Here is a 112,182-nt window from a genome sequence, read left to right on the forward strand (position 1 = left end):
GCCATCAATGATCTGCGCCGACGTCCATCATTTCCATCTCTGGCCACGCGGCGCCGACCCACGCAAGTGGGCATGCCGCCCGGACAGTCCGTCCAGGCGGCATGCTGCTTACGCCGCGTCAGGGACCGCGTCAGAACTCGTAACGTGCGCTCAGCGAGTAGCTGCGGCCCGGATAGAACCACGCGCGTCCCATCACGCCGATGTGCTGCTGCTGCGTCTGGCGGACGATGACGTTGTTCAGGTTCGTCACGTTGAGGGACACGCCGAGCGCGTCGGTGACCCTGTAGTTGACGCCGGCGTCCCACTGGCCGAAAGCCTCCTGCCATACCGGCAGGCCCCAGCCCACATCCCGGGCACCTGGGCGCGACGGGTCCGCGCTCGTCGCGTCGTCGCCGCGCGTGCCATTGGCATCCGCCGCCTGCAGGATGCGGCTGTGCCAGTTGTAGGCCAGCCGCGCCGACAGCGGACCGCGGTCATACATCAGCACGAAGTTGGCCGCGTTCTTGGCCATGTAGGGCAGCGGCAGATCAGTGAACGGCAGGCCGTTCGTGTCGCAGCCGAACAGGTGCAGCGTGCCATTCGTCGTCGCTCTGCCTGCATCGCAGTAGGGGTTGTAGATCTGCTTGTACAGGCTTTGCTTGGCATCGATGTAGGTGTAGTTGACCGACACGCCGATGCCCTTGGCCCACTCCGGCAGCACGCCTTCCAGGAACGCGAGCTTGTCCAGGTAGGTCATGCCCGCAACCTCCAGACCACTGACCTTGGCTTTGCCCACGTTGTCCGGCCCGGTGATCGCGAAGAGCTGCGGAGTGCCGGTGTTGGTGTTGTAGGCACGGCTGTAGACGCTGTTCATGATGACGTCCTTGACATCCTTATGGAACACCGTGCCCGTGATGGACTGGCCGTCGCGCGGGTACCACTCCAGCGCCAGGTCGTAGCTGTTGGCCGTGATCGGCTTGAGCTTGACGTTGCCGGTGTTCTCTCCGGTGTAGGTGAGCGTCCCTTTCTGCTCGTCGTAGTTCTGGAACAGCTTGATGTACTCACCCAGCTGGTTGAAGCCAGGCCGGTTCATGCTCTGGGCCATTGCCAGGCGCGCCTGCAACCTGTCGGTGAAGTTCATCTTCAGATTGAGCGACGGCAGCACCTTGAAGAACTCGTTCTGCACGTCGATCGGTTGATTGATCTGGTCGAAGTGCGGCAGGTGCGGCGGCGTATTCGAGTCGTATTTGCGATCGAAAACTGTGTAGCCGTGCGAGACGTCGTGGGTCAGCACGGCGCGCACGCCGACATTGCCTTCGATCGGGAACTTCAAATCGTCGAAGCCAAAGCGCAGCGTGGCGTAGACGGCATCGGTCTGTTCGCTGTGCGTGCTGGTTTTGGACGGGTCGTTGTCGTAAACCAGCTCCTTGAAGTTCTGATAGTCCTTCTTCAAGTCGCATTCCACGCCTGGGTACTGCGCCTTGGCGTCCAGGCATTGCTGGTAGCGGTAGTCGTTGAGCAACTTGCCGTATGTGTTCGGATAGTCGCGCACGGCACTGACCGTCGGCATGACGATGTTCGGCAGCGAGCCCGCCTTGCCCCCGTAGAAGCTGCCGAAGTTGAACACTTCGACCGGGACGGTTTGGTACTTCGCATCTTTCAGGTACGCGAAGCTTGGGCGCCGGCCCCCCTGGCCGTTGTCTGGGGGATATTGACCGGGTACGACGTTCTGCTTGACGTCCCAGGGTTCGGCAATGGAACTCCACCCATTGCCCGTGGGTTCGTAGCGGCGCGCCACGCGGTAGGTGGCTCTCACGCCGACACGGATGTCACGCAGGATGGGGTTGTCCTCGAAACGGTATCGCGCGTCTGCCTTCCATGCGTACAAGTCGCCGTCGGCCTTGCTGGCGCTCGGCATGATCAGGTTCCAGTAATAGTGTTTCGGATCGGCCAGGAAATCCGTGGCGGCCTGGTCGAACTCGAGGCGCAACGGGCCCTTTCCTGACACGTCGATGCCCATGCTTGGCGCGAAAGTGCCCAACTGCAGGTTGCGGCCGACCGAATCGTTCTTCGCGTGAACCCACTGGACGTCGTTCTGCAGCAGCCAGTTGTCGTTGACGGCCCACTTGAAGTTCCACGCCAGTTCACCGGTCTTCGAGGTGGTCTGGTTCCAGCCGCGCGTGATCTGCAAGCCCAGGCCGCCAGCCTCGAAGTCGTTCGCCCCGGGCCCGGTCGGATAGGTGTACTTGCCCGAGAGCAGCACATTGTTGGCGTCGTACTTCGCTGTCGCGGGGTCGATCTTCGACTTGTACGCGTTCTCGATACCGGTGTAGAAGCCCTGCTCGCTGCCCGTCTCCCGTGTGCCCGACACGAAATAAGTCAGCGACGAGTCCATGCCGTCCTTCTTCCACTGCAGCGCGCCGTAGAAGCCGGCGCGTTCGTTGTCGCCGGTGTTGTTGCGGAACGAGGCCGATTTCGGCGCCCACGCCACCTTGCCCTCGATCAGGTCGGTACGGGGGTAGTAGGCGTCCAGTTGGAGGCTCTCGTTCTGGAAGCTGGTGTGGTTGTAGGACACATCCAGCAGCACGCCCACACGGCCGATGTCCGTATTCCACTGCGTGGTGTACAGCCCCGACAGGCTGGGCGAATTCTTGCCTGAGCGCTGCACGTAGTTGTTGCCCGCCGACATGTAGGCCTTGGTCACCTTGTAGTCAAAGGGCAAGGCCGTGCGCAGGTTCACCGTGCCGCTGACGCCGCCTTCGATGATTTCGCTGGAGGGGTTCTTGTAGACGTCCACGCCGGCCATCAGCTCAGGCGGGATGTCGCCCCAGCTCAGCTCGCGGCCCGGCCACCCGGCAGAGAATGACTCGCGGCCATTCAGCAGCGACGAGCCCCAGCTCAGGCCGCGCACGCTGATGCCCGAGCCTTCGACGGAGAAGTGCTCCGGGTCGCCGCGCGACTTGTTGCGGTCGATGACGACGCCGACGACGCGCTGCAGCACTTCGGTGATCGACTTGTCCGGCAGCTTGCCGGCCTCTTCGGCGACGACCGAGTCGACGATTTCCTCGGCGTTCTGCTTGATCTTCTGCGCCGACTGCAGCGCTGCGCGCTGACCGGTGACGACGACGGTTTCCAGGTTTGCCGGCTTTTCAGCCGCCGACTGCGCCAGCGCGGCGCTGCCGACGGTCAGCAGCATCATGTGGACCATGCCGCGATGGATGGCCGTGGTGCGGAATTGTTTTTTCATGGTGTCTCCGTATTCCTTCGATGAGTCGGCGGCAGCGCGCCCGTGTGGGCGGCTTCGCCTTCTCGGCATCGGATGCCGTGGCACTTGCCCGATCAACACGGGAGACCGGCCACCGGCACGCGACGCCGCGCGCGAACTGGGTTATTGGAAGTAGATGAGGCCCTTGAGGGTCAAGTCGGAGGCAGTGATGCCGTCGGTCTTGTTGTCCAAGTTGATGTCCATCAGCCAGAAGCGCGTGCGCACCACGGTGGAGGACTTCAGCAGCGTCGCAGCCGAGGCACGCGAGGCCGCAAGCTTGTCCAGGGCTGCCTTGAACGCGGCTTCGTTGACGGGGGCGCCCGTGCTGTCATACGGATTCGGCAGCTTGCGCACATCGTCGTCCAGCGAAGCCTTGGTGATGTCCGGCAGGCCGCACGACTCAGTGACCGCAAAGTTGTCCAGAGGCACGGCGTAGCTGACCATCCCCGCCTTCGGGACCCACACCAAGGTGCTCAGAGCGACGTTGCAATTGTTTTTATTGCTCTTGCCCAGATCCAGGTGCACGACGATGGGCTTCGCAGCCGCGAAGAGCTCGGCATTGACGCCCAGGGTGAAGTTGAGCGTCTTCTCGTTGGTCACCTTCAGCCCGTTGAGGGTGTCGTCATCCGTCTTGAACCCGATGGTCCAAGGCGAGAAGATGTCGATGCGATTGAAGCCGTAATTCCAGTTACCCGGGGTCCACCTGCTCTCGGGAAGGTGCAGTGAAGAAACGAGAGACAACCCGTCGTCGGAGACCTTGCTGTAGCACCAGTTCTCCACACTTGTGCCATCGTCGGCATTGGCGTTACACCGCTCCCAGCCCGCGGCCAGAGTGCTGCTCCAGGGGTTGACGGACACACGACCGCCTTGCCAGGTTCTGTAGGACTCCGTCCAGCCGACGCTGCTGCCTGGCGCAAACCCACTAGACACCAACAGCGGGTCGGCGAGCACCTGAAGCTTCTCAGAAGTGCCCGCTGCGCTGGACAGGGTCACCGCGCAGCTACCCTTGGCGGTCAGACGAAGCTCATTGCCGGCCACCGTGCAAACCGTGGGCGTGGTGCTTGCGTACGTCAGGGCGTTGCCATTGGCATCGACCGTGCCCAGCACGACTGTTTGAGTCGCGCCGCCCAACGGAACCACCGCGGGCGGCAAGGCGCCGATTTCAATGAAGGCCTGCCCCTCGGGCATGGCTGTGTATGAGTCATTTTCCGCCGCCGTCACCCCAAGCGTGCAGAACCCTTGCTGCAGGACTTTCAGCGTCGTGCCGCTGACCGTGCAAACCTCGGGCGTCTTCGTCGCCGTGTAGGTTGCCGGCATGCCAGCGTCAGTTTTGTCTGGCAGCGTGATGTTGACGGGAGCCGCTCCGCGCAGAACGATGCCCACCGGCACCAGCGGGCGTTGTGCATGCTTCAACACGACGAACACTTGGCTCGTATCGTCTGCAGCAGCCCATACGGTGCCGTCCGAGCCAACGCCGCCGGGTTGGCTCGCGATGACCAGGCAGTCTCCTGCAGCCACCAGGGTCACCTGTTTGTCCGCCACCGTGCAGGTGGTGGGCGTGCCGGTACGGAAGCTGACCGGCAACCCGGAAGTGGCTGTTGCGGACAACGCGGTCGGGCCGTTCAACAAGGTGTTGCCGCCCGGATATTTGAAGCTGATGGCCTGGAAGCGCCCCTCAGACCCTCCACCACTATCTCCGCCCCCTCCGCCCCCGCAGGCGGCCAAAAAAGCGCATGCCGCTACAGCGGTCAACTTCTTGGCGTGTGGAATCGACTTTTTCGTCACGTTCTGTCTCCTTTTCTGAAATAACTGGTAGCTGCTCAACTGCAGAACTTGCAGCGAGAGCGCTCCTTTGAGCTCGGGCCCGTCTCGCCGAACCCAAGCCATTTGGTTCGGGCGTTGAACGAACTATTTCCGAGTAAAAAAGCCCCCCATCGGCGTGCTTGTTCACCGTGGTTGGGTCTCATCCACCCCAGCCGAACGGTGGCGGAGGATGTGAATTCGAGGCAGCCCTTCACACGGCCGGTCCTAGCCCCAGAACCACCGCCCGAGGTGCGCACGGCACCTCCAAGGACACGCAGTTCGGCCATCCGGGGGCTTACGGTGAGGTCAAACATGGGCTGGTCCGTTGGACGTGGCTGGCGGCAGAGGACGCCGGCCGTATGGGGCTGGTTCCGCTCCAAAGCCACCAAATCGCGCTTGATTCGACGCCGAATCAACCGGAGAAAATAATTGCGGCAAATGCCGCGCGAGCATCATATTTCGATCGACCGTCGAACTAATTAGGGGAAACCCATCGGCGACGCAGGCCCAACATCCCGTTCGGGGCGTGAAATCACACGAGCCCGACCGACCCTCTTTGGGCGCCGAAGCAGGGATCACGCCCATGCGAGCGCCGCCTCGGTGGAGGGCTCGGTCGGTTCGCCGATCCAGCGCCTATGGGAAGACTGGAGGTGATGGCACATCTGCGCCGCCGCAGCTTGCGGATTGCGCGATTTGAGCGCCCGAAGGATCGCCTCATGTTCGTCCAGGGCAGACCGCCAACTGCGCTCCGTTTCCACGCGCACACTCATCTGCGCTGAAATCGGGCTATGCCGACTGTCGAACAGTGCACCGACCATTCCAACCAGCACGGAATTCCCGCCCTGTTCGGCGATGCTGAGATGAAATCGTCGGTCAGCCTCGACTGGCTTATATCCTCTGGCGAGCCCATCCCGCATCGCCTCAAGAGCCTCCTCGACACGATGCAGCCCTAACGTACTGACGCGAGCGGCGGCGAGCGTGGCCACCGCGCTCTCCAGTACAACTCGCGCTTGCAGCAGTTCCTCCGGGCTGTCCCCCAAGCTCAGCGCAGAAGTTTCGCTGCGACGGCCAGACGGGCAGACGTAGATGCCCGATCCGCCGCGAATCTCGATGCGCCCGTCTATCTCCAGCGCGATCAGCGCTTCACGGAGGGAGGGCCGCGACACGCCGAGTAGCGAGGCCAGATCGCGCTCACCGGGAAGCCGTGCGCCTTCGACCAGGCCCTCGGCTTCTATCAGCGCCCTGATCCGATCGGCGATCTGCTCGTACAAGCGACGGGGCTCGACGCTCCGATGATGAAATGACATGGCCTCCGTGAACTCCTATTTCTGAAATAACTGGCAGCCGCTCAAACTGCAGAACTTGCAGCGAAGTTTTCGGCGAGTTTGGTCACCATGGCTGGGGGCCATCCAGTCCGGCCCATCGGTGGCAGGGATGTGAATTCGGGCCAGCCCTCCACGTGGTCGGTCCTAGCCGCAGAACTACCGCCTGGTGTGCGCACGACGCCTCCAAGGGCATGCGGGTTGGCCAGCCGGGCGCTAGGGGTGAGGTCAAACATGGGCTGGTCCGCCTGACAAAAGAGTGCGTTGGACGCGGCTGGCGGCGGAAACCGGCGGCTGTACGCTGCTGGTTCCGCTCCAAACCACCTAATTGGGCTTGATTCGGCGCCGAATCAATCGGCGAAAATAATTGCGACAATGCCGTGCCGCCATCATAGTTCGATCGGCCGTCAAACTAATTAGGGGAAACCCATCGGCGCCGCGGGGTCCACGTGTCGGCGCACAAGGGACCGCAGCGACGCATTGAGAGCGCCGAGTGTTGTCGCCGACGGAAAACTGAGCCACTGGCTCAAAGTTCGGTCGGCGACAACATCACAACTGGTGGCGTCAACAGCACCAGCGCGCCTACTCGACAGTCACACTTTTTGCCAGGTTACGTGGCTTGTCGACGTCCGTTCCCCGCGCGCAGGCCGTGTGATATGCCAGCAGCTGCAGCGGCACGACGTGCAGGATGGGGCTGAGTTCGCCGTAATGCTCGGGCATGCGGATGACGTGCAGGCCGGCCTCGCTTTCGATGGCGGTGTCGCCGTCGGCGAAGACATAAAGCTGGCCGCCGCGGGCGCGCACTTCCTGCATGTTGCTCTTGAGCTTTTCCAGCAGCGCGTCGTTGGGCGCCACCGTCACCACCGGCATCTCGGCCGTCACCAGGGCCAGCGGGCCGTGCTTCAGTTCACCGGCCGGGTAGGCCTCGGCGTGGATGTAGCTGATTTCCTTGAGCTTGAGCGCACCCTCCAGCGCGATCGGGTAGTGCAGGCCGCGGCCGAGGAACAGCGCGTTCTCCTTGCGCGCGAATTCCTCGCTCCAGGCGATGACCTGCGGCTCCAGGGCCAGCACGGCCTGCACGGCGACGGGCAGGTGGCGCAGATCCTTCAGGTGCTCGGCCTCGTCTGCCTCGCTGAGGTGGCCCCGCGTCTGCGCCAGGGCCAGCGTCAGCAGGAAGAGGCCGACAAGCTGGGTCGTGAAGGCTTTGGTGGAGGCCACGCCGATCTCGGCGCCGGCACGGGTGATGTAGGCCAGCTCGCATTCGCGCACCATGGCGCTCGTGGACACATTGCAGATGGTCAGCGTGTGCTTCATGCCCAAGGAACGGGCGTGCTTCAGTGCGGCGATGGTGTCGGCCGTCTCGCCGCTCTGGCTGATGGTGACGACCAGGGTGCGCGGGTTGGGCACGCTGCTGCGGTAGCGGTACTCGCTGGCGATCTCGACGCTGGTCGGGATCTTGGCGATGCTCTCCAGCCAGTACTTGGCCGTGGAACCCGAGTAGTAGCTGGTGCCACAGGCCAGGATGAGGACGTTGTCGACCTCCTTGAAGATGCCATAGGCACCATCGCCGAAGAGCTCCGGGCTGATGCCGGTCACCGCGTCCAGCGTGTTGGCGATGGCCACGGGCTGCTCGAAGATTTCCTTCTGCATGTAGTGGCGATACGGCCCCAACTCGGCAGCGCCGCTGTGGGCGTGCACGGTCTTGACCTCCCGCTCCACTGACTGATAGCGGCCCGTTGTCTTGTCCAGCCGGCTGAGCCAGTAGCGGCCGAGCTGCAGGTCAACGACGTCACCCTCTTCCAGGTAGACGATCTGGTCGGTCACACCGGCCAGGGCCATCGCGTCGGAAGCAACGAAGTTCTCGCTTTCGCCCACGCCGAGTACCAGCGGCGAGCCTTCACGGGCGGCCACGACGCGGTGCGGCTCGTCGCGGCAGAACACGGCCACGGCATAGGCACCCTTCAGCCGCGGCAGGGCCTGCTGCACGGCGTCGAGCAGGTCGCCGCTGTAGAGGTGGTCGATCAGGTGGGCGATGACCTCGGTGTCGGTCTGGCTCGTGAATTGATAGCCGCGCGACTTCAGCTCGGCGCGCAACTCGTCGTGGTTCTCGATGATGCCGTTGTGGACCAGCGCGATGCGGCCTGTGCTCTCGACGCCCGCATTGGGGCCGGGCGAAAAGTGCGGGTGGGCGTTGTGCACGGCCGGTGCGCCATGCGTGGCCCAGCGCGTGTGGGCGATGCCGGTGCCAGCGGAGATGCCGTCCTGGTCGGCCACGGCCTGAAGTTCGGCCACGCGGGACGTGCTGCGGGCGCGCTTCAGGCCGCCGTCCTGGTGCACGGCCACACCGCACGAGTCATAGCCGCGGTACTCGAGGCGCTTGAGGCCTTCAACGAGGATGGGAACGATGTTGCGCTGACTGACCGCGCCGACGATGCCGCACATGGAGGTCTCCGTTGGGGAATGCGTGCATCGTAGGGAGACCGACGTGGCGAATGGGTGCGAAATTTCTCAAAAAATGAAGGAAAATTTCCCGATCCACCCACTGAGAAATATTCGTTCAAATATTCAACATTAATGACTGATTTAGACGCAATCGACCTGCGTCTGCTGGAGGCCCTGCAGACGGATTCATCGCTGAGCAACCAGGACTTGGCCGCGCGCGTCGCCGTGTCGCCTGCCACTTGCTTGCGGCGCGTCAAGCGCCTGGTCGAGGCCGGCATCGTCGAACGCCAGGTAGCCCTGCTGTCGCCTGACAAGCTCGGCGCCGGCCTGTCAGCCATCGTGGAGATCACGCTGGACCGCCAGGGCGCCGAGCACCTGGATGCCTTCGAGGCGCGGGCGGTGCAGGAGGCGGCCGTGCAACAGTGCTGGCGGGTGTCGCCCGGGCCGGACTTCGTGCTCGTCGTGCAGCTGGCCGATATGCCGGCCTACCAGGCGTTCACCCAACGGCTGCTGACCCAGGATGCCAATGTGCGCAACATCAAGGCCTTCTTCAGCGTGAAGCGGGCCAAGTTCGAGACGCGAATCGGACTGCCATCCCCCTAACTTCATATGCCCCCCCGCGAGCCCGGGGGCAAACCACGCTCCCGGGCCGACAGAATCCTGGATCGCCCCCAGACCGGAGCCTTCCATGCTTTCCCGCAAGTCTTTCCGCCCCGCCGCGTTCGCGCTGGCCTTGAGCCTCGCCGGCCTGGCCCCGAGCGCCCAGGCCCTCAACATCGTGCTGAACGACGTTGGCACGACCAAGATGTCTGCCGAGCAACTGGGCGCCTTCCAGACCGCGGCCAACTATTGGTCGGGCAAGCTCACCGACAACGTGACCGTCTACGTCAACATCGCCTTCAGCGACCTGGCCCCCAACGTCCTGGGGTCGACCGGCTCGTCTCGGGCGGTCCTTGACTACGGCTCGCTGCGCAGTGGCCTCGCGACCGATGCCAAGTCGGTGACCGATGCCCTCGCCGTCGCCAGCCTGCCGGCCGGTTCCAGTCTCAGCTTCTTGGCCACCCAGGGCGACCTGACGACCCGCCTCGACAACGACGGCTCGACAAACAACAAGCAGTTCGTCGTCAACACGGCCAACCTCAAGGCCCTGGGCCTGGATCCTGGCACCAACGCCAGCAATCCTGATGCACGCATTGAATTCGCCAATGGCTTCGCTAGCAGCTTCGCCTTCACCCGCGCCAACGGCGGTGTGCCATCCAACAAGGTCGACTTCATCACCGTGGCCGAGCATGAAATTGGCCACGCCCTCGGTTTCGCATCGGGCGTCGATTCCATCGACTTCTGCGTGGGCCATACCGCCCAATGCGGACTGTCCGGGGCACCCAACGAGTTCGAGGCGTCCCCCTGGTACACGCCCCTGGACATGTTCCGCTACTCCGCCGCCGGCCAGCGCGACGTGACGCTGGGCGGCTCGCCCTATTTCTCGGTGAATGGCGGCCTGACATCCATCCAGCCCTTCTCGACCGGTGTCGAACACGGCAACGGTCAGCAGGCCAGCCATTTCGGCATCGGCGCCTTCACGCTGATGCGGCCCTTCGTTGGCACTGGCCAGTCGTATGACGCCACGGCCAGCGACCTGATGGCTTTCGACGCCATCGGCTGGGACCTTGCCGCTGCAGTGCCGGAGCCGAGCCAGTACGCCCTGCTGCTCGCCGGCCTGGCCCTCATCGGCATGGCGCGCCGCCGCAAGCGCGACTGAATCTGCGCGCTCAATGCAAAGCGGCCTCGCGAGGCCGCTTTTTTTTTGCCCGAGCTCAGCGCTTCAGCAGCCCCAGGCCCTTCAGATAGTCCCCTTCCGGGAAACACACCGTCTGCGGGTGGTCGGCCGCGGCGGACAGGCGTTCGATGATGTAGCCGTCCACGCCCGCGTCCAGCCCGGCGCCGGCGACGATCTTGTGGAAGAGGTCGGGCGAGATGCCGCCCGAGCAGGAGAAGGTGTAGAGCAGGCCGCCTTCACTCAGCAGCATGAAGGCCAGGCGGTTGATGTCCTTGTAGGCGCGCGCGGCACGCTCGGCGTGGGCAACCGTGGGCGCGAACTTCGGCGGGTCGAGCACGATGGCGTCGAAGCGCCGGCCTTCGGCCAGGCAGCGCCGCAGCGTGGCGTTGACGTCGGCATCCCAGGCCTGGTGGCAGCTCGCGTCGAAGCCGTTCAGCTCGACATGGGCTTTGGCGCGTTCCAGCGCCGGGCCGGAGGAGTCGACGCTGACCACCTCGCTTGCCCCACCGGCGAGCGCCGCGACCGAAAAGCCGCCCGTGTAGCTGAAGCAGTTCAGCACGCTCTTGCAGCCGTATTGCTTCACCGCGTCGGCAAAGCGGCGGCGGCTGTCCCGCTGGTCGAGGTAGTAGCCAGTCTTGTGGCCTTCGGCCACATCCAGCGTCAGCCGCCAGTCGTGCTCACGGATGGTCAGCGCCGTTTCTCCCTCGCCTCGCAGCCACCCGGTCTGCACGGGCAGGCCCTCCCACTCGCGGGCCTGGGCGTCGGAGCGCTCATACAGGCGTGTCAGGCCGGTCGCTGCCAGCAGCGCGTCGGCAATGACGGCCTTCCAGCGCTCGACGCCGGTGCTGCCGAACTGGGCCACCAGCGTGTCGCCATAGCGGTCCACGACCAGGCCCGGCAGGCCATCGGCCTCGCCATGCACCAGGCGCCAGGCGTCGGAGGCGATGGCCAGCCGTGCCCGCATCGCCACAGCCTGCTCGATGCGCCGCTTGAAGAAGACCGCATCGATGCGCTCGGCCTCGTCGAAGCTCCAGGCACGCAGGCGGATCTGCGACTGCGGGCTGAAGGCCGCCCAGCACAGGAAGGCGCCGTCGGCCGATTCGACACGCACGGTCTCGCCGGCGTCGGCGCCGCCGCGAGCAATGGAACTTTCGAACACCCAGGGGTGGCGCTTCAGCAGCGAGCGCTCCTTGCCGGCGCGAAGCGTGATCTTTTTCATCGCCGGGCCATCCCAAGATGAAAAGCGCCCCCTCGGGGGGCAGCGGCCACACGACGTGTGGGCGCGTGGGGGCAACTGTTCATCGCTGCAACGTCCCGAAGGCGTAGTTCAGGCCGATGTGGACCACGGGCGTTGACTGGCTGCTGCCGCGCATGGTGCGGAACTCGCCCAGGCCGGTGCGCAGCCGCAGCCGTTCGCCGATCCGCCATTGCGCCCACAGCTCGGCTTGCGTCACGGCGCCGCCGCCCACCCGCACGCCACCACCGCCAGCCGCACCGACCAGCCATTCCGCACCGACACGCAGCCCGCCCCACAGCGGGTCGCTTTGCAAGCCCAGGCCGACGAGCCCGAAGGAATAGGCTCCGGCGCTGCCCGCGGCCGCGCTGCCCGCCAACGCCGATCCATAGACATACGGCGTGAATTCGCGCGACATGTTGACGGCCAGATGGCTGACCGCCTCGCGTCGGCCGTCCTTGAAGCGCACACGCGGCAGATGCAGCACGCTGGCGCCGAGTTGCTGCACGCGCACGATGCCGTTGCTCGTGTCGTCGCCAAATGCGACCGGAGACCGGTCCAGCGGCATCGCCAACACCGCACGCACGTATGGCGCGCTGTAGAAACCGCTGGACGCATAGGTGAAACCGGCATCCAGGCGCACGCTGGGGCCCCAGGGCGTGAGCCAGCGCAGCGTCGGCCCGGCGCGCAGCAGCAGTCCACTGCCGGTGTCCAGCGTGCCGCCGCCACCCAGGCCCGCGCCGAGCTGGCCGCCCACGCGCAGCCGCGGCGTGCCGAACAGGGCCCAGTCCTGGCCGATGTTGCCCAGCACTTCCATATAGCCGTCGGCGCCGCCCTGGGCTGCGCCGGCGGCCTCGATACCCCACCAGCTGCCGTCGACGATGTATTGCCTCAGCTCCCCGCCGGCTTTGCCGATGCGGCGCGTCAGCGGATTGCCGCTGCGGTCACGGCTGGCGGAGCGGGGCTTCTCGAAGCCGCCCGTCAAGGCAATCTCGTCGAAGCCCAGGCCCGTGCGTTGCGTCGCGCGCCCCGGGCGGCCGGCATCGTCCGGCGAAAAGCTGGGGAAGCCCAGCGATCGACCGAGGGAAAAGCTCAGGCCCACGCCGCTTTTCACATTGCCGCTCGGGAAGCGGATCTGCGAGATGCCGACGCCCGTGTACCAGGCGCCCACCTCGGTGCGCAGCGACAGCTCGGGCCTGAGCATCAGGCCGCCCCCGAAGCGCAGCTGCTGGTTGGACAGGCCGCCACCAGCGCCCACGTAGAGGCTGGCGGCCAGATGCGTGTCGCCGGAGAGCCGCCAGCGCCGCTGGCCCGTGAAGCCGACGGTGAAGATGCCGCCGTAGTTGCCCTTGGCTGCGCCATAGACGCCCGGCCCGAAACCCCAGTCCTCGTCCAACGCCATCATGTAGCTGATCGAAGCGAAGGCCGTGCGGCCGCCGTCGGGCATCTTCATCTTGGTCCAATTGCCCTCGACCGCGGCCGGGCGCACCGTTTGCACGCGTGCGAACGGCGCGTCGTCGGGAAGGGCCCAGGTCGTGGCCGGCAACAGGGCCGCCAACGCGGCCAAAGCCGTGATTTGGAATCTCATTTCTTGGCTCGAGGGTGCGCGGCGTCGTAGATGCGCGCCAGATGCTGGTGGTCCAGCTGGGTGTAGACCTGGGTCGTCGTGATGTGGGCGTGGCCCAGCAGCTCCTGCACCGCGCGCAGGTCACCGCTGGACTGCAGCAGGTGCGAGGCAAAGCTGTGGCGCAGCATGTGCGGATGAACGTGGGCCGGGCTGCCGGCCGCGACGGCGCGTGCGCTCAGCATGGCGCGCAGCGTCGAGCCGGCGATGCGTTTGCCCCGAGAGCCGACGAAGAGCGCCGCCTCGCCAGCCGCCACGACCTGGGGCCGCACCGCCAGCCAGGTGCGCAGTGCCTCGGCCGCGGCACGGCCCAGCGGCGTGCTGCGGCGCTTGCCGCCCTTGCCCAGCACATGCACTTCATTGGCCTGCAGGTCGACCCAGCCAGCGGCCTGGCCGCTGGCCTGGGCATCCAGCCCTGTCAGCTCGGACGCCCGCAGGCCGGCGCCGTAGAGCAGTTCCACCATGGCACGGTCGCGGGCCTCCAGCACCGGGTCGGCCGCCACCTCGGGCGCGTAGGCGGCGAGCTGCACCGCGTCGTCCACACCCAGCGCCTTGGGTAGAGGCTTGGGCGCCTTGGGCGCGCGCAGGCCGTCGAAGGGATTGAGCGTGACGCGGCCCTGCAGGCCCAGCCAGCGGTAGGCGCTGCGCCAGACCGACAGCAGCAGCGCGATGGACTTCGGCGCCAGGCCTTCACGATGCAACAGGGCCGCGAGACGGCGCGCCTGGGCGATGTTCAGATTGCGTGCGTCGATCGCAGCTTCGACCAACATGACCTGCAGGCGCTCAAGGCCATCGGTGTAGATACGCAGCGTGCGCGGACTCAGGCGCTGCTGCACGCGGGCGTGCTGCAAGAACTCCGTGAAGTCCTGCGCCAACTCCATCATGCAGCGAGCAAGCCCGCCAGCCCGGCACTGGCGATCTCGCCGACGCGGGTCAGGAAGTCGGTGCCCATCTCAGCCGTGTAGCGCGTCGGATCGGGCGAACCCAGCACCAGCAGGCCGAAGGGCTTGTCCTCGTTGGCGCTGGGCTGGTGCAGCGGGATCAGGGCCAGCGAGGTCGCCGTGCCGCCGCTCTCGCTGAGGCCCAGCCAGCGTGCCGCCTCGAAGCCGGAGTTCACGCCGCAATAGGGCTGGCTCAGGCTGGAGGCGAAGCTGCGCACGTCGGGGCTGACCGAGGCGGCAAACTCCGAGGCCTCATGCTCGGGAGCGACGCCCCACAAGCGCAGGCCGGCTTGCGGGATCATGAACTGGTGGCGCAGCTCGGCCAGCAGCACATGGGGCAGCTCCGGCGTGCCCACCGCGCGCATGACGGCCAGCGTCCAGCGGTGCAGGCGGTCGGCGATGGTGACGTTGTCCTGGCCGTTGCGGATCATGTCGATGATGCGCATTTCCAGGCCCTTGATCTTGTCGCGCAGCATCTCGGCCTGGCGCTCCTGCAGCGACACGGCGCGTGCGCCATGCGGGTGCTGCAGCTGCACGCTGGCGAGCATCGCCGCGTGGCGTTCGAAGAAACCGGGGGTGGACGCCAGGTAGTTGGCGATATCGGTTTCGGTGATGCCTTGCACCGCGTCAGCGGCCGGGTTGGAACTCACAGCGTGATCTCTCCGTCAAAAACTTTCACTGCGGGGCCGGTCATCAGCACCGGGTTCTGTCCACCCGCCCATTCGATGCGCAGCAGGCCGCCGCGCGTCTGCACTTCCACGGCCTCGTCGAGCCAGCCCGCGCGGATGCCGGCGACGACGGCCGCGCAGGCGCCCGTGCCACAGGCCAGCGTCTCGCCAGCGTCGCGCTCGAAAACGCGCAGCTTGATGCGGTCGCGGCTCAGGATCTGCATGAAGCCGGCGTTGACGCGTTTGGCAAAGCGCGCATGGTGTTCGATCAGCGGGCCCTGGGTCAGCACCGGCGCCGTCTCGACATCGTCAACGCGCTGCACCGCATGCGGGTTGCCCATCGACAGCACGGCCAGTTCCACGCCCTCGACGGGCCAGAGCTCGAAGCCGTTCACGAGATGGGGCTTGAGCCCGCTCGCATCGAATGGCAGGGCGGCGTGCTCGAACACCGGCGCGCCCATGTCCACTGTCACACGGCCGTCGTCCTGCAGCTTCAGCAGCAGGCGGCGGTTCATGGTGTCGACCTGGATCTCGCGCTTGTCCGTCAGCCCGACATCGACGACGTAGCGCACGAAGCAGCGCGAGCCGTTGCCGCAATGCTCCACCTCGTTGCCGGTGTTGTTGAAGATGCGGTAGCGGAAGTCCGCGCCGGCGTCCTGGCTGGGTTCGATGACGAGGATCTGGTCGCAGCCGACGCCAAAGCGCCGGTCGCCGAGCAGGCGCATCTGCTCGGGGGTCAGCGCGAAGGGCTGCTTCGTTGCGTCGATGACGACGAAGTCATTGCCCGCGCCGTGCATCTTGGTGAAGCGCAATCTCATGAGGGGATTATCGCAAGGCCTTCTCTATGGCAGCTCCAAGCTCCGCCTCGCCCCCTTCCCCCTCGTGGCGATAGACGACACGGCCCTTGGCATCGATGAGCCAGGCGGCCGGCCAGTAGCGGTTCTCAAAGGCCTTCCAGACGCGGTAATCGTTGTCCTGCACCACCGGGTAATGCAGGCCCAGCCGCCGCACCGCCGCCTGCACGCTGTCCAGCGGCCGCTCATGGGCGAACTCGGGCGTGTGCACACCGATGACGACCAGGCCGCGCGCCGCATAGCGCTGGTGCAGGCGTTCGATGACCGGCACGCTGCGCAGGCAATTCACGCAGTCCCAGGTCCAGAAGTCGACGAGCACGGGCTTGCCGCGCAGGGCCTGCAGTGTCAGCGGCGGGCTGTTGATCCAGGCGCCGGTGGTGGCGAATTCGGGCGCGGGCTTGCCGGCGACCTGGCCCTGGGCCGACTCGGCCGGCCCGGCCAGAGCCGCGACCCAGGTGGAGCTGACATTGGCGAGGCTGGCCCCCGCCATCAGCATGACGAGCAGGCCCAACCCCCGGCGCAACCGGCCCGACCAGGCGCGCAGGCCCTGCGCGATGCGCTGGCTGCCATAGGCCAGGGCCAGCATCGGCCCGCCGGCGCCGACGGCGTAGGCAATGAGCAGGGCCGCCGCCTGCTGCGAATCACCGGCGCTGGCGACCAAGGCCAGGATGCTGGCCAGGGCCGGGCCAGCGCAGGGCGTCCACAGCGCGCCCAGGCTGGCGCCGAGTGCCAGGGCGCCAAGCCGCCCGCCACCATGGCCGAAGCGCTGGGCCCAGTCGGCCACACGGCCCAGCGGGCGCGACAACCGCTCCCAGCCCGCCGGCCAGACCAGCAGCAGGCCAAAACCCAGCAGCAGCACGGCCGCGATATCGCGCAAGGCACCGGCCGACAGGCCCAGCACGCTGGCCGAGGCGCCAAAGGCCAGGGCCAGTGCGCTGAAGGACGCGACAAAGCCCAGCACGGTCAGCAGCGGCCGCCACCGGTCGGCAGGCCCCAGGCTGCTGCCGAGCAGCGCCGGCAACAGCGGCAGCACACAGGGGCTGGCCACGGTCGCCAGGCCGGCACCGAACGCAGCCGCCACGGGCAGCACGGCGCTCATTGCGACGCTCCCGGCACACGCTGCCAGGTCTGGGTCCTGCCGAACAACGGCAGGCCGACATAGGCGCGCAGCTTCAGCTCGCCGGTCGGGCCGAGCGACATCAGGCAGTCGTAGGTCTTGCCGTTCTCGCGGTTGAAGATGCGGCCGCGCCATTCGGTGACGGCGCTGCGGCCATCGGGCTGGGTCTCGCGTTCGGAGGGCAGGAAATCGCTGAGGACGTCCATGCCCTCCTGGGCGGGCTGGGCATCGGCCGCCATCGCCTCGCCGGGCCGGCTCATGGACTGGTTGGCGATGACGCGCGCCACCTTGCCGCACAGGGCCGCGCCGCAGGGCGCGACGCGCACTTCCAGGTTGCCGCTGGCCGTCAGCCACAGGCCACGCGGGTCGGCATCGGCACGGGCCGCACCGGCCGCGAGCAGGAGGATCAGCAGAAGGTTTCGCATGAGCACCTCGTCAGTAGTGAAGGAGGTGCCATTGCAGACGGCAGCGGTATCACCGCGATGTCGATGTGTCGCCGGTGGACACGCGCCGGCCGCACAGACAAAGAGCGATACAAAACAGCGGGTCCCGTCCGCTATCGTGGCCGCCATGGACCCGCGCCCCGACCATCTGCTGCTCGTCGACGACGACCGCCAGCTGCTCACGCTGCTGGCCGACTATCTGCGCGCCGCGGGCTATCGCGTCAGCACGGCGACGCAGGGCCGGGAGATGCGCGCCGTGTTGGCCGCCGAGCAAATCGACCTCGTCGTGCTCGACCTGATGCTGCCCGGCGAGGACGGCCTGTCGCTGTGCCGGGACCTGCGCGCACGCGAGGTCGAGCCCCTGCCCGTGCTGATGCTGACGGCGCGCGGCGACGAGGCCGACCGCGTGCTCGGCCTGGAGATGGGCGCCGACGACTACCTCGCCAAGCCCTTTGCGACGCGCGAATTGCTGGCCCGCATCCGCGCCGTGCTGCGCCGTACCCGCCAGCTGCCACCGCGCACAAGCCCGCAGCGCCAGGCCAGGCGTCTGGCCTTCAACGACTGGGTGCTGGACACGGCGGCCCGCCATCTGCTGGACGCCGCCGGCACCCTGGTGCCGCTGACCGGCGGCGAGTACCGCCTGCTGCGCACGTTGCTGGACCACCCCCAGCGCATCCTCAGCCGCGACCAGCTGCTCAACCTCACGCAGGGGCGTGACGCCGACCCCTTCGACCGCTCTATCGACCTGCTCGTCAGCCGCCTACGCCGCCGCCTGCGCGACGATGCCAAGGAGGCCCGGCTGTTGAAGACGGTGCGCAATGAGGGCTATGTGTTCTGCGCGGATGTCGAGGCCGTGGAATGAGCTTGGCCAGCCGCATCGCCGGCCTGCTGATCGCCGGCCTGCTGCTGGCTTATGGCCTGGCCAGCCTGGCCTGGCTGGCCGAGCGCGGCGAGGTGATGGGCCGCATGCTCAACGCCTACCTCGGCCGCGACGTGGCCACGGCCGTCGCCGTGCTGGACCGCTTGCCCGAGGCCGAGCGTGCCGCCTGGTTGCCGAGACTGGCGCGGCCCAATTACCGCTACGAACTCGGCGCGCCGCAGGACGCCCTGGCATCCGACGAGCTGGCGCTGTCTCTCACGCAAACGCTGGCCGCGGAGCTGGGTTCGGCGCGAATCGGCACGGCCGGTGCAAGGCCGGATGGCGAACTGGTGTTCGCGCTGAAGCTGGCCGACGGCAGCGCGCTGACGCTGCGCGCCCAGCCGCCACGGCTGAAGCTGTCCGGCGCAACGCTGGCCCTACTGGCCGCGCAGATCGCCGTGCTGGCCCTGTGCGGCGCGGCGGCTGTCAGGCTGGCGACGCGGCCGCTGCGCCGCCTGGCCGATGCCGCCGATGGCCTCGGCGCCGATCTCGCCGCCCAGCCGCTGCCCGAAGAAGGCCCGCGCGAGGTGGCCTCCGCAGCGCGCGCCTTCAATGCCATGCAGGCCCGCATCGCCGGGCACCTGCGCGAGCGCTCCGAAATCCTCGCCGCCGTCACACACGATCTGCAGACGCCGCTGACGCGCATGCGCCTGCGCAGCGAACTGCTGGCCGAGACCGACACGCGCGACAAGCTGCTGGCCGACATCGACGAGATGCGCGGCCTGGTTGCCGAGGGCCTGCACTACGCGGCCAGTGCGCATGCGGCCGAGGAAGCGCCGCAGGCGGTGGACCTCGTCGCGCTGCTGGACGGCCTGGTCTGCGACGGCCAGGACGCGGGCCAGCAAGTCAGCCTTGAAGCGCCCTCTTCCCTTGCGCCGGTGACGACGCGGCCACGCGCGCTGCGCCGCGTTGTCGGCAACCTGGTCGACAACGCCGTCAAGTTCACCGGCGCGGCGGAGGTGGTCGTCACGCTGGACAACAGCCAGCTGCGCATCGCCGTGCTGGACCGCGGCCCGGGCATCCCGGCCGACCAGCGCCAGGCCGCGCTGCAGCCCTTTGTGCGCCTGGAGGCCTCGCGCAACCGCGCCAGCGGCGGCACCGGCCTGGGCCTGGCGATTGCGCAGCGCCTCGCGCAGGCACTGGGCGCCACGCTGGAGCTGCTGCCGCGCGAGGGTGGCGGCCTGGAGGCGCGGCTGAGTCTGCCCGCGAATTGACCCTGCATCTTGAGGAAGCGCGCGCCCGCCAAATCGGCGCAAGCTTGGCGCCATGCCACTGCTCGAGCCGCCGCTGCTGGAGCGCGATGCCGCGCTCGCAGGCCTGCGCGCCGACCTGACCGCCTTGGCCGACCCGACACAAGGCCAGGGCCGCTGCGTGCTGCTCGAAGGCGATGCCGGCATGGGCAAGACGCGGCTGCTGCGTGCCGCGGAACGCGCCGGCGGCAGCGCCATCGAATGGGCCTGGGGCGCCTGCGAGCCGCTGATCACGCCGTTGCCGCTCGGGCCGCTGCTGGACATGCTGCCGCGACTACCCGGTGAGATCGCGGCGCTGCTGCGGCGCAGCGCACCGGCCGCCGAGTTGTTTGCCGCCCTGCTGGAGGTGGCGCGCCTGACGCGCCGGCCGCGGGTCTGGGTGTTCGAGGACCTGCACTGGGCCGACGGCGCCACGCTGGACCTGCTGCGCTTCCTGGCCCGGCGCATCGCCGGCACCCGGGTGCTGTTGTGCCTGAGCTGGCGGGGCGGCGAACTGGGCCCGGCCCACCCGCTGCGCGCGGCGCTCGCGGGCCTGGCCGGCCAGGGCGCGCGCAGCCTCAGCCTGGCGCCGCTGAGCCGCGCAGCCGTGTCCACGCTGGCGGCCCGCGCCGGCCGCCCGGCCGCGGGCCTGTTCGAGACCAGCGGCGGCAATCCCTTCTTCGTGACGGAGCTGCTGGCCGCGCCGCTGGCCGAGGGCCTGCCGGTGTCGGTGCGGGACGCGCTGCTGGCGCGCGTGGCGCGGCTGTCGCCACCGGCGCGCGAGTTGCTCAATGTGGCCAGCGTCTCGCCCGCGCCGCTGGAGACCGCCGTGCTGGCCCATGCCTGCGGCCTGGAGCCCGAGGCGCTGGCCGAAGTCGTCACCAGTGACCTGCTGCAGGCCGGTGGCGATTGCCTGCGCTTTGCGCACGAGCTGACCCGGCTGACCGTGCTGGAAGCCCTGGGGCCCCGCGCCGCGGCCCTGCATGCCGCCGTGTTCGACGCCTTGAGCGAGCGCGGCGCGGCACCGGCGCGGCTGGTGCATCACGCCGAGCACGCCGGCCTGGACCATGCCGTGGCCCGGCTGGCGCCGCGCGCCGCCGAACTGGCGGCCGCCTCGGGCGCGCACCGCCAGGCCGCGACCCTGTTCGGCCTGGCGCTGCGCCGCGCCGCACAACTGCCTGCCGTGCAGGTCGAGCCGCTGGCGCGCGCCCAGGCGATCGAATGCCTGCTGACCGGCCAGGTCGAGGAGGCCGCGCAGGCCGCAGCCCTGGCGCTGAGCCTGGCCGGCGCGCGGCCGCTGGCCCGGGCCGAGCACTTGAGCCTGCTGGCGCGCATCGAATGGACGCGCGGCCGCGCCAGCGCCGGCCTGGCCCATGCCGAGGCCGCGATCGCCCTGCTGCACGAGCACGCCCCCGACAGCCCGGCCCTGGCCCACGCGCTGGCCAACCACGCCCAGCTGCATCTGCTGGACGACGACACCGGCGCGGCGCTGGCGGGCGCCGCCCAGGCCCTGGCCTTGTTCGGCCGCCTCGGCGACCCGGCGGGCGCCCTCGGCGCGCGTATCACGCTGGCCTCGGCGCGGCTGGGCGGGCCGGATGAGGGGCTGGGCACGGTCGAGCTGCACGCCGCGCTCGAACAGGCGCTGGCCGATGGTCGGGAGGAACTGGCCGCGCGCGCCTGGACCAACCTCGCCTCGGCCGCACTGGTCGCGTCGCGCTACGACAAGCTGGAGCGCCTGTGCACGGCCGGGCTGGCGTATTGCGAGGCGCGCGACCTGGACCTGTTCGCCGTGCCGCTGCGCGTGCGCCAGGCTTGCGGCGACATCGCGCGCGGCGACTGGGCGGCCGGCGAGGCGGGCCTGCGCCAGCTCCAGGCCCGCCCTGACCTGAACGAGCTGCAACGCGAGCAGGTCGGCCATCTGCTTGCGCTGCAGGCGGCCCGCCGAGGGGAACCGGGTGCGCTGGCCTACTGGCAGGAGCTGGCCAGTGGACGGCGGCAGCTGGCGGTGTGGCCCTGGTTCATGTCGGTGGATGTGCAGCAGGTGGAACTCTCGACCTTGTCGGGCCCGGCGGGGCGGGCGCGACAGCTGGCGGAAGAAGCGCTGGCCAGAGCGGCCGCGCGGCTGGGGCCGTGGCGGCGGGCGCAGGTCCAGGTGTGGCTGACGCGCCTGGGCCAGCCGCAGGCCCTCGCCGCCGACGCGCCCGCGGCCTGCGCGCTGGAGGCAAGCGGCCAGCATCGCGCCGCCAGCCAGGCCTGGGGCGAGGTGGGCTGCCCCTACCAGCAGGCCTTGGCACTGCTGTGGGGCGATGCCGAGGCCATTGCCGACGGACTGCAGCGCCTTCAAGGGCTGGGCGCCGGGCTGGCCGCGCAGTACGCGCGCCGGCGCCTGCGGCGCGTGGGCGTGAGCGGCGTGGGGCGCGGCCGCTACGGCCATGCCCGGCAGGACCCGCTGGGCCTGACCGGACGCGAGCGCGAGATCCTGGAGCTGCTCGTGCAGGGCCACAGCAACCGCGCCATCGCAGCCACGCTGCACCGCTCCGAGCGCACGGTGGAGAACCATGTCGCCGCCGTCTTCCTCAAGCTGGGGGTGAAGACACGCCAGGACGCCATCCAGCGCGCGAAATCTGAGTAGTGCGCGTCCAAATCCGGGTAACGCCGCCGCAGTGGCGCCGCGCCTCGCCCTCTAGCCTTGCATTCAGGGCCACCGGCCCGCACAGCCTTTGCAAGGGAGACCTGTCATGAAGATCCGCACGCTGCTCACTGCTCTCGCCCTGTTCGCCAGCGGCGCCGCCTGGGGCCAGGCTGGCCTTGCCACCGCGAGCGGCACCGCTCGGGGCGATTTCCAGATCGGCTGCAGCACCTGCCCGCATTTCCAGCTCGGCCTCACCGGCAACCCGGTGCAAAGCCAGAGCGGCCCGCTCGCCGCCCAGGTGGACTACCTCGGCCAGCCCGTGGGCGACCCCAACACGGCGGGCTACAGCCTGGGCGGCGGCGTGGAGTACCACGCCAGCGCCGCCTTGCAGGGCGCCCTGGCCACACCGCTGCTGGGCGCCTATGCGCGGGCCGACAACGAGCCCGTCGTCATCCTCGCCGACCCGGCGCAACTGGAGATCGGCATCGACCTCTATGCCGCCAGCGCCGTCGCGCGCACCCAGCAGACCTACCACTACCTCGGCGCCAGCACGACGACCTACCACTTCGACTTCCAGGTCGACGGCACGCTCAGCAGCACCCGGGCCAGCGCCTTCGGATCAGCGGCCATCTACACCGGCCAGGACCCGTCCTTCGAGGTCGGCCTGATCGACTTCGGCTACAGCAGCCACAGCGGTGTGGGCCTGCTCTACAACCCGCAAGCCTTCGGCGGTGATTTCTCGGTCAGCATCACGGTGGACCCCGGCGCGAGCTTCGTCCTCATCAGCCAGCTCAGCGCCAGCGTGCAGATGACCTACGACACGACCGATGTGCTGGCCGACGCCTCGCACACGCTGCGCCTGACGGCCATCACCGGTGGCGACCCCGGCCTGCTGGTGACTGCCGTGCCCGAGCCATCGACGGCGCTGCTGTTGTCGCTCGGCTTGATCGCGCTGCTTCGCCTGCGGCGGGAACGACGCTGAGGGACTAAGGTGCCGCGCCGATGTCCAGGCCGCGCGGCTGCTTGTAGCGGTGGTAGCCCCACAGATACTGCCCCGGCGCGCGGCGGATCAGGCTCTCCATGGCCCCGTTGACGAGCGCTGCGGCAGCCTCGTTGCTCGCCTCGGCAGGGATGGCCGGCGCGGGCAGCACGTGCACGACGAAGCCTTCACCGCCGGGCAGGCGCTCACCCCAGATCAGCAGCAGGGACGCGCCCGTCTGCTGCACCAGGCGGGCGGCCAGCGTCATCGTGTAGGCCGGCTTGCCGAAGAAAGGCGCCCACACGCCCAGGCCATCGGGTGGCACCTGGTCGGGCAGCAGGCCGATGACCTCGCCCTTGCGCAGCGCGCGGATCATCTGGCGCACGCCGGCCAGCGACGCCGGCGCCGTGGCCAGCCCGGGCCGCTCGCGTGAGCCGGCCATCACCTCGCGTAGCGAGGCCTGCCGCGCCGGGCGGTACAGCACGGTGATGGGTGACTCGGGCGTCGTGAAGCGCTCGGCGATGGCCTGGGCGCAGATCTCGAAGCAGCCCATGTGGGGCGTCAGCATGACCAGGCCGCGTTTCTCGGCCAGGGCGGCCGTGATCAGCTCGCCGCCCTCCCATTGCAGCTTGTCGCCCAGCGGCTTGCCGCGGGTAGCCACCCAGAGCCAGGGCAGCTCCGCCGCCATGCGCCCGGCGGCCGCAATCGCGGGCCGCGCCTCGCTCCAGGCGACGCCGGCCTGGGCCACATTGGCTTGGAAACGCCGCCGGTAGGTCCCCGAGGCGAAGTAGACAACCCAACCCAGCAGCGCTCCCAAAGCGTGCAATAGCGCCAGGGGCAGCCGGGACAGCAAGCGAAAGACCCAACCCATATTTCCTATACTTCGCAGATCGCCGAGTTACTGAACTACTTGCGGGGCGATTCACAAATCCCGCTAAAGCGTTCGCCGCACCTCCAGGAGCGACGGCGACGCCGCCAATGAAGCAACCGGAGTTTAAAAGTGGCCAACGATTTCCTCTTCACGTCTGAATCCGTCTCGGAAGGACACCCCGACAAGGTGGCCGACCAGATCTCGGACGCCATCCTGGACGCCATCTTCGAGCAGGACCCGCGCAGCCGCGTGGCCGCCGAGACGCTGTGCAACACCGGCCTGGTGGTTCTCGCCGGCGAGATCACGACCAACGCCCACGTCGACTACATCCAGGTCGCACGCGACACCATCAAGCGCATCGGCTACGACAACACCGAGTACGGCATCGACTACAAGGGCTGCGCCGTGCTGGTCGCCTACGACAAGCAGTCCAACGACATCGCCCAGGGCGTGGACCATGCGTCCGACGATCATCTGAACACCGGTGCCGGCGACCAGGGCCTGATGTTCGGCTACGCCTGCGACGAGACGCCCGAGCTGATGCCCGCGCCGATCTACTACGCCCACCGCCTCGTCGAGCGCCAGGCCCAGCTGCGCAAGGACGGCCGCCTGCCCTTCCTGCGCCCGGACGCCAAGAGCCAGGTCACGATGCGCTATGTGGACGGCAAGCCGCACAGCATCGACACCGTCGTGCTGTCCACCCAGCACGCGCCCGAGTACTCGCTCGGCGACCGCATGACGGACGAGTTCTACGAAGCCATCCGCGAAGAGCTGATCAAGCCCGTGCTGCCCAAGGAATGGATCAGCGCCGACACCAAGTACCTGATCAACCCGACCGGCCGCTTCGTCATCGGCGGCCCGCAGGGCGACTGCGGCCTGACCGGCCGCAAGATCATCGTCGACACCTACGGCGGCGCCTGCCCGCATGGTGGCGGCGCCTTCTCGGGCAAGGACCCGTCCAAGGTCGACCGCTCGGCCGCCTATGCCGCCCGCTACGTGGCCAAGAACGTCGTCGCCGCCGGCCTGGCGCGCCAGTGCCAGATCCAGGTCGCCTACGCCATCGGCGTGGCCCGGCCGATGAACGTGACCGTCTACACCGAAGGCACCGGCGTCATCCCCGACGACCAGATCGCCAAGCTCGTCAACGAGCACTTCGACCTGCGTCCCAAGGGCATCATCCAGATGCTGGACCTGCTGCGCCCGATCTATTCCAAGACGGCGGCCTATGGGCACTTCGGGCGGGAAGAGCCGGAGTTCACTTGGGAGCGGACTGACAAAGCGGCAGCGCTGCGCGCTGCTGCCGGGCTGTAAGGCCTGGCAGCAGCGCGCCAGCGACCGAAGCCGCTTTGGGGCGAAGCTCATGTCGCTTGCGACGTGAGCGAAGACCACAAGGCCACCGAACCAACACCGCCCTCCAGGCGGTGTTTTCCTTTGCGCCGCCACATCCGTCAACATGTAGAGTCAACGCACCGGCAGGGTGCGCGATCACAGCCGCCCGCCGCGCCATCAACCTGGAGGCGGTGATGAACATGCAATCCATGCGAATCGGGACCCGGCTGGGCCTGGGCTTCGGCCTCGTGCTGCTGCTGCTGGCGGTGGCCCTGGGCGTGAGCTACCGGCAGATCGGCGCCGTCGGCCCTCACATCGACCTGCTGGTGGAACTGCAGCATCGCCAGGACTTCGCCCAGGACTGGCGTACGGCGACCCAGCTCAACGTCACGCGCACCGACGCCGTCGCGCGCGCCGGAGGCTCGGGCCCCGTGGCGGAGTTCTTCTCGCCGATCATCAAGACGACGAGTGCCAGGATCACCGAACTGCAGGAGAGCCTCACCAAGGCGGTGGACACCGAGCGCGACAAGGCCCTGCTCACGGAGATCGCCGATGCCCGCAAGGCCTACGTCGATATCCGCAACCAGGTCTTCGCCCAGCTCAAGGCCGGCGAAGCCGACGCTGCGCTGCAGACGCTGGAGGGCAAGATGCGGCCGGCCTCAGAGGCCTATGTCGCGGCCATCAGCCGCATGGCCGACTTCCAGGGCGAGCGCGTGCGCCTCGAGACCCAGCAGGTCATGGAGGAGGCGCGCCGCACCCAGATGATCATGCTCGTCATCGCCATCGCCTGCCTCAGCGTAGGCATCGCGGCGGCCTGGCTGATCACGCGCTCCGTTGTCGGCCCGCTGCGCGAGGCCATCCACGAAGCCGAAGAGGTAGGGCATGGCGACCTGTCGCGCGACATCCGCAGCGTGGGCAGCGACGAGACCGCGCAGTTGACCCAGGCCCTGGCACAGATGCAGCAGGCGCTGCGCCATCTCGTCGGCTCGGTGCGCGAGAACGCCAGCGGCGTGGCGACGGCCAGCACCGAGATCTCGCATGGCAGCAACGACCTGTCGGCACGCACCGAGCAGCAGGCCAGTGCCATTCAAGAGACGGCGGCGTCGATGGAGGAGCTGTCGGCCACCGTGAAGCTCAATGCCGACAACGCCGGCGAGGCCGACAAGCTCGCGCGTGACGCCAGCCAGGTGGCGCGCCAGGGCGGCGAAGTCGTCGGCGAGGCGGTGCAGCGCATGAAAGGCATCGAAGAGAGCTCGCGCAAGATCGGCGACATCATCGGCACCATTGACGCCATCGCCTTCCAGACCAACATCCTGGCGCTGAACGCCGCGGTCGAGGCCGCACGGGCCGGCGAGCAAGGGCGCGGCTTTGCCGTCGTCGCCAGCGAGGTGCGCATGCTGGCCCAGCGCAGTGCCGACGCGGCCAAGGAGATTAAGGGCCTGATCGGCGACAGCGTCGAGCGCGTCGAGCAGGGCGCCGTGCTGGTGAACAAGGCCGGCGAGACGATGGCGCAAGTCGTGACTGCCATTGGCCGCGTCGCGCAGATCGTGCGCGAGATCAGCTCGGCCAGCCGCGAGCAAAGCACCGGCGTCAGCCAGGTCGGCCAGGCCATCACGCAGATGGACCAGGCCACGCAGCAGAACGCCGCCCTCGTCGAGGAAAGCGCCGCGGCCGCGGAGAGCCTGAAGCAGCAGGCGGACGAGCTGGTGAAGCTGGTATCGACTTTCCGCGTCTAGGACGAAGGCGGGGCGTCGGCTCGGTGCCCTCAGACGACATCTAGAACGGAAAACAGGACGAACCACAAACATGCACGACATCATTTGCCCGCACTGCCACACGGCGTTCAAGGTGGATGAGGCGGGATATGCGGACATCCTGAAGCAAGTACGCGACAAGGACTTCGACAAGCAGCTTCACGAACGTCTCGCGCTAGCGGAGACGGATAAGCGCACAGCGGTCGAGCTGGCCGAGGCTCGCGTTACCGCCACCTTGCAGCAAGCCGCTGCGCACAAGGATTCCGCCATTCAGGATCTCACGGCCAGGCTCGAAGCGGTCGACGTTGAGCGCAGGATGGCAGTGCAAGAAGCAATCAGTGGGCTGGAGAGAGAACGCGACCAGCTCAAGAACTCCCTGGAGCAGGCTGCGCGTGACAGACAGACGGCGGCCCAGCTCGCCGAACTCCAAAAGCTCCAAGAGTTGCAGGCCACGGCCGCCACCAAAGACGCCGAGATTCAAGGTCTACGTGCGCAGCTCCAGGCCACCGAGATGGCCAGGACCTTGGCGGTCACAGAAGCGGTGGGCTCTGTCGAGAAAGAACGCGACGCCCTTAAAGGTGCCCTGGACCGAGCGGCCCTCGAAAAGGAGCTGGCCGAAAAGTCGCTCAAGGACAAGTACGAAACGCAGATCAAGGACCGTGACGACGCGATCGAACGGTTGCGCGACATGAAGGCCAAGCTGTCGACCAAGATGGTCGGCGAGACCCTAGAGCAGCATTGCGAGATTGAGTTCAACCGCTTGCGAGCGACGGCGTTCCAGCGCGCCTACTTCGAGAAAGACAACGACGCACGCACTGGCAGCAAGGGCGACTTCGTGTTCAGAGAATCGGATGATGCCGGGACGGAGATCGTGTCGATCATGTTCGAGATGAAGAACGAGAGCGACCGTACGGCATCGAAGGGCCGCAATGAGGACTTCCTTAAAGAACTGGACAAGGACCGCAATGAGAAGAGCTGCGAGTACGCAGTGCTGGTGTCCCTGTTGGAGCCGGAAAACGAGCTCTACAACACGGGCATCGTCGACGTCTCTCACAAGCATCCCAAGATGTACGTCGTACGCCCGCAGTTCTTCATCCCGATCATCACCGTGCTGCGCAACGCGGCCATGAACTCGCTGACCTACAAAACAGAGTTGGCCTTGGTTAAGGCACAGAACATCGACATCACAAACTTCGAGGGGAAGCTTGAGACGTTTAGGACGGCCTTCGCTAGGGACTACGACCTCGCTTCCAGACACTTTCAGACGGCGGTTGACGAAATCGACAAGTCAATTAACCACTTGCAGAAGACGAAGGACGCTCTTCTCAGCACCGTGCGCAGTCTCCGGCTTGCGAACGACAAGGCGCAGGACGTCACGATCAAGAAGCTCACGCGCGGAAACCCGACGATGGCCGCGAAGTTCGACGAACTGAATAGCTCCGGCGGGGCAAGTGATTTGTGAGCTGAAAGGTCTACGGGTAGCGGCAACGAATGGCGCGGGACGGCCATCAGCAGTCTTTCGCGGACGTCTGCTTTGAAGTAGTTTGACGCTAAAGATTTAACTACGGAAGCTCTATGACGACAAGCGCACGTGTTCTGCCCAGAAGGCACTCCAGGTGAAAATCGCTTTCACTGTCATCGCCGCCTGTGCATCGCTGAGTACGGCATATGCGAGTTTGTGCCCGCCGCCCTCCTTGATGGACGTGGACGCTGAAGTTCGACGCGCTTGGAGCGCCTCTGACACCGTGGTGATGGCCGAGGTAGCTGATATCGACGAGTTCTTTTCGATCGGCGACAGGCGAGTTGGTGAAGTTGAATTCGTAGCTCGGCTCTTCGAGCCAAGGACTCCCCCGGACGACGACCCCGAAAACGACCCAAATCTTCGGCAGGTCGTGCACTGGCATGTCTTGGAAACTTGGAAGGGTGGCAGCCTTCCGGGAACTACCGTAGAAACGGATACGCCCGTGCAATGCTGCGGCAGCGGCGTGCGAGTGTCCGTCGGTACACGACGAGTCCTCTACCTGCGCGACAACAAGAGGAATTCCGTTCGGGCGTGCTCAGCGGACAGCTATCCCATTCCCGACCAAGCTCGCGTTCTTGCTCGCCTTAGACGCCGGTAAGGATGCGACCGGGAAGAGATCCGCTACCTGCGGCCTGAACGACTGCTGCTGCCGTTGAATCGGTTGAGTCGTAGGACCGCTTTGGGTCGACACCCGTCATTGGCTGACCCACTGCACCCACAGCAAGCTCACTCGACCACCTACCCGCTCACCCCCCTCAGCGCGTCGTCCAACACTTCGACCCAGTGCCGCACCGGGTGCGTCGTGCCGCTCTGCAGATGCTGGATGCAGCCGATGTTGGCTGAAACTATCTGTTCGGCCTGCAGCGGCGCCAGCGCTGCGAGCTTGCGGTCGCGCAGTTGCTTGGACAGCTCGGGCTGCAGCACCGAGTAGGTGCCGGCGGAGCCGCAGCAGAGATGGCTGTCGGTCGGCGCGCAGTCGATCCGAAAGCCAAGGTCGCGCAGCGCGCCTTCCACGCCGCCCTTGAGCTTCTGGCCATGCTGCAGCGTGCAGGGCGGGTGATAGGCCAGCGAACCTGGCTTGGCCTTGAGGCGGCTCTTCAGCGCAGGCACCAGCTCGGGCAGCAGCTCGCTGAGGTCCTTGGTCACTTCACTGACGCGCGCGGCCTTGTCGGCATAGGCCGGGTCATGGGCCAACAGATGGGCGTAATCCTTGACCATGACGCCGCAGCCCGAGGCGTTCATCACCAGGGCCTCGACCCGCTCGCCGAGACCCGAGACCAGCGGCCACCAGGCGTCGATGTTGCGACGCATGTCGTCCAGCGCGGCCTCGTGGTCGCCCAGGTGCTCGCGGATGGCGCCGCAGCAGCCCGCGCCGTCGGCCACGACAGTCTGGATGCCGGCGGCGTCCAACACGCGCGCCGTCGCGCTGTTGATATTGGGCGCCATGGCCGGCTGCACGCAGCCCAGCAGCAGCGCGACCTTTCGATTGAGCTGGCGTGTCGGCCAGTCATGGGCCGTGGCCGGAGGTTTGGCCGGTACCTTGTCCTTCAGCGACGCCGGCACCAAGGGTCGGAACATCTGGCCCAGCTTCATCGCCGGCTTGAACAGCGGCGAGGTCAGCCCCTCCTTCAACAGCCAGCGCACGCGACGTTCACCACCGGGACGCTCCACCTTGGCATCGACGACGCGCCGGCCGATGTCGACCAGGCGGCCGTATTCGACGCCCGACGGACAGGTCGTCTCGCAGTTGCGGCAGGTCAGGCAGCGGTCCAGATGCAGCTGGGTCTCGCGCGTCGGCTCGACGCCTTCCATGACCTGCTTGATCAGGTAGATGCGGCCGCGCGGGCCGTCGAGCTCGTCGCCCAGCAGCTGGTAGGTCGGGCAGGTGGCCGTGCAGAAGCCGCAGTGCACGCAGCGGCGCAGGATGCCCTCGGCTTCGGTGCCTTCCAGGGTGCCGGCAAATTCGGGAGCGAGGGTCGTCTGCATGGTCAGAGATCGGGATAGAGCCGGCCCGGGTTGAAGACGCCATGTGGATCGAAGGATGCCTTGAGACGCTTGTGGATGGCCGCCAACGGCGCGCTCAGCGGCGCGAACACGCCCACGCCCTTGTCCTGGGCGCGGAACAGCGTCGCATGCCCGCCCACAGCTGCTGCGGCATCACGCACGCCGGCAGGCGGCATGGGCGTGACGACCCAGCGTTGCGCGCCGCCCCATTCGATGAGCTGCTCGCCATGCAACTTGAGCTCGGGCGTCGCACTCGGCAGGGACAGCCGCCAAAGCCGCGCGCCGCCCGCCACCGCACGCTCGGCGCCGATGAAGAACTCGTCGCTGTGGTCGCGCAGGCCGGTCCAGAAGGGCTGGGCCATGTCGCCCGGAATGACATCGCCGCCCAACTTGCGTGCCGCGGCCTCAACGGCCGCGTTCGCGCCGGCCAGGCGCACGAGCAAGGCACCGTCCCACCAGGCACTGGCCTCGATGGGCAGGGGCTCACCGCCCCAGCGGTTGATTGCCATCAGGGCGGCGGACTGGTCGAAGTCGAAGCGCAGCGTGGCGGTCGCGGCCGGCAGCGGCAACACCTTCAACGTGACCTCGGTGATCAACCCCAGCACGCCCAGCGACCCCGCCAGCGCGCGGCTGACATCGAAGCCGGCGACGTTCTTCATGACCGTGCCGCCAAAGCTCAGCAGCTCGCCCTTGCCGTTGATCATCACGGCGCCGAGCAGATGGTCACGCACCGAGCCCAGCGCCGCCCGCGTCGGCCCTGACAGGCCGGCAGCCACCATGCCGCCCACGGTGCCTTTGCCACCAAAGCGCGGTGGCTCGAAAGCCAGGCGCTGGTGGCGCTTCGCCAGCAGCGCTTCAACATCGGAGATCGGCGTTCCCGCCAGCGCGCTGACAAACAGCTCGCTGGGCTCGTAGGCCGTCACGCCATTCATCTCCAGCGTCGACAGCAGCTCTCCCTGCGGCGCTTCGCCATAGAAGTCCTTGCTGCCGTGGCCCTGGATGCGCAGCGGTTCGCGGGCATCGCGCAATCGGGCTTGCAGGTCCGCGAAGCTCAAAACCGCTCCAGTTCCGGGAAGGCCAGCAGGCCGCGCTTCACATGCATGCGGCCGTATTCGGCGCAGCGGCTCAGGGACGGGATCTGCTTGCCCGGGTTCAGCGTGCCGGCAGGGTCAAAGGCGCGCTTCAACGCCAGCATCTGCTCACGCTCCTCGGTGCTGAACTGCACGCACATGGAGTTGAGCTTCTCGACGCCGACACCGTGCTCGCCCGTCACCGTGCCGCCCAGGGCGACGCTGCGCTCCAGGATCTCGGCGCCGAACTGCTCGCAGCGGTGCAACTGGTCGGGGTCGTTGGCGTCGAACAGGATCAGCGGGTGCAGGTTGCCGTCGCCGGCATGGAAGACATTGGCGCAGCGCAGGCCGTATTTCTTTTCCATCTGCTGGATGTCGAGCAGGATGGTGGCGAGGTGCTTGCGCGGGATGGTCGAGTCCATGCACATGTAGTCGGGGCTGATGCGGCCCGACGCCGGGAAAGCGTTCTTGCGGCCGCTCCAGAACTTCAGGCGCTGGGCCTCGTCGGCGCTGACCTGGCAGCGCGTCGCACCGCTGGCCTGCAGCACGGCTTCCATCTTCGCGACCTCCTCGGCCACCTCCTCGGGCGTGCCGTCGCTTTCGCACAGCAGGATGGCCTCGGCATCCAGGTCGTAGCCGGCATGCACGAAGTCCTCCACAGCAGCCGTCATCGGCTTGTCCATCATCTCCAGGCCCGCCGGGATGATGCCGGCCGCGATGATGGCCGCGACCGCGTCGCCGGCTTTGCGCACGTCGTCGAAGCTGGCCATGATGCAGCGCGCAAGCATGGGCTTGGGCACCAGCTTGACGGTGACTTCGGTGATGACGGCCAGCATGCCTTCGCTGCCGACCACCAGGGCCAGCAGGTCCAGCCCCGCCGCGTCCAGGGCCTCGCTGCCGAACTCGATGGGCTCGCCCTCGGCGGTGAAGCCGCGCAGGCGCAGCACGTTGTGCAGCGTCAAGCCGTACTTCAGGCAGTGCACGCCGCCACTGTTCTCGGCGATGTTGCCGCCAATCGTGCAGGCGATCTGGCTGCTGGGGTCGGGCGCGTAATACAGGCCGTGAGTCGCCGCGGCTTCGCTGATGGCGAGGTTGCGCACGCCGCATTGCACGCGCGCCGTGCGTGACAGCGGGTCCAGCGACACGATCCTGTTGAACTTGGCGAGGGCCAGCGTGACGCCCAGTTCATGCGGCATCGCGCCACCCGAAAGGCCCGTGCCCGCGCCGCGAGCGACGACCGGAACACCGAGACGATGGCAGGCCTTCAGCACAGCCGCCACTTGGGCCTCGGTCTCCGGCAGGGCCACGGCCAACGGGCGCTGGCGGTAGGCGGTCAGGCCATCGCATTCATAGGGCGTGGTCTGCTCGGCCTGGTGCAGCAGGGCATGGGCCGGCAGCAACGGTGCCAGGGCCGCGATGAGTGCGGCACGGCGGGCGGCGAGGTCGACGGGGGCGTTCATGTCGGGCCCACTTTAGTTGCCCATTCCGAATTCGCGACACCCGCAATGCATTGAAGTTGCGGGCCGAGCGCCGGGCCGCTCCCTAGCCGGCACGCGCTGGCGATGTGCTTGCCGGTCAATCCGGCAAGCATCGCCGTCCCCCCGGGGGCTGAGGTCGGACAGGGCAAGTCCTGAGGACTTGCCGTGCCTGCCGAAGAGCAGCCGCTCTGTCGGCTGCGCGGTCTGCAAGACCGACCAGACTCGCTCGCGTTCAGCGACGCGAGGTTGGGCGAGGGGCAGTTCATCTCAGCCTTCGATGACGAGCCAGTAGGCCGGCTTGTGCAAGGGCGTCTCGGGCGGCAGCAACGGATTCTTCAGCAACAGCTGGCGCCGGCGGGCCAGGTGGTGGCGGCGCAGCAGGTCGCCGAAATACTGCTGAAAGAGGCGCGCGAGGCTGCCGTCGCTGGCCGCGGCCTCCATGCCGCGCTGCAACTCGGCCGCCAGTCGTGGCCGGTCCGGGCGCACGAAGAGATAGGAGGCCGCGGGGTAGCGCAGCAGCACATGGGGCTCGATGACGAGGTCATGGGCCGCCGGCGTAGCCGCCTCGTCGTCGATCTCGAAGACGGCGCGCGGGAAGTAGTCGATGCGGCGCATGCGCAGCATGTCGAACAGCGCCTCGTAGCGGCTGATGCCCTGCACCGGCAGGCCGTTGGCACGCAGGATGGCGGTGTCGGGCCAGTCCTGGCCCTGGCCGGCGACGTAGCGGGAGAGTTCGTTGAGGTCGTGCAGGTCGCGCCAGCGATCCACGTCCTCGGGGCGGACGAAGGCAACGCGGCAACCGATGAGGCCGCGGTCCATGGGAACGCGCACCGGCAGCAGCCGGGCCTCGCGCTCGATGCTGGTCATGGTCCAGCACAGATCGATCCGCCCGCTGCGGTCGGCCAGTTCGCGCACGACGCGCGCTTGCGTCATCGGCACGGGCGACTCCATCAACTCATAGTCGGCACCGCTGCGCGTGATGGCGAGCTTGATGACGGCCTGCATGTAGTGCCACTGCGGCACGCGGCCGGGTTCGTGCTGGGGATAGACCAGCGGTGCGGGCCGCGCGGGCGCCTCGGTGGCGCAGGCAGCCGCGAACATGACCAGCAGCGGCCGGCGCCTCATCACCCTCCCGTCGCGCCGGTTCGCCTTCGCCTCAAGGCTTGCGGCGCGCGCTGCTGCGTGGCTTGGCCGCCTTCGCGGCGGCGGTCTTCGCGGCCGGCTTGGGCGCGGCGCCGGACGCCAGGCCCTTGGCGACGCCACCCACCACCGCCCCGGGCACGCTGGCCGCGCGCTTCAGCGTTTCGCTGGCGGCGTCGAAGCTCTGCTTGACGAGGTTGCCGGCGAGGTTCTTGGCCGCATCGGTCGCGGTGTCCTTCATGGCCGAGGTGGCCAGCTGCGTGAACTGCTGGCTCAGCGCCGTCCACCACTGCGTCGGGTCGACGACGGCGGCCGGGTTGTCGGCCACGGCCTTGGCTGCATCGCCGGCCGTCTTCACGGTCTTGGCGGCGACCTTGCTGGCGGTATTGGCCGTCTTGGTCACCGTCTGAGCCGCAGCCTGGGCCACCGGCGCCGCGGCGGCCAGGATTTCGGGTGGGATGCCGGGCCAGGAGGTGCCGTCGCCACCGGTGGGCAGCTTGAGGCTGTCGCGCAGGTCGGCCAGCGGCACGTTCATCGACTTCAGCGTCGACAGCGTCATGCGCTGCACCTCCAGCGCCTGGATGGTGGCGGCCAGCATGCGCGCGTTCTGCTCCAGCCAGAACTGCACCGTGCGCAGCTCCTCGATGCGCTTGGAGAGCTCCTCCGGGTTGAGCGTCGGCGCCACCCACTGGCCGATGCCGGGCAAGGCCGAGCCGGCGTTCTTGACGAGGCCCTGCAGGAACTCGAAACCGGGCACGAACTTGGTGAAGCTGTTGTCGCTCATGTCTTGTCTCCTGTAAGGGCACTTCCATCCTACTTGCTGGGCAGCAGGGCTTCGACAATAAAACCCTGCTCGGCCAGCAGCTTGGGCAGGGCCCGCGGGCCGCTCATGTGCAGCGCGCCCACGGCCACCAGCAGGCGCTGGCCGGCGCCATGCAAGGCCGCGATGCGCTCGGCCAGCGGGCCGTTGCGATCGTCGTTGACTCGCCTGAACCAAGCGCGTTCGGCCGGGCTGTCGGCGCAGGCGCACCAGCGCGGATAGTTCGCCAACGTCCCCAGGTCACCGCGCGACCAGGCGCTGCTGAGCCGGCGCAGCGGCTCGCGCATCTGGCCGCCGCGCAACTGGCGCAGGGTGCCGTCGACGATGGCGGGCAGCTCGGCCGCCGCAGGCTCCAGCGCCTGCAGCTGCTCCTCGACGCTCTCCAGCGACTGCACCGGCCGGCCCTCGCTCCTGGCGCGCGCCAGCAGCATGACGTCCTGGCCAAAACCGGCATCAAAGCCATCGCGGCGCGCCTCCATCAGCGACAGCATGCTGAGCTGCAACATGACCGGCAGCGCGCTCAGGGCACCAGGCGACAGGCAGGCGGCGCGGGCCTGGGTGTCCAGGCGCTGGGCCAGAGCCGGCGGCAGGGGTGCGGCTTTGGGCATGGCGGCCAGCACGGCACCGACGTCGGCGGGGTCGAGCTCCACGGCCAGCACCTCGGTCTGCGCCCAGGCCGCGCGCAGGGCCGGCCCGGCATAGGCCCAGTCGGCCTTGCCGACATGCAGGCTGCCGAACAGATAGCTGGTGTGGCCGCCACGGCTGACGCGCCACAGCAGGCCACGGTCCGGCGCCTTGGCGGCCCAGGTGGCGGCCTGCTCGGCACTCGGCAGGGCCGGCGCCGGCGGGCAGGCGGCATGGGCACTGCCGACGAGAAAGGCCAAAAGGAGGGCGCGGATCATGGGCGGGGTTCGATACGGAGTTCACCAGGTTTCTGGCTGAAGTGCAGGCGACCGAGCACGTCCATGCCAAGCAGCGGCGCGCCCAGGTCGGGCAGCACAGTCACCATCAACTTGTCGGCGCGCACGCCGCCTTCCAGCGCAACGTCGGCCCGCGCAAGAAAGCCGCGCGTGGCGCCGGCCGCGGTATGGGCGCGCACGGCGCCCAGCGGCTTGAGGCCGGCTCGCTCCGCCAACACTTGCGGCAGGGCCGTCGTGGTGGCGCCGGTGTCGACGAGGAAATCCACCTCGATGCCGTCGACCCGGCCGGGCCAGTGGAAGTGGCCGTCGCCCCCGCGCGTCAGCACGATGACCTCGCCGGCAAGCTGGAAGCGGCTGGCCTCGCGCTCGTGCTCCCACAGCTTGAAACCCAGGAAAATGCCCAAGCCGATCAACAGCCAGATCGTCATCAGCTTGAGGGTGTGCGGCAGATCCTGGTGGGACACGGGGGGCGACTGAGGCGAGGGTTTGCGCGGGACCACACGATACCCGGCCCCACCAGAATGCCTTCATGACGCCGCCGCCCGCCCTGCTCATCGCGCTGCTGCTCGCCGGTGGCAGCGATGAGCTGGTGTTGAACCGCTTCAACGACCCCTTCGAGGCCGTGTCGGCCGATATCGCCGATTGCCCGGAGCCCCGCGGCCCGCGCATCACGGCCGCCGAGGCCCGCGTGCAAGCTCACCATCGCGCCGAGCGCGGCACCACCTGCTGGCTCAAGGGCGAATGCAGCGAACCCAATGCCTTCCGCTATGACGCGGCCATTGCCGGGGCCTTGCGTGCCAAGCTGAACGGCACGGCCGCCCTGCATCCGAGCAGCCTGTGGCTGACCGTGCAGGGCCGGGTCGTTTACCTCGAGGGCTGCGTCGGGCACGCCGAGCAGGCGACTGAACTGGAGGCCCGGGCACGTGGGTTGCCGGAGGTGCAGCAAGCCCTGGCCCTGGTGCGGGTCGGCCAGGGCGGCGTCGTGCCCTATCGGCGCATGAATTGACCTGCAAGACCCCAGGCGTGACAACGCCGCCCTGCCTTGTCACGATGGCCCCATGCAACTGCTGAAGCGTTTTGCCACCCTCTTCGCGCTGACGGCCCTGCTGGGCCTGATCGGCTGCTCCAGCCTGACGCTGGCCTATGGGCAGCTGCCACTGCTGGCCGGGCTTTGGGCGGACAACTATCTCGACCTGGACAGCCCGCAGCGCGGCCAGCTCAAGACGCAGCTGCAGGCCTGGCAGGCCTGGCACCGCCGCGAGGAGCTGCCGCAATGGATTGCGCTGGTGGGCCAGGCCCATGCGGCGCTGGACGACGGCGTCACCCAGGACGAACTGCTGGCCCTGGAGCGCGGCGCGCGCGCCAGCGTCGAGCGTTGCCTGCAGCACGCCGCGCCGCTGGCCGCGCCGGTGCTGGCCAGCCTGCGGCCCGAGCAGTGGCAACACCTGGAAAAGAAGATGGCCGAGAAGACGACCGAGTGGCGAGAGAAGCAATCGGGCAAGCGCGGGCCCGACGAGCGCGCCAAGCGCTACACCAGCAACCTCGAACGCTGGCTGGGCGACCTGGACCGCTCGACCCGCAAGCAGGCCGCAGCCGACGCTCGCAGCTGGCATTTCGACCTGCCCGTCATGGCCCAGGCCCGTGCCGCACGCCAGGCGCGGCTGGTGCAGGCCCTGCGCGCCTGGGCGCGCCAGGACCTGGCCGCGGGCACCGCCCTGCTGATGCAGGACTCACAGACCCAGCCCACCGAGCAGCCCTATCGCGAGCAGATCGTCGCCAGCCTGCTGAAGCTGCTCAACAGCCTGGATGCCGAGCAGCGGGCCGCCGTCCGCAAGCATTGGGCCGACTGGGCGGCCGAACTGCGCAGCCTGCAGGCGGCCTGAACCCGGGCTTCAACTCCTCAGGGCGGCCACCGGTGCCAGGCGCGCCGCGCGCCGGGCTGGCACCCACACGGCCAGCTGGCCCAGGGCCCACAGCGCCAGTGCGCCAGCGGGCAGATAGCCCCAGGGCAGGCGCGGCAGCTCATAGCTCTGCATCAGCAGCTGGCTCAGGGCCCAGGCACCGGCCATACCGATGAGGATGCCGGTCGTCGTCAGCAGCAGGTTCTCGAGCTGGAAGTAGCGCAGGATCTGGCCCTGGGTGGCGCCCAGAGCGCGGCGCGTGCCGATCATGCGGGTGCGCTGCTGCACCCAGAAGCTCGCCAGGCCGACGATGCCCATGGCCGTCACCAGCAGCAGCGACACGCAGACACCGCCCATCAGCCAGGCCATGGCGCGGTCCTGGGCGTAGAAGGACGAACGCATCTCGGTCAGGCGCTGGCTCTGCGTGACGACACGGCCCTGGTCGCCTTCTTCGAGCACCGCGGCCGCGGCCTTGATGCGCGAGTCCAGCTGGCCCGGCTCGGCGCGGATCACGTACGAGCCGCCGCCGCGCAGCGGCAAGATCATGGCGGCACCATCACCGTCGCCACGAGCGCGGTGCAGCTGCGTGTGCGTCAGCGTCTGGACGACGCCGATGATGGTCGACGGCGAGCGGCCGAAGATATAGACCTGCTTGCCCAACGCCGGCTGGCCGGGGAAGAGCTTGTCGGCCATCACCTTGTTGATGATGAGCTGCGGGATCTTGGGATCGGAGACGCTGAAGGTCTGGAAGTTGTCGAGCACCTCGTCGGCCGTGAAGTTGCGCCCCTCCAGCAGCTTGAGCCCGAAGGTCGGGATCATCTGTTCATCGGCCGCGTATTGCGCTGCGCTGATGCGCAGGCCCTTGTTGTCGGGCTCGAGCGAGACGCCGCTGTTATTGCTGTTGTTGCCGTAGACGATCTGGTTGGGCACCGTGGCCGCCTTGATGCCTGGCAGCGCACGCAGCCGCGTGAGGTCCTCGGACACGATGCCGGCGGTGCGCTCGGGCGGCTGGGGCTTGCTGCCGCGCAGGGTCAGCACGCCGATCTCGGTCTCGGCCATGCCGCTGTCGGTGTTCAGCGCCTCGACGCGGGTCTGGATCAGGTGCAGCGCATTGGTGACGATGGCGCAGGTCAGCGCCACCTCCAGCACGATGAGGCCGGCCGCGATGCGGTGGCGGCGCAGCGTCGACAGGATGGGCGCGAGATCGCTCAGGGCCCGGCCGAACGCCCCGAGGGGGTTGCCGGTGGCGCGGGCTGGCGGGACGATGGACAGCGTGGAGGAGTCAGACATCACTGCACCTTCAGTTGGACGGCGGGGGTGACGAGGGCGGCACGCCAGGCCGGCAGCAGGCCGGCGAGCAGGCTGGCCAGCAGGGCCAGGCCCAGCGTCAGGGCCAGCATGCTGGCGTCGAGCTCGGCCAGCTTGGCGTAGTCGTTCGGGCTCTGGCGCACCAGCCACAGCCCGCCCTGGGCGAAAAGCAGGCCCAGCAGCGCGCCGGCCAGGCCGAGCAGGCCGGCCTCGACGACGAACTGCTTGAAGATGTCGCCGCGCGTCGCACCGAGTGCGCGGCGCACGCCGATCTCGCCGCTGCGACGCAGCGTCTTGGCCAGCAACAGGCCCACCATGTTGACGACGCAGACGGCCAGGAAACCAAAGGCCAGCCAGGTCTGCAGGCGCACGTCGGCGGGCAGCACCTTCTGCGCGCCCAGCCAGTCCATCACGTTGCGCAGGCGCACATTCGTCGGTCGCTCGTAGCGGCCGGCCTTGCGCTGAGCCTCGGAGTAGGCGACGAGGTAGTCGCGGTAGGCGGCGGCCTCCTCGGGCTTGGCGAACTCGACCCAGTACTGGATCCACGAGCAGCTCGCGTTCAGGTCCAGCGAGGTGCCGCCGTTGGCGCCCTTGGCCCAGCAGTTCATATTGCCCCAGTGGCCCATCTTCAGCAGCATGGCCGTCGAGAACGGCAGGTAGAAGTCCTCGGTCTCGGTGTAGCTGCCCAGGGTCAGGTCCCAGAAATGGGGCTGCACCTTCCAGGGCTTGAGCACGCCGACGATGCGCAGCGGCTGGCCGCGCACGATGACTTCCTTGCCCAGGCTGTTGCCGCCGCCGAACAGCTTCTCGTTGAGCGACGCCGAGATGACGGCGACACGCGCCTCGCCTTCGTCGTCGGCCGCGCTCCAGCCGCCGCCGTATTGCCACGGCGCGTCGAACATCGCGAAGAAGTCGGCCGACGTCATGCGCACGCTCGAGAAGATCGGCTTGGTCTGCGCATCGGGCAGGCCCACGGCGGTGTTGAAGCCGCTGGACATCGCCTGGCGCAGCGCCTTCTTGTCGCGCAGCAGTGCCGTCGCGTCATAGCGGCTCAGGTCGAAGTTGGGCTCTTCACCGGCCTTCCAGCTGACGATGTCCGACGCGTCGAGCTGCACGTTGAATAGGCGAGCGCTCTTGGCGGGAATGGGGTCGCCGGAGAGCACGTGATAGACGGTCAACGTCGTCATGCAGGCGCCGATGCCCAGGGCGAGCGCCATCACCATCAACGCGGAGAGGCCCTTGGCGGCAAGCGTGTTGCGCCAGGCGAGTTCGAGGTAGTGAAGAAACATCAGCGGTTCTCCAGAAGAGCGTTGACGGTGGCCAGTTCGGCGTCACCGAGGGAGCCGGCCGCCTGGTGCAGGGCGAGCAGGGCCAGCACATGGCGGTGGCGGGCCTGGGTCTGCGCGTTCTGCGCGCCGGCCAGGGTCTGGATGGCGAGGAGCAGGTCGGTGGTGCTGCGCGTGCCAAGGGTCAGCCCGGTGCGCGTGGCTTCGAGCGCGCGCTCGGCGGCCTCGACGGCGACCTGCGCGGAGCGCAGCTGCACCGCGCCCTGGCCCACGGCGAGGTGCTGCGCCCTCACCTCGCGCAGCACGGCGCGGCGGCCGGCTTCGAGCTGCTCGCGGGCGGCATCCCGCTGAAAGCCGGCGCGGTCGGCCGCAGCGGCCACGGCGCCGCCGGCAAACAGCGGCACGGTCAGGCGCAGGCCGACCAGGGTCGGCGTGCGGCTGGCGTCGATGGCCGACACACCATCGCCGCGGCGCTGCGTCGTGTCCACGCCCATGCTCAGCGTCGGCAGATGGCCGGCGCGCGCGGCGGAGATGCGCTGCTCGCTGGCCTGCACGTCCAGCTGCAGGGCACGCAGCTCGGGGTTGGCCTGCAGCGCACGCGCGGTCCAGGCCTCGGCGTCGTCCGGCAGGGCTTGCGCGTCGAGGGCGCGGCGCAGCGGCTGCAAGGCGGTGGCGGGAACGCCGGTCAGCTGGGCGAGCGCCTCGCGGGCATCGGCCAGGTTCAGTTCGGCGGCCAGTGTGTTGCCACGCGCCAGCTCGCGGTAGGCGCGCGATTGGTCGGCCTCGACCTGGGCCGACAGTCCCGCCTTGAAACGCGTGTCGGCCTCGCTGACCTGGCGGGCGAAGGCTTCTTCGTTGGCGCGCGCCGTAGCCAGCTGGGCCTCGGCCGACAGCAGGCCGAAATAGGCCTCGGCCACACGGGAGCGCGCAGCCTGCTCGGCGGCGGCCAGGCGGGCCGACTGGGCCGAGGCCTGGCTGCGGCTGGCATCCCATTCGCGCAGGGCGGCCAGGTCGACGAGGGGCTGGCTGAGGCTGCTCGTTGTCGTGCGCACGCGGGCACCGCTGCCGTTCTCGCGCTGCTCGCTGCTCTGCAGGCTCCATTGCGGCAGCAGCGCCGCGCGGGCTTCGCGGGACGCCGCCTCCTGCGCGCCATTGAAGGCCGCAGCCTGGCGCAGCAGCGGGTCGGCCGCGCGCGCCTGCGCCCAGACCTGCAGCAGGTCGTCGGCTTGCGCGGTGGCGCAAGCGATCAACAGCAGGAACGCGATGGTTTTCAAGCGGCGAGCTCCGCAGCCAGGTCGACAACCTGACCGTCGATGACGTGGACATTGCGTTGCGCACGTGCGGCCAGCTGCGGGTCATGGGTGACCATGACGATGGTGGCGCCGTCGCGGTGCAGTTCTTCGAGCAGCTCCATGACGCTGCGCGCCATCGCGCTGTCGAGGTTGCCGGTGGGTTCGTCCGCCAGCAGCAGGCGCGGCTCGCCGGCCAGGGCCCGGGCGATGGCCACGCGCTGTTGCTGGCCGCCCGAGAGCTCGGCCGGGTAGTGGCGGCCGCGGGCCGACAGGCCGACGCGGGCAAGCGCATCGGCGGCGCGCTTCTTGCGCTCGGCGCCGCCGAAGCCGCGGTAGCGCAGTGGCACCTCGATGTTGTCGAGCACGCTCAGGTCGGGGATCAGGTTGAAGGCCTGAAAGATGAAGCCGATCTTCTGGTTGCGGATGCGCGAGCGCTCGGCGTCGCCCATGCGGCTGACGTCGATGCCGTCGAGCTTGTAGCTGCCGCCGCTGAAGGCTTCCAGCAGGCCAGCGATGGTCAGGAAGGTCGTCTTGCCTGAGCCCGACGGCCCGGTCACTGCGACGAACTCGCCCTCGTTGACGGTCAGGTTGAAGTCGCGCAAGGCATAGGTCTCGACCATTTCGGTGCGGTAGACCTTCTGCAGTTTTTCCATCTGAAGCATGGGGGTTGTCCTGTTCAATCGGAGTGGGTTTGGCGGCTGTGTCAGCTTTGCCGACGGCTTGGTTTGTCTAGGTGGCACTTGCTTGGTGGCAAGGTGCCGGGAGTCCCGCCCGGCGGCGGGGTAACTTTCTTCTGCGGCGCCAGAAGAAAGTCACCAAAGAAGAGGCGCTGAACCGCACACGATCGCGACGACGCCGAGAGCGGCGCGCGAAAACACTCACCTGCATTACGGGCAGACGCGACCCGCTGCGCTCTCGCTGCTGTCCCTATGACGAGCACCATCCACCGCCCCTTCACGCCGCTTAACGCCGGCTGCACGCCGGGCTCATCAGGAATACCGCGTCGCTGGGGCGACGCCACGAAGGTACTGGCAGCGATCGCGTCGCCCGAGCGACGCTGCATTAGGCTGTTCTGGTGAGCCCGGCGTGCAGCCGCGCGTCGGACGGGCTGCTGGTGCGATGGATGTTGCTCGTGACAAGTCAGACGCGAGAGCGCAGCGGTTCGCATGTGGGCATCAGCCAGACGGCTGTTGCACGGCGCAGCTCGTGCATGTGGTGCTGGTGTGCGGTTCAGGGCCTCTTCTTTGGTGACTTTCTTCTGGCCCCGCAGAAGAAAGTTACCCCGGCTGCCGGGACGGACTCCCGGCAATGCACCGAGCAAGCACGCTCTCCGCAAAAGCAACCTGATGACCCATCGCGCTCACAACCTCAATCCGCAATCAGGACGCGCTCCGCGCCCTTGAAGTTGTCCGACCCGGAGATGACGACGCGGTCCCCGGCCGAGAGGCCCGAGATCACCTCGACCCGTTCCAGCGAACGCGCACCCAGCTTGACGGCGACCTTCTCGGCCACGCCGCCCCGCACCACGTAGGCAAAGCTGCCGCCGCTCTCGTCGACGAAGCTGCCGCGGGCCACGCCCAGCACCTTGTCGCGCTTGTCCAGCAGCACTCGCACCGACAGGCGCTGGTTCTGGCGCAGCTGCTCGGGCTGTTGCCCGGCAAAGCGCAGCCGCGCGCTGACCTCGCCGTTGACGACCTCGGGCGAGACCGAGCTGACCTGGCCGGCCCAGCGCTGGCCGTTGCCGGTGATCTCGCCAGGCATGCCGGGCTGCAGCTCGCGGGCAAAGCTCTCGGCGACCTGCATCTGCACTTCCAGCGCCGACAGATCGATGACCGACAGCAGCTTGGTGTCGCGGGCGACATTGGTGCGGTCGGGGATGAAGAGCTGGCCCACCTGGCCATCCACCGGCGAGCGCACGGAGAGTTCGCTCACCTGGCGCTCCAGGTCGGCGACGAGCAGTTGCTGGCGCGCCAGCGCACTCTGCTTGGCCTGCACGTCGAGCTTGAGGCTGTCTGTCTTGAGGCCGCGCAGATCGCGGGCCTGGTCGTGCGCGAGCTTGGCCTTGGCGAGAGCGTCCTGGGCGCGCTCGACCTGCATGCGCGCCGTGGCGCCAGCCTCGAAGGCCTGGGTCTGGCGGGCCAGGTCGTTGGCGGCGGTCTGCTGGTCGATGCGGGCGTTCTCGAAGGCGCTCTGCAGCGCGGCCGTCTGTTGGCGGGCCTCGACCTCGGCGCGGGCCAGGTCGGCGCGCAAGGCATCGACATTGCTGCGCTCCTGCGCCAGGCGGTTGGTCAACTCGGGTGAGTCGACGCGGGCCAGCACCTGGTTGCGCTTGACCGGGTCACCGGCCTGCACGGCGAGCGTGACGGTGCCGGCGCCGGGCGCGAACAGCGTCGGGCTCTGCGCGGCGACGACACGGCCTTCGCCGGCGACGTCGCGCGTCAGCGGTGCCACGTCGACGGTGGCCACGGACAGCCGGGCGATGCTGACGGCCGAGTCGGCGGACAGCATCTGCTTGATTCGGCCGCCGCTCACCAGCACGAGCACGGCCACGACGACCGCGCCGCCGGCCAGCAGCAGCGGCCAGCGCCGGGACTTTTGAGCGAGGGGGCGGTCCTGTTCCGAAGTGTCGCGAAAGCGGGTGTTCATGCCCTGTCTTTCGCAAGGGATGTGCCAGCACGCGCCGCGTGAAAAATCAACGACTTGCAACCGTGACATGTGTCCGCGGACAGGTGGCGGACAGTCCGTACAAGGTCCGCAACGGGCAGCAGCGTTTGCTTACGAAAGCGCACAACTGGTGGCGAGACGACACGACTGGCCGGCTCCAACAATCGCGCCGCTTCGGAGACTGAAATGACTCTCGCCCGACTTTGCCTGCTGGCCGCGCTGACCAGCCTGAGCTGGCCCGCGCTGGCTAACGATCTGCCGCCGTCGACGATGACGGAGTCGGAGGCGCGCCGCTTCCTCGGCCAGGCCAGCTTCGGGCCGACGGACGCCAGCGTCACCGATGTGATGGCCCGCGGCCGCGCCGCCTGGCTGTCGAGTCAGTTCAACCTCGCCAACTCCGACTTCAGCGGCGTGCCCTATGTCGACCCCGACTCGAGCAAGGGCTGCCCCACGGGCGCGCCGGCAACCTGCAAACGCGACAACTACACCCTGTTCCCGGTGCAGGTGCAGTTCTTCGCCAACGCCGTCAACCAGCCCGACCAACTGCGCCAGCGCACGGCCCTGGCGCTGTCGGAGATCCTGGTCGTGTCGGGCAATGTCATCAAGCTGCCCAATGCGATGGCCGACTACCAGCGCATCTTTTTGCGCAACGCCTTCGGCAACTTCCGCGACGTGCTCAAGGAGGTGACGCTGTCCCCGGCCATGGGGCGCTTCCTGAACATGGCCAACAACGACAAGCCCAGCCCGACCAAGGGTATCGAGCCCAACGAGAACTACGCCCGCGAGGTGCTGCAGCTGTTCTCCATCGGCCTGTCCCAGCTCAACCTCGACGGCAGCCTGCAGCTCGATGCCAAGGGCCAGCCCATCCCCAGCTACGACCAGGACACGGTCGAGGGCTTCGCCCACGCCTTCACCGGCTGGACGTATGCGCCGCGGCCGGGCGCGACGAAGAACAAGTTCGGCAACCCGAGCTATTACGACGCGCCCATGGTCGCCTTCGACGACCACCACGACAAGGGCACGAAGAAGCTGCTGAGCGGCACCGTGCTGCCCGGTGGCCAGACGGCGCAGGCCGACCTCGACGCGGCCATCGACAACATCTTCAACCACCCCAATGTCGGCCCCTTCATCGGCCGCCAGCTGATCCAGCAGCTCGTCACGGCCAACCCCAGCCCGGCCTATGTGCTGCGAGTGGCCACGGCCTTCAACGGCGGGGCCCTCGTCAACGGCCAGCGCAGCAAGCGCGGCGACATGAAGGCCGTGCTGACGGCCATCCTGACCGACGCCGAGGCCGCCTCCCCACAGGCGCCCGCCAACTTCGGCAAGCTGCGCGAACCCATCCTGCAGCTGACCCACCTGCTGCGCAGCATGGGCGGCGTCAGCGATGGCGTCTGGCTGCGCAGCCAGGCCGCGAGCCTGGGCCAGACGGTCTACAGCCCGGCCAGCGTCTTCAACTTCTTCCCGCCCGACTACGACCTCCCCGACAACCCCAGCCTGGACGGCCCAGCCTTTGGCGTCTTCAACGCCAGCGCCGCCTTCAAGTTGAGCGGCGTGCTGCAGACGGCGCTGAACGGCAAGGGCGTGGCGGCCGACGCTTCCGTGCCCGGCGCCACCGGCACCAAGATCGACCTGGCCCGCTGGCAGGCTCTGGCCACCACGCCGACCAGCCTCGTCGCCGAGATCAACCGCGTGCTCTTCGCCGGCCGCGCCAGCACGGCGCTGCAGGCGGCCCTGTTAAAGGCCGCGCAGATTGCGCCGGCCACCAAGCCGCTGGACCGCGCCAAGGCGGCATTGTTCCTGGCGGCCATGTCCCCCGAATACCTCGTGGAGAACTGAAATGCTGTCCCGACGCCATCTGCTCTCCCACGCCGCGGCATTCGCCGGTGCCTCTGCCCTGCCCTCTCTCGCTGCGCCGCTGCTGGGCAGCGACTACCGCGCCCTCGTCTGCGTCTTCCTCTACGGCGGCAACGACGGCAACAACATGGTCGTGCCGATGGACACCGCCGGCTACGCGGCCTACGCCCGGGCACGCGGCACGGCCGGCGCCGGTGGGCTGACGCTGCCGCAATCGGCCCTCGCACCGCTGAACGGCGGCGGCGTCGGCCTGCACCCGGCGCTGACGCCGCTGGCCGACATCTGGAATCAGGGCCACCTGGCCGTGCAGGCCAATGTCGGGCCGCTGGTGAAGCCCATGACCAAGGCCGAGTTCAACGGTTCAGGAGCCCAGCGACCGAGCAACCTCTTCTCGCACGACGACCAGCAGGACCAGTGGCAGCGCGGCCAGTCCTTCAGCGGCAATGCGGCCACGTCGGTCACCGGCTGGGGCGGCCGGATCGCCGATTTGCAGGCCGCCAATGGCGTCGTCCCCATGGCCCTGTCGGTCAGCGGCAACAACGTCTTCATGAACGGCGCGACCCAAGCCGGCCTGACGGTCGGCAGCGGCACCAGCTTCGCGATCAAGGGCTTTGGCAACAACCCCGGCGCCAGCCCCCTCTACCAGCTCTACCAGGGCCTGCTGCAGCAGCCCTATGCCAACGCCGAGGAACGCGCCGCGGCCAGCGTGCTCAACCAGGCCCTCAAGGCCAGCAATGCCTTGAACACGGCCCTGTCCGGCACCGGCAGCATCGCCGGCCTCTTCAACGGACTGGGCAGCAACGTCGCCCAGCAGTTGCTGACCGTGGCCAAGATGATCGAGGGCCGCTCGGGTCTGGGCGTCTCGCGCCAGCTCTTCTTCGTCAGCATGGGCGGCTTCGACACCCACAACGACCAGCTCAACCAGCAGCAGGCCCTGTTCTCGGACCTCGGCCCCGCGCTGAAGGCCTTCTACGATGCGATGCAGCAGCTCGGCGTTCCCAACGCGGTGACCACCTTCACCGCCAGCGATTTCGCGCGCACCTTGCAACCCGCTTCGGGCGGCGGCACCGACCACGCCTGGGGCAACCACCAGTTCGTGCTCGGCGGCGCCGTCAAGGGCGGGCTCTACGGCCGCATGCCCCAACTCGTTCTCGCCGGGCCGGACGACATGTCCGACGAGGGCCGCTGGCTGCCGACCACGTCGGTCGACCAGATGAGCGCGACGCTGGCCAGTTGGTTCGGTGTCGGCGCGGCCGACCTGGGCGCGGTTTTCCCCCACCTGGCCAACTTCAACGTGAAGAACCTGGGCTACTTCGGCTGATGACAAAACTGGCAGGGGCCGCTGGTACAACCGTCCCATGCCCGACACCTACTCCATCCAGTGCCGCTGCGGCCAGCTCCGCGGCCTGCTGCAGCCCACACGCCCGTCCAATCGCTGTGTCTGCCATTGCTCCGACTGCCAGGCCTTTGCCCGATACCTGGGCGCGCAAGACGCGCTGGACAGCCAGGGCGGCAGCGACATCGTGCAGGTCCCGGCCTCTCACGTCGTGTTCACGCAGGGCCAGGACCGGCTGACCTGCATCCGCCTGACCGCCAAAGGCATGCTGCGCTGGTACGCGAGCTGCTGCCGCACGCCGATCGGCAACACTCTCGCAGACCGGAAGGCCGATTTCGTCGGCCTGATCCATACGGGCCTCGGTCAGGACAAGGCCGCGCTCGCGGCGTCGTTCGGACCGGTCACGATGCGTGTGGGCGTCGACGGCGCCCTGGGCGACAGCAAGCCGAAAGCGGCGGGCATGTTCAGCGGCATCGCCAAGACCCTTGCCATGATCATCATGGGCCGTCTGCGCGGGACCTACCGCGCCAGCCCCTTCTTCGATCCGCAGACCGGCACCCCCGTTGCGAAGCCCCGGGTGCTGTCCACCAAGGAACTTGCGGCGGCCAAGCGCGTCGGCTGAACGCAGCTACTTCGCCTGAAGCTCTTCGCAGGGCTGGATCATCAGGCCGTAGTTGGCCTCCTTGGCATACAGGAAGCGCCCGCTGCTGACTTCGAACAGCAGCTCGGTCGAAACGATGCGGCCCCACCAGGCGCGCAGGAAAAGCAGATCCTCGTTCAGCCACTGCACCTCGACGTTCTGGGCCAGCTCGGCGAAGTCCAGCCGCCAGGCGCGCTTGGGGCCCTGCAGCGTGTAGATCTCGATGGTGTTGACGCGGGGCACGCCCTCCTTCGTCGAGTCGATGGTCACCAGACGATGGAAGGCCGCCGTGTCGTGGGGTGAGCGCGGCTTGTACTCGGGGTCGCTGTCGTCCAGCTCGCGCTCCGGCCGGGCGGCCAGGCGCTTGACCGACACATGACCCGCCAGCGGCACCAGACGCGGCGCGGAATACTCGACGCTGACGGCGTCGCAACGGGGGGCAGCCTGAGCATTGCAGGCAAGGATCAGCAGGGCGAGAGCGGTGTGGCGCATGGGGCGGGACGCTGGAGGTGGCGGGATGCTGCCAGCCTCAACGCCCCGCGCCGCAGCGGGATGACTTCGTTCGTGGGGGGCGGGCGGCTTTCAGGCGCCGACCGCGACAAGGAAGCAGTAGGCCAGCACCGCGCCCCACAGGCACAGCCCGAACAACGAGGAAGCGCTTCGCATCATGTCGTTCTCCCATCCGTTAGAACGCGGCTGCCGGCGCCTCAGGCACGCAGCAGCTTGTCCGCATAACGCCAAGTTTGCGGGGCTTGGGGAAACACTGTTGCCAGTGCGGTTTCCGACAGGCCGAGATGGCGCTGCAGCAACGGCGTCAGCACCTGGCGGAAGTCAGTGCGCACGGCCAGGTCACGTCCGTCGGCCAGGGCGCTGGCGTCCAGGCCCGGCCATTCGCCCAGCATCTGCCCGCCGGCGACCGGGCCGCCGAGCAGCCAGATGACGTTGCCGCGGCCATGGTCGGTGCCGCCGTTGCCGTTCTGGCGCAACGTGCGGCCGAACTCGCTGACGACGACGATGACGGTGTCCCTGTAGGTGTCGCCCAGGCCCACGCTCAGCGCATCCAGGCCCTCGCCCAGGCTGGCCAGGCGGTTGGCGAGCTGGCCGCGAGCGGCACCCTGGTTGACGTGGGTGTCCCAGCCGCCCACCGCCGTGAAGGCGAGCTGGGTGTGGGCGTCCTTGCGGATCAGCGTGCCCAGGCGCCGCGCATCGGCGGCAAAGCTGCGGGCCGACGGCGCGCCGGCGTCGGCGCTCGGGTCCATGGACTTCGCCTCACCGCCGGCCATGCTGCGGCTCATCTCGCCGCGGCCCTGCGTGGTGTCGCGCAGCGTGCCGCTGAGCTGGGCGTCGTTGGCATAGAGCTTGGCCAACCCGCTTTGCATCTGCGGGTCGTCGATGGCGCGGCGCTGCATCGCATTGGGCCCAAGGCCGAGGCTGGCGACGCTGGCCGTGCCGGCAAAGATGCGCGGCGGCGTGCTGCCCTGGCTGATCGCGCGCGTTGGCGCCGGCTCACCCGGCAGGGCCGTCAGCAGCCGGTTCATCCAGCCATCGGGCGTGGACTTGCGACCCGGCGTACCGGACTCGAGGTAGTCCTGGGCGTCGAAATGCGAGCGCGTCGGGTCGGGCGAGCCGCTGGCATGCACGAAGGCGAGCTGGCCGCCGTCCCAGTGGCGCTTCAGCGGGCTCAAGGATGGATGCAGGCCGAACAGCGAATCGAGCTTGATGAGGCCATCCTCCGCGCCCGGTGCCGCGAGCGCAATCTGCGGGCGGCTGGTGGCGTACTCGCGCTCGCCATAGGGCGCGACGACCGACAGGCCGTCCACCGCGCCGCGCAGCATGACGACGACGAGCTTCTTCTGGGTGCCCCCCTGGGCGTGCACCAGAGACACAGGCAGGCCGCCGAGGGTGAAGGCACCGAAGTGCAGCAATTGACGACGCAGCATGGCGGTCACCTCTTCATGAAATCAGGGCTGGCGAGCAGCAGGGCAACCTGCTGGCCGGCGGGCTCGGCGGCCAACGTGCGGCGCGTGGGTTCACTGACCGACGCACCCAGGGTGCTGGTCAGCTTCTCGGCGCTGATGCCACTGCGCTGGCCCAGCGTCGTCGCCAGTTGCACGCGCTGCGTCAGCGCCTCGGGGTTGCGCCAGGCGGCCGCAGTGTTCTTGTAGCCATCGGGCGTTTGTGCGCCGTAAAGAGGCTGGCCCGCCTGCGCCAGCGCGGCGAGCAGATTGCGCGGGTCGGCCGGCTGCAGGTCCAGCGCGCGCAGGCTGGACAGCAGGTATTGGTAGGGCGTCTTGAACTTGGCCTGGTAGGCCTCGCGGCTCCAGAACTCATCGGCGCGGATCAAGGTGCGCGCGAACTCGCGCAGGTCGCCGCCGCTGGCCTTGAAGTTGTCGGCGAGCTTTTGCACCAGGCTGGCCGGCGGGTCGTCGGCCACAAAGGCCTGGGCGAACTTGGTGGCCAGATGGCGGGCCGTGGCGGGATGGGTGGCCAGCACGTCCAGCGCGTGCTCGCCCTCGGCCTGGCCGGCGCCCTTGACGCTATGGCCCAGCCAGGTCTTGCTGCCGTTGTCATGCTTGCGCGGCTCGAAGGCGAACAGGTCGCCCGTGCCGCCGACCAGCGCCTTGCGCGTGTCCAGGCCCCAGCCGGTCAACATGCGCGCCAGCTCGGTCACGTCACGCTGCGCGTAGCCACCGTCCACGCCCAGCGTGTGCAGTTCCATCAGCTCGCGGGCGTAGTTCTCGTTGAGGCCGCTGGGCACCCGGGCCTTCAGCTCCGGCCGCTCGGCCAGGAAGCGGCGCGCGCGCTGCGGCGGCTCATAGCCGGCGACGACGCTCTGGGCGTTGTCGAGGTAGATCAGCATGGCCGGGTGCTTGGCGGTTGCGCCCAGCATGTCGCGGAAGCGCCCGAGCACATGGGGCCGGATGGCGCGCTGCTCGTAATCGGCCACGAGCACGCCGACCACGTTCTTGCCCGCAAAGACGTTGAAGTGGTTGAACCAGAACTCGGTCAGCACCTCTTCGAGCTGGGCCGGGCTCAGCAGCGCACGCGACAGACGGGCCGTCGCGGCCTGGCCGACGAGGGGGCGGATCTTGTCGCGCACGGCATTGATCGCATCGGCATCGGTCTTCATGCCCTGGGCCTGCTCACGCCGGGCCTCGCGGGCGGCCTTCACCGCCTCGCGGTAGCGCCCCAGCAGCTCGGCCTGGCCGAGCTGGAGCACCTCCAGGCTGGCCAGGCGGGCGCTCAGGCCTTCAGGCTGCGGCAGGCGGCGCGGTTCCAGTTGCTCGCTGAGGAAGCGCTCCAGCCATTTGTCGGCGCCTTGCGCGGCGATCGCGGCGGCGTCGGTCGGGCGCGGGCCGTAGCCCAGGCGGTTGAGCGCGTGCAGGGCTCGCTCATCGGCGCCCAGGGCCGGAGCTGCAACCGCAACAGCCGCCTGACTGCGGCGCGCCGCCAGCATGACGCCGCCAGCCAGGGCGGCGGCACTGCTCAGCACAAAGCGGCGGTTTTTCATGGGGACCTCTCCGGTTTCTTGAACCAGAGAATCGCCCGATTCACGCAAGCTCGTATGGCCGATGCGCAAAGATTTGTAGCGAGGGGCCCCTCTCGCCCGAGGCTGGCCGGCTAGGGGACGATTCGGCGCTCGGCCCGCAAATTCATTGGCCGCGAAGCCAATGCTCAAGGCTGCGCAGCGTGGCGGCTAAGTCAAGAGGCTTGTTCCAGTAGCCGTCAAAGCCATGGCGGCGCGCCAGCTGGGAAGCGACGAACTCGGACTCGGCCGTCACCAGCAGGGCCGGCACACCGTCGGGCAGGCCGGCAGCGCGCAGCTGGGTCAGCAATTCGTCGCCACCAATATCGGGCAGGCGCAGATCGCACAACAGCAAATCGACGCGATCCTGCGCCACCAGGCGTCGGGCATCCGCGCCGCTGCGCGCCACCAGCAGGCTACAGCCGGGGCGCAGCTCCAGGATGCCTTGCATCAGCATCACGTTGACGGGATCGTCCTCGACGTAGAGAACCTGGCTTGTCGTCATGCCCGCCCCTTCAAAAGCAGACGGCAGGCTGCAAGCGCCTGGATCGGGCAACACGGCATCGGCAGGGGACAGGCATAGGAACATGACTCGGGATTTTGCGCTGATTATCAAATCTATTAATACGAATGATCAATGCAACCGCCCCTGAACGGGTGGCGTCGCGCTGGATTTGCCAAATATTGCAAGGCGGCCGCGGCGAAAATCGCCTAGGCGCGACGACGCAGTTCGGCCAGCGCCCGCGACAGCGGCAGCCAGCCGTCGGGCAAGGGCCTGCCTGGCGCCCCGTCCGCCGCCGCCATCTCCAGCGCGCGGGCCTGGGCGGCCAGGGCGGGATGGCCCAGCAGCTCCAGCACGGCCTTCAGGCCATGAGCGACGCGGCGCAATGCGGGCGCATCGCCGCTGGCGACGGCCGCATTGCCCTGCGCGAGATCATCCGCAAAGCGGTCCAGGCAGCCGGCGCGAAAACTCTCGTACAGGGCCCGATCGCCGCCGAAATGCTGCAGCACCGGGTCAACGCCCGTGGCCAAGGCCGCGACCGGTGCGGTGGCCAGGGCGCGCCCCCGCAGCAGCTCGCTGACCGTGTCCAGCAACTCGGTCAGCGGCACGGGTTTGCGCAACGTGCGCACGACGCCGCGGGCGGCCAGCGCCGCATGATGGTCGGGGTGAACGCCAGCGCTGAAAATCACCCACGGTGGCGCACCGGCAGCCTGGGCCAGGCCCTCTGCGAGCAGGGTTTCGGCGGAGCCGTCGGGCAGCATCAGGTCGCTGACGACGAGCTGCCAGCCGCCGCCAGCCAGCGCGTCGCGGGCATCGGCCAGGCGGCGTACGACGCTCAGCTCGACCGCCGGCGCCGCCGGGTCATGGTCCGGCAGCTCCTCGAGAGCCAATTCGACGAAGCGGGCAATCGAGACGTCATCCTCGATCAGCAGCAAGCGCGCGGGCATAGGTATGCGCGCGCTCAGGTCGGCTGGGCCGCTGCGGCCTCGGCCAGCAGCGGTGGCAGCTCGGTGACCAGGGCCGTCTTGTGCACCAGCGGCACGCCCTCCAGCGCAAAGGCATACGGCGCACGCTGCGCCTCGTCCAGCGCGGTCACAACGATGAGGCGGCTGCGCGCGAACTGTGGGTGAGAGCGCAGGCTGGTGATCAGCGCCGCGCCGTCGATGCCCGGCAGCAGGATGTCGATGAGCAGCACGTCCGGTTCCAGGCGGCCGGCCATGGCCAGGCCGGCGATGCCGTCGGAGGCGACGTGCAGCTCGGCCTCGGGCAGTTCGCGCTTGACGACCAGGCTGATGAGGTTCTGGAAGTGCACCGAATCCTCGATGAGCAGCAAGGTCAAGGGGCGTTCGTTCGCTCGGGCGCCAGTGCCTGGCAGCGCTGTCGTCGCACGGCCGGCGCGGGCGGCGAGCCAGGCCTCCAGCGAACTGCGCAGGATGCGGCGGTGGCCGCCTGGCGTTTTCCAGGCCTGCAATTCGCCACGGTCGACCATCAGCTGCACGGAGCGCACAGCCATGCCCAGCTGTTGGGCGGCTTCGGTGGTCGAACAGGTGTCGGGCGTGGAGGGGGTGCGGTTCACTTGCGATATTTTGCCGAATTTGCCGGCAATCGCCGAGTTGGAATATTTGATAAAAATGATCGCATCGGAGAATGCGGCACCGATACGGAGCCAGCCATGTTGTTCACCGCCGCCTTCGACCCATCCACACCCCCGCTGGCGCTGCCCCATCCTGCCCTCGACGAGGACCATGACCGCAGCGCCCATCGCGTGCGGCTCGGGCATCTGGCGGAGGCCCTGGCCGTGCATGTGGGCATGGACGCCGACAGCGCCCGCCAACTGCGCCTGGCCGCACCCCTGCACGACATCGGCGAGCTCGACGCCAGCCCTGCCAGCGCCGTACCGCCCTGGCCGCTGACGGCCGAGGAAGAGCACCACCGCCGGCGCACCCTGCCGCACCGTGGCGCGGCCCTGCTCAGCGGCTCAAGCCTGCCCCTTTTCGCCCTGGCGGCCGAAATCGCCCTGTACCACCGCGAGCGCTGGGACGGCAGCGGTTATCCCGAAGGCCTCAGTGGCGAGACCATTCCGCTGTCTGGGCGTATCGTTGCCGTCGTGGACTATTTCGACGCACTGACCCTGCCCCGCAGCTACCGCCCGGCCCGCGCCGACGACCGCGCGCTGGCGATGCTGGCCGAGCAGGCCGGCAGCGCCTTCGACCCGGCCATCGTCGCCGCCTTCCTGGCCCATGCCCCCGAGCTGATCGCGCTGCGCGACCGCGTCAACGCGACGCGCGCCGGAGAGAGGGCATGACGCGGCTGGCTGCCGCGCTGCTCGGCCTTCTCGGCTTTTTGGCCACCGTCGCCGCCGGACCGGTTTCAGCGGCCCCCAACAACACAACCCCTTCGCAGCGCGTGCAGGACAGCGGCGAGTTGCGGGTGTGCATCTGGCCCGACTACTACGGCATCTCGCTGCGCAACCCGCGCACCGGCCAGCTGTCGGGCATCGACATCGACCTGTCGGCCGCCTTCGCCGCCGACCTCAAGGTCAAGCCCGTCTATGTCGACTCCTCTTTCGCGACCCTCATCGAGGACCTGCTGCGCGACCGCTGCGACGTTGCGATGTTCGCCGTCGGCATGACGCCACAACGCGCTCAAGCACTGCGCTTCAGCCGGCCCTATCTGGAAAGCGACATCTATGCGGTGACAACGCGCAGCAGCCGCGTCGTGAAGAGCTGGCAAGACCTGGACCGCCCCGGCGTGCGCATCGCCGTGCAGGCCGGCACCTTCATGGAACCCGTCATGGCGGGTGCCCTCAAACAGGCTAACCTCGTCGTCGTGCGGCCACCCGACACCCGCGAGCGCGAACTCGAGGCCGGCCGCGTGGACGCCTTCATGACCGATTACCCCTACAGCCGCCGCCTGCTGGACAACGCCGACTGGGCCCGCCTCGTCGCGCCGCCCACGCCCTTCTTCGTGCTGCCCTATGCCTATGCCGTCAAGCCCGGCGACGCCGCCTGGCTGACGGCTGTGGATGAATTCGTTGGGCGTATCCAGCGCGACGGCCGGCTGCAGGCCGCCGCCAAGCGCCACGGCTTGAGCGCCATCGTGCGCGAGAGATGAGGCCCCTCGTCCAGTCTCGCCTCGCTGGACGCGGGCAATCCTGGCCGGTCCCCCTTGGGGACGGCGATGCTTGCCGGATTGGCCGACAAGCACATCGCCCAATGGGCCGGCTTGGGAGCGGCCCGGCGCTCGGCCCGCAATGCTGCCCCACACGTCGCGGTCGCTACAAACACGAAAGGGACGGCTGACATGCCCCACCGGAGTCGCTGGCGCCCAAGCATCATCACAGCCAGCGCCGGCGTCCTGCTCGCGGCCACGCTGCTCGCCGGCGCGGGCTACAGCATCTGGCGCGAGAAGCGCGAGCAGACGACCGAGGCCGCCGCCCGCCAGGCGCTGCTCGCGCGCGTGCTCGAGGACCACGCCAGCCGCAGTCTGGACGCCGCCCAGCTGGCCCTGGCCGGCTTGGCCGACGTGGCCGAGCGCGGTGCCCCACCCGAGGTGCTGCAGGCCCTGCTCGGCCAGACCCAGGCCAGCCTGGGTTTCCTGCGCGGCGTCGCCCTGCTCGACGAGGCCGGCCACGTGCTGGCCGCCGCCGACCCCGCCGACCGCGGTGCGCAGATCGCCACGGCCAGGCTTGGCCCGCTGCCGGCCCTGGGCCAGGACTCGCTCGGCGGCTTCGTCGCCGCGCGCAGCCTGGCCAGCCTCGCCGGAGTCGCACCAGGCAGCGCGGCCGCCGTCGTGCCGCCGGGGGTGGGCTTCATCCCGCTGCTGCGCGGCATCAGGACCCCCGGCGGGCGGCCGGCCCTGCTCGCCGCCCTGCTCAACCCCGACGCACTGGCCAACTTCCAGGAACTGACGCTGAACGACGCTCGCGCCGCGGCGGCACTCGTCGACCTGGACGGCCGGCTGCTCGCCGTGACCGCCGGTGCCGACCACCTGGCAGGTGAACGCCTGGCCTCGCTGCAACTGCCCACCGGCCCGCTGGCGCGCGTGCGCACCGGCAGCGAATACGGCCGCTGGGACGGCCCGGGCCTGCGCGATGCCGACCAGCTCGGTGCCTTTCGCGCGCTGCGCACCCGCCCCCTCGTCGTCGTCGTTGAACTGCCCCAGGACGAGTTGCGCACCCAGTGGCTGTCCACCGCCTGGGACCTCGGCCTGCCCGCCATCGGCATCGCCGCCGCGTTGCTCGTGCTGTCGGCCGTGGGCGCGGCGGCCCTGCACGCGCGCGAGCGCTCCATGCTGGATCTCGACGAGGCCCAGCGGCAGGTCGCCGAGCGTGAGCGCGAGCTCAGCGCCATCTTCGGCAGCGTGCAGGACCTGCTGTTCCGCACCAACGCAGCCGGCCAGGTGACCTTCATCAACGAGGGCTATGCCCGCCTCAGCGGCCATCCCGTCGCCCAGGTGCTGGGCCGGCCGCTGCAGGAGCTGTTCGGCGGCTCGCCGGCCGTGGCCACGCTGTTCGCGGCCGGCGACGTTCACGAAGCCCGGCCGCACGAACTGCGCGCCGACTGGATCGCGGCCGACGGCAAGGCGCGCAGCTTCGAGATCCACCTGGTGCCGCTGCGCCGCCAGGCCGGTGTCCTCGAATGGGTGGGCAGCGCGGCCGACGTCAGCGGCCTGATGCGCGCCCAGGCCGAACTGCGCGCCCAGCTCGGCCTGGCGCGCTCGCTGCTGTCCAGCAGCCCGCTGCCCACGTCGGTGCTGGACAGCGACAACCGCTACCTCGACGTCAACCGCGCCTGGGAGCAGTTCACCGGCCGGCGCCGCAGCGAGGTGCTGGGCCGCAAGGCCGCCAGCTATCTGCGCCCCGAGGAGGCCGCCCTGCACGACAGCCGCGACGCCGAGCTGCTGGCGCGCGGCGGCGAAATGAACTACGAGGCCGTCTGGCAAGGCGGCGATGGCCGCCGGCGCGACCTCTACATCAGCAAGTCCACCTTTCCCGACGCCCACGGCCGACCCATGGGCATCGTCGTCTGCTTCATGGACATCAGCGAATTCCGCGAGGCCGAGCGCGCCACGCGCGCCGCCCGCGACGCCGCCCTGCACGCTTCGCGGGCCAAGTCCGACTTCATCGCCAACGTCAGCCACGAGCTGCGCACACCGCTGCAGTCCATCCTGGGCTTCTCCGAGATCGGCGCGCGGCGCGCGCGTGCCGAGCCCCGCCTGGCCGAGCTCTTCGGCGACGTGCACCACGCCGGCCAGCGCATGCTCAGCCTCGTCAACGACCTGCTCGACCTCAGCAAGATCGAGCGCGGCGCAGAACCGCTGCATCCCGAGCGCCTGGACCTGAGGCCACTGGCCGTCGAGGTCGGCCGCGAACTCGAGCCCCTGCTGGCCGCACGTCAGCTCAGCCTGGCCATGGCCCTGGGCGACGAGGACCTCGTCGTGCTGGCCGACCCGCGACGCCTGCAGCAACTGCTGCGCAACCTGCTCGCCAATGCCATCCGCTTCTCGCCCGTGGGCGGCCACATCGAGGTGACCGCCTGGCAGGACGATGCGGCCGACGAAGTGCGCGTCGACGTCGCCGACCGCGGCCCCGGCATTCCGCCGGACGAGCTGGAGAGCATCTTCGAGGCCTTCGTGCAGTCCAGCGCCACCAAGAACGCCGCCGGCGGCACGGGCCTGGGCCTGGCGATCTGCCGGCGCATCGCCGAGGCTCACGATGGCCGCGTCTGGGCGGCCAACCGCGCCGGTGGGGGCGCCGTCATCAGTCTGGCACTTCCCGCCACGCGCTTTGGCGACACCACGCCGGCGGCGCTTTGACGGCAACATCGAAGGGAACCTCATGGCTGACAGCGACAAGACGAGCGACAAGCTGTTCGCGGGCTCGATCCCGAGGCTCTACGACACCTTGATGGTCCCGCTGATCTTCGACGGCTATGCCGCCGACACGGCGGCGCTGGTCGCGGCCGGCTCGCCGCGCACCGTGCTCGAAACGGCCGCCGGCAGCGGTGCGGTCACCCGCGCGCTGGCGCCGAGACTCGGCGCCGCCGCGCGCTACGTGGTGACCGACCTGAACCAGCCCATGCTCGACTACGCCGCCAGCCAGCAAGGCGCCGACAGCCGCATCGAATGGCGGCAGGCGGATGCACTGGCCCTGCCCTTCGACGACGGCGCCTTCGACGCCGTCTGCTGCCAGTTCGGTGCGATGTTCTTTCCTGATCGCGCCGCCGGCTACGCGGAGGCACGGCGCGTGCTCAAGCCCGCTGGGCGCTTTGTCTTCACCGTCTGGGACCGCATCGAGGAGAACACCTTTGCCGACGAGGTCACCCACGCCGTCGCCACGGTGTTTGCGCACGACCCGCCGCGCTTTCTCGCCCGCACACCGCACGGCTATCACGACGTTGCGCTGATCCGTGGAGACCTGAGTCGCGCGGGCTTCACCGAGATCACGATCGAGACGCGCGCGAAGCTGAGTCACGCATCCTCGGCTCGCGCCGCCGCCACGGCCTATTGCCAGGGAACACCGCTGCGCAACGAGATCGAGGCACGCGACGCCGGCCTGCTCCAGCTCGCCATCGACCGTGCCACCGAGGCGATCGCCAGCCGCCACGGCGAAGGCGTGGTGGCGGGCAAGATCCAGGCCCATGTGATCGTGGCGGCGGGATAGCGGTTGCCGCACAGTGCCGCAGGTGACAGCCCCTCACCGCGCCGGCCGCGCAGAATCGCCGCACCGCTTGGAGCCGTCATGACCGCACGCGCCACCTTCACACGCATGGACGAAAGCAGCCGCGAAGACTGGGGTCTCATCGTGCCCGAGGCGATGAAGATGGCCCGCAGCCTGCCTGACCGCGTGCTCGAGCATCTGCGCCTGCTGGACGGCGACTTCGGCGGCTTCCCGGTCGACCGGCTGACGCACTGCCTGCAGACCGCCACGCTGGCCCATCGCGACGGGCGCGACGAGGAGTACGTTTGCTGCGCGCTGCTGCACGACATCGGCGACACGCTGGGCTCGTTCAACCACCCCGACATCGCCGCCGCCATCCTCAAGCCCTTCGTGACGGAAGAGAACCTGTGGATGGTGCAGCAGCACGGCATCTTCCAGGGCCACAACTTCTTCCACCACATCGGCCTGGATCGCGACATGCGCGAGCAGTTCCGCGGCCATCCGCATTTCGGGCGCACGGCCGAGTTCGTCGAGCGCTACGACAACCCGGCTTTCGACCCGCACGCCCAGGCGCTGCCGCTGGCGTTCTTCGAGCCCATGCTCAGAAGGCTGATGGCCCAGCCGCGCCAGTCGGTCTACAAGGCGGCGATGAAGGCTTAGGCCTTTTGGTTGGCTTTCACAGCCGCCTTGATCAAGGCTTTCAGCGCCGCCTTGTCGATCTTGTCGCCTTCCTTGAAGTCGATGGCGCGACGCACATTGCCTTCCAGGCTGGAGTTGAAGAGACCTTTGGGGTCGGCCAGCGAAGCGCCCTTGGGAAAGGTCATCTTCACGGCGCTCTTGTAGGCCTCGCCGGTGCAGACGATGCCGTCATGCGACCACACCGGATTGCTCCATTTCCACTCCTCGACGATGTCGGGGTCAGCCTCGTGGATCAGCGCCCGCAGCGCGGCCAGCATCTCGCTGCGCCAGCCGCCCAGGCTCTCGATGCGTTCGTCGATCAATGCCGCGGCCGGCGGCGTGGATTTCGATGTGCTCATGGACCGCAAGCTTAGCCAGCTTCTCTGAAGGTGATGCCGGCATGCTTCTCGTCATAGAAGGCCATGCGGCCCTTCAGTGCGGCGTGCTCGTCATAGGGCGCCTCGTAGGACCAGATCGCGTCCTTGAGGCTGCGACCGTTCTGGGTGACGCTGTAGTAGGTGGCATCGCCCTTGAAGGGGCAGTGGGTCTGGGTTTCGCTTCGTTCCAGCTTGTCGACCTTGACGCTGTCGCGCGGGAAGTACAAGCGCGGCGGCGCGCCGGTCTCGTCGACACGGATGACGTCATCCGATTCGGCGACGACCTGGCCGTCGATGCGTGCCGTGACCCGGTGAGCGAGACGGGTTTCGGCAACCGTGTGTTCGGGATGGTCCCGATGCCCAGGGGATTTGCTCATGGGGGTCCTTTCATGCGTCAACGGCGACGGCCCGTCCCGCGGCAATCGCCGTTCCTAGCGCCGCAACATCAGCAAGCCCAGCAGCAGGAAGATGGCGTACAGCGCCCTCTGGAACATCAGGGTCGGCAGGCGCTCGCGCAGGCGCGCGCCGAGCGCCATGCCGGCAAACGCCGCGCCCAACGCCACGCCGCTGGCCCAGGGGTCGGGCGGCGCTGCCGCATCCAGGCCGCCCAGCCGTGCAGCCAGGGCGAGGGAGGCCAGCATGAAACTGATGCCCAGAGCCTGGATCAAGGCGCCCCGCCGCAACTGCAAGGATTGCAGAAAAGGCACCATGGGCAGCACGAAGACGCCGGTGGCCGCGCTGACCGCACCGCCGAGCAAACCGGCCAGCGCACCTAGCCAGCCGGCATGCCGACCCAGGTCCGGCAGCCGCGGCCGGCACAGACCAAACACGCCATAGGCCACCAGCACTGCGCCCAGCGCCAGCCGCGCGCCGCCATGGCCCGTGCTGAGGCTGGGCACCGGGGCGAACAACGTGCCCAGCACCAGGCCGGTCCACAGCGGCCAGAGCCGCCGCCACAGCCCGGCCGCGTGCGAGCCCAGGCACTGGGCGACATTGGTCAACAGCGCCGGCAGCAGCATCAGCGCGGCGGCCGGTGCCGCCGGCAGGTGCAGGCTCAGCAATGCCATCGCCAGCGTGGGCAGGCCCATGCCCGACACGCCCTTGACGAGGCCGGCGAGCAGAAAAGTCAATGCCACCCAGCCCAGCAGGCCGGCGGAAAGCCAGTCGATGTCATCCATGCCGGCATGGTCCGGGCGGCGGTGGCCTGCGTCCATCGCGCAATGCCGCGCCTATCCTCAGGCATTGCCGAAGGATGAGCCATGACCGCACGCAACCCCCACTACCGCATCGACCCCTTCGACCTGCGCCTGTTCGCTGCCGTGGCTGAAGGCCACACCATCACGGCCGGTGCACGGGCCGTGCACCTGTCCCTGGCGGCCGCGAGCACGCGGCTGCAGGCGCTGGAGCGGGTCGTGGGCGCCGTGCTGATGCAGCGCGCCAAGACCGGCGTCACGCTGACCGACGCCGGCCGCACGCTGCTGCGCCATGCGGGTCGGCTGCAGCGCGAGATGGAGGCCTTGCACGCCGGCATGGCCGCGCATGCCCACGGCGTGCGCAGCACAGTGCGGCTGCTGTGCAATACCGCCGCGATCAGCGAGCATCTGCCGCCGCTGCTCGGCCCCTTTCTCGCGGCCCACGCGGACATCGACGTGGAACTGCGCGAACTGGACAGCCAGGACGTGCTGTTCGCCATGCGCCAGGAGCGCGCGGACCTCGGCATCGTGGCCGACTACGTCAATACCGAAGGATTGGCGACGCGCCCCTTTCGTCGGGACGAGCTCGTCGCCGTGCTGCCCGCCGCATGGGTGAAGGGCCGGGCACGGGCCATCGCCTTCACCGAGTTGCTGGCCCAACCTTTCGTCGGGCTGCCGGCAGAGGCGGGCCTGAGCCGCTTCCTGCAGGCCCGCGCGCTGCAGCATGGCCGTGGCCTGCACCACCGCGTGCAGGTGCAGGGCTTCGACGCCATGCTGCGCCTCGTCGCCGATGGCGTCGGTGTGGCTGTCGTGCCGGCACTGACCGCGGCGCGGCTGGCTGGTCCACGTGTCCGTGTCCGCCGGCTGAGTGATGCCTGGGCCGTGCGCCAGTTACTGCTGTGCTTCGGCGAACTCACGCCCGGCGCCGCCGCGCTGCTCGATGCTCTAGTCGTGCAATGAGGACAGGAACTGCTTGAGCTCCGGCGTCTGCGGCGCCCCGAAGAGCGCGGCCGGCGGGCCGATCTCGTGCACGCGGCCCTGGTGCATGAAGATGACGCGGTCCGCCACCTTGCGGGCGAAACTCATCTCGTGCGTGACCATCAGCAGCGTCATGCCTTCGTCGGCCAGGGTCTCGACGACGCGCAGCACCTCACCCACCAGCTCCGGGTCCAGCGCCGAGGTGATCTCGTCGCACAGCAAAACCGCCGGCTCCATCGCCAGCGCGCGGGCGATGGCCACGCGCTGCTGCTGGCCGCCGGAGAGCTGGTCGGGCATGGCGTCGAACTTTTCAGCCAAGCCGACACGGCTGAGCAGCTTCGACGCCTGCTCGGCCGCCTCGTGCGCGCTGCGCTTCTTCACCAGCGTCGGCGCCAGCATCACGTTGCGGCCCACGCTCAGGTGCGGGAACAGGTTGAAGCCCTGGAAGATCATGCCCACCTGCTGGCGCAGCGCGCGCATGGCCATCGCGCTCTCGTAGAGCAGCGGCTTGCCGTTGACGGTCAGCGAGCCGTCCTGGAACTGCTCCAGCCCGTTGATGCAGCGCAGCAGCGTGCTCTTGCCGGAGCCGCTCTTGCCGATGATGGCAATGACCTCGCCGCGCAGCACGTCGAGGTCGATGCCCTTGAGCACCTCGTTGGCGCCATAGGACTTGCGCAGCGCGGTGATGCGCACGATGGGCGCGCCAGGCACGACGGGCGCGGCCTGCAGGTCTTCAAGTTGGGCGGCCATGGGCTTTGCCTTCCAGATGTTGTGCCAAGAGGCTGACGGGGAAGCACAGCGCGAAGTACAGCAGCGCCACGCAACCGAAGACGAGGAAGGGCTTGAAGCTGGCGTTGGCGATCATGCTGCCGGCCTTGGTCAGCTCGATGAAGCCGATGACCGACGCCAGCGCCGTGCCCTTGATGACCTGCACCAGGAAGCCCACCGTCGGCGCGATGGCCAGGCGGCCGGCCTGCGGCAGGATGACGTGGCGCAGCTGCTCGCCGAAGCTCAGTGCCAGGCTGCGCGCCGCCTCCCACTGGCCGCGCGGCACGGCGTCCACGCAGCCGCGCCAGATCTCGACGAGGTAGGCGCTGGTGTAGAGGGTCAGCGCCAGTGCCGCGGCCGTCCAGGCCGACACCTCCAGGCCCAGCAGGGCCAGGCCGAAGTAGGCGAGGAAAAGCTGCATCAGCAGCGGCGTGCCCTGGAAAAGCTGCACGTAGAGCGCGATGGCGCGCCGGGTGCGGGCGCCCATGCCGATGCGCAGCGTCAGCAGCAGGCCGCCCACCAGGCCGCCGCCGATGAAGGCGATGACCGACAGGGCCACCGTCCAGCGCAGCGCCAGCAGCAGGTTGCGCACGATGTCCCACAGGGTGAACTCGATCATGCCGACCGCCTTCCGAAGATGAAGCGCGGGCCGGCCCAGCTCAGCAGCTTGCGCGCTGCGATGGCCAGGGCCAGATAGGCCAGCGTCGCGATGATGAAAGCCTCGAAGGCGCGGAAGTTGCGGCTCTGGATGAGGTTGGCTGCATAACTCAGCTCCTCGGTGGAGATCTGCCCGCAGACGGCCGAGCCCAGCATGACGATGATGATCTGGCTCGTCAGCGCCGGCCACACGCGCTGCAGGGCCGGCGGCAGCACGACGCGCGTGAACACCTGCACGGGGCTGAGCGCCAGGCTCTGCGCCGCCTCCCACTGCCCACGCGGCGTGGCCTGGATACCGGCACGCAGGATCTCGGTGCCATAGGCGCCGAGGTTCAATGTCATCGCGATCAGCGACGCAGCCTCGGGCGACAGTTTCACGCCCGCGGCCGGCAGGCCGAAGAAGATGAAGAAGAGCTGCACGATGAAGGGCGTGTTGCGCAGCAGCTCGACGTAGGCACCGAGCAGGCGGCGCAGCCACACCGGGCCGCTGGCGCGCGACCAGGCGCCCAGCGTGGCGATGAGCAGGCCCAGCGGCGTCGCGATGAGGGTGAGCCCCAGCGTCCATGCCAGGCCCTTGAGCAGCAGCGGCCATTCGGCCAGCACCGCGAGGAAATCGAAGCTGATCATGGCTTCGCTCGCTTCGCGTCAGAGCGGCAGGTCGCCGGTGCCACGGCCCAGCCACTTCTTGGACAGCGCCTCCAGCTCACCGGCCGCCTTGGCCGCCGCGATGATGTCGTTGACCTTGGCCAGCAGCGCGTCCTCACCCTTGGCGACGCCGACGAAGCACGGGCTGTCCTTGAGCAGCAGCTTGTATTCGGTGTTCAGCCCCGGGTTGCGCTGCATCAGGTTGCCGGCGACGGCGGCGCTGGTGGCCAGCAGCTGGGTCTGGCCGGCGGCAAAGGCGGCGATGGTGGCGTTGTTGTCCTCGAAGCGCTTGTATTCCAGCGTGGCCGGCGCCACCTTGGCCAGCTCCTGGTCCTCCATCGCGCCACGCGTGACGGCCACGCTCTTGCCGCCCAGGTCGGCCCAGGTCTTGATGGGCAGGCTCTTGGCCGCGAACACGGCCTGGTAGAAGGGCGCGTAGGCGGCGCTGAAGTTGATGACCTTCTCGCGCTCGGGGTTCTTGCCCAGCGTCGAGATGACCAGGTCGGCCTTCTTGGTCTGCAGATAGGCAATGCGGTTGGCGCTGGTCACCGGCACCAGCTCCACCTTGACGCCCAGCTTGGCCGCGATGAGCTGGGCCACCGCCACGTCCAGGCCCTGCGGCGCCATGTCGGGGCCGACGAAGCCGTAGGGCGGGTAGTCCGTCGGGATGGCGATCTTGATCGCCTTGCTCTTCGTGATGGTGTCCAGCGCGGTCTGGGCCTGGGCAGCGGCGGCCAACAGGCTCAGGCCGGCGATCAGCGTCAGGCGGCGGGAAAGCGTCAAGGTCATAGCAGGGCTCCTAGGTAGGCGGGTTCGGCGGTGGAGGAAGTCGTGGAAGGCAGCGGCGCGAGGGCTTCGCGCAGCTGCTGCAACGGGTCGTCGTCGGCGGGCAGGCGCAGCGCGGCCTGCACGCTGGACAGGTGCTCGGCCATCAGCGCCTCGGCGCGGGTGCTGTCGCCAGCGGCCAGGGCTTCGACGATGGCGACGTGGTCCTGGCAGGACAGCGCCGCATCGTGGGAGGACTGGTAGCGCATCGCGATCAGCGTCGTGCGCGCCGTGACGTCGCGCAGCGTGTCGGCCAGCAGGCTGTTGCCCAGGCATTCGGCCAGGCAGACATGGAAGTCACCGAGCAGGAAGCTGCGCGTGCCGACGTCGTCGCCGCGCAGCGCCGCCTGTTCCTGCTGCAGATGCTGGTTGAGCCGCGCGATCGCGTCGGCAGGCAGTTGCGGCTGGCCGCGGATCAGGCCCAGTTCGATGACGCGGCGCGCCTCGAAGGCCTCGCGCACCTCGTCCGGCGTCGGCGCGATCAGATACCAGCCGCGCCGCGCGCTGACGGTGACGATGCCGCGCGCCGCCAGCCGCGTCAGCGCCTCGCGCACGATGGTGCGGCTGCAGTCGAACAGCATCGCCAGCTGTTGCTCACCCAGCCGCGCGCCAGGCGCGAGCTTCTGCGCAAGCACCGCTTCGATGATGCGCTGGCTGATGTCGGTGGCCGAGATGCCCATGGCGGGGGCTTCGCAGCTTCCATGCCAGCGCTCATCTGGCTTGTATGCAAGTCATGCGCACAAAACTGGGCCGGCTGAGCGCCTTGTCGCACCGGCGCGGTGCGGAACAGCCCCAATGCGGATCGGGTCGTTCCGCATCGGCTAGCTTCATTCTTTTTGGAAGGCTTGCCATGGACCTGCAACTGAAGAACCGCCTCGCCCTCGTGTCGGGCAGCACGGCCGGCATCGGCCATGCCATCGCACAGTCCCTGGCCGCCGAGGGCGCGCGCGTCATCGTCAATGGCCGCATGCAGCCCGCGGTCGACGCCGCCGTCACCTCCATCCTGGCCACCACCGGCCAGGAGGTGTTCGGCTTTGCGGGCGACCTCAGCCAGCCTGACGTGGCCGAGGCGTTGGTGCGCGCGCACCCCGGCATCGAGATCCTGGTCAACAACCTGGGCATCTTCGAAGCCAAGCCTTTCGAGGACATCCCCGACGCCGATTGGCAGCGCTTCTTCGACGTCAACGTGCTCAGCGGCGTGCGCCTGGCGCGGCTGGTGCTGCCGGCGATGAAGGCGGCCAACTGGGGCCGCATCATCTTCATCTCCAGCGAAAGCGCCGTACAGATCCCGGCGGAGATGATTCACTACGGCATGACCAAGACGGCCCAGCTCGCCGTCTCGCGTGGCCTGGCCGAGTCCCTTGCCGGCACCGGCATCACCGTCAACAGCGTGCTGCCCGGCCCGACGCGCTCGCGCGGCGTCAATGAATTCGTCGAGCAAGTCTCCCAGGGCAAATCCTTTGCCGAGTTCGAGACCGAGTTCTTCGAGAAGGTCAGGCCGACCTCGCTGATCAAGCGCTTCGGAACGCCCGAGGAGGTGGCGTCCCTGGTGGCCTATGTCGCCAGCCCCCTGGCCTCGGCCACGACGGGGGCGGCGCTGCGGGTGGATGGCGGGACGACGAAGAGTGCGTTTTAGGGAGGCCAGTCCGGCGCTATAGGCTGCTTCAAGCTGGAAGGGGATATGGGACATGCAGGAAACGGAAGCGCATTGAGCGCGGCGCCGAAACCCAACGCCTGAAACGAGCGTGCATGTAGAGCTGCCATCTCGCACCTACTTCGCCTCACGTGGGGCCGCCTGCAACAGCTCCATCAGCTCCTTCTTCCAAAACTTTGCCTGGAAGACCGTGCCGTGGCCCGCAGTCTGGTCGGACGCGGGTATCAGCAGGGCACGGCCGTTCTTCACGCGCTTGATGTCGCGCTCCATCACGCCCAGTTCGGGTGGATTGCGCTCGTCATCGGCTGAATTGATGGCCAACAACGTGGCCGTGATGCGCTCAAGCCCGGCGGCCGGGTTGTAGTCACGTGACGACTCCCATTGGTAGAGCACGTCGTTGGCGTCGGCACTGTAGGCGGCGGCCAGGCGGCTATTGACGAGCTCATCCGCCTTGGCCCGCACCGGTGCGATCTTGTTGAGTGCCTGGTTGCCGCCACTGGTAGCCAGGCCATAGAAAACCGAGGCGAACTGCGCGCTGCGTGGTTGTTTGGTGTAGCCGCCGTTGAGCCAATCGGGGTCGTTGCGGATGGAGTCGATGATGAGGCGCCTGAGCATCCAGTTGCGGCCGGACATCTCCACCGGCAACGAGGCCATGGGGACTGCGGCGTCCATCATGTCGGGGTACTTCTGGGCCAGGAGCCACGTCTCCATACCGCCCATCGAGAACCCCAGCACCAGCCGCAGGCGGCGTATGCCCAAATGCTCGGTCAGCAACCGATGCTGGGCCTCGACCAGATCGTCGTAGTTGTACTTGGGGAAAGCCATCCGAAGCCCATCGGACGGCTTGCTCGATTTGCCGTGCCCGATGGCGTCGGGCAGCACGATGAAGTAGCGGCTGGCATCCAGCGGCTGACCCGCACCGAACAGCTCACCGGCAAAGGCGGCAGCCAGCATGCTGGTGCCCGACTGCGTGGTGCCATGCAGCACCAGGACCGGCTCGCCCGTCGGCGCGCCGACGGTCGTGTAGTGAATGCGAAGCTCGGAAAGCACCTCGCCCGTATGGAAGCGAAAGTCCCGCACCACCCAGTCGCCCTCCTTGACTGCGGGAGCGTCCGCGGCGTCGGCGGACAGAACGGTGAATGCGGTCAGGGCGAGCGTGGCAACACTGATCACCCACTTCAAGCCGACATCGGGAATCATGTTGGGCTCCTCTTGGCATGCGGCACTTGCACCTTGGATTGGGCCCGACTGCGTCCCGGCCAAGGATGCCCCAGCCCTTACTTTGGCCTGCCAGTGGAGCGTGTCTGAAGCGGCAACACGAGCTGGAAAACCCTCCTTGCCGGGCAACCGTGGCGAGGCGCTATCTCAATCGACTCGCATGAAGTCTTCAGCGGCGACCCGTCGCACGAAGTGCGCGGCTTTCGAGATCGTCACGTCTCGCCCGTCGCCGAACTGCCGCGCCGAAATCCCGGGATTGGCGTGCCGGTCGAATGCCCGCCATAGGCGGCGGATCAAACCAGTCAACGCAACACATTCGCTGAGTCTCTCAGCGGGCGTTTGGAAGGCGAGCGTTTTGCGCGGCCTCTCGTTCAATTGTCTGGCGATCGAGTTGAGCTGTAGTTCGGAGTAGCCCGAGATGTCGATGTCCTTTGGCAGGTATTCTTTCCATCAACACCCCTGCTGCTCACAAAGACACTTGAGCCCCATGCTCGACTACCAGCTCGTTTGCGAAGTTCGCTACGAACTTGACCCCCATCGACTGGACGAGTTCGCGGACTACGCCCGCACCTGGGTCCGCCTCATCCGCCGCCATGGTGGCATCCACCACGGCTTCTTCATGCCACGCGAGGCGCCGGCTGGGTCAGCCATGAGCTTCGCGAGCCTGGGTGCCACCGGCCCCGCTAACGAAGCCGTCGCCCTGTTCGCCTTCTCTGACGACGACGCCTACCGCCGCTACCGTGAAAGCGTGGCGGCCGACCCTGAAGGGATAGAGGCCAATACGCGGTTCGCGGACCCGCCCTTCAAGAGCTATCGACGATGCTTCCTTGAGCCGGCGAGCGAGTAGGTCTCCCAATCGAAAATGGCCGGGCAGGTCTCAAACCTTGAGTGAGAGAGGGCTTCAAGGACCTGCGTGGACACGCCGCAAGCGCCACAACGCAACGCCGAATACGACCAGGCCAACTGCCAGCGCTGGCACCAGGGTCACAACGAGGTTGCCGTCCGGCGTGGCCCACGACACGGCACCCGCAGTGACCAAGGCCGCGACAGTCCCGAGCACGATGGCCGGCGATCTGGCTTTCCGACGCTCGCCCTGATTTGCGCTGTTCATGGCTGAGCGAGCGCCTTGGCCAGAATCGGCAGGCTGACGTCCATCCGATAGTCGACCGCCGTATGGTCGTCGCTGAATTCCTCATACACATGCGGCACGTCCATGGCGAGAAGCCGCTTGTGCATTCGCCTGGCGCCATAGACCAGGTTGTATTGGTCGACATCGCCGCAGTCGATGTACAGGGCCTTGAGCGCGACCAGTCCGCGCCCATGCTCTTCGACAAGGCTCAACGGGTCCCAGGCCATCCAGTTCGCCCAGCGCTCGGGAATCAGCTCGCAGGTATCCAGCGTCACCGGCAGGCGAACGCCATAGGGAACTGAAGGATCCGGGTCGAAGCTCGCCGCCTGAGCCAGCATCATGAGGATGTGCACGTCGCTGTCCTTGACCTTCTTGGCCTGCCAGAAGGCGTCGACCCACGCGCCGATCTCGGGTTTCTTGGCGAGCGCCCGAAGCACCGGCACGAATTCGTGCCGATAGAGAAGCTCGAATCCCATGTCGCCGGAATGCACGGCTGCCGCACTCCAGAAGTCCGGATGCAGCAGCGCATGGACCATCGCGCCGTAGCCTCCGCTGGACTTGCCGAAGATGCCGCGGCGGCCCGGCCCGCCGCAGCCAAAGCGGGCTTCGACGAAGGGCACTGCCTCAGCCCGCAGGAAATCGTCCCAGCGTCCTACCGCGGCCGAATTCACATATTGATTGCCACCGAGGCGCGTGAAGCAGTCCGGGAAGGCCACGACGACGGGCGGCATGGCGCCGGTCGCAATCAAGCGGTCGAGCCGCTCAGGCAGGTTCTCGCCAAAATTCTTCCAGTTGGTGTGCGCCGGCCCGCCCGCGGTGAACCCCACGATATCGACCAGCAGCGGCAGGCCGCGGCCGTCATGCCCTGCCGGAACGTAGACGTCGATGGCGCGCAGCGTGGGGTCGCCGAGCAGATTGCCAGCGAGCACCTGGCTGTCAATCGCCAGGCGATGGACCGCACCGGCGGCCATGTTCGAGGTTGTGCGCATCTTGATCGTCCTACCCAAAGCCGAATTGTTCGCCCGCTGCTGACGTTAGCTGCTCGCCGCCCGAGGATAGTCGCGCGTCGACAGTCGGCCCACCCCAAAGCCGACACCGGCCAGTGCCCCGCAGCGCGGAATCAATCCGTGTTCTTCGCCAGGCGAGCTGCGAGCTTCATGAGCGTGGGCACACGCTTCCTGCCGTGCATGGCACGCAGTCGCGCCTTGGCTGCGCCAATGTCGATGCCCGCGCACGTCACAAACAGCGGCTGCGTTTCCTCTTCTCGCATGACCTCGAACTGCGCCGACAGGCCCGGCAGGCGCTTCTTCGAAACACCCACGATAGGCACCTTGCCACCCAGCGCGTGATACAGGTGCTGGCCAAGGCCCGGCGTTTCGTCAGCATCCAGATGGACAAAGCCGTCAACCAGGATGAGCTCCGGTTCCAGGCTGTGCTCGCGCAGCAGTTGCATCACACAGGGCAGCTCTCGCAGGTCGAGTTCTCCTCGCACGGCCTTCTCGACATGGGTGATGCGCGAGATGTAAGTCTGCGTCGCTTCCGCAGCATCCCAGGCGTCGAAAGCCGCAGCAGCAGCATTCGCCTGCGCGCCATCGAAATGAACAGCCACTACGAGTTTCATGCAGGAGTATGAGCCGCTCTGGGAGTGCCGCCGGCTGAAGCCTCCTGCGTTCGCCCTACGATGCACGGCGTCAGCGTGGCGACGCTGGTAAACGCACGGCCGCAGCCGTCCCTGTGAGGGGTGCAGGCTTCGACACCTGCCACTGACACCTTGCCTTCTTTTATCCCATGCCGCTTCTTCTCATCATCGACATGCAGGTCGGCATGACCTGGCCCCAGTCCGGCGTGCGCAACAACCCGCAGGCCGAGGTGCAGATCGCCCGCCTGCTGGACGCCTGGCGCCGCGCCGGCGCACCCATCGTGCACGTTCGCCACATCTCCCGCACACTCGGATCGCCGTTCTGGCCGGGCCAGCCCGGCGCGAAGTTCCAGCCTGCCCTGGCGCCGCGCGACGACGAGCACGTCGTCGAGAAGAACGTGCCCGATGCCTTCACCCACAGTGGCCTGGAGCGCTGGCTGCATGCGCGCGGCCACCGCTCGCTGGTCATCGTCGGCGTCAGCACCAACAACTCGGTCGAGGCCACCGCACGCAGCGCCGGCAACCTGGGTTTTCAGACCCATGTGGTGGCCGACGCCTGCTTTGCCTTCGACCTGACCGACCTGCGCGGCGTGCGCCATGCGGCCGAGGAGGTGCACCAGATGGCGCTGGCCAATCTGCAAAGCGATTACGCCACCGTCATCGACGCCGAGGCGGCCGCCGCGCTGCTGGCCCGCTGAACCATGCGCCTCCTGCTTGTCGAAGACGACCTCATGATCGGCGAGAGCCTGCGCGAGGCTTTGCGCCGCCAGGGCTTCGCAGCTGATTGGGTGCGAGATGGCCAGGCCGCCGATGCGGTCTTGTCCAGCGGCGAACGCTTTGACGCCGTGCTGCTGGACCTGGGCCTGCCCAAGCGAGGCGGCATCGACGTGCTGCGCTCGATGCGGGCGCGCGAGGACGCGACGCCGGTCATCGTGCTGACCGCCCGCGACGCGCTGACCGACAAGGTGGCCGGCCTGGACGCCGGTGCCGACGACTACCTCGTCAAACCCTTCGAGCTGGACGAACTGCTCGCCCGATTGCGCGCCGTCACGCGTCGCCATGGCGGCCGCACCGACACGGGCTTGCAGGTCGCCGATCTGCGCCTGGACCCCGCCACCCGCGAGGTCACGCGCGCCGGCAAACCCATCCTGCTGTCGGCCCGCGAGTTCGCGCTGCTGGAGGCGCTGCTGGAGCGGCCCGGCGCCATCGTGTCGCGCGCCCAGCTCGAGGACCGCCTCTACGGCTGGGGCGAGGAGCTGGAGAGCAACGCCATCAGCGTCTACATGCACCAGCTGCGCAAGAAGCTCGGCGCCGACCTGCTGCATACCGTGCGCGGGCTGGGCTACTACGCCGGCCCTGAAAAAGGTGGCGCGCCATGAAGTGGCTGGGCACGCTGCGCGGCCGCCTCTTCGCGCTGTTGGCGGCACTTGGCGCGGTGACGGCCCTGGCCGTAGCCGGCGCCACCTATGTCAGCGTGCGCGCCGAGGCCGACGAGTTGTTCGATTACCAGTTGCGCCAGACGGCGCTGTCGCTGCGCGACCAGGGCCGCATCGCCGGCGACGAGGCCGCGGCGCTGGCCGACCCCAGCCTGGACTACCTCGTGCAGATCTGGTCCGTGCAGGGGCTGGAGATCTATTCCAGCCGGCCGCAGGGCATGACCGAGGCGCTGCCGGCGCGCGCGGTGCTGGGCTTTTCAAACCTGCACCTCGCCGGGCAGGACTGGCGCGTGTTCAGCGCGGCCACGCCGCAGCGCGTCGTGCAGGTCGCCCAGCCGCTGGCCGTGCGCCAGAAGCTCGCCGCACTGGCGGCCCTGCGCAGTGTCGTACCGCTGGCAGTGGCCCTGCCGCTGGTGGCGGCGGCCGTCTGGTGGCTGCTCGGCGTGTCACTCGCGCCACTGGCGCGCGTCACCCGCGCGGCCCAGGCCGGCGGTGCCAACGCGTTGCACCCGCTGCCCACCGCCGGCCTGCCCGGTGAAGTGGCGCCGCTGGTCGACGCCTTCAACGACCTGCTCGGGCGGCTGTCGTCCGCCTTCGACGCCCAGCGCAGCTTTGTCGCTGACGCCGCCCATGAGCTGCGCTCGCCGCTGACCGCGCTGAAGCTCCAGCTCGGCTTGCTACGCGATGCGGCGCCGGGCGAGGAGCAGGACGCTGCAATAGCCCGCCTGCGCGGCGGCATCGACCGCGCGGTCCATCTCGTCGAGCAGCTGCTGGCCCTGGCCCGCGCCGAGCCCGGTGCCGCGGCGGCCGAGTTGCCGCTGGACCTCGCCGACCTGGCCCGCCAGGCCGTGGCCGATGTGCAGCCGCTGGCCGACAAGGCCGACGTGACGCTGGCCCTGACCGCCCCCGACCCGCTGCCGCTGACCGGCGACCCCCAGGCCCTGCGCGGCGCCCTGCGCAACCTCATCGACAACGCCGTGAAGTACGGCGCCCGAACGGTGCAGGTGAGCGCGCTGCGCGGCTCGCGTGGCGCACCGCTGCTGCGTGTGGACGACGACGGCCCCGGCATCCCGGCCGACCAGCGCGAGCGCGTCTTCGATCGCTTCCAGCGCGGCGAAGGCGCGACGGTTGAAGGCAGCGGGCTGGGTTTGGCCATCGTGCAGGCGGCGGCGCGGCAGCAGGGCGCCAGCATCAGCCTGGACGCATCACCACTCGGCGGGCTGCGTGCGGAGCTGGCCTGGCCGGCCACGTCATGACAACAGCCTGCCGCTGAGCGCCAGCCACACGGTGCGCACCGTGAGGACCGCGAGCGCCATGCTCAGCAGGCCCAGCAGCACGATGGCGATGACCCAGAGCGGCGCGCTGTCGCGGAACTGCGCGTACTTCAACGCTGCGTTGACCAGCGCGGCCAACGGGAAGCCGATCACCCACCAGCCCAGCGAGAAGCTGGCGCCGCGGCGGAACACCTTGGGCACGATGACAACGAACATGAACAGCGCGAAGTAGAAGAGCAGCGCGGCGAAACGGTCGACGCCGCCCACGAGGTTGACGTACGCCAGAAAGCCCACGGCAAAAGGCGCCATCAGGATCATCAGCGACGGCGTCATGGCGGGCGCCAGCGGGTCGCGGTGCACGAGGCGGCTGAAGATCAGCAGGTAGAGCAGCACCGCCAGCACGGCGCCCACGGCACCGGCCATCAGGTTGACCTCCGGCGCCCAGGCCATGGGCATGTGGCTGCCGGTCAGGGGGATGTCCAGCGTGGCCACGCCCGGCATCAGCGAGGCCGGCAGCGCGTGAGACGCGTCCACGCTGCCCTTGAGCAGGCGGGAGGTCGACACCCCTGCGAGGGCGAGCGTTGCCAGCACTCCGACCGTCCAGATAACGCTGGCGGCAGGCGTGCTGTACCGCTCGACAACCGCCGCCACCAGCAGCACCGCGATGACGACGGTGCCGAAGAAGTTGCCGGACACGGGGTGATGGAACTCCGCGTGCACGGCTTGGCGGTGCCAGGCCAGCTTGGCCAGATAGCCCAGCGACAACAACACGAACACGCCCACGGCAAAGGCGGCTATGGCCTCACCCACCCACACCGGCACGCCCAGGCTGATGTGCGCCAGCCGCCATGCAAGTGCCAGCCCCGACAGGCCCATGACCGAACCGAACAGGCTGACGGGCAGGTCGCGCACGGAGCTTGCCGGGCGCGTTTCAAAAGTGGGGGAGGCTGGGCCGATGGGTTGGGTTTGCATGATGAGCCTTCTGGCGCAATTTGCCGGTGTCGACATTTTCTGCCAGACTCGTTTGGGCGTCTTCGCCAACGTGCGACGTTTTCTGCCAGTCATCGGACCTTCTCTGCCATCCCCGCCATGCGCGTCGCCATCCTCGCCTTCCCCCGCTTCCAGCTGCTCGACGTCGCCGGGCCTGCCGATGTCTTCGTCGAGGCCTCGCGCCAGCTCAAGGACCCCAGGGCCTATCAGGTACAGCTGATCTCCAGCGAGGCCGGCCTGCTCACCAGCAGCAGCGGCCTGCGCCTGGCCGTGGATGCGACGGTGGCGACGCATCGCGGGCGCATCGACACCCTGCTCGTGGCTGGCAGCCCCACCATCGAAGACATGGCGAGCGACGGGCCATTGCAGGACTGGCTGCGGCGCCTGTCGCGCACGGTGCGGCGCTACGGCTCAGTCTGCACCGGCGCCTTCGTGCTGGCGGCCACGGGTCTGCTCGACGGCAAGCGCGTCGCGACCCACTGGAACGCCGCGGCACGCCTGGCGGCCGCCTACCCCGAGGCCTGCGTCGAGGCGGACGCCATCTACGTGAAGGACGGCAAGCTGTTCACTTCCGCCGGCGTGACCGCGGGCATGGACCTCGCGCTCGCGATGGTGGAGGAAGACCACGGCCGCGACCTCGCGCTGCGCGTGGCGCGCGAGCTGGTGATGTTCCTCAAGCGGCCCGGCGGCCAGAGCCAGTTCAGCGCCCACCTGGCCGCGCAGACGTCCGAGCGATCCAGCGTGCGCGACGTGCAGGACTATGTGCTGGCCCACCTGAAGGCCGACCTTTCAGTGCCCGCGCTGGCCGCGCGCGCCGGCATGAGCGAGCGCAGCTTTGCACGCACCTTCCGCAGCGAGGCCGGCACCACACCCGCGGCCTTTGTCGACCATGCCCGCATCGATGCCGCCCGCCGCCTGGCCGAGGAGTCGGACCTGCCGGCCAAGCGGCTGGCGGATGCGGTGGGGTATGCGAATGCGGACGGCTTCAGGCGGGCGTTTGCGCGGCGGTTGGGGGTCAGCCTGGCGGAGTACCGCAGGCGGTTTGCGAAGTCCTGACCGACGCCAAGGGCGTGCGGCTCAGGACTAAGGAGCTGGCGCCCGCTTTGCAGCGACTGCCGTCATCCGCGGCAGGTCGCCGGGTTCACGGTCTTGGACAGGAAGCAGTCGTCGAGTCACCTGTCGACATGGCAGCAGCAACGACCGCTTTCGAGCGGCGAGGGTGCGCCACACGCACCTCACCCCGACATCTCTGCAGCGGAAGCTGCAAGCAACCGTCCGATCGCTCAAGCGTCATCTGGGTATCCCTGAAAGAGCCTTCCTGGCGAAGTCATCAGGGCAGTTCCCGCAAGTTCTCCCAGGACCGCTTCAAGTGGTCAATGAACCACCTGCCCGCGGGCCCGGGCGGTTCGGAAGCCGGGTGATACGCGGACATGGTCAACATGAAGCCCGTCCGCGGCATGTCGTCCACATCGAGGACAACCAGGGTGCCGTCAGCGATGTCCTTCTCGACCATGTGCAGTGGCATGCCGCCCCAGCCGACGCAGTCCTTCAGGAAGGCGTACTTGGTCGACAGATCGGCTAGGCGCCAGGTCGACGGCGACACCACGCCGTAGTCGCGTCCTGCCATCAGGTCTGATCGGTCGGTGAGCACCAGCTGGACGTGCTTCGCAAGCTCGCTCCGGGGAATCCGATCTGCCCATGCCGCGAGCGGATGGTTCGCCGCGGCGACCGATACCAGGGGCAATTCGCCCAAGCGTTCGCTCACCAGCGACGGGAACGTCACAGCCGGCAAGGTCGAGAGAATGCCCAAACTGCACCGCCCATCCAGCACGGGCTGGTAAGCCGCTCCCAGGCCCTCCACGAACAGGCGCAACGGCGTAAGAGGGAATTGGCTCGCAAATGCCTTTGCGGCAGCGCTGACGAGCGCAGTGGGGAAGAACACGTCAACCACCACCGAGAGCTCGGTCTCCTGGCCTGCCGCCATCAGCTTGGCTCGGGCCTTCAGCGTGTCCACACCAGACACGATGTTGCGGGCGTCGGCCAGCAGAAGCACACCCTCCGCGGTGAGCTTCGGAAACCGGCCTGAGCGGTCGAAGAGCACCACGCCGATTTGCTGCTCCAACCCGCTGACCCAGCCGCTCACCGCTGACTGCACGCGGTTGAGCTTGCGTGCGGCGGCGGAAAAGCTGCCCTCGTCCACCGCGGCGATGAACGTCCTGAGCTGGTCCAAGGAAACGCCGTCGAGCAATTGAGACTCCTTCCATCTCTTAAACAGATGGATCGAATCTCAATATACCGGCTTCTCAGAATGGAAGCCGGTCTCCATCATTCGTTCCCATGCAGCCATCGCTGCAAAGGATAGGAGGCAGCAGGGACCCATCTCTGTTTTAGCCCCAGTTTCTGCAAGCCACCCTCAAAGGACCCGTCCCATGCGCAAGACCCTCATCGCGGCCGCACTGGCCGCCGCCACCGCACTCGTCGGCACTGCTCACGCGGAAGTCGCAACCTACAGCATCGACCCCACGCACACCTACGTGACCTTCGAGGTCACCCACTTCGGCACTTCGACCAACCGCGGTCGGTTCGACAAGAAGGAAGGAACCGTTCAACTCGACAAGGCGGCCAAGACCGGCAAGGTCGAACTGACGCTCGAGACCGGCTCCATCAGCACCGGTACGGCCGCGTTCGACCAGCACCTGCAGAGCGACAACTTCCTCAACGCCGCCGCGTTCCCGACGGCCAAGTTCGCCGCCAGCACGTTCAGCTTCAACGGCGACAAGGTCAGCGAAGTCGCGGGGCAACTCACGCTGCTGGGCAAGACCCTCCCCGTCGTGCTGAAGGCCTCCAACTTCAACTGCTACACGAACCCCATCCTCAAGCGCGAGGTGTGCGGCGGCGACTTCGAGACCACGATTCAGCGCAGCCAATGGGGCATCGGCTGGGGCATCAACTATGGCATCCCCGACACCGTGAAGCTCGCCGTGCAGGTCGAAGCCGTCAAGCAGTAAGCCCGCTGCGAACCACTCCCACCCACTTCGAGACCCAACATGCAACTCCTTCATCTTGACTCCAGCGCCCTCGGCGCCGCGTCCGTCAGCCGCCAGCTGACTGCTGAAATCGTCGCCCGCCAAAAGGCGCTTCACCTGGACATCCGGGTGACCTATCGGGACCTTGCAGCCGACCCCGCCTTGCACCTCACCGGCGCTCATATGGCCGCACGCATGGGTGCTACCAGCGACGACGCCACCATCAACGCCGACCTGGTCAAGGGCAACGCCTACATGGACGAACTGCTCGCCGCAGACGTCCTCGTCATCGGCGCACCCATGTACAACCTGTCGATTCCGACGCCGCTCAAGGCCTGGATCGACCGCGTCGCCGTGGCCGGCAAGACCTTCCAGTACACCGCGACCGGGCCGCAAGGGCTGCTCAAGGGCAAGAAGGCCTTCATCGCATCGGCGCGGGGCGGCGTCTACTCGGCCGGCAGCCCGGCTGCTGCGCTTGAGCACCAGGAAAGCTACCTCATCGGCCTGCTGGCCTTCCTCGGTGTGACCGACGTGAAGGTCGTGCGCGCCGAAGGCATCGCGTTCGGGCCGCAAGCCAAGGACGCTGCCATCGCGAAGGCCCTCCAAGACATCGAGGCGATTGCGGCCTGAAGGGCACGCGCTTCGCACATCTCAAACCCCCATCGAAAGAATCATCATGACCTCCTACTCCATCATCGGTTCCGGCAACGTCGGCACCGCCCTGGCCCGTCACTTCGCCCGCAGCGGCATTTCCGTTCGGATCGCCAACACGCGCGGCCCCGAGTCCATTGCATCGCTTGCCGCTGAACTTGGCGACAAGGTGGTTCCCGTCGCGTTGCAGGACGCTCTTGCGGCCGACGTCGTCATCCTGGCTGTTCCGTTCCGTGCTCACGCAGCGGTCGGCGGAGCCCTCTCGAACTGGTCTGGCAAGGTCGTTGTAGACGCGATGAACACCTACGGCATCTCGCCGGAAGAGTTGAAGGGGCAGGCTTCCACGGACGTGGTGGCTGCCGCTTTCCCAGGCGCGAAGGTGGTCAAGACGCTGAACCAGCTGCCGGCCAAGCTGCTCGCGCAAGACCCTGCGGTCAACGGTGGTCGGCGTGTCATGTTCGTGTCGAGCAACGACGCCGGCGCTGAGGCGGCGATGGCCAAGCTGGTCGCGGACCTGGGCTTCGCGCCGGTCCCTCTGGGCAAGGCGAACGAGGGCGGGCTGCTGATCGGTATGGGCGGGCCGCTGATCCTGCAGAACCTCATCAAGCTGAGCTGACTGCCGCCCACGGGTGGCTCACCCACTGCTCTCTTCGGATTGTTCATGCCCCGTTCCATCATCAGCGTCGCCCGGCTCGGCACCCCCTGGGAAACCATCGACCCGTTTCTCGTCTGCGCCTATCACCTCGACCACTATCCACCTGGGAACGCCGACTTGGGACCGGTTGAGCCACCACCTGCCGATACAGGTGCCGGAAAGCCCTGGCGCATGTACTTCGGGCAGACGGTGCCAGGCTTCCCTGCCCACCCGCATCGCGGCTTCGAGACCATCACCATCGTCCGCCAGGGCGTGGTCGACCACTCGGACTCACTGGGCGCCACAGCCCGGTATGGCGCGGGCGATGTGCAGTGGCTGACTGCGGGGCGTGGTGTCGTGCATGCGGAGATGTTCCCTTTGCTGGACCCCCTCGAGCCGAACACGCTGGAGCTGTTTCAGATATGGCTGAACCTGCCGGCGCGCGACAAGATGGCTGAGCCCAGCTTCAAGATGTTCTGGGCCGAGGACATCCCGAGGCATGTTGAAGCCGGCGTCGACGTCACATGCATCGTCGGCGCCTTGCACGGAGTGCACATGCAACAGCCGCCGTCACCGCCTTCAAGGTCATGGGCGTCAGACCCTAGTTCAAACTTGGCCGTGTGGACGTTGAAGATGGCGCCGGGTGCGAGGTGGCAGCTACCGCCTGCCTTGGGTAGTGGCACGCGCAGGCAGCTCCTCTTCTTCAAGGGCTCCACGCTGACCATCGACGGTGAGTGCGTCGACGCGCGTTCTGCTATCGAGGTCGACTGCTCCGCCGTGGTCGAGCTTGTAAATGGGTCCAAGGAAGCCGAGGTACTGCTGCTCCAAGGCCGCTCGATTGAAGAACCCGTCGTGCGGCACGGGCCGTTCGTGATGACCACGCTAGACGAAATCCGACGTGCCTACGAAGACTACCGACACACCCGGTTTGGAGATTGGGCTTGGGGCGTCTACGACCCGAACCATGGCTCGAAGCGGGGAAGGTTCGCTTCAACCGATTGACTTTCGAGGACCGTGGTCAAGCGACTGCTCCCATGGGCGAAGCTGCCGGTCGGTGCCAGCAGCGCTCAACGACCGGTCCGGACGGCTGCTGTCGCTGCTGCATTGGCATGTGAATGACTCAGCTCAGCCTGATGCCAAAGTTCGGCGGACTACTGCTTCGCAGCGGTTGCCGTCGTTCGACGATGGCAACCATGCGACGGCTTTGCGCCCTAAGCGGAAGGTCGAGATCGACGCTCAAGGGCGGCACTGCAGCGGGTGCAGTCTTCCGATCCAGGTTGCCAGGTTCACGCTCCCGGACACGAACCAGCAGCGATGGCCGCTGTCGGGGAGCGCCCCGGAATAGGTGTGGCACTTGAGCGAGGGATGAGTGCGCCTGCGATGCGGCTGGAGGCTGCCGCAGGAGCAGAATTCGCGGCCTGCGAGGCGCTGATCGCCCGCAATCGCTCCGCCACTTCCAGATCACGACGAGTTCGCGCCCTCATCGACCGTCGTGTACGGGGTTTTGCAGACCTTCCCTAGCAGGTCGATGGTCGAACGTCACGCCGTCAAAAGGGGCAGGCGGAGAGGCACGGAGCCGCCGCCTCCACGGCACTAGCGCTTACACGCCCACTCCGATCAGGTTGACTGTCGGAGCCGTGCCGTTGCTGAGGCTCAGGCCCAGTTGCCTCGAGTAGGGCTGCGCCGCAGTGGGACGAAAGCGGATGCGGAAAGTGCACGAACCGCCGTTAGCCGCCAGTGTGCCGCTGGTGCAGGTGTTCTCGTAGAGCTCCCAGTTGGCCGGCGCCGTGACGCTAACGCCAGTGGCCACCGTCGTGGTGCTGGTGTTCTTCAGCGTGAACACGTCCGATCCGGTGCCTGAGCCGATCACCTGATTACCCCAGTTGATGGTGGGGTAGTCGGTCAGGCCGGCGACGTAGAGGTGCAAGCTCGCCTGCACGCCCACTCCGATCAGGTTGACTGTCGGAGCCGTGCCGTTGCTGAGGCTCAGGCCCAGTTGCCCCGAGTAGGGCTGCGCCGCAGTGGGATGAAAGCGGATGCGGAAAGTGCACGAACCGCCGTTAGCCGCCAGTGTGCCGCTGGTGCAGGTGTTCTCGTAGAGCTCCCAACTGGCCGGCGCCGTGACGCTAACGCCAGTGGCCGCCGTCGTGGTGCTGGTGTTCTTCAGCGTGAACATGTCCGATCCGGTGCCTGAGCCGATCACCTGATTACCCCAGTTGATGGTGGGGTAGTCGGTCAGGCCGGCGACGTACAGGTGCAGCGTCGCCTGCACGCCTACGCCGATCAGGGTGACCGTGGGGGCGGTGCCGTTGTTGAGGGTCAGCCCCAGCTGTCCCGAGTAGGGCTGCGCCTGGGTCGGCAGGAAGCGGAGGCGGAAGGTGCACGATCCACCGTTGGCCGCCAGCGTGCCGCTGGTGCAGTTGTTTTCGTAGAGCTGCCAGCCGGCCGGCGCCGTCACGCTGACACCGGTCGCCGCCGCCACCGTGTTCGTGTTTTTCAGTGCGAACAGATCCGAGCCGGTGGTCGAGTTGAGTTCCTGGTTCAGCCAGTTGACGGTGGGGTAGTCGACCAGGCCGCCGACGTACAGGTGCAGGCTCGCCTGCGCTGCATCGACGGTCAGGTTCGCGTTGCGCGTGGCCGGTGTATTGAGCGTGTTCTTCGCCGTCGCGGTGCAGGTCAGCGTGCCGACGACGGTCACCGGCACGGGGATGCTGCCACTGGCGCCAACGCCCGTCGCCGCGAAGCCGTTGGTGCAGCTGACGTCGACCGAGGCGGCGTTCTGGGCGGCCCAGCTGAAGGTCACCGTGTTGCCCGCCCGGATGCTAGCAACGTCGAAGCTGGCCGAAGTCACTTGCGCCGCCACAACCCCGGTGCCATTCAGGGACACCGGCGCCAAGGCGCCCTTGGCATGGCTGAGCGTCAGCGCCGCCTGGCGCGCGCCCGTCTGTGCCGGCTGGAACTTGACGCGGAAGCTGCAGCTGCCCTGGGTGCCGAGCATGGTGGCACAGCTGTTGTCGGTGACCACCCAGTCGTTGGCGCCTCCGATGGCGAACGCCAGTCCGGTGGCGGCCGTCGAGAGGCTCTTGTTGGTCAACTTGAAGTCGGCATATTCGGGTGCCGCGCCAATCGTGTGCGCGCCGAGGTCCACGCTGGCCGGGTTCACCCACTTGTCGTAGCTGATCTCCAGGTCGGGGGCCATCCAGGCCTTGAGCACGTTGAACCAGCCGTAGTTGGCGAGCTGCGGGTTCTCCTGCTGCTCCTGAGCCGTGAAGAAGTCATCCGCGTCCCAGAGGATGATGCCGCCCACGTGTTGCCCCGCGGTCCATTGCAGCGAGGTGCGGAACACCTCGGCGGGCAGCAGCCGCTCCTTGTAGTCGACCAGGCCGTGGGTCGTCCGGCATATGGTGCGATTGGCATCCGTCAGCTTGATTTCGTCGTCGGTGATGCCGAGCTTGACGCGGCAGAGGCTGTCGAACTCGCCATCAGAGAACCAGCGCGTGCCGACGAACGGGATGACGGGTAGCTGCCATTCGCGGGCCAGCTCGAGGGTCTGCGTGTTCTTCGCCTCCCAGAGCGCCTGGTAGTCGGTGTGGTTGGGCGAATAGTCGAAGTACAGGGCCGGCGCAACGAAATCGACACTGGTGCGCAGTGCGTTCTTCAGCGTGCGGTTGCCTGCCCGGTGCCCTTTGCACAGCTTGTCGCTGTAGGAATCGTTGCTGGCGTCGGTGTCCTGGTCGATGGCGGGGAGGCAGTCGGCGTTGATGGCGTTCGGCATGCCATACATGCCGAACTGGAGGTTGGCCCGGCACTGCGCGTTCTCGTTGATGCCTTCGCGCACCCATTTGACGAGCAACTGGTAGTTGTCAAAGTTGAGCCTGGCCTGAGTGATCTTGGCCTGGTCAAGGGTGGTGGCCAGCTCATCCACCCAGTACTGCATGTGCCACTCGATGTCGATCACCAGGGTGTTGACGCCAGCACTGGGTCCATAGGACGGGCTAGCGCAGAAGTCGCGGCCAATCTGCCGGACAGCTTCCGCATCGGCATCAACCAATAGCCGGGGCGGAGGCGTGTCCGTGTCCACCCACGTTTCGTGGCCCACCCACTTGGGTTCGTCCAAACGCTTCTGGGGCCAGACGTAGATCTTGCGGAGCCCGAGGCTGGCTTGGAGGGCGCTCGTGTCCTTGTTGTCATAGACCACGCTGTCGTAGACCGGCACCGATAGGCCGCCGGTCATGTCGCCCGCAGCCAGCGCGCGTCGCGTAGGTTGCTCGGCGCCGACAGCGGCAGCTTTCGCAGCCAGCGGGGCTTCATAGCCGCCACCGCCGCAGGCCGTGATCAGACTGCAGCAAGCCACAGCTAACAGCGCACTCGCACGCATCCCATTTTTCATGGACCCTCCCCTGTTGAGATTCGCAATCAAGCCCGGCCGCATCACGTGCGTAGGGCGTACTCTTTGGCGCGCGATTGTAGGCAAAACCATCCGATCAATAGCAAGCCTGCTACAGCGGGAGCGGATAGGTTGTGACCTTGATCAAAACGGGTGTTGGTACCAGTGCGTGGTCTGCCCCGCGGTCGAGCGACCGGTTCCCTGCTTGAAGCCGCCGGGCGGGGCCAGCGGCACCCAATGACGGGTTTTCGTGGATGTTGCCGCTCGTGCATCGGCCCACGAATGACTCAGATCAGCCTGAAGCCGCCACCGCAGACTCCACGTCCCACGTCGCCTTAACTTTCACCTCACCTTCCCCTCATCGAGCCCTCACCTCCCCTCCCTAGAGTCCACGGCAACGGCTGCGCCGCAGCCCGCCCCTAGAGGAGAGTTCTCGATGACCCAGACCGCCAAGATGACGGTGACTGCCGCGGCCGCTGCGCTGCTGGCTGCCGGTGTGACGCTGACCACCACGGCTTCGGGGTGGACCTTGCCCGGGTTTCACAAGGCGCCCGCCGCAGCGGCCACCGACGCGACGCCCGGCGGCGCCGCCCCGACCACCGTGGCCCTCGCTGCGGCCACCACACCGGCACCCGCCGTGGCCCTTCCCCCCGCCCAGTTGCCCAACTACCGCGCCATCGTGCAGACCCAGGGCCCGGCCGTGGTCGGCATCACCGTGGCCGGCCTGCACAAGGTGGGCAATGACGACGGCGACGAAGGCCCCGTCGCGCGGGGTGACGATGACCCCTTCTTCCGCTTCTTCCGCGGCATCCCCGGGCTGCGCATGCCGCAGCAGGGGCCGCAACCCTTCCGCGGCCAGGGCTCCGGTTTCATCATCAGCAGCGACGGTGTCGTGCTGACCAACGCCCACGTCGTGCGCGACGCCAAGCAGGTCACCGTCAAGCTCAGCGACCGCCGGGAGTTCTCGGCCAAGGTGCTGGGCAGCGACCCGGCCACCGACATCGCCGTGCTCAAGCTCGACGCCAAGGGCCTGCCCACCGTGCAGCTGGGCGACCCCAAGCAGGTGCAGGTCGGCGACTATGTGCTGGCCATCGGCGCGCCCTATGGCTTCGAGCAGACGGCCACGCAGGGCATCGTCAGCGCCAAGGGTCGCTCGCTGCCCGGCGACAGCGTCGTGCCCTTCATCCAGACCGACGCGGCCGTGAACCCGGGCAACTCGGGCGGCCCGCTGTTCGACGCGGCCGGCCGTGTCGTCGGCGTCAACGCGCAGATCTTCTCGCAGAGCGGCGGCTTCCAGGGCCTGGCCTTCTCCATCCCGGTGGACGTGGCGCTGAAGGTCAAGGACCAGATCGTTGCCCACGGCAAGGTCGAGCATGCGCGACTGGGCGTCACGCTGCAGGACCTGTCGGCGCCGCTGGCCTCGTCCTTCGGCCTGGGTGTACCCGACGGCGCCCTGGTCTCCAGCGTGCAGCCCGAAAGCGCCGCCGCCAAGGCCGGGCTGAAGGCGGGTGACGTCATCACGGCCATTGACGGCGAGCCGGTGCGCGTGGCGGGCGACGTTTCCAGCCGCGTCGGCCTGGCCCGCCCCGGCGACAAGCTCAAGCTGGAGCTGTGGCGCGACAAGTCCCGCGTCAGCGAGACCGTCAGCCTGGGCCGCGCCGACAAGGACGCACAGGAAGCCAGCGCCACGCCCCAGGGCGGCTCGCTGGGCCTGGCGCTGCGTCCGCTGGAGCGCCAGGAGCTGCGCGGCTCGGGGCTGGACCATGGCCTGCTGATCGAAGGCGTGACCGGCCCGGCCCAGCTGGCCGGCGTGCAGCCCGGCGACGTGCTGCTGGCCCTGAACGGCAAGCCGGTGCAGAACGTGGAGCAGGTGCGCGACGCGCTGAAGGGCAAGCCGGCCTCGGTGGCCTTGCTGGTGGCGCGTGACGGCCAGCAGATCTTTGTGCCGGTGCGACTCGGCTGACACATCTCGACGGCAGGGTGGCAGGCGCCACTCCGCACCTGGCCCGCGGCTCATCTGCCGCGGGCTTTTTTTCATCAGCGCTCCAGCCGGTGAAAACTCACGCGGCCGCCTGCCGGCCGGCCGGTTGCGCTAGGCTGCGTGTCATCTCACCGACTGCGGAGACCGCCCTGGAGATCTTGCTTGAACTGCTGCTCGAACTGATCTTCCAGGTCTTCGGCGAACTGCTCGTCGAACTCGGCCTGCATGCCGTGGCCGAGCCTTTTCGCAAGCAGCCCAGCGTCTGGGTGGCCGTGCTCGGCTATGTGCTGCTGGGCGGCATCGTCGGCGCGCTGAGCCTGTGGCTGATGCCCCAGCACCTGACGCGCGATGGCTGGCCCCGCCTGGCCAACCTCGTCGTCACGCCCGTGATCGCCGGTTTCGCAATGACGCTGATGGGCCTCTGGCGCGCGCGCCGCGGCGACCCGGTGCTGCGCATCGACCGCTTCGCCTACGGCTATCTGTTCGCACTGACGGTCGCCGTCGTGCGCTACAACTTCGCAAGCTGAGCCGCCATGGACGCCATTCGCTGGGTTCTCATCCTCATCGCGATTGGCGCTGCAGCTGCCGCCGCCCTGTGGCTGGGGCTGAGCGCGCCGCCCGCAGGCCCGGCCTCGCCCTCCCAGCCCACGACCGTCGTGGCCCAGCCCGCCGCGCCGCCCCTGGCGGCTTCGGCAGCCTCGACAACCACCCGCGCGGTGGCGCGCGCCGCCTCCGCAACGGCTTCGCCGACACCCACCTCCGCAAGGCCGGCCGCACCGCGCATCGGCTCGGAAGGGTACGGCCCGCACATCGATCGTGCGATGGCCGGCGACGATGCGGCGGCCGCCTGGGAGGCGGTGCGCTGGCTGCGGCTTTGCGCGTCGAACGAGACGCGGCGCAACAGCTTCGAGACCGTCCGCAACCAGGGGATATCGCCGGAAATGATGACCCAGATGATGGTGGAGGCCGATGCCGAGTCGAGGCGCTGCCAGACCGTGACCGCCCAGCACCGCGTGATGCTGCCGGAACTGGCCTCACGGGCGGTGCGGGCCGGCGTGGCCGAGGCGGCCTCGGCCTTTGCCGCCGCGACCTTCCCCGGCGACCTGACCGCCGCGCAGCGCCAGCAGGTGGCCGAAGCGATGCGGCGTGACGCGCTCGCCGGTGACGGGCTCAGCCTCATCAATGCGGCGACGTCCAACCCCGCGTGGGGACTGAGCGACGCCGAGCGTTTGAGCTTTCTGATGGCCTACGCCGAACTGCCCGATCACCCTGAGGCCAAGGGCATGGCCAAGTCGCTGCTGGAGCGGGGTGCGCTTCACCTGGCCGCGCCGCCCACACCGCAGCAGATGGCCGCGGCCAGAGAGGCGGCGCAACAGATCCTTGCGCGCAGGCATGCTGGCGGCAAGCCCTGAGGTCGCTCAAGGCATGCCGTTGTCCACGTAGTCGGCAAACCCCGGCCGCGCGCTCAAGCGCTGCAGCCAGGCCTCCACCGCCGGCAGTTCCACGCGCTCGATCGGCGCGTTCTTCCAGCGCTGGGCCGACAGGCCGAGCACGACGTCGGCCAGCGTGAACTCAGGCCCGGTCACGAAGGCGCCCGTCTTGGCGAGCTGCACTTCCAGCATGCCCATGTGCTTGTTCCAGTTCGCCACGCCTGCAGTGATGGCCTCGGGCGTGGCCGGCTGGCCGCGCACCAGCGCCATGAAGGCGACGCGCCAGCTGTTGTTCAGCTCGCCGGCCTGCCAGTCCATCCACTGCTCGACCCTGGCGCGCGCCTGCGGCTCGGTCGGCAGCAGCGTGGTTGCGTAGAGCTTGGTGGCGAGATAGCGGCAGATGGCATTGCTCTCCCACAGCACGAAGTCACCATCGATGAGCACGGGTATCAGGCCGTTGGGGTTCATCGCCAGATAGCCCGGCTCCTGCGGCGAGCGAAAACCCGCCCCCCAGTCCTCGCGGTCGAGCTCGAGATCGAGCTGCGCGGCGGTCCACATGACCTTGCGGACGTTGATGGAGGTGAGGCGGCCGAGGAGACGGAGAGCAGGCATGGGAGATGCGGGCGAGTCAACGGAGCCTGCAGTGTCGGTTCAGAAGTCGGCCCATTCACCATCGGCCGCCGCCGGGGGCTTGACGACGGCCGGGCCGGCGGCAGGCCTGGAGGGCACGCGCGGCTCGACGGGTGCCTGTCTGCGCACGACGGCCTTGACCGCCGGTCGCGTCGACGGCCGGCTCACGGGTGGCGAGGGCTTGCTTGGCCGGGGCGCCGGCACGGCCGCATGAGCCTCGTGCGCGAGCCGGAAGACCGCCACCGCTGCCACGAGCTGGCGGGCCTGCTCCTTGAGGCTCTCGGCGGCGGCGGCGCCTTGTTCGACGAGTGCGGCGTTCTGCTGCGTGGTCTGGTCCATCTGCATGACCGCTTCGCCGACCTGGGCCACGCCGCTGCTCTGCTCGCCGCTGGCGCTGCTGATCTCGCCCATCAGGTCTGTGACGCGGCGGATCGCGTCGACCACTTCGGTCATGGTCGAGCCGGCCTGGTCCACCAGCACCGTGCCGCGCTCGACACGCTCGACGCTGGCCATGATCAGCGACTTGATCTCCTTGGCCGCCTGGGCGCTGCGCTGGGCCAGCAGGCGCACCTCGCCGGCCACGACCGCGAAGCCGCGGCCCTGCTCGCCGGCTCGCGCGGCCTCCACCGCCGCATTCAGCGCAAGGATGTTGGTCTGGAAGGCGATGCCGTCGATGGTGCCGATGATGTCGGAGATGCGCTGCGAGCTCTGCTGGATGTCCCTCATCGTCGCCACCACTTCGTTGACGACGGCGCCACCCCGCACGGCCACCTCGCTGGCGCCTTGTGCCAGCTGGTTGGCCTGGCGGGCGTTGTCGGCGTTCTGCTGCACGGCCGAGCCCAGCTGCTCCATCGACGCCGCCGTCTGCTCCAGGGCGCTGGCCTGCTCTTCGGTGCGGCTGGACAGGTCCTGGTTGCCCTGCGCGATCTGGGCACTGGCGATGGCCACGCTGTCGGAGTTGGCGCGTACGGTGCTCACGATGAGGGCCAGCGCCTCCTGCATGCGCGCCACAGCAGCCACGGTACTCGTCGTGTCTCCTGACCGCACCGGTACCGGCTGGGCCAGGTCTCCATCGGCCACGCGCTGCACGGCCTCGCTGAGTTCGCCCGGCTCGGCACCAAGTGCGCGGCTCAGGCTGCGCGACAGTGCCCAGCCCACGAGACCACCCAGCAAGGCCATCGCGACCGCGCCGCCCAGCATCTCCATGCCGCTGCTGGCGGCGACTTGGCCGGCATCCTTGGCGAGCTGGTTGGCGACTTGGCTCTGCAACTCGATGGAATCGTCGACGGCCTTGAAGATCGTGCTCTGCCGGGCACGCACCTCGCCGGTCAGCATCGCCGCGCCCTCGGCTGTCTTGCCCTCGCTCGCCAGCGCCAACACCTGGTCCAGCCCGTGCCGGTAGGCGGGCGTGTTGTCGGTGATGAGCTTGAGCAGCGCCCGGCTCCTGGGCTGCGCGAGCGCCTTGTCCAGCATGGCGAGCGACTCGTCGGTGGCCGCACGCATCTCGCCGATGCGCTTCACCTCGGCAGCACGGACGGTCGCATCGGTCGTCAGCAGCACATTGCGCACCGCGCGAGCGCTCGTGTTGAGGTTGTCCTTGATGTCGGCGAACTTGTCCATCTTGGGCATGCGATCAAGGGCCAGCTCGTCGACCTTGGCGGCCAGCGAGCCCATCCGCAGCATGCCGAAGACGGCGATCACAAGGCCGAGCAGCACCGCCGAGCCGAAACCCAGGGCCAATCGGGTGGAAACCTTGAAAGCATTGAAGTTCATGGCTTGACCTCGTCGAAGGAGTCGAGCGGCTGGCGACATCGTCGACTCAGCCGGAAGTCGGTCGGCAGGACGCCGTTGTCCGCCTGCACCGCGCTGCGCCTTGGGCGGCGCTCGCTGAAGGGCGCCGCTGCTGGGCTGCCCTGCAGAGCCAGCATGACAGGGATCTTGAGGCGCTGCAAGCTGCACTCCGTGCCTCGGCCGTGCCTCCGGATAGGCACGGGATCTGCCTGCGGCCACACAGCGGCTAGCTAGCCCTGTGTCGACGACTGCTGCGCGCGGCCCGCCTCGGTCAGGGTCACCGTCCAGCGGCCCGCGTCGTCGCAATGCAGGCTGACCCAACCAGGCCCGGCGACGCCACCGAGCCGGGCGTCACTCAGGGCCGTGAACTCGCGCAGCAACTCGCTGACGCGGGCGTCCAGGCGCTTGGCCAGGCGCGTCAGCGGCACGGCCCGGGCGCCATCGCCCAGCTCATGCAGCAGGTCAGGCGGCGTGCGCACTCAGCACGACCGGGATGGACTTGGACGTCGGCGTGCGCGCGGTGACGGAGAAGCTCTGCAGCGGCACCAGCGGGTTGGTCTCGGGGTAGTAGCTGGCCAGGCAGCCGCGCGGGATGTCGTAGGCGACGAGCAGGAAACGCTCGGCGTGGCGCTGCTCGACGTCGCCGCCGGCCTCGTCGATGTAGAGGCTGGTGATGTCCACCCAGTCGCCGGCCTTGAGCCCCAGGTCCTTGAGGTCCTCGGCATGGATGAAGACGACGCGGCGGTGACCATAGACGCCGCGGTAGCGGTCATCGTGGCCGTAGATGGTGGTGTTGTACTGGTCGTGGGAGCGCAGCGTCGTCAGCGTGAAGACGCGAACGTCGCGCTGGCGCTCGGCAATGCGCTGCACAGCCAGGTCGGTCGGCATGGCATGCGTGCTGAACTCGGCCTTGCCGCTCGCCGTGGCCCAGACGCGTTCGCTGGCGGTGTTGCGCAGGCGAAAGCCGCCGGGCGCCTTGATCTTCTCGTTGAAGCCGGCGAAGTCGGGCAGCACGGCCTCGATCTTGTCGCGGATGGTGGCGTAGTTGCTGGCCAGGGCCAGCCAGGGCGTGCGGCTCTTCGTCAGCGTGGCAGCGGCCATGCGCGCGACCAGCATGGGCTCGGAGATCAGGTGCTCGGAAGCCGGCGCGTTCATGCCGGCCGACAGGTGCACCATGCTCATCGAGTCTTCCACCGTGACGCCTTGCGGCCCGCTGGCCTGCACGTCGATCTCGGTACGGCCCAGCACCGGCAGCACCAGGGCCTTGCGACCGTGCACGACATGGCTGCGGTTGAACTTGGTGGTGATGTGCACGGTCAGCTCGCACTGGCGCAGCGCGCGCCAGGTGGCGGCCGTGTCGGGCGTGGCGGCGGCGAAGTTGCCGCCCATGGCGATGAAGACCTTGCCCTGGCCGTCCAGCATGGCCTGGATGGCGCCCACGGTGTCGTAGCCATGCTCGCGCGGCGGCTCGAAGCCGAACACCTGGCCCAGCTTGTCCAGGAAGGCCGGCGCGGGCTTCTCGTAGATGCCCATGGTGCGGTCGCCCTGCACATTGCTGTGGCCGCGCACCGGGCAGGCGCCCGCGCCGGGGCGGCCCAGGTTGCCACGCAGCAGCAGCAGGTTGACGATCATCTGGATGGTCTTGACCGAGTGCCGGTGCTGGGTGATGCCCATGCCCCAGCAGGCGATGACGCGCTCGCTCGTCGCGTAGATGTCGGCGGCCTGCACGATCTGCTCGCGTGTCAGGCCCGAGGCCGCGACCAGCGGCTCCCAGGGCTGCTCGCGCAGCTCGGCAATGAAGCTCTCAAAGCCTTGGGTGTGCTCGGCGATGAAGGCGACGTCCAGCACGCGCGGCTTACCGGCCGCCAGCGCGGCATCGTCCAGTTCGACGACGCGCTTGCACATGCCCTTGAGCAGCGCGAAGTCGCCGCCGACCTGGAGCTGGAAGTAGTGGCTGCTGATCGGCGAGTCGCCCAGCGTCGCCATCTCGATGGCGTTCTGCGGGTCGGCGAAACGCTCCAGGCCGCGCTCGCGCAGCGGGTTGAAGCTGACGATGCGCGCGCCGCGCTTGCGCGCCGCGCGCAGCTCGCCCAGCATGCGCGGGTGGTTGGTGCCCGGGTTCTGGCCGAACACGAAGATGGCATCGGCCTGCTCGAAGTCGTGCAGCGTGACCGTGCCCTTGCCGACGCCGATGGTCGGCCGCATGCCGGAGCCGCTGGGCTCGTGGCACATGTTGGAGCAGTCGGGGAAATTGTTGGTGCCGTACTCGCGCACGAACAGCTGGTAGAGGAAGGCGGCCTCGTTGCTGGTGCGGCCCGACGTGTAGAAGATGGCTTCGTTGGGATCAGGCAGCGCCTGCAGCTCGCGGGCGATCAGCGCGAAGGCCGCGTCCCAGCTGGTCCGCTGGTAGCGGTCGGTCTGGGCGTCGTAGACCATGGGCTCGGTCAGGCGGCCGGTGGCTTCCAGGTCGTAGTCCGACGCCTCGGCCCATTCCTTCAGCGTCTTGGCGCCAATGACCTCCGGTGTCGCCCGACGCGCAGTGGCTTCGGCGGCGACGGCCTTGGCGCCGTTCTCGCAGAACTCGAAGGTGGAGCGGTGGTCACGGTCGGGCCAGGCGCAGCCGGGGCAGTCGAAGCCGTCGGTCTGGTTGGCATGCAGCAGCGTCTTGGCGCCCTTCACGGCCACGCCCTGCTCGTTCAGGTGCTTGGCCACGCTCTTCAGCGCGCCCCAACCGCCGGCGGGGCCGTCGTACAGCTCGATCTTTTGTTCACTCATGTCAGTGGTGCCCGGCCGCCCGAAGCCGCTGACGCCCCCCCTCGGGAGGCAGTGAGCAGCGCGAACGTGGGGGCTGTAAGGTCATATACCAAGAAAAAGGCCCCGCGCCTTGCACAGGCAGCGGGGCTTGTCAGCCTAGCAGGACCGGATCAGTTGAAGAACTTGCCCACGTTGATGAGGGTCTTGTACACGCCCCAGGCCAGTGGGATGCCCACCGCGGCCCAGGCCAGCGCCACCACCGCGGGCGAAGTCGCGGCACTGGCGCCCGACCCCGAACCCACCTCGGCGGCCGCAGCGCGCTCGTGCGCCAGGCGCTTTTCCTCGGCCAGCTCGGCCTCGGTCATGAAGTGCTTGTCGGCCACCGGACGGATCATCAGGTTGGCGATCAGGCCGACGACCAGCATGCCCACGAGGATGTACATGGTCTGGTTGTAGACCTGCTCGCGCGGCAGGCCCAGCTCCAGCTGGTAGTCGCGCATGTAGTTCACGACGACGGGGCCCAGGATGCCGGCCGTGGCCCAGGCCGTCAGCAGGCGGCCGTGGATGGCACCCACCATCTGCGTGCCGAACAGGTCGGCGAGGAAGGCCGGCACGGTCGCAAAACCGCCGCCGTACATGCTCAGGATGACGCAGATCGCGCCGACGAAGGCGAGCTTGGAGCCGGCAGCCGCGCTGCTGGGGATGCTGGCGTACATCAACCCGCCAAGCAGGAAGAAGACGACATAGGTGACCTTGCGGCCGAGCTTGTCCGACAGGCTGGCCCAGAAGAAGCGTCCACCGATGTTGAACAGGCTCAGCAGCGCCGTGAAGCCGGCAGCCACGGCGGCGATCTTGGCCAGTTGCGCCTTGTCCAGTTCACCGAACTTGGCCGTCAGGCCGATCAGCGAACCGCCGAAGACTTCCTGCAGCATGGGGCTGGCCATGCCGATGACGCCGATGCCGGCCGACACGTTCATGCACAGCACGATCCAGACCAGCCAGAACTGCGGAATGCCCCAGACCTTTTTCACGTGCACGTGGCGCTGCGTGATCATGGCGTTGCTGCCCTGGGCAACCGGTGCGGTCCAACCGGCCGGCTTCCAGCCCGTGGGCGGCACGCGATAGCCGAATGCGCCGCCGATCATGAAGACGAAGTAGACGAGGGCCATGACGATGAAGGTCTGCGTCACGCCGACGTCGGTGGCCGTGGCGAAGGTCTTCATCAGTTCGGCCGCCAGTGGCGAGCCGATCATGGCGCCGCCGCCAAAGCCCATGATGGCCATGCCGGTGGCCATGCCGCGCTTGTCCGGGAACCACTTGATCAGCGTACTGACCGGGCTGATATAGCCCAGGCCCAGGCCGATGCCACCGATGACGCCGCTGCCCAGGATCATCAGCCAGAACTGGTGCAGATGAATGCCCAGCGCCGAGATCAACATGCCGCCGCACCAGCACAGGGCCGACACGACACCGGCCTTGCGCGGGCCGGCGCGTTCGAGCCAGCCACCCCAGATCGCCGCGGAGCAACCCAGGAAGACGAAGAACAGCGTGTACATCCAGCCCAGCGTCGAGACCTTCCAGTCGCAACCGCTGACGAAGAGTTCCTGGAAGAAGCCCACGTCGGCGCCGCACTTGATCGCCTCCTTGATGCCCAGGGCCTTGGACAGCGGCAGCCAGAACACCGAGAAGCCATAGGCCATGCCGATGCACAGATGGATGGCGAGGGCCGCCGGCGGCACCAGCCAGCGGTTGAAGCCGACGCCGGCAATGGTTCTTTCCTTGTCGAGCCAGCCCGCACTCCGACCCGGACCGGGTACGGCATCCAATCCCACTGAAGACATGGTGTTCCCTTCGACGTTGATGTGAATCTCGTGCGCAACCACCATCAGCCCGCCCGAGGCGGCGCAGGATACGGGTTGCTTTGTGACGAGTCCGCCGTTGAAGTGGCGATCTAGGGAAAAACCTAGCGCGTCGTGCGGAAAATCCGGGCAGATGGCACGGTTGGATGGGCGGCTATCCTGCTGCGCCATGCGACGCGTATTGATCATTGACGACCACCCCGGCGTGGGCCAGGCGCTGGAACTGCTGCTGTCCCTGCACGACATCGAGGCCAGCATGGCCACCAGCCCCGAGGAGGGCCTGACCCTGCTGGACAAGCGCGCCTTCGGCCTCGTCATCCAGGACATGAACTTCACGGCCGACACGACCTCGGGTGAGGAAGGCGAGCAGCTCTTTCGTGCCATCCGCGCGCGCCGCCCCGACCTCCCCGTCATCCTGCTGACGGCCTGGACACGGCTGGACGCGGCCGTGGCCCTCGTCAAGGCCGGCGCGGCCGACTACCTCGCCAAACCCTGGGACGACGCCAAGCTGATCGCGACCGTCGAGAACCTGCTGGAGCTGGGCGAGGCCAACCGCGAAATCGCACAGCTGCGCGAGGCGCGGGCCGCCAGGCGCGCAGCGCTGGCACGGCGCTACGACCTCGCCGGCCTCGTGTTCGGCTCCGATGCGATGGCCAATTTGCTCGAACTGGCCGGCCAGATTGCCGCGGCACCGGTGCCGGTACTGATCACCGGACCGAACGGCGCCGGCAAGGAACGCATTGCGGCCTTCGTGCATGCCAATTCGAGTGCGCACGGCGGCCCTTTCGTCGCACTGAATTGCGGCGCCCTGCCGGCCGACCTCATCGAGGCCGAGCTGTTCGGCAGCGACAGCGGCGCCTACACCGGTGCGGCCAAGGCGCGCGTGGGCCGCTTCGAGGCGGCCGATGGCGGCACCCTTTTCCTGGACGAGATCGGCAACCTGCCGCTGGCCGGCCAGGTCAAGCTGCTGCGCGTGCTGGAGACGGGCCAGTTCGAGCGCCTGGGCTCGAGCAAGACGCGCCAGGTGCGGGTGCGCGTGCTGAGCGCGACGAATGCCGACCTGCGCGCCATGGTCAAGACCGGCGCCTTCCGGGAGGACCTGTTCTACCGCCTCAACCTCATCGAGCTGAGGCTGCCGCCCCTGGCCGAGCGCCGCGACGATGTGCTGCCGCTGGCTGAACACTTCCTGGCCGGCCGGGCGCGTTTGAGCGAGGCCGCGCGCGAGGCCCTGCTCGCCCACCGTTGGCCAGGCAATGTGCGCGAACTGAAGAACGCCGTCGAACGCGCGGCCCTGCTGTGCCAGGGCGGTGAGATCACGCCGGCCCTGCTGGGGCTGGAGGAAGCCAATGGCAATGGCGGGGGCGCCTGGCGCAACCTCGACGAGCCCAGCCGCGAGGTCGTCGTCGCGGCGCTGAACGCGGCCGGCGGCGTGGTCAGCCGCGCGGCCAGCCAGTTGGGTCTGTCCCGCCAGGCGCTGTACCGGCGGCTGGAGCGTTATGGGATAGACCTTTGATGCCGCTGTCGCTGCGCGCACGCGCACTGCTGGCACTCGGCGCGGCGGCGGTCGTGCCGCCCCTGGTCATCCTCGGCGTGCGGCGAGCGGGCCTGGATGCAGGCATCGCGCTGGCCGTGGCGGTGATCGTCATGCTGCCGCTGATCGGCTGGTTGGCGGCGTTCTGGCTGGCGCCGCTGCTGCGGCTCACGCGCGCGCTCGAAGGCGCCGTGTTGAGTTATCGCGACGGCGACTTCAGCCTCAACTTGGCGCCAGACGGCCCACGTGAGCTGATCGAGCTGACGCAACTGCACGCCGAACTCGGCCTGGCCCTGCGCGAGCAGCGCCAGCACCTGGCCCAGCGCGAGCTGCTGCTGGACACCGTCGTGCAGAACACGCCCGTCGCGCTGGTGCTGACGGCGCCGAGCGAGCGCATCGCCATTGCCAACCTGGCCGCACGCCAGTTGCTGGGCGACGGCCGCAGCCTGACCGGGCTGGACTTCCCCACCGTCATCGCCCACCTGCCGGAGGCGCTGCGCGAAGCCCTCGCCGGCGACGCCGACCGGCTTTTCGCGGTGACGCTGCCCGATGGATCGGAGGAAACCTTCCACCACAGCACGCGCACATTCAGGCTGCAGGGCCAGCCGCATCGGCTGCGGCTCCTGCGACGCATGACGCGGGAGCTGTCGCGGGCCGAAGTCGCGACGTGGAAGCGCGTCATCCGCGTGTTGAGCCACGAGCTGAACAACTCGCTGGCGCCGATCTCGTCGCTGGCCCACAGCGGCGCGGAGCTGGCGCGGCGCGGCAACACCGAGCGCCTGCTGCAGGTGCTGGCCAGCATCGGCGAGCGCGCGGCACATCTGCATGTCTTCCTGAGCGGCTACGCGGCCTTCGCCAAGCTGCCGGCACCGCGCCGCGCCGCGGTGGACTGGTCGGCCTTTATCGCCCGGCTGGCGACGCTGGGCGAATTCCGCGTCGAGGGCGCGCCGCCCGATCAGCCCGGCTGGTTCGATGCGGCCCAGATCGAACAAGCCCTGCTCAACCTGATCAAGAACGCCCATGAGTCGGGCAGCGACCCCGACGAGATCCTGCTGCGCCTGGCCAGCCAGGGCGATGAGCTGCGCATCGAAGTGCTGGACCGCGGCCCCGGCATGAGCGAGGCGGTGCTGGCCCAAGCCTTGCTGCCCTTCTACTCCACCAAGCGCTCCGAACCCGGCTCCCAGGGCGGCACCGGCCTGGGGCTGGCGCTGGCAAGGGAGATCGCCGAAGCCCACGACGGCCATATCGCGTTGGCCAACCGGGACGGTGGCGGGCTGCGGGTGACGATCCGGCTGCCAGGGCGTGCCGTCCTGTCGAATGGGGATGCCAAGACAAGCAATTAGTGACAGAGTGCACAACTTGTTTCAGCGGGCCACCGCCGGCTCGCTGCCTTGGGAGCCGTGCCATGTCTCTTCGTGCCTTGACCCTGCTGGGTCTCGCTTCCCTCGCCTGCACCGCCCAGGCGCAGTCGCAATACCGCCTGTTTGCCGAGTCGTATGCCGGCTACTACAACAGCATCCAGACGACCAGCCCCGTCTTCGGCCTGGACGCCAACGGCAACCCAAATACCGTCTACGGCAGCGTGTATTACGGCTCCGACTACCGCAGCGGCGCCGCCTACGATCAAGCCACGCCACTGCCCAATGTGACGGCCGGTGGTGTCTGGGCAGGTGACGCCAGCCAAGGCATGACGCCCGTCACCGCCAATGCCTACGGCATGACGGACTGGGGCAGCAACCACGCCAGCGCCTCGCTGGCCGGCTTCACGCCGGTGAGCCAGAGCTACGACGGCCAGTTCGTCGTCGGCGCGACCAGTTGGCCCATGCACGTGGAGAGCAACAACCTGACCTATGCGGTCGGGCGCTCGGCCTGGGAAGAGCTCTACCAGATCGGCGGCGGCACCGGCACGGGCACCTTCACCGGCACCATCCACATCGACGGCAGTCTCGCCGGCATCACGACGGGCAATGGCGGCGCGTCCATCGACTGGTCGCTGCGCTCCTTCTCCAACCAGGTCGTCGCGTCGGTCTACGCCTACTACGACGCGGGCTCGGACCACTGGAACAAAAGCGTCTACAGCGACGGCCTGTGGACCTACACGGACGGCAACGGCACGCTGACGATCAACGAGGATGTCATCGGCAGCTACAGCTTCACCTATGGCACGGCGCTATACCTGAAGTCCGAGCTGAGCACGAGCATCAGCGGCAACGGTGCCGCGGACTTCTCCAACACCGTGCAGTTCACGGGCATGCAGTTGCCGCAGGGCTCGACGGTCTATGTGATGTCTGGCGCCGCTGCGGCGGACTACGGCATCAGCTTCGCCGGCAATGGCAGCGGCACGATCTGCCAGAACCTCGCCTGTGCGACCGGCGGCGGCTTGCCGATTCCCGAACCCGAGACCTATGCGCTGCTGCTGTCGGGCCTGAGCGTCATCGCCTGGGTGGCGCGTCGCCGTCGCTGAACTGAAGCCCCTCGCCCGCGGGTACGCGGTCGGTCCCCCGAGGGGACGGCGATGCTTGCCGGATCGACCGGCAAGCACATCGCCAACGGCGGGCCGGCTAGGGAGCGGCCCGGCGCTCGGCCTGCAAGCTTCATAGGTCAGATCAGCAGGGCCGCCAGGCTGCTGAAGCTGAAAAAGGCCAGGCCGGTCGACGCCAGGATGATGCGCGCGATGCGGCCGTTGTCTGCGCCGTAGCGCTCGGCCAGCAGCGACACATTGCTGGCGCTGGGCAGCGCGGCCGCCAGCGTCAGCGCAACCAGCTGCGGCCAGGCCAGCGGCGCCCCCAGCCAGCGCGCCGCGGCACCCAAGGCGAAGACCAGCGCCGGATGCAGCAACAGCTTGATGGCAGCCACCGGCAGGTAGAGCGCCGCCGGCGTCACACGGCCGGCCTTGCGGTTGGCACGGCCCGAGCGGCTGAGCACCGCGCCAATGGAGAACAGCGCCACCGGCGAGGCCGCATCCCCCAGCATGGCAATGACCTTGGCCAGCGGCCCAGGCAACACCAGGCCGCTGACGCCCAAAGCCGCACCCAGGGCAATGGACCAGGGCAGCGGATTGGAAGCGGCCGCCTTCAGCGCCTGCACGAACGCCGCCCGGCCGGCATGCCCGCTGGCGCCAGCCTGGGCCAGGGCGATGCACAGCGAGCTCGTCACGAAGAGGTCGGCCAGGATGGTGCTGACGACAGCCCCGCCAGCGGCATTGCCCAGCAACGCGACGATCAGCGGCACGCCCATGAAGCCGGTGTTGGGGAAGGCCGCCACCAGGGCGCCAAAGGCCGCGTCCTTCATGCCCACTCGCTCGGACAGCGTCGTTGCCACCGTGAAGAAGACGATCAGCAGCGCCGAGCTGAGATAGACGCCGAGCAGGGCCGGGTTCAGCAGCTCCAGCAGCGGCGTGTCGCGGCCGAAGCGGAACAGCAGGCAGGGCAGCGCAAAGAAAAGCACGAACCCATTCAGGCCGGGAATGGCGCTGTCCGGCAGCAGGCCGCGCTCGGCGGCCAGCCAGCCGCACAGCACCAGCGCGAAGAACGGAAAGGTCGTGGCGAGAACGGCAAGCATTGTCCGGGGGCGAGTATCCAGGGCCGTGAGCGAATGCGCGGACCGGCCCGCTTTGTAACAAAGGGGGATGGCAGCCCCCTGGGGTCACCCCTAATATGCCGCGCCATGCGCATGCCCAATCTCTCCCTGCCACCGCCAGCCGCCGCCGCGCCCCTGGACGAAGGGCAGGCGCTGGGCGTGTGGCGGCTGGAGAAACCGCTGGCCGACGGCGAGCAGGCCCATGCCGGCCAGTGGTACAGCGCCCACCATGCAATGGCCACGGAGCAGAAGGCGGCCGTCCTCGTGCTGGACCGCAGCGACCAGGGCGCCGGCGTCATGCTGCGCTACGCCGACCAGGCCGGTGACCTCGCCAAGCTGCAGCACCTCCACATCGCCGTGCCCAGCGACAGCGGCGTGACACCCGATGCCCACCCCTATCTGATCGTCGAAGGGGAGCATGGCGAGCCGGTGCTGCCGCAGTTGCACCAGTTGGGGCTTCGCCAGCGCGTCGAGTTGCTGGTGCAGCTCTGCGAAGCCCTGCGCTCGGCCCACCAGCAGGGCTGGCTGCTGGCCGAGATCGACCCCGCCATGATCTGGCTCGGCCCCGAAGGCGGCGTGCGCCTCATGGGCCTGGGCCTGACCAAGATTCCCGACCCGACCGACCCTTTCGACCGCGGCCTGAGCCTCGGCGCTTCGCCGGCCTTCGTGGCGCCCGAGCGCCGCAACGGCGAACCACCCACTCTCGCCAGCGAGATCTATGGCCTGGGCGCCCTGGCCCGCGTCTTCATCTGCGGCTGGGAGGACACCCCCCGGGGCTTGGCGCCGCTGCGTGGCAGCGTGGCCGAGGCCTGGCCGCTGATGAAGTCGGCGCAGCAGATCAAGCTCGATGCCCTGCTGCGCGGCACCATGGCCGAATCGCCCGAGCTGCGCACGCGCGGCGCCGAGGGCCTCGCCGACGAACTGCGCGAGTGGCTGGGCCTCGCCCCCCCACGCAGCGCCGGCAGCGCTGCCGAACCCGGCCCCGCCGTCGAAGCCAAGGCTCGAGCCGCCTGGTGGAAGCGCTGGCTGTGGCTCGGCGCCGCGGCCGGTGTGGGCCTGCTCGCCATGGCGGCCCACGTTTCGGAGCCGTCTGCCCCCACGGCCGGCACCCGCGGTCTGCCCCAGGGTTGAGCTTTCCGGACGTTGGCTAGGGATGTCGCCGCAGCGGCCCCTCGGCCAACATGCGCGCCCTACCAATGCTGGAGCACCGCCATGGCCCGTTCTCTCCTTGCGCCTTTCGTCGCCGTCGCGCTGTCGCTGGCCACCTCGGCTGCGATGGCCGCCAGTTTCAACACCGATGCCGAAGGCTGGACCACCAGCAACGGTGGCGCCCAGGTCTGGATGGCCAGCGGCGGCAACGGCGGTGGCTGGCTCCAGGTCACCGACATCACGGACGACGACTTCCTGCTGAACGCGCCCACTGCCTGGTTGGGCAACTGGTCGGCCTTTGCCGGCGGCACGCTGTCCTTCGACGCCAGGAACATCAACGGCGATGCGCCGGACTGGGCGCCTTTCGGTGAAGTGACCATCATCGGGGCCGGCGGCGGCGTGGTGTTCGACATGGTGGCCGCGAACAACCCGCCGGCCGATGGTCAGTGGCATCACTACAGTTTCGTGCTGCCGTCCTGGCAGGTGCTGGCCAACGTGACCAGCCTGACGATCAAGGGCGAATTCCATGCTGGCGTCACCGAAGTGGTCGGCATCGACAACATCCAGGTCACGGCCGTGCCCGAGCCCACCCACGCGGCACTGCTGCTGGGCGGCCTGGGGCTGCTGGCGGCGCTACGGCGCAGGCGCTGAACCCGTTCAGCCGGCCCGGGTTGCCCGCGATGCACGGCCTTCGGGGCTCGGCAACAATGCGCGCTTCTCCGGAGGTTTCATGGCCCGCCCGCTGCTTGCGCCGTCATACGCGACCCGTTTTGTCCCGATCCCTGCCGGCTTGAACCGGCGGGCGTGCTGATGGCCGCGGTCGGCGCCTCCCCCGCCCCCTCGGGCCTGCTCGGCCTTGGCGAACTGCAGCTCAAGCTGCCCGCCACCAAGACCCAGTGGCTGGCCCTCGCGGCCGGCGTCGGCTTCGGCCTCGTGGGCGCCGAGCTGGCCTGGCACCACCCGCTGTCGGGGCCGCTCGCACTGGCTGCCTGGGGCGCCGCTGTGCTGCTGGCGGCGCTGTTCTGGGTCAAGACGCCCGTTCTTGTGCTCGCGCCGCTGCCCCTGATCGGCCTGGCGCCCTGGACCGGCTGGATCAGCTTCGAGGAGATGGACCTGCTCGTCACCGCCTGCGGCTGCGGCGGTTATCTGGCCTATGCGCTGCAGCTGAACGCGCGCGACCGCGCGCCGGCCTGGCGCCACGGCCTCGTCTATTCGCCGGTCGTCGTCGTGCTGATGATGGCCCTGGCGCTGTCCGCGGCCTGGAGCATCAGGCGCGGTTTCGCCGACGCCGGTGGCTTCACCTTCGGCTGGTTCCATGGCTATCACGAGGCGATGAACTCGGTGCGCAACGCCAAGGCCATCTTCCTGGCGCTGGCCCTGCTGCCGCTGTGGACGGCCGCAGCCACCGCGCGTCCAAGAGGTTTCTCGCGCGGCCTGCTGCTCGGCCTGGTGCTGGCCCTGGCCGGCGCCAGTGCCGCCGCGCTGTGGGAGCGCCTGGCCTACCCCGGCGTGCTGGACTTCTCGACCGACTACCGCACCACGGCCCTTTTCTGGGAGATGCATGTCGGCGGCGCGGCCCTGGACGGCTTCCTGGTGCTGACCCTGCCCTTCGCCCTGCTGGCCCTGCTGCGCACGCGCTCGCCCTGGCGCTTTGCCATCGGTCTTGTCATCGCGCTGCTGGCGGCCTATGCCTGCCTCACCACTTTCTCGCGCGGCGTCTACCTGGCGTTGCCGCTGGCTCTCATCCCCATGGTCATGCTGGCCGACGCCCAGCGCCGCCGCGCCGCAGCCTCGGGCCCGGAAAGCAGCCAGATCGACAGCACGCTGGGCGCTGTCGACGAGCCGCTGCCGCGCCTGGCCAAGGTCGGGGCGCTTGCCATGGCCGGCGCCTTCGCGCTGGCGGCCGCTCTGATATTCGGCAGCGGTGGCTACCGCGGCCTGCTGGCCCTGTTCTTTGTCATGGTCATCCTGCTGGCCATGCCGGCCAGCCTGTGGCTGCCCACCTTGAGCCAGCGGCTGACGGCGCTGATCATGGGCGGCCTGCTGGCCCTGTTGCTCGGTGGCGCGAGCTGGGCCTTGTCCATGGCCGTGCCGAAGGCGGCCTATGTGCTCAACGTCGTCGCGCTGCTGTGCTGCGCCGCGCTGCGCTGGCGCGACCAGCCGGGGCAGGCACGGCCCCTGTATGTGCTGCTGGTCGCGACGGCCTGGTTCTGGCTGCTGGCCACCATGGTCATCGTGGCCGACTACTGGAGCGGCACCACGGGCCGCTGGACGGCGCTGGCAGCAGGCCTGGCTCTGGCCGGCGTGTGGGCGGCCATGCTGGTGGAGCCGCGCCTGTGGCCCTTGCAGGGCAAGGACAGCCACGGCGCCGCGGGCTGGCGCAAGCGCGCCCTGCTGGTTGCCGGCCTGCTGATGGTGATGGCCATCGTCGCGGCCCTGGGCGGCGGCGCCTATCTGCGTGACCGGGTGGCCACCTGGAAGGAGGACGGCCAGACCCGCCTGACGCATTGGCGCGAGGGCCTGCACCTGCTGCACGGCGGCCGCCAGTGGCTGCTGGGCAAGGGCGCGGGGCGCTTTGTGCCGAGCAATTTCTACGAGGGCCCGGTCAGCAGCCAGGTGGGCGACTACCGGCTGCGCCACGACCCGACCGAGTCCTATCTGGCGCTGGCCGCCGGCAAGCATGCGCTGGGCCGCGGCGAACAGTTCCGCGTCAGCCAGCGCATCACCGCACCGGCGGCCGGGCCTGTTGCCATCACCCTGGTGCACCGCACGGCGGCCGACGCGAATCTGGTGCTGCAGATCTGCGAGAAGAACCTCATCTACCCGGACAACTGCCACAGCGTCGAGCCGATGCTCAAGCCGCTGCGGGCCGAGGCGCCGGCGGAAGGCGGCGCCGAAGCCACGGCGCCTGCCGCGGCAACAGCCGGCATGGGTGCCTGGCAGACCAGCGAATTCAAGCTCGGGCCGGTGCCAGCGCTGGGCGGCGACTGGTGGGCCCCGCGCTTCGTGACCTTCTCCATGGCGCTGGACACGCGCGCGGCGCGCGTCGACATCGCTCGCATCGCGATGCAGGACGCCCAGGGGCGCCAGCTGCTGGTCAATGGCGATTTCAACCGCGAGATGGCACGTTGGTTCTTCTCCAGCGACCGCCACCACCTGCCCTGGCATATCAAGAACGCGGCCCTGCACGTGCTGTTCGAGCAGGGCCTGGTGGGCCTGGCCCTGCTGGGTGGGGCCTACCTGCTGGTGCTGGTGCGCCTGAGCTTCGGCCGTGGTCGCGACCATCCGCTGGCGCCGGCCATCGTCGCCGCGCTGATCGGCTTAGGTACCGTGGGCGCTTTCGACAGCTTGCTGGACGCCCCCCGCGTCGGCTTCGTTTTCTTCACGCTGCTGCTACTGGGGCTGGGGCTGCGGGCCTTGCCAGGGGAAGGGGTAGCGCGAGTGGCATGATGTGCGCCCCTCGTCCAAGGTGTACCTTGGCCGGTCCCCCTACGGGACGGCGATGCTTGCGGCGTTGAACCGCAAGCACATCGCCAGCGCGGGCCGGCTTGGGAGCGGCCCGTCGCTCGGCCCGCAAGCAGAGCCGCCACCAAAGACATGTCATCCCCGCCCGCCGCTGGCCTCAATCCGGCCCAGCTCGAAGCCGTCTACCACCTGAGCGGTCCCTGCCTCGTTATCGCTGGCGCGGGCTCGGGCAAGACGCGCGTCATCACGACCAAGATCGCGCAGCTGCTGGTGTCGGGCTACCGGCCCAGCCAGATCGCCGCCATCACCTTCACGAACAAGGCTGCGCAGGAAATGCGCGAGCGGGCCAAGGCACTCGTCGGCAACAAGGCGGCCAAGGACCTGGCGATCTCGACCTTCCACTCACTGGGCGTGCGCCTGCTGCGCGAGGAGGGCTCGCGGGTCGGGCTGAAAGAGCAGTTCTCCATCCTCGACAGCGACGATGTGCTCAACGTGCTGAAGGACGCCGGCGGCACGACGGATGTGAACCAGGCGCGGCGCTGGCAGTGGACCATCTCGCTGTGGAAGAACCAGGGGCTGGACGCGGCCCAGGCAGCGCAGGTGGCCAAGGACGAGGATGAACGCTCGGCCGCCGCCGTCATGGTGCGCTACCAGGAGCGCTTGGTCGCCTACCAGGCGGTGGACTTCGACGACCTCATCACGCTGCCGCTGAAGCTGCTGACGACGCACGCCGAAGCGCGCGCGAAATGGCAGGACAAGCTGCGCTATGTGCTGGTGGACGAATACCAGGACACCAACGCCGTGCAGTACGAGCTGCTGAAGGCGCTGGTGGGCGAGCGCGGCATGTTCACGGCCGTGGGTGACGACGACCAGTCCATCTACGGCTGGCGCGGCGCCACCATCGAGAACCTGAAGCGCCTGCCGACCGACTACCCCAAGCTGAAGGTCATCCCGCTGGAGCAGAACTACCGCTCCACCGGCAGCATCCTGCGCGCGGCCAACAACGTCATCGCCGGCAACCCCAAGATCTTCGAGAAGAAGCTGTGGAGCGAGTTCGGCGACGGCGAGCCCATCGCGCTGCTGGAGGCTGACGGCGAGGAGCACGAGGCCGAGCGCGCCGTGGCGCGCATCCAGCAGCTGCGTGCCGATGGCAAGGGACCTCAATACCGCGACTTTGCGATCCTGTACCGCGCCAACCACCAGGCACGCATCTTCGAGCAGGCCCTGCGCCGCGCCCAGATCCCCTACAAGGTCTCGGGCGGCCAGAGCTTCTTCGACAAGGCCGAGATCAAGGACCTGTGTGCCTGGCTGCGCCTGCTGGTGAACCAGGACGACGACCCGGCCTTCCTGCGCGCCGTGACGACGCCCAAGCGCGGCATTGGCCACCAGACCCTGGGCGCCTTGGGCACCTTCTCGGCGCAGTGGAAGTGCAGCATGTTCGAGGCCCTCTTCTCCGAGAGCCTGGCCACTTCGCTGACCAAGCGCGCCCTGGACGGCCTGCACGAGTTCGGCCGCACCGTGAACGAGCTGCAATACAAGGCCAAACATACCGAAGGCCACACCGCGGCGCACGCCATGCTGACCGAGTGGCTCAAGGACATTGCCTACGAGGCCCACCTGCTCGACAACGAGGAGAACGAGAAGGTCGCGCAGGCGCGCTGGGGCAATGTGCTGGACTTCGTCGACTGGGTCGCCAAGCGCTGCGGCGGCCAGCAGAGCGAGGAAGGCGGCGTCAGCTTCACCGAACCCAAGCAGAGCGTGCTGGACGTGGCGCAGACCATCAGCGTCATCCTGTCGCTGGCCGAGCGCGGCGACGACCAGGACCAGGTCACGCTGACCACGCTGCACGCCTCCAAGGGCCTGGAGTGGCCTCACGTCGTGCTCGCCGGCGTCAACGAGGGCCTGCTCCCCTTCAAGCGCGAGGAGACCGAGCTGACGGTCGAAGCGCTGCAGGAGGAGAGGCGGCTGATGTACGTGGGCATCACCCGTGCGCGCACGACGCTGGCCGTGTCGACGTTGCGCCGGCGCAAGAAAGGCCGCGACACCGTCGTGGGCATTCCCAGCCGCTTCCTGGCCGAGATGAAGCTGCACGAAGGCATCACCCGTGAAGATCCCCGGGAAAAGCTCAAGCGCATGCGCGAGGAACTGGCCGCCAAGGCAGCCGCCCGGGCGGCACCCCAATAGCCCCCGCCGTAGTGCCTTTCTGCGGGGCGAGCGCTGGGCCGCTCCCGAGCCGGCCCGCGCTGGCGATGTGCTTGCGGCTCGATGCCGCAAGCATCGCCGTCACCACGGGGGACCGGCCAAGGTACCCCTTGGACGAGGGGCTTCTCAATAGTCAAGACTGAAGCGCTCATTCGCGGGGGTACCCCCCGAGCGCGTGAAGTCTTCACAACCTCGCCACGGTAGGCTGCGAACAATGCGATCCAGCCCTTCTTTCCGGTGAGCCTGCACATGAAAGCCCTGGTCCTTGCTGCCGTCCTCGCTGCCCTGAGTTCCTCGACCCCGGCCGGCGCCACGCGCGAAGCGCGCCAACCCATCGTCGACACGACGACGGCCACTGTGATTGCCGATGCCGGCCGCCTCGGCTCGGCCAGCCTGACGTCGTTCAACGGCAACGCCCACTGGACGCCGGCCAACCGCCAGGCCGAAACCGAGTTCGACGCTCTGCCCGCCGAGGTCGACACGGGCTCGCTGCTGATCGTCCTTGGTGCTCTGGCCCTGGCAGTTGCGCGCCCCGTGAGCCGCGCCCTGCGTCGCCAGGAGCAACAGCGCCGTGCCGCGGCACTGGCCAGCACCCTCGCGCACACGCCGCGGTAAAACTGCCCCTCGCCCAGCCACGCCCTACTGAACGCAGGCGTGCCTGATCGGTCTTGCAGACCGCGCTGCGGCAGTGCCGCAGCTCTTCGGCAGGCACATCGCGCCCACCGGGCGCAATGTGTCCGGCCGAAGCCCCCGAGGGGACGGCGATGCTTGCGGCATCGAGCCGCAAGCACATCGCCCAAGCGGGCCGGCTCGGTGAACTGGAGTCGGACACAAGCAGTCCCTGCGGACTGCTTGTGCCTACGGAAGGCCATGGGCCTCTGGCCCATGGCAGGCTTCAGTGAATTGCTTCACAGGCGGCACACCGGCCTGAGGGGGGTGGTTTCGCGAGTGTGAACTCTGCACCCGGCACGGGGCAGAGCTGGCTAAAGAATCGCGGCCAGTCATCACACCGCCTGCCCCCGCCCATGAAACGCGCCCTGTCCCTGCTCGCTCTGATTGCCTTCGGCAGTTCCGCACTGGCCGCCCCCGCGCCGGTGAACCTGCTCGTCAACGGCAGCTTCGAGAGCACGGCCGTGGCCAACGGCAACTGGGTCAACGTGGTCACCACGCCGGGCTGGACCTGGCTCGGCGGGCCCGGCAGCGGTTTCGAAGTCCGCAACAACGTCGCCGGCACGGCCCAGGACGGCCGCAATTTCCTCGAGCTCGACACCAACGGCAACACGCTGATGGGTCAATACCTCGACAACCTCAGCGCTGGCGCACGCTATGAACTGAGCTTCTGGTATGCACCGCGCGAGCTCCAGGCCGCGTCGACCAACGGCATGCAGGCGTTCTGGAACGGCGTGCAGCTCGGCGCCACCCTGAGCGGCCTCGGCGGCAGCGGCAATCAATGGACCGAGGTCAAGTTCAGCCTGACGGCACAGGCCGGCCGCAACCTGCTGAGCTTCGCATCCGTGGGCACCAGCGACGGCCTGGGCGGTAACCTCGACAACGTCAACCTGAACCGCATCCCCGAGCCCGGCAGCCTGGCGCTGACTTTCGCCGCGCTGGCGGGCTGCCTGCTGCTGCCGCGTACGCTGCGCCGCCAGGCCGAGGCGCGCCGCGCCACGGCGCTGGCCGCCGCGCTGACGGCCCCCACGCCGCGCCCGCGCTGAGCCGCTGCCGTCAGGCGGGCTGCACGCCGGCTCGGCCGTCTTGCACGGCGAAACGTGCCACCGTCCGGATGGCGCTGTCAGGCTGCAGGGCATCGTCCAGCGACCGAACCGCCGCCCGCAGCCCCGCCTTGTCGACCACGAAGGCCATGTAGCCACGCTGGTCGCTGCGGCCGTAGTGCAGGTGCGGGTTGTGCGGCAACACCTCGTCCAACCGCTGCTGCTTGCCACCCCAACTGGTGATGGAACTGCCGCAGAACTCGCTGGCGACGACGGGCGAGTCGGGGTCGTCGAAGTCGGCCTTCAGGTCTGCCACGACGTGCGAATGCACGTCGCCGCCCAGCACGACGACGTTGGGCACCTGGCGTTCGCGCACGGTCGCCAGCAGCCGGTTGCGGGCCGGCGCGTAGCCATCCCAACCGTCGGTCCAGTAGGTGGGCTCAGTCGCGTTCCAGTTCATGCGCGCCATCAACGTCTGCTGTGCGACGAGATTCCAGCGGCCCGGCGTGGTGTCCCAGCCCTCGGCCAGCCAGCGTTCCTGGGCCGCGCCCAGCAGCGTGCGTTTCGGGTCCAGCAGCTCCGGGCACTCCCGCAGCGGCAGCGTGTTGCTGCCGTATCTGCCGGCCTTGGTGCACAGCTGCGGGTCGCGGTACTGGCGGTCGTCCAGCGCATGGATGACGGCCAGCCGCCCCCAGATGTGGCGGCCATGCATGCGCATCTCCACACCGCGCGGGCGCCAGGCCTTGGGCAGGGGCTGGTGCTCCCAGCAGGCCTGGTAGGCGGCGGCCCGGCGCGCCGGGAAGTCCTGCGCGATCTTCTCGCCGCGCAGCCCGGCGTAATCGTTCTCGACCTCGTGGTCGTCCCACACGTACAGCCAGGGCACGGCGGCATGCATGGCCTGCAGCGCGGGGTCGGACTTGTACTGCGCGTAGCGGCCGCGGTACTGGTCCAGCGTCACGGCAGCACCGCCTTCCACGGCCCGCACGCGGCCCGGTGCCGCGCCGTATTCATAGATGTAGTCGCCCAGGAACATGACCAGGTCCAGCTCCTCGGCCAGCATGTGGCGCCAGGCGGCGAAGAAGCCGTGGTCCCAGCGCTGGCAGCTGGCGATGGCAAAGCGCAGCGGCTCCAGCGCGTCCGCGGCCGGCGTGGTGCGCGTGCGGCCTGCCGGGCTGCGCTGGCCCAGGGCTTCGAAGCGGTACCAGTACCAGCGGCCGGGCTTGAGCCCTGCGGGCTCGGCGTGCACGCTGTGCGCCCAGGCGCCTTCAGCGATCTCGGTGCCCGAGGCGACGCGGCGCTGAAAGGCTTCATCCTCCGCAACCTCCCAGCGCACCTCGACGCGCGCCGGCAGGTCAGCGCCGGTCAGCCGGGTCCACAGCACCATGCCGTCAGGCGTCGGGTGACCGGATGCGATGCCCAGCGCGAAGCGCGGCGCCACGTCCGCTCGCGCATGGCGCAATAAGCCGGGCGCGAGGCCGGCGGCCAGGGACAGCTGCAGCAGGTGGCGGCGATGGGTGTCCATCGCCGCATTCTGGCTTGGTTAGATCGCCAAAGGATCCACGTCCACGGCCCAGCGCAGCACGGCCTTGTGCTCGCGCTTGAGCGCGATCAGCTCCGGCACCCAGCCGCGCAGGAAGGCCTGCAGCCGTGCGCGCTGCGTGGCCTCCACCAGCATCTGCATGCGCTCCACGTCGGCCACGCGCGCCACGGCATGCGGCACCGGCGGGTAGACCAGCACGCCCTCGTCATGCGCCAGCTCGGCCGCCGCCGCCAGGAAGGCCTTGGCCGCTTCCACCGTGCGCGCCTCGGCACGCAGCAGGGCCAGGTGGGCAAAGGGCGGCAGGCTGGCCGAACGACGCTCGGCGAGCTGGTCGGCAGCAAAGCGCACATAGTCATGGCGCGCCAGGGCCTGGTAGAGGGCATGGTCGCGGTGCCAGGTCTGCACCCACATCTCGGCTCTTGTCTCGCCCGAGGCATCGCGCCCTGCCCGGCCGCCGGCCTGCATCAACAAGGCAAACAGGCGCTCCGGCGCGCGAAAGTCGCTGCTGAACAGGGCGCCGTCGGGGTTCACCGCGGCCACAAAGCGGATGCGCCGGAAGTCGTGGCCCTTGGTGATCATCTGCGTGCCGACGAGGATGTCGACGTCGCCGTCATGCACGGCCTGCAGTTGCGCTTCCAACTCGCCCTTGCGGCGCGTCGAGTCGGCATCGATGCGCAGCACGCGCGCGCCGGGCAAGGCCTCGCCGAGTTGCTCCTCCAGCTTCTCAGTGCCGCGGCCGATGGGGGCGATGTCGTGGTTGCCGCAGTTCGGGCAGGCGCTTGGCACGCGCTCCGTGAAGCCGCAGTGGTGGCAGCGCAGCGTGCGGTCGCGCTTGTGGAAGACGCGCCAGGCGCTGCAGTGGGGGCAGTCGCTCTTCCACTGGCATTCGCCGCAATGCAGCACCGGTGCATAGCCGCGGCGGTTCAGGAAGACGAGGCTTTGCTCGCCGCGCTCCAGTCGTGCCTTCAGTTCGGCCAACAGCGGCGCGGTCAGCGCGGTCGTCACGCCAGCGGTGGGCGGCAAGGCCTTCATGTCGAAGAGCCTGACGCGGGGCAGCGCGCCGCCGCCGATGCGGGCGGCCAGCGTCAGGCGCTCATAACGGCCACTTTCGGCGTGCTGCCAGCTCTCCAGCGACGGCGTGGCCGAGCCGAGCACGACAGGCACCTTGAGGTCATGCGCGCGCCAGATGGCCAGGTCGCGCGCCGAGTAGCGGGCGCCGTCCTGCTGCTTGTAGGAGGGATCGTGTTCCTCGTCGACGACGATCAGCCCCAGCTCGGGCATCGACGCGAACACCGCCAGCCGCGTGCCCAGCACCAGCCGCGCGCGGCCGAGGTGGGCGGCCAGCCAGTTCTGCAGGCGCTGGGCCGGCGTCAGCGCGCTGTGCAGCGACACGATGGCCAGGGGCTGAGGCAGCAGCGCCGCGAAGCGTTCGGTAAAGCGGGCCTCCAGTTGCGGCGTCAGGTTGATCTCGGGCACCAGCACCAGCACCTGGCGGCCCGCCGCCAGCGCGGCTTCGGCGGCGCGCAGATAGACCTCGGTCTTGCCGCTGCCGGTCACGCCGAACAGCAGCAGCGGCTTGCGCTCGCCGCCGTCGATCTGGGCCGTGATGCGGGTGACGGCCTCGGCCTGCTCCGGCGCCAGCTCGGGCCGGACCGGTTCCGGCACGGCGACCGCCTTGGCGACCTTGCGGTCCAGCTTGCGCAAACGCGCAGCCAACTGATCAGGCGAAAGTTCACGCAACTGCGGCGGCAGCACCGCGCTGGCCAGTTCGCCTACGCTGCGCTGGTAATAGCCGGCGGCGAAATCCAGCAGCCGGCACCAGTCGGCGCCCAGCGGCGTCAACGCGTCAAAAACGGCGGCCACCGGCCGCAGGGTGACGTCTGGCGCCATGGTTTCGTCGCCCGGCCAGACGATGCCCAGCAGTTCACGCTTGCCCAGCGGCACCCGCACCAAAGTGCCTGATGCGAGCGCCTGCTCACTCGCGTAGTCAAGCGGGCCATTCAAGCCGCTGTGCTGAGGGGCGTCGACCGCCACGCGCACCGTTGCAGGGCCTTCAGCTTCAGCCATGCGCAGCTCCGCGCTTCTTGTGAAGCAGTGGCTCAGCAAGTGGCTGCAAGTACATGATTCTTAAAGGCTCTTGGGTTGCCCACAATTTCTGTGGATAAGTTTGTGAGCAAATCGCCCCGTGCGGGCCGATAGAGCGCCAGAGCGGGACGAACCGCCCCAAATCCGTTCATCGGCGCCATTTGAGTGCTGCCTTGAAAATCAAGCACTTAGCACGAATTCGGGAAAACTCTTAGGTGCGCCGCACCAACGACAGTCCGCCGCCCTCGCCTCCCGAATTTTGGGGATAAGTCATCGCGGAACTGCAGATTTGACGGCCCTGTCAGGCTGCAGTTCGCAGGCGGCGCGAATGCTGGTGAACCTCGTCCACCAAGGCTTCCACGCTCTCGGGCGGCGTGAACTGGCTGATGCCATGGCCAAGGTTGAAGACATGGCCGTGGCCGGCGGCGGGCTTGCCGAAACTGTCCAGCACGGCGCGGGCCTGAGCGCGTACGGTTTCGGGTGGCGCGAACAGCACATTGGGATCGAGGTTGCCCTGCAGCGCGACACGGTCGCCCACGCGGGCACGGGCGGCGCCGAGGTTCATCGTCCAGTCCAGGCCGACGACGTCGGCACCGGCGTTGGCAATCTCGTCCAGCCACAGGCCGCCGCCCTTGGTGAACAGCAGGCGAGGAATGCGCACGCCACCGTGCTCGGTTTTCACCTGGCTCAGCACCCGGCGCGAATAGGCCAGGCTGAACTGCTGGAATGCGCCGTCGGCCAGCACGCCGCCCCAGGAGTCGAACAGCATGACGGCCTGGGCGCCGGCTTCGATCTGGGCGTTCAGATAGGCGGCCACCGAGCGGGCGTTCACGTCCAGGATGCGGTGCATCAGGTCAGGGCGTGAGTACATCAGGCTCTTGACGAGGCGGTAGTCGTCGGAGCCCCCGCCTTCCACCATGTAGCAGGCCAGGGTCCAGGGGCTGCCGGAGAAGCCGATCAGCGGCACGCGGCCGTTCAAGGCCTTGCGGATGGACGTGACGGCGTCGAAGACATAGCGCAGCTTGTCCATGTCGGGCACTTCCAGCGCCGCAACCGCCGCCTCGTCGCGCACCTGCCTTGCGAATTTCGGGCCCTCGCCCTGCTGGAAGGACAGGCCCAGGCCCATCGCGTCGGGCACCGTCAGGATGTCGCTGAACAGGATGGCGGCGTCCAGCGGAAAACGCTCCAGCGGCTGCAACGTCACCTCGG

General features: G+C 68.4%; 96 protein-coding genes and 1 pseudogene (1 of these 97 only partly in view). 42 read left to right on the top strand and 55 right to left on the bottom strand.

All coding sequences use genetic code 11. The annotated features are described in order from the left end of the window. Positions 1 to 130 precede the first annotated feature (130 nt). The 4 genes from ASC91_RS27675 to glmS all read right to left on the bottom strand — a co-directional run bounded on the left by ASC91_RS27675 (position 131) and on the right by glmS (position 8,811). Positions 131 to 3,226, bottom strand: coding sequence for a TonB-dependent receptor (locus ASC91_RS27675; protein WP_056205316.1), 3,096 nt, complete (start codon positions 3,224 to 3,226; stop codon positions 131 to 133). A gap of 141 nt (positions 3,227 to 3,367) precedes the next feature. Further along, positions 3,368 to 5,029, bottom strand: coding sequence for a hypothetical protein (locus ASC91_RS27680; RefSeq protein WP_157282203.1), 1,662 nt, complete (start codon positions 5,027 to 5,029; stop codon positions 3,368 to 3,370). A 593-nt stretch (positions 5,030 to 5,622) separates the two neighbouring features. Next, positions 5,623 to 6,318, bottom strand: coding sequence for a FadR/GntR family transcriptional regulator (locus ASC91_RS27685; RefSeq protein WP_327082895.1), 696 nt, complete (start codon positions 6,316 to 6,318; stop codon positions 5,623 to 5,625). Positions 6,319 to 6,951: 633 nt separating this feature from the next. Further along, complete coding sequence (gene glmS, locus ASC91_RS27690) at positions 6,952 to 8,811, bottom strand: glutamine--fructose-6-phosphate transaminase (isomerizing) (RefSeq protein ID WP_056205323.1); 1,860 nt, start codon at positions 8,809 to 8,811, stop codon at positions 6,952 to 6,954. Between the two features lie 132 nt (positions 8,812 to 8,943). Here glmS and ASC91_RS27695 point away from each other — a divergent pair, with 132 nt between their 5' ends. Beyond that, positions 8,944 to 9,414, top strand: coding sequence for an Lrp/AsnC family transcriptional regulator (locus ASC91_RS27695; protein WP_056205325.1), 471 nt, complete (start codon positions 8,944 to 8,946; stop codon positions 9,412 to 9,414). 202 nt (positions 9,415 to 9,616) lie between these two features. After that, positions 9,617 to 10,570: an NF038122 family metalloprotease gene (locus ASC91_RS27700; RefSeq protein WP_394326343.1), complete on the top strand. Its 954-nt coding sequence runs from the start codon at positions 9,617 to 9,619 to the stop codon at positions 10,568 to 10,570. A gap of 55 nt (positions 10,571 to 10,625) precedes the next feature. Here the strand turns inward: ASC91_RS27700 and ASC91_RS27705 are convergent, their stop codons facing one another. From ASC91_RS27705 to ASC91_RS27735, 7 genes are all read right to left on the bottom strand, one after another. Beyond that, complete coding sequence (locus ASC91_RS27705; protein ID WP_056205328.1) at positions 10,626 to 11,807, bottom strand: class I SAM-dependent rRNA methyltransferase; 1,182 nt, start codon at positions 11,805 to 11,807, stop codon at positions 10,626 to 10,628. A gap of 79 nt (positions 11,808 to 11,886) precedes the next feature. Continuing rightward, positions 11,887 to 13,410, bottom strand: a complete 1,524-nt coding sequence (locus tag ASC91_RS27710; protein WP_157282205.1) for a hypothetical protein — start codon at positions 13,408 to 13,410, stop codon at positions 11,887 to 11,889. Then, a complete protein-coding gene (locus tag ASC91_RS27715; protein ID WP_157282207.1) occupies positions 13,407 to 14,330 on the bottom strand; it encodes a tyrosine recombinase XerC in 924 nt (307 codons plus the stop codon). Before ASC91_RS27715 ends, ASC91_RS27710 begins: the two co-directional genes overlap by 4 nt. After that, on the bottom strand, positions 14,327 to 15,037 hold the full coding sequence (locus ASC91_RS27720) for a DUF484 family protein (RefSeq protein ID WP_056205335.1): 711 nt from the start codon (positions 15,035 to 15,037) through the stop codon (positions 14,327 to 14,329). Before ASC91_RS27720 ends, ASC91_RS27715 begins: the two co-directional genes overlap by 4 nt. Then, a complete protein-coding gene (gene dapF / locus ASC91_RS27725) occupies positions 15,034 to 15,873 on the bottom strand; it encodes a diaminopimelate epimerase (RefSeq protein WP_056205337.1) in 840 nt (279 codons plus the stop codon). The genes ASC91_RS27720 and dapF overlap by 4 nt, the downstream gene beginning before the upstream one ends. Positions 15,874 to 15,880: 7 nt before the next feature. Next, positions 15,881 to 17,008: a cytochrome c biogenesis protein/redoxin gene (locus ASC91_RS27730; protein WP_056205339.1), complete on the bottom strand. Its 1,128-nt coding sequence runs from the start codon at positions 17,006 to 17,008 to the stop codon at positions 15,881 to 15,883. Continuing rightward, positions 17,005 to 17,451 carry a DUF2147 domain-containing protein gene (locus ASC91_RS27735; protein ID WP_056205343.1) on the bottom strand — a complete coding sequence of 149 codons (447 nt, stop codon included), beginning with the start codon at positions 17,449 to 17,451 and terminating at the stop codon, positions 17,005 to 17,007. Before ASC91_RS27735 ends, ASC91_RS27730 begins: the two co-directional genes overlap by 4 nt. A 145-nt stretch (positions 17,452 to 17,596) precedes the next feature. Here ASC91_RS27735 and ASC91_RS27740 point away from each other — a divergent pair, with 145 nt between their 5' ends. The 4 genes from ASC91_RS27740 to ASC91_RS29760 all read left to right on the top strand — a co-directional run bounded on the left by ASC91_RS27740 (position 17,597) and on the right by ASC91_RS29760 (position 23,231). Continuing rightward, entirely contained in the window at positions 17,597 to 18,331 is a 735-nt protein-coding gene (locus tag ASC91_RS27740; RefSeq protein ID WP_056205345.1) for a response regulator, read from the top strand. Further along, complete coding sequence (locus ASC91_RS27745) at positions 18,328 to 19,602, top strand: ATP-binding protein (RefSeq protein ID WP_056205347.1); 1,275 nt, start codon at positions 18,328 to 18,330, stop codon at positions 19,600 to 19,602. The genes ASC91_RS27740 and ASC91_RS27745 overlap by 4 nt, the downstream gene beginning before the upstream one ends. 52 nt (positions 19,603 to 19,654) lie before the next feature. Next, positions 19,655 to 22,249 (top strand): AAA family ATPase, encoded by a 2,595-nt coding sequence (locus ASC91_RS30840; protein WP_056205350.1) that lies wholly within the window; start codon positions 19,655 to 19,657, stop codon positions 22,247 to 22,249. A gap of 106 nt (positions 22,250 to 22,355) precedes the next feature. Further along, entirely contained in the window at positions 22,356 to 23,231 is an 876-nt protein-coding gene (locus ASC91_RS29760; RefSeq protein WP_056205352.1) for a PEP-CTERM sorting domain-containing protein, read from the top strand. Between the two features lie 4 nt (positions 23,232 to 23,235). On the opposite strand, the gene ASC91_RS27760 is transcribed toward ASC91_RS29760, so the two are convergent. Then, a complete protein-coding gene (locus ASC91_RS27760) occupies positions 23,236 to 24,099 on the bottom strand; it encodes a lysophospholipid acyltransferase family protein (protein WP_056205353.1) in 864 nt (287 codons plus the stop codon). 129 nt (positions 24,100 to 24,228) lie between these two features. Here ASC91_RS27760 and metK point away from each other — a divergent pair, with 129 nt between their 5' ends. The 3 genes from metK to ASC91_RS27775 all read left to right on the top strand — a co-directional run bounded on the left by metK (position 24,229) and on the right by ASC91_RS27775 (position 28,644). Further along, complete coding sequence (gene metK, locus ASC91_RS27765; protein ID WP_056205360.1) at positions 24,229 to 25,410, top strand: methionine adenosyltransferase; 1,182 nt, start codon at positions 24,229 to 24,231, stop codon at positions 25,408 to 25,410. A 212-nt stretch (positions 25,411 to 25,622) separates the two neighbouring features. After that, positions 25,623 to 27,164, top strand: coding sequence for a methyl-accepting chemotaxis protein (locus ASC91_RS30845; protein WP_056205362.1), 1,542 nt, complete (start codon positions 25,623 to 25,625; stop codon positions 27,162 to 27,164). Positions 27,165 to 27,234: 70 nt separating this feature from the next. Beyond that, positions 27,235 to 28,644: a DUF2130 domain-containing protein gene (locus tag ASC91_RS27775; RefSeq protein ID WP_056205364.1), complete on the top strand. Its 1,410-nt coding sequence runs from the start codon at positions 27,235 to 27,237 to the stop codon at positions 28,642 to 28,644. A gap of 798 nt (positions 28,645 to 29,442) precedes the next feature. Here ASC91_RS27775 and glcF read toward each other — a convergent pair. From glcF to ASC91_RS27810, 7 genes are all read right to left on the bottom strand, one after another. Continuing rightward, the gene (gene glcF, locus ASC91_RS27780; RefSeq protein ID WP_056205366.1) at positions 29,443 to 30,690 is read right to left on the bottom strand and encodes a glycolate oxidase subunit GlcF; all 1,248 of its coding nucleotides are present in this window, start codon (positions 30,688 to 30,690) and stop codon (positions 29,443 to 29,445) included. A gap of 2 nt (positions 30,691 to 30,692) precedes the next feature. Then, positions 30,693 to 31,763: a glycolate oxidase subunit GlcE gene (gene glcE, locus ASC91_RS27785; protein ID WP_056205368.1), complete on the bottom strand. Its 1,071-nt coding sequence runs from the start codon at positions 31,761 to 31,763 to the stop codon at positions 30,693 to 30,695. After that, the gene (locus ASC91_RS27790; RefSeq protein WP_056205369.1) at positions 31,760 to 33,238 is read right to left on the bottom strand and encodes an FAD-linked oxidase C-terminal domain-containing protein; all 1,479 of its coding nucleotides are present in this window, start codon (positions 33,236 to 33,238) and stop codon (positions 31,760 to 31,762) included. The genes glcE and ASC91_RS27790 overlap by 4 nt, the downstream gene beginning before the upstream one ends. A 285-nt stretch (positions 33,239 to 33,523) precedes the next feature. Beyond that, on the bottom strand, positions 33,524 to 34,381 hold the full coding sequence (locus ASC91_RS27795; protein ID WP_200955364.1) for an ABC transporter substrate-binding protein: 858 nt from the start codon (positions 34,379 to 34,381) through the stop codon (positions 33,524 to 33,526). Between the two features lie 31 nt (positions 34,382 to 34,412). Next, on the bottom strand, positions 34,413 to 35,180 hold the full coding sequence (locus tag ASC91_RS27800) for a PhaM family polyhydroxyalkanoate granule multifunctional regulatory protein (protein ID WP_056205372.1): 768 nt from the start codon (positions 35,178 to 35,180) through the stop codon (positions 34,413 to 34,415). A gap of 29 nt (positions 35,181 to 35,209) precedes the next feature. After that, entirely contained in the window at positions 35,210 to 36,118 is a 909-nt protein-coding gene (locus ASC91_RS27805) for a TraB/GumN family protein (RefSeq protein WP_056205374.1), read from the bottom strand. Further along, positions 36,115 to 36,600, bottom strand: a complete 486-nt coding sequence (locus ASC91_RS27810; RefSeq protein WP_157282209.1) for a TIGR02281 family clan AA aspartic protease — start codon at positions 36,598 to 36,600, stop codon at positions 36,115 to 36,117. The genes ASC91_RS27805 and ASC91_RS27810 overlap by 4 nt, the downstream gene beginning before the upstream one ends. Before the next feature lie 65 nt (positions 36,601 to 36,665). Here ASC91_RS27810 and ASC91_RS27815 point away from each other — a divergent pair, with 65 nt between their 5' ends. After that, positions 36,666 to 37,142, top strand: a complete 477-nt coding sequence (locus tag ASC91_RS27815; RefSeq protein ID WP_056205378.1) for a BON domain-containing protein — start codon at positions 36,666 to 36,668, stop codon at positions 37,140 to 37,142. Positions 37,143 to 37,194: 52 nt separating this feature from the next. Then, a complete protein-coding gene (locus tag ASC91_RS27820) occupies positions 37,195 to 38,019 on the top strand; it encodes a DUF6279 family lipoprotein (RefSeq protein WP_056205380.1) in 825 nt (274 codons plus the stop codon). A gap of 9 nt (positions 38,020 to 38,028) precedes the next feature. Here the strand turns inward: ASC91_RS27820 and ASC91_RS27825 are convergent, their stop codons facing one another. The 5 genes from ASC91_RS27825 to ASC91_RS27845 form a co-directional block, all read right to left on the bottom strand. Next, positions 38,029 to 39,327 carry an ABC transporter permease gene (locus tag ASC91_RS27825; protein WP_082533075.1) on the bottom strand — a complete coding sequence of 433 codons (1,299 nt, stop codon included), beginning with the start codon at positions 39,325 to 39,327 and terminating at the stop codon, positions 38,029 to 38,031. Further along, positions 39,327 to 40,634, bottom strand: a complete 1,308-nt coding sequence (locus ASC91_RS27830) for an ABC transporter permease (RefSeq protein WP_056205381.1) — start codon at positions 40,632 to 40,634, stop codon at positions 39,327 to 39,329. The genes ASC91_RS27825 and ASC91_RS27830 overlap by 1 nt, the downstream gene beginning before the upstream one ends. After that, positions 40,634 to 41,905, bottom strand: coding sequence for a TolC family outer membrane protein (locus tag ASC91_RS27835; protein ID WP_056205383.1), 1,272 nt, complete (start codon positions 41,903 to 41,905; stop codon positions 40,634 to 40,636). The genes ASC91_RS27830 and ASC91_RS27835 overlap by 1 nt, the downstream gene beginning before the upstream one ends. Then, on the bottom strand, positions 41,902 to 42,585 hold the full coding sequence (locus ASC91_RS27840) for an ABC transporter ATP-binding protein (protein ID WP_056205385.1): 684 nt from the start codon (positions 42,583 to 42,585) through the stop codon (positions 41,902 to 41,904). Before ASC91_RS27840 ends, ASC91_RS27835 begins: the two co-directional genes overlap by 4 nt. 706 nt (positions 42,586 to 43,291) lie before the next feature. Next, positions 43,292 to 44,569 (bottom strand): efflux RND transporter periplasmic adaptor subunit, encoded by a 1,278-nt coding sequence (locus ASC91_RS27845; protein ID WP_056205387.1) that lies wholly within the window; start codon positions 44,567 to 44,569, stop codon positions 43,292 to 43,294. 204 nt (positions 44,570 to 44,773) lie between these two features. Here ASC91_RS27845 and ASC91_RS27850 point away from each other — a divergent pair, with 204 nt between their 5' ends. The 3 genes from ASC91_RS27850 to ASC91_RS27860 are packed head-to-tail and all read left to right on the top strand — an operon-like array spanning position 44,774 to position 48,399. Next, positions 44,774 to 46,423, top strand: a complete 1,650-nt coding sequence (locus tag ASC91_RS27850; protein WP_056205389.1) for a DUF1800 family protein — start codon at positions 44,774 to 44,776, stop codon at positions 46,421 to 46,423. Between the two features lies 1 nt (position 46,424). Next, on the top strand, positions 46,425 to 47,762 hold the full coding sequence (locus tag ASC91_RS27855) for a DUF1501 domain-containing protein (protein ID WP_056205391.1): 1,338 nt from the start codon (positions 46,425 to 46,427) through the stop codon (positions 47,760 to 47,762). A 37-nt stretch (positions 47,763 to 47,799) separates the two neighbouring features. Further along, positions 47,800 to 48,399: a DUF6151 family protein gene (locus ASC91_RS27860; RefSeq protein ID WP_056205393.1), complete on the top strand. Its 600-nt coding sequence runs from the start codon at positions 47,800 to 47,802 to the stop codon at positions 48,397 to 48,399. Positions 48,400 to 48,405: 6 nt separating this feature from the next. On the opposite strand, the gene ASC91_RS27865 is transcribed toward ASC91_RS27860, so the two are convergent. The 6 genes from ASC91_RS27865 to ASC91_RS27890 all read right to left on the bottom strand — a co-directional run bounded on the left by ASC91_RS27865 (position 48,406) and on the right by ASC91_RS27890 (position 53,958). Continuing rightward, the gene (locus tag ASC91_RS27865) at positions 48,406 to 48,909 is read right to left on the bottom strand and encodes a hypothetical protein (protein WP_056205395.1); all 504 of its coding nucleotides are present in this window, start codon (positions 48,907 to 48,909) and stop codon (positions 48,406 to 48,408) included. Positions 48,910 to 49,124: 215 nt separating this feature from the next. Beyond that, positions 49,125 to 50,357, bottom strand: coding sequence for a DUF1501 domain-containing protein (locus ASC91_RS27870; protein ID WP_056205684.1), 1,233 nt, complete (start codon positions 50,355 to 50,357; stop codon positions 49,125 to 49,127). A 5-nt stretch (positions 50,358 to 50,362) separates the two neighbouring features. Further along, positions 50,363 to 51,928 carry a DUF1800 domain-containing protein gene (locus ASC91_RS27875; RefSeq protein WP_056205398.1) on the bottom strand — a complete coding sequence of 522 codons (1,566 nt, stop codon included), beginning with the start codon at positions 51,926 to 51,928 and terminating at the stop codon, positions 50,363 to 50,365. Positions 51,929 to 52,070: 142 nt separating this feature from the next. Beyond that, entirely contained in the window at positions 52,071 to 52,448 is a 378-nt protein-coding gene (locus tag ASC91_RS27880) for a response regulator (protein ID WP_056205400.1), read from the bottom strand. Between the two features lie 206 nt (positions 52,449 to 52,654). Continuing rightward, a complete protein-coding gene (locus ASC91_RS27885) occupies positions 52,655 to 53,392 on the bottom strand; it encodes an Hpt domain-containing protein (protein WP_056205403.1) in 738 nt (245 codons plus the stop codon). Between the two features lie 14 nt (positions 53,393 to 53,406). Continuing rightward, the gene (locus tag ASC91_RS27890) at positions 53,407 to 53,958 is read right to left on the bottom strand and encodes a response regulator (RefSeq protein ID WP_235532135.1); all 552 of its coding nucleotides are present in this window, start codon (positions 53,956 to 53,958) and stop codon (positions 53,407 to 53,409) included. Between the two features lie 159 nt (positions 53,959 to 54,117). Between ASC91_RS27890 and ASC91_RS27895 the strand changes: the two genes are divergently transcribed. From ASC91_RS27895 to ASC91_RS27915, 5 genes are all read left to right on the top strand, one after another. After that, complete coding sequence (locus ASC91_RS27895) at positions 54,118 to 54,750, top strand: HD-GYP domain-containing protein (RefSeq protein WP_056205407.1); 633 nt, start codon at positions 54,118 to 54,120, stop codon at positions 54,748 to 54,750. Beyond that, entirely contained in the window at positions 54,747 to 55,559 is an 813-nt protein-coding gene (locus ASC91_RS27900) for an ABC transporter substrate-binding protein (protein WP_056205408.1), read from the top strand. Before ASC91_RS27895 ends, ASC91_RS27900 begins: the two co-directional genes overlap by 4 nt. A gap of 189 nt (positions 55,560 to 55,748) precedes the next feature. Then, positions 55,749 to 58,262 (top strand): ATP-binding protein, encoded by a 2,514-nt coding sequence (locus ASC91_RS27905; protein ID WP_056205410.1) that lies wholly within the window; start codon positions 55,749 to 55,751, stop codon positions 58,260 to 58,262. 22 nt (positions 58,263 to 58,284) lie between these two features. Next, positions 58,285 to 59,109 carry a class I SAM-dependent methyltransferase gene (locus ASC91_RS27910; RefSeq protein ID WP_056205411.1) on the top strand — a complete coding sequence of 275 codons (825 nt, stop codon included), beginning with the start codon at positions 58,285 to 58,287 and terminating at the stop codon, positions 59,107 to 59,109. 78 nt (positions 59,110 to 59,187) lie between these two features. After that, complete coding sequence (locus ASC91_RS27915; RefSeq protein ID WP_056205413.1) at positions 59,188 to 59,766, top strand: HD domain-containing protein; 579 nt, start codon at positions 59,188 to 59,190, stop codon at positions 59,764 to 59,766. On the opposite strand, the gene ASC91_RS27920 is transcribed toward ASC91_RS27915, so the two are convergent. From ASC91_RS27920 to ASC91_RS27930, 3 genes are read right to left on the bottom strand one after another with little or no spacing between them, the layout of a single operon-like run. Beyond that, on the bottom strand, positions 59,763 to 60,143 hold the full coding sequence (locus ASC91_RS27920) for a DUF1801 domain-containing protein (protein ID WP_056205414.1): 381 nt from the start codon (positions 60,141 to 60,143) through the stop codon (positions 59,763 to 59,765). The two genes, ASC91_RS27915 and ASC91_RS27920, sit on opposite strands and share 4 nt — an antisense overlap. An 11-nt stretch (positions 60,144 to 60,154) precedes the next feature. Next, positions 60,155 to 60,538, bottom strand: a complete 384-nt coding sequence (locus ASC91_RS27925; protein WP_056205416.1) for a DUF427 domain-containing protein — start codon at positions 60,536 to 60,538, stop codon at positions 60,155 to 60,157. Between the two features lie 54 nt (positions 60,539 to 60,592). Next, the gene (locus tag ASC91_RS27930; protein WP_056205686.1) at positions 60,593 to 61,339 is read right to left on the bottom strand and encodes a sulfite exporter TauE/SafE family protein; all 747 of its coding nucleotides are present in this window, start codon (positions 61,337 to 61,339) and stop codon (positions 60,593 to 60,595) included. A gap of 81 nt (positions 61,340 to 61,420) precedes the next feature. Here ASC91_RS27930 and ASC91_RS27935 point away from each other — a divergent pair, with 81 nt between their 5' ends. Next, positions 61,421 to 62,314, top strand: a complete 894-nt coding sequence (locus ASC91_RS27935; RefSeq protein WP_056205417.1) for a LysR family transcriptional regulator — start codon at positions 61,421 to 61,423, stop codon at positions 62,312 to 62,314. On the opposite strand, the gene ASC91_RS27940 is transcribed toward ASC91_RS27935, so the two are convergent. From ASC91_RS27940 to ASC91_RS27960, 5 genes are read right to left on the bottom strand one after another with little or no spacing between them, the layout of a single operon-like run. Next, positions 62,300 to 63,082 carry an amino acid ABC transporter ATP-binding protein gene (locus ASC91_RS27940; RefSeq protein ID WP_056205419.1) on the bottom strand — a complete coding sequence of 261 codons (783 nt, stop codon included), beginning with the start codon at positions 63,080 to 63,082 and terminating at the stop codon, positions 62,300 to 62,302. The two genes, ASC91_RS27935 and ASC91_RS27940, sit on opposite strands and share 15 nt — an antisense overlap. After that, positions 63,066 to 63,719 carry an amino acid ABC transporter permease gene (locus ASC91_RS27945; RefSeq protein ID WP_056205420.1) on the bottom strand — a complete coding sequence of 218 codons (654 nt, stop codon included), beginning with the start codon at positions 63,717 to 63,719 and terminating at the stop codon, positions 63,066 to 63,068. The genes ASC91_RS27940 and ASC91_RS27945 overlap by 17 nt, the downstream gene beginning before the upstream one ends. Then, entirely contained in the window at positions 63,716 to 64,384 is a 669-nt protein-coding gene (locus tag ASC91_RS27950) for an amino acid ABC transporter permease (protein WP_056205422.1), read from the bottom strand. Before ASC91_RS27950 ends, ASC91_RS27945 begins: the two co-directional genes overlap by 4 nt. 18 nt (positions 64,385 to 64,402) lie before the next feature. Beyond that, on the bottom strand, positions 64,403 to 65,191 hold the full coding sequence (locus tag ASC91_RS27955; RefSeq protein ID WP_056205423.1) for a transporter substrate-binding domain-containing protein: 789 nt from the start codon (positions 65,189 to 65,191) through the stop codon (positions 64,403 to 64,405). Beyond that, on the bottom strand, positions 65,188 to 65,907 hold the full coding sequence (locus ASC91_RS27960) for a GntR family transcriptional regulator (protein WP_056205425.1): 720 nt from the start codon (positions 65,905 to 65,907) through the stop codon (positions 65,188 to 65,190). The genes ASC91_RS27955 and ASC91_RS27960 overlap by 4 nt, the downstream gene beginning before the upstream one ends. 170 nt (positions 65,908 to 66,077) lie before the next feature. Here ASC91_RS27960 and ASC91_RS27965 point away from each other — a divergent pair, with 170 nt between their 5' ends. Then, positions 66,078 to 66,863, top strand: coding sequence for an SDR family NAD(P)-dependent oxidoreductase (locus tag ASC91_RS27965; RefSeq protein WP_056205427.1), 786 nt, complete (start codon positions 66,078 to 66,080; stop codon positions 66,861 to 66,863). Between the two features lie 135 nt (positions 66,864 to 66,998). Here ASC91_RS27965 and ASC91_RS27970 read toward each other — a convergent pair whose 3' ends face one another. Both ASC91_RS27970 and ASC91_RS30565 read right to left on the bottom strand, forming a co-directional pair. Next, positions 66,999 to 68,081, bottom strand: a complete 1,083-nt coding sequence (locus ASC91_RS27970) for an alpha/beta fold hydrolase (protein WP_056205429.1) — start codon at positions 68,079 to 68,081, stop codon at positions 66,999 to 67,001. A 315-nt stretch (positions 68,082 to 68,396) separates the two neighbouring features. Further along, positions 68,397 to 68,546, bottom strand: a pseudogene (locus tag ASC91_RS30565) (IS30 family transposase); the annotation flags it as partial. A gap of 40 nt (positions 68,547 to 68,586) precedes the next feature. Between ASC91_RS30565 and ASC91_RS27975 the strand changes: the two are divergent. Next, the gene (locus ASC91_RS27975) at positions 68,587 to 68,946 is read left to right on the top strand and encodes an NIPSNAP family protein (protein WP_056205431.1); all 360 of its coding nucleotides are present in this window, start codon (positions 68,587 to 68,589) and stop codon (positions 68,944 to 68,946) included. A gap of 260 nt (positions 68,947 to 69,206) precedes the next feature. Here ASC91_RS27975 and ASC91_RS27980 read toward each other — a convergent pair whose 3' ends face one another. Both ASC91_RS27980 and ASC91_RS27985 read right to left on the bottom strand, forming a co-directional pair. Next, positions 69,207 to 70,217: an alpha/beta hydrolase family protein gene (locus ASC91_RS27980; RefSeq protein WP_056205432.1), complete on the bottom strand. Its 1,011-nt coding sequence runs from the start codon at positions 70,215 to 70,217 to the stop codon at positions 69,207 to 69,209. Between the two features lie 131 nt (positions 70,218 to 70,348). Beyond that, positions 70,349 to 70,849, bottom strand: a complete 501-nt coding sequence (locus ASC91_RS27985) for an endonuclease V (protein ID WP_082533081.1) — start codon at positions 70,847 to 70,849, stop codon at positions 70,349 to 70,351. Positions 70,850 to 71,016: 167 nt separating this feature from the next. Here ASC91_RS27985 and ASC91_RS27990 point away from each other — a divergent pair, with 167 nt between their 5' ends. From ASC91_RS27990 to ASC91_RS28000, 3 genes are read left to right on the top strand one after another with little or no spacing between them, the layout of a single operon-like run. Further along, complete coding sequence (locus tag ASC91_RS27990; protein WP_056205436.1) at positions 71,017 to 71,565, top strand: cysteine hydrolase family protein; 549 nt, start codon at positions 71,017 to 71,019, stop codon at positions 71,563 to 71,565. A gap of 3 nt (positions 71,566 to 71,568) precedes the next feature. Next, positions 71,569 to 72,246, top strand: coding sequence for a response regulator transcription factor (locus tag ASC91_RS27995; protein ID WP_056205437.1), 678 nt, complete (start codon positions 71,569 to 71,571; stop codon positions 72,244 to 72,246). Next, complete coding sequence (locus ASC91_RS28000) at positions 72,243 to 73,559, top strand: ATP-binding protein (protein WP_235532130.1); 1,317 nt, start codon at positions 72,243 to 72,245, stop codon at positions 73,557 to 73,559. The genes ASC91_RS27995 and ASC91_RS28000 overlap by 4 nt, the downstream gene beginning before the upstream one ends. Here the strand turns inward: ASC91_RS28000 and ASC91_RS28005 are convergent. After that, positions 73,554 to 74,549 (bottom strand): SLAC1 anion channel family protein, encoded by a 996-nt coding sequence (locus ASC91_RS28005; protein ID WP_056205439.1) that lies wholly within the window; start codon positions 74,547 to 74,549, stop codon positions 73,554 to 73,556. The two genes, ASC91_RS28000 and ASC91_RS28005, sit on opposite strands and share 6 nt — an antisense overlap. A 117-nt stretch (positions 74,550 to 74,666) precedes the next feature. On the opposite strand from ASC91_RS28005, the gene ASC91_RS28010 reads away from it, so the two are divergent. Continuing rightward, complete coding sequence (locus ASC91_RS28010) at positions 74,667 to 75,623, top strand: GlxA family transcriptional regulator (protein WP_056205441.1); 957 nt, start codon at positions 74,667 to 74,669, stop codon at positions 75,621 to 75,623. A 274-nt stretch (positions 75,624 to 75,897) separates the two neighbouring features. Here the strand turns inward: ASC91_RS28010 and ASC91_RS28015 are convergent, their stop codons facing one another. Next, positions 75,898 to 76,815 carry a LysR family transcriptional regulator gene (locus ASC91_RS28015; RefSeq protein ID WP_056205443.1) on the bottom strand — a complete coding sequence of 306 codons (918 nt, stop codon included), beginning with the start codon at positions 76,813 to 76,815 and terminating at the stop codon, positions 75,898 to 75,900. 181 nt (positions 76,816 to 76,996) lie between these two features. On the opposite strand from ASC91_RS28015, the gene ASC91_RS28020 reads away from it, so the two are divergent. The 4 genes from ASC91_RS28020 to ASC91_RS28035 are packed head-to-tail and all read left to right on the top strand — an operon-like array spanning position 76,997 to position 79,880. Further along, positions 76,997 to 77,575: a YceI family protein gene (locus ASC91_RS28020; RefSeq protein ID WP_056205444.1), complete on the top strand. Its 579-nt coding sequence runs from the start codon at positions 76,997 to 76,999 to the stop codon at positions 77,573 to 77,575. Between the two features lie 39 nt (positions 77,576 to 77,614). Then, positions 77,615 to 78,223 (top strand): FMN-dependent NADH-azoreductase, encoded by a 609-nt coding sequence (locus ASC91_RS28025; RefSeq protein ID WP_056205446.1) that lies wholly within the window; start codon positions 77,615 to 77,617, stop codon positions 78,221 to 78,223. Positions 78,224 to 78,269: 46 nt separating this feature from the next. Next, on the top strand, positions 78,270 to 78,860 hold the full coding sequence (locus ASC91_RS28030; RefSeq protein WP_056205448.1) for an NADPH-dependent F420 reductase: 591 nt from the start codon (positions 78,270 to 78,272) through the stop codon (positions 78,858 to 78,860). Between the two features lie 45 nt (positions 78,861 to 78,905). Continuing rightward, positions 78,906 to 79,880, top strand: a complete 975-nt coding sequence (locus ASC91_RS28035) for a pirin family protein (protein WP_056205689.1) — start codon at positions 78,906 to 78,908, stop codon at positions 79,878 to 79,880. Positions 79,881 to 80,478: 598 nt separating this feature from the next. Here the strand turns inward: ASC91_RS28035 and ASC91_RS28040 are convergent. Further along, positions 80,479 to 83,112: a choice-of-anchor D domain-containing protein gene (locus ASC91_RS28040; protein WP_162247882.1), complete on the bottom strand. Its 2,634-nt coding sequence runs from the start codon at positions 83,110 to 83,112 to the stop codon at positions 80,479 to 80,481. Positions 83,113 to 83,701: 589 nt separating this feature from the next. On the opposite strand from ASC91_RS28040, the gene ASC91_RS28045 reads away from it, so the two are divergent. The 3 genes from ASC91_RS28045 to ASC91_RS28060 all read left to right on the top strand — a co-directional run bounded on the left by ASC91_RS28045 (position 83,702) and on the right by ASC91_RS28060 (position 86,658). Further along, on the top strand, positions 83,702 to 85,228 hold the full coding sequence (locus tag ASC91_RS28045; RefSeq protein ID WP_235532131.1) for a Do family serine endopeptidase: 1,527 nt from the start codon (positions 83,702 to 83,704) through the stop codon (positions 85,226 to 85,228). A gap of 176 nt (positions 85,229 to 85,404) precedes the next feature. Further along, positions 85,405 to 85,773 carry a hypothetical protein gene (locus ASC91_RS28050; protein ID WP_056205453.1) on the top strand — a complete coding sequence of 123 codons (369 nt, stop codon included), beginning with the start codon at positions 85,405 to 85,407 and terminating at the stop codon, positions 85,771 to 85,773. A gap of 6 nt (positions 85,774 to 85,779) precedes the next feature. After that, complete coding sequence (locus tag ASC91_RS28060) at positions 85,780 to 86,658, top strand: hypothetical protein (RefSeq protein WP_157282215.1); 879 nt, start codon at positions 85,780 to 85,782, stop codon at positions 86,656 to 86,658. Positions 86,659 to 86,664: 6 nt separating this feature from the next. Here the strand turns inward: ASC91_RS28060 and ASC91_RS28065 are convergent, their stop codons facing one another. The 6 genes from ASC91_RS28065 to ASC91_RS28085 form a co-directional block, all read right to left on the bottom strand. Then, the gene (locus tag ASC91_RS28065; RefSeq protein ID WP_056205458.1) at positions 86,665 to 87,288 is read right to left on the bottom strand and encodes a glutathione S-transferase family protein; all 624 of its coding nucleotides are present in this window, start codon (positions 87,286 to 87,288) and stop codon (positions 86,665 to 86,667) included. Positions 87,289 to 87,327: 39 nt separating this feature from the next. Next, the gene (locus ASC91_RS30850) at positions 87,328 to 89,079 is read right to left on the bottom strand and encodes a methyl-accepting chemotaxis protein (RefSeq protein WP_056205460.1); all 1,752 of its coding nucleotides are present in this window, start codon (positions 89,077 to 89,079) and stop codon (positions 87,328 to 87,330) included. Beyond that, positions 89,076 to 89,258 carry a hypothetical protein gene (locus ASC91_RS29770; RefSeq protein WP_157282217.1) on the bottom strand — a complete coding sequence of 61 codons (183 nt, stop codon included), beginning with the start codon at positions 89,256 to 89,258 and terminating at the stop codon, positions 89,076 to 89,078. The genes ASC91_RS30850 and ASC91_RS29770 overlap by 4 nt, the downstream gene beginning before the upstream one ends. Positions 89,259 to 89,327: 69 nt before the next feature. Continuing rightward, the gene (locus ASC91_RS28075) at positions 89,328 to 89,576 is read right to left on the bottom strand and encodes a hypothetical protein (RefSeq protein WP_056205462.1); all 249 of its coding nucleotides are present in this window, start codon (positions 89,574 to 89,576) and stop codon (positions 89,328 to 89,330) included. Continuing rightward, positions 89,560 to 91,872 (bottom strand): FdhF/YdeP family oxidoreductase, encoded by a 2,313-nt coding sequence (locus ASC91_RS28080; protein ID WP_056205465.1) that lies wholly within the window; start codon positions 91,870 to 91,872, stop codon positions 89,560 to 89,562. The genes ASC91_RS28075 and ASC91_RS28080 overlap by 17 nt, the downstream gene beginning before the upstream one ends. A 149-nt stretch (positions 91,873 to 92,021) precedes the next feature. Beyond that, positions 92,022 to 93,692 (bottom strand): OFA family MFS transporter, encoded by a 1,671-nt coding sequence (locus tag ASC91_RS28085; protein ID WP_056205693.1) that lies wholly within the window; start codon positions 93,690 to 93,692, stop codon positions 92,022 to 92,024. A gap of 187 nt (positions 93,693 to 93,879) precedes the next feature. Here ASC91_RS28085 and ASC91_RS28090 point away from each other — a divergent pair, with 187 nt between their 5' ends. From ASC91_RS28090 to ASC91_RS28100, 3 genes are all read left to right on the top strand, one after another. Then, complete coding sequence (locus tag ASC91_RS28090; protein ID WP_056205468.1) at positions 93,880 to 95,223, top strand: sigma-54 dependent transcriptional regulator; 1,344 nt, start codon at positions 93,880 to 93,882, stop codon at positions 95,221 to 95,223. Next, positions 95,223 to 96,584, top strand: coding sequence for a PAS domain-containing sensor histidine kinase (locus ASC91_RS28095; RefSeq protein ID WP_056205469.1), 1,362 nt, complete (start codon positions 95,223 to 95,225; stop codon positions 96,582 to 96,584). Before ASC91_RS28090 ends, ASC91_RS28095 begins: the two co-directional genes overlap by 1 nt. 62 nt (positions 96,585 to 96,646) lie before the next feature. Continuing rightward, complete coding sequence (locus ASC91_RS28100; RefSeq protein ID WP_082533083.1) at positions 96,647 to 97,705, top strand: PEP-CTERM sorting domain-containing protein; 1,059 nt, start codon at positions 96,647 to 96,649, stop codon at positions 97,703 to 97,705. Positions 97,706 to 97,842: 137 nt separating this feature from the next. Here ASC91_RS28100 and ASC91_RS28105 read toward each other — a convergent pair whose 3' ends face one another. Further along, on the bottom strand, positions 97,843 to 98,802 hold the full coding sequence (locus ASC91_RS28105) for an AEC family transporter (protein ID WP_056205471.1): 960 nt from the start codon (positions 98,800 to 98,802) through the stop codon (positions 97,843 to 97,845). Between the two features lie 105 nt (positions 98,803 to 98,907). Between ASC91_RS28105 and ASC91_RS28110 the strand changes: the two genes are divergently transcribed. The 6 genes from ASC91_RS28110 to ASC91_RS28135 all read left to right on the top strand — a co-directional run bounded on the left by ASC91_RS28110 (position 98,908) and on the right by ASC91_RS28135 (position 107,351). Continuing rightward, positions 98,908 to 99,951, top strand: a complete 1,044-nt coding sequence (locus ASC91_RS28110) for a hypothetical protein (RefSeq protein WP_056205473.1) — start codon at positions 98,908 to 98,910, stop codon at positions 99,949 to 99,951. Positions 99,952 to 100,032: 81 nt separating this feature from the next. Continuing rightward, entirely contained in the window at positions 100,033 to 100,620 is a 588-nt protein-coding gene (locus ASC91_RS28115) for a PEP-CTERM sorting domain-containing protein (RefSeq protein WP_056205475.1), read from the top strand. Positions 100,621 to 100,779: 159 nt separating this feature from the next. Beyond that, positions 100,780 to 103,419: a hypothetical protein gene (locus tag ASC91_RS28120; RefSeq protein WP_056205477.1), complete on the top strand. Its 2,640-nt coding sequence runs from the start codon at positions 100,780 to 100,782 to the stop codon at positions 103,417 to 103,419. A gap of 147 nt (positions 103,420 to 103,566) precedes the next feature. Further along, positions 103,567 to 105,618, top strand: coding sequence for an ATP-dependent helicase (locus tag ASC91_RS28125; RefSeq protein ID WP_056205479.1), 2,052 nt, complete (start codon positions 103,567 to 103,569; stop codon positions 105,616 to 105,618). Between the two features lie 267 nt (positions 105,619 to 105,885). Next, on the top strand, positions 105,886 to 106,251 hold the full coding sequence (locus ASC91_RS28130) for a hypothetical protein (protein WP_056205481.1): 366 nt from the start codon (positions 105,886 to 105,888) through the stop codon (positions 106,249 to 106,251). Positions 106,252 to 106,661: 410 nt separating this feature from the next. Then, a complete protein-coding gene (locus ASC91_RS28135; RefSeq protein WP_056205482.1) occupies positions 106,662 to 107,351 on the top strand; it encodes a hypothetical protein in 690 nt (229 codons plus the stop codon). 10 nt (positions 107,352 to 107,361) lie between these two features. Here ASC91_RS28135 and ASC91_RS28140 read toward each other — a convergent pair whose 3' ends face one another. The 3 genes from ASC91_RS28140 to hemE form a co-directional block, all read right to left on the bottom strand. After that, positions 107,362 to 108,870, bottom strand: a complete 1,509-nt coding sequence (locus ASC91_RS28140; RefSeq protein WP_056205484.1) for an alkaline phosphatase — start codon at positions 108,868 to 108,870, stop codon at positions 107,362 to 107,364. A gap of 18 nt (positions 108,871 to 108,888) precedes the next feature. Beyond that, positions 108,889 to 110,955, bottom strand: coding sequence for a primosomal protein N' (locus ASC91_RS28145; RefSeq protein WP_056205485.1), 2,067 nt, complete (start codon positions 110,953 to 110,955; stop codon positions 108,889 to 108,891). A gap of 319 nt (positions 110,956 to 111,274) precedes the next feature. Next, positions 111,275 to 112,182 carry the 3' portion of a uroporphyrinogen decarboxylase gene (hemE, locus tag ASC91_RS28150; RefSeq protein ID WP_056205487.1) on the bottom strand. The gene runs 172 nt beyond the window's last position, so only the last 908 of its 1,080 coding nucleotides appear in the window; its start codon lies off the right edge, out of view — the gene reads right to left on this strand; it ends in the stop codon at positions 111,275 to 111,277.

Source organism: Pelomonas sp. Root1237, assembly GCF_001425055.1.
Taxonomy (GTDB): Bacteria; Pseudomonadota; Gammaproteobacteria; order Burkholderiales; family Burkholderiaceae_C; genus Pelomonas.

What these genes read in the sequence shown, in the direction of transcription:
- ASC91_RS27675 (WP_056205316.1), bottom strand. Translation starts at nt 3,226, where the DNA reads ATGAAAAAACAATTCCGCACCACGGCCATCCATCGCGGCATGGTCCAC.
- glmS (WP_056205323.1), bottom strand. Translation starts at nt 8,811, where the DNA reads ATGTGCGGCATCGTCGGCGCGGTCAGTCAGCGCAACATCGTTCCCATC.
- ASC91_RS27695 (WP_056205325.1), top strand. Translation starts at nt 8,944, where the DNA reads ATGACTGATTTAGACGCAATCGACCTGCGTCTGCTGGAGGCCCTGCAG.
- ASC91_RS27700 (WP_394326343.1), top strand. Translation starts at nt 9,617, where the DNA reads ATGTCTGCCGAGCAACTGGGCGCCTTCCAGACCGCGGCCAACTATTGG.
- ASC91_RS27705 (WP_056205328.1), bottom strand. Translation starts at nt 11,807, where the DNA reads ATGAAAAAGATCACGCTTCGCGCCGGCAAGGAGCGCTCGCTGCTGAAG.
- ASC91_RS27710 (WP_157282205.1), bottom strand. Translation starts at nt 13,410, where the DNA reads ATGAGATTCCAAATCACGGCTTTGGCCGCGTTGGCGGCCCTGTTGCCG.
- ASC91_RS27715 (WP_157282207.1), bottom strand. Translation starts at nt 14,330, where the DNA reads ATGATGGAGTTGGCGCAGGACTTCACGGAGTTCTTGCAGCACGCCCGC.
- dapF (WP_056205337.1), bottom strand. Translation starts at nt 15,873, where the DNA reads ATGAGATTGCGCTTCACCAAGATGCACGGCGCGGGCAATGACTTCGTC.
- ASC91_RS27730 (WP_056205339.1), bottom strand. Translation starts at nt 17,008, where the DNA reads ATGAGCGCCGTGCTGCCCGTGGCGGCTGCGTTCGGTGCCGGCCTGGCG.
- ASC91_RS27735 (WP_056205343.1), bottom strand. Translation starts at nt 17,451, where the DNA reads ATGCGAAACCTTCTGCTGATCCTCCTGCTCGCGGCCGGTGCGGCCCGT.
- ASC91_RS27740 (WP_056205345.1), top strand. Translation starts at nt 17,597, where the DNA reads ATGGACCCGCGCCCCGACCATCTGCTGCTCGTCGACGACGACCGCCAG.
- ASC91_RS27745 (WP_056205347.1), top strand. Translation starts at nt 18,328, where the DNA reads ATGAGCTTGGCCAGCCGCATCGCCGGCCTGCTGATCGCCGGCCTGCTG.
- ASC91_RS30840 (WP_056205350.1), top strand. Translation starts at nt 19,655, where the DNA reads ATGCCACTGCTCGAGCCGCCGCTGCTGGAGCGCGATGCCGCGCTCGCA.
- ASC91_RS29760 (WP_056205352.1), top strand. Translation starts at nt 22,356, where the DNA reads ATGAAGATCCGCACGCTGCTCACTGCTCTCGCCCTGTTCGCCAGCGGC.
- ASC91_RS27760 (WP_056205353.1), bottom strand. Translation starts at nt 24,099, where the DNA reads ATGGGTTGGGTCTTTCGCTTGCTGTCCCGGCTGCCCCTGGCGCTATTG.
- ASC91_RS30845 (WP_056205362.1), top strand. Translation starts at nt 25,623, where the DNA reads ATGAACATGCAATCCATGCGAATCGGGACCCGGCTGGGCCTGGGCTTC.
- ASC91_RS27775 (WP_056205364.1), top strand. Translation starts at nt 27,235, where the DNA reads ATGCACGACATCATTTGCCCGCACTGCCACACGGCGTTCAAGGTGGAT.
- glcF (WP_056205366.1), bottom strand. Translation starts at nt 30,690, where the DNA reads ATGCAGACGACCCTCGCTCCCGAATTTGCCGGCACCCTGGAAGGCACC.
- ASC91_RS27790 (WP_056205369.1), bottom strand. Translation starts at nt 33,238, where the DNA reads ATGAACGCCCCCGTCGACCTCGCCGCCCGCCGTGCCGCACTCATCGCG.
- ASC91_RS27795 (WP_200955364.1), bottom strand. Translation starts at nt 34,381, where the DNA reads ATGAGGCGCCGGCCGCTGCTGGTCATGTTCGCGGCTGCCTGCGCCACC.
- ASC91_RS27800 (WP_056205372.1), bottom strand. Translation starts at nt 35,180, where the DNA reads ATGAGCGACAACAGCTTCACCAAGTTCGTGCCCGGTTTCGAGTTCCTG.
- ASC91_RS27805 (WP_056205374.1), bottom strand. Translation starts at nt 36,118, where the DNA reads ATGATCCGCGCCCTCCTTTTGGCCTTTCTCGTCGGCAGTGCCCATGCC.
- ASC91_RS27815 (WP_056205378.1), top strand. Translation starts at nt 36,666, where the DNA reads ATGACGCCGCCGCCCGCCCTGCTCATCGCGCTGCTGCTCGCCGGTGGC.
- ASC91_RS27820 (WP_056205380.1), top strand. Translation starts at nt 37,195, where the DNA reads ATGCAACTGCTGAAGCGTTTTGCCACCCTCTTCGCGCTGACGGCCCTG.
- ASC91_RS27825 (WP_082533075.1), bottom strand. Translation starts at nt 39,327, where the DNA reads ATGTCTGACTCCTCCACGCTGTCCATCGTCCCGCCAGCCCGCGCCACC.
- ASC91_RS27830 (WP_056205381.1), bottom strand. Translation starts at nt 40,634, where the DNA reads ATGTTTCTTCACTACCTCGAACTCGCCTGGCGCAACACGCTTGCCGCC.
- ASC91_RS27840 (WP_056205385.1), bottom strand. Translation starts at nt 42,585, where the DNA reads ATGCTTCAGATGGAAAAACTGCAGAAGGTCTACCGCACCGAAATGGTC.
- ASC91_RS27845 (WP_056205387.1), bottom strand. Translation starts at nt 44,569, where the DNA reads ATGAACACCCGCTTTCGCGACACTTCGGAACAGGACCGCCCCCTCGCT.
- ASC91_RS27850 (WP_056205389.1), top strand. Translation starts at nt 44,774, where the DNA reads ATGACTCTCGCCCGACTTTGCCTGCTGGCCGCGCTGACCAGCCTGAGC.
- ASC91_RS27855 (WP_056205391.1), top strand. Translation starts at nt 46,425, where the DNA reads ATGCTGTCCCGACGCCATCTGCTCTCCCACGCCGCGGCATTCGCCGGT.
- ASC91_RS27860 (WP_056205393.1), top strand. Translation starts at nt 47,800, where the DNA reads ATGCCCGACACCTACTCCATCCAGTGCCGCTGCGGCCAGCTCCGCGGC.
- ASC91_RS27865 (WP_056205395.1), bottom strand. Translation starts at nt 48,909, where the DNA reads ATGCGCCACACCGCTCTCGCCCTGCTGATCCTTGCCTGCAATGCTCAG.
- ASC91_RS27870 (WP_056205684.1), bottom strand. Translation starts at nt 50,357, where the DNA reads ATGCTGCGTCGTCAATTGCTGCACTTCGGTGCCTTCACCCTCGGCGGC.
- ASC91_RS27875 (WP_056205398.1), bottom strand. Translation starts at nt 51,928, where the DNA reads ATGAAAAACCGCCGCTTTGTGCTGAGCAGTGCCGCCGCCCTGGCTGGC.
- ASC91_RS27880 (WP_056205400.1), bottom strand. Translation starts at nt 52,448, where the DNA reads ATGACGACAAGCCAGGTTCTCTACGTCGAGGACGATCCCGTCAACGTG.
- ASC91_RS27885 (WP_056205403.1), bottom strand. Translation starts at nt 53,392, where the DNA reads ATGCCCGCGCGCTTGCTGCTGATCGAGGATGACGTCTCGATTGCCCGC.
- ASC91_RS27890 (WP_235532135.1), bottom strand. Translation starts at nt 53,958, where the DNA reads ATGGCTGTGCGCTCCGTGCAGCTGATGGTCGACCGTGGCGAATTGCAG.
- ASC91_RS27895 (WP_056205407.1), top strand. Translation starts at nt 54,118, where the DNA reads ATGTTGTTCACCGCCGCCTTCGACCCATCCACACCCCCGCTGGCGCTG.
- ASC91_RS27900 (WP_056205408.1), top strand. Translation starts at nt 54,747, where the DNA reads ATGACGCGGCTGGCTGCCGCGCTGCTCGGCCTTCTCGGCTTTTTGGCC.
- ASC91_RS27905 (WP_056205410.1), top strand. Translation starts at nt 55,749, where the DNA reads ATGCCCCACCGGAGTCGCTGGCGCCCAAGCATCATCACAGCCAGCGCC.
- ASC91_RS27910 (WP_056205411.1), top strand. Translation starts at nt 58,285, where the DNA reads ATGGCTGACAGCGACAAGACGAGCGACAAGCTGTTCGCGGGCTCGATC.
- ASC91_RS27915 (WP_056205413.1), top strand. Translation starts at nt 59,188, where the DNA reads ATGACCGCACGCGCCACCTTCACACGCATGGACGAAAGCAGCCGCGAA.
- ASC91_RS27920 (WP_056205414.1), bottom strand. Translation starts at nt 60,143, where the DNA reads ATGAGCACATCGAAATCCACGCCGCCGGCCGCGGCATTGATCGACGAA.
- ASC91_RS27925 (WP_056205416.1), bottom strand. Translation starts at nt 60,538, where the DNA reads ATGAGCAAATCCCCTGGGCATCGGGACCATCCCGAACACACGGTTGCC.
- ASC91_RS27930 (WP_056205686.1), bottom strand. Translation starts at nt 61,339, where the DNA reads ATGGATGACATCGACTGGCTTTCCGCCGGCCTGCTGGGCTGGGTGGCA.
- ASC91_RS27935 (WP_056205417.1), top strand. Translation starts at nt 61,421, where the DNA reads ATGACCGCACGCAACCCCCACTACCGCATCGACCCCTTCGACCTGCGC.
- ASC91_RS27940 (WP_056205419.1), bottom strand. Translation starts at nt 63,082, where the DNA reads ATGGCCGCCCAACTTGAAGACCTGCAGGCCGCGCCCGTCGTGCCTGGC.
- ASC91_RS27945 (WP_056205420.1), bottom strand. Translation starts at nt 63,719, where the DNA reads ATGATCGAGTTCACCCTGTGGGACATCGTGCGCAACCTGCTGCTGGCG.
- ASC91_RS27950 (WP_056205422.1), bottom strand. Translation starts at nt 64,384, where the DNA reads ATGATCAGCTTCGATTTCCTCGCGGTGCTGGCCGAATGGCCGCTGCTG.
- ASC91_RS27955 (WP_056205423.1), bottom strand. Translation starts at nt 65,191, where the DNA reads ATGACCTTGACGCTTTCCCGCCGCCTGACGCTGATCGCCGGCCTGAGC.
- ASC91_RS27960 (WP_056205425.1), bottom strand. Translation starts at nt 65,907, where the DNA reads ATGGGCATCTCGGCCACCGACATCAGCCAGCGCATCATCGAAGCGGTG.
- ASC91_RS27965 (WP_056205427.1), top strand. Translation starts at nt 66,078, where the DNA reads ATGGACCTGCAACTGAAGAACCGCCTCGCCCTCGTGTCGGGCAGCACG.
- ASC91_RS27970 (WP_056205429.1), bottom strand. Translation starts at nt 68,081, where the DNA reads ATGATTCCCGATGTCGGCTTGAAGTGGGTGATCAGTGTTGCCACGCTC.
- ASC91_RS27975 (WP_056205431.1), top strand. Translation starts at nt 68,587, where the DNA reads ATGCTCGACTACCAGCTCGTTTGCGAAGTTCGCTACGAACTTGACCCC.
- ASC91_RS27980 (WP_056205432.1), bottom strand. Translation starts at nt 70,217, where the DNA reads ATGCGCACAACCTCGAACATGGCCGCCGGTGCGGTCCATCGCCTGGCG.
- ASC91_RS27985 (WP_082533081.1), bottom strand. Translation starts at nt 70,849, where the DNA reads ATGAAACTCGTAGTGGCTGTTCATTTCGATGGCGCGCAGGCGAATGCT.
- ASC91_RS27990 (WP_056205436.1), top strand. Translation starts at nt 71,017, where the DNA reads ATGCCGCTTCTTCTCATCATCGACATGCAGGTCGGCATGACCTGGCCC.
- ASC91_RS27995 (WP_056205437.1), top strand. Translation starts at nt 71,569, where the DNA reads ATGCGCCTCCTGCTTGTCGAAGACGACCTCATGATCGGCGAGAGCCTG.
- ASC91_RS28000 (WP_235532130.1), top strand. Translation starts at nt 72,243, where the DNA reads ATGAAGTGGCTGGGCACGCTGCGCGGCCGCCTCTTCGCGCTGTTGGCG.
- ASC91_RS28005 (WP_056205439.1), bottom strand. Translation starts at nt 74,549, where the DNA reads ATGCAAACCCAACCCATCGGCCCAGCCTCCCCCACTTTTGAAACGCGC.
- ASC91_RS28010 (WP_056205441.1), top strand. Translation starts at nt 74,667, where the DNA reads ATGCGCGTCGCCATCCTCGCCTTCCCCCGCTTCCAGCTGCTCGACGTC.
- ASC91_RS28020 (WP_056205444.1), top strand. Translation starts at nt 76,997, where the DNA reads ATGCGCAAGACCCTCATCGCGGCCGCACTGGCCGCCGCCACCGCACTC.
- ASC91_RS28025 (WP_056205446.1), top strand. Translation starts at nt 77,615, where the DNA reads ATGCAACTCCTTCATCTTGACTCCAGCGCCCTCGGCGCCGCGTCCGTC.
- ASC91_RS28030 (WP_056205448.1), top strand. Translation starts at nt 78,270, where the DNA reads ATGACCTCCTACTCCATCATCGGTTCCGGCAACGTCGGCACCGCCCTG.
- ASC91_RS28035 (WP_056205689.1), top strand. Translation starts at nt 78,906, where the DNA reads ATGCCCCGTTCCATCATCAGCGTCGCCCGGCTCGGCACCCCCTGGGAA.
- ASC91_RS28040 (WP_162247882.1), bottom strand. Translation starts at nt 83,112, where the DNA reads ATGACCGGCGGCCTATCGGTGCCGGTCTACGACAGCGTGGTCTATGAC.
- ASC91_RS28045 (WP_235532131.1), top strand. Translation starts at nt 83,702, where the DNA reads ATGACCCAGACCGCCAAGATGACGGTGACTGCCGCGGCCGCTGCGCTG.
- ASC91_RS28060 (WP_157282215.1), top strand. Translation starts at nt 85,780, where the DNA reads ATGGACGCCATTCGCTGGGTTCTCATCCTCATCGCGATTGGCGCTGCA.
- ASC91_RS28065 (WP_056205458.1), bottom strand. Translation starts at nt 87,288, where the DNA reads ATGCCTGCTCTCCGTCTCCTCGGCCGCCTCACCTCCATCAACGTCCGC.
- ASC91_RS30850 (WP_056205460.1), bottom strand. Translation starts at nt 89,079, where the DNA reads ATGAACTTCAATGCTTTCAAGGTTTCCACCCGATTGGCCCTGGGTTTC.
- ASC91_RS28080 (WP_056205465.1), bottom strand. Translation starts at nt 91,872, where the DNA reads ATGAGTGAACAAAAGATCGAGCTGTACGACGGCCCCGCCGGCGGTTGG.
- ASC91_RS28085 (WP_056205693.1), bottom strand. Translation starts at nt 93,692, where the DNA reads ATGTCTTCAGTGGGATTGGATGCCGTACCCGGTCCGGGTCGGAGTGCG.
- ASC91_RS28090 (WP_056205468.1), top strand. Translation starts at nt 93,880, where the DNA reads ATGCGACGCGTATTGATCATTGACGACCACCCCGGCGTGGGCCAGGCG.
- ASC91_RS28095 (WP_056205469.1), top strand. Translation starts at nt 95,223, where the DNA reads ATGCCGCTGTCGCTGCGCGCACGCGCACTGCTGGCACTCGGCGCGGCG.
- ASC91_RS28100 (WP_082533083.1), top strand. Translation starts at nt 96,647, where the DNA reads ATGTCTCTTCGTGCCTTGACCCTGCTGGGTCTCGCTTCCCTCGCCTGC.
- ASC91_RS28105 (WP_056205471.1), bottom strand. Translation starts at nt 98,802, where the DNA reads ATGCTTGCCGTTCTCGCCACGACCTTTCCGTTCTTCGCGCTGGTGCTG.
- ASC91_RS28110 (WP_056205473.1), top strand. Translation starts at nt 98,908, where the DNA reads ATGCGCATGCCCAATCTCTCCCTGCCACCGCCAGCCGCCGCCGCGCCC.
- ASC91_RS28115 (WP_056205475.1), top strand. Translation starts at nt 100,033, where the DNA reads ATGGCCCGTTCTCTCCTTGCGCCTTTCGTCGCCGTCGCGCTGTCGCTG.
- ASC91_RS28120 (WP_056205477.1), top strand. Translation starts at nt 100,780, where the DNA reads ATGGCCGCGGTCGGCGCCTCCCCCGCCCCCTCGGGCCTGCTCGGCCTT.
- ASC91_RS28125 (WP_056205479.1), top strand. Translation starts at nt 103,567, where the DNA reads ATGTCATCCCCGCCCGCCGCTGGCCTCAATCCGGCCCAGCTCGAAGCC.
- ASC91_RS28130 (WP_056205481.1), top strand. Translation starts at nt 105,886, where the DNA reads ATGAAAGCCCTGGTCCTTGCTGCCGTCCTCGCTGCCCTGAGTTCCTCG.
- ASC91_RS28135 (WP_056205482.1), top strand. Translation starts at nt 106,662, where the DNA reads ATGAAACGCGCCCTGTCCCTGCTCGCTCTGATTGCCTTCGGCAGTTCC.
- ASC91_RS28140 (WP_056205484.1), bottom strand. Translation starts at nt 108,870, where the DNA reads ATGGACACCCATCGCCGCCACCTGCTGCAGCTGTCCCTGGCCGCCGGC.
- ASC91_RS28145 (WP_056205485.1), bottom strand. Translation starts at nt 110,955, where the DNA reads ATGGCTGAAGCTGAAGGCCCTGCAACGGTGCGCGTGGCGGTCGACGCC.